At 41.7% G+C, this 115,343-nt stretch carries 118 protein-coding genes, 2 tRNA genes, 2 rRNA genes, 2 pseudogenes and 4 riboswitches; of the genes and pseudogenes, 89 read left to right on the forward strand and 35 right to left on the reverse strand.

Features of this window, described 5'->3' with window-relative positions:
• The 4 genes from BLQ53_RS09645 to BLQ53_RS09660 form a co-directional block, all read left to right on the forward strand.
• Positions 1-92 (forward strand): 23S ribosomal RNA (locus tag BLQ53_RS09645); the annotation flags it as partial.
• 298 nt (positions 93-390) lie between these two features.
• A 5S ribosomal RNA gene (rrf, locus tag BLQ53_RS09650) occupies positions 391-503 on the forward strand.
• 21 nt (positions 504-524) lie between these two features.
• A tRNA-Met gene (locus BLQ53_RS09655) sits at positions 525-599 on the forward strand.
• A 102-nt stretch (positions 600-701) separates the two neighbouring features.
• Positions 702-778 (forward strand) — tRNA-Asp (locus tag BLQ53_RS09660).
• A 46-nt stretch (positions 779-824) separates the two neighbouring features.
• Here BLQ53_RS09660 and BLQ53_RS09665 read toward each other — a convergent pair.
• The gene (locus BLQ53_RS09665) at positions 825-1,607 is read right to left on the reverse strand and encodes a hypothetical protein (protein WP_093727112.1); all 783 of its coding nucleotides are present in this window, start codon (positions 1,605-1,607) and stop codon (positions 825-827) included.
• Between the two features lie 144 nt (positions 1,608-1,751).
• Here BLQ53_RS09665 and tsaE point away from each other — a divergent pair, with 144 nt between their 5' ends.
• From tsaE to tsaD, 4 genes are read left to right on the forward strand one after another with little or no spacing between them, the layout of a single operon-like run.
• Positions 1,752-2,204 carry a tRNA (adenosine(37)-N6)-threonylcarbamoyltransferase complex ATPase subunit type 1 TsaE gene (gene tsaE, locus BLQ53_RS09670; RefSeq protein ID WP_093727113.1) on the forward strand — a complete coding sequence of 151 codons (453 nt, stop codon included), beginning with the start codon at positions 1,752-1,754 and terminating at the stop codon, positions 2,202-2,204.
• Complete coding sequence (tsaB, locus tag BLQ53_RS09675) at positions 2,201-2,899, forward strand: tRNA (adenosine(37)-N6)-threonylcarbamoyltransferase complex dimerization subunit type 1 TsaB (protein ID WP_093727114.1); 699 nt, start codon at positions 2,201-2,203, stop codon at positions 2,897-2,899. Before tsaE ends, tsaB begins: the two co-directional genes overlap by 4 nt.
• A complete protein-coding gene (gene rimI / locus BLQ53_RS09680) occupies positions 2,896-3,345 on the forward strand; it encodes a ribosomal protein S18-alanine N-acetyltransferase (protein ID WP_425288298.1) in 450 nt (149 codons plus the stop codon). Before tsaB ends, rimI begins: the two co-directional genes overlap by 4 nt.
• Complete coding sequence (tsaD, locus tag BLQ53_RS09685) at positions 3,342-4,349, forward strand: tRNA (adenosine(37)-N6)-threonylcarbamoyltransferase complex transferase subunit TsaD (RefSeq protein WP_170829646.1); 1,008 nt, start codon at positions 3,342-3,344, stop codon at positions 4,347-4,349. The genes rimI and tsaD overlap by 4 nt, the downstream gene beginning before the upstream one ends.
• A 196-nt stretch (positions 4,350-4,545) precedes the next feature.
• Here the strand turns inward: tsaD and BLQ53_RS09690 are convergent, their stop codons facing one another.
• Entirely contained in the window at positions 4,546-6,501 is a 1,956-nt protein-coding gene (locus BLQ53_RS09690) for an ABC transporter ATP-binding protein (RefSeq protein ID WP_093727116.1), read from the reverse strand.
• Positions 6,502-6,955: 454 nt separating this feature from the next.
• On the opposite strand from BLQ53_RS09690, the gene BLQ53_RS09695 reads away from it, so the two are divergent.
• The 6 genes from BLQ53_RS09695 to BLQ53_RS09720 all read left to right on the forward strand — a co-directional run bounded on the left by BLQ53_RS09695 (position 6,956) and on the right by BLQ53_RS09720 (position 11,799).
• Positions 6,956-7,582: a redox-sensing transcriptional repressor Rex gene (locus BLQ53_RS09695; protein ID WP_093727117.1), complete on the forward strand. Its 627-nt coding sequence runs from the start codon at positions 6,956-6,958 to the stop codon at positions 7,580-7,582.
• 147 nt (positions 7,583-7,729) lie between these two features.
• Positions 7,730-8,452: an ABC transporter ATP-binding protein gene (locus tag BLQ53_RS09700; RefSeq protein WP_093727118.1), complete on the forward strand. Its 723-nt coding sequence runs from the start codon at positions 7,730-7,732 to the stop codon at positions 8,450-8,452.
• Complete coding sequence (locus tag BLQ53_RS09705) at positions 8,449-9,195, forward strand: ABC transporter permease (RefSeq protein ID WP_093727119.1); 747 nt, start codon at positions 8,449-8,451, stop codon at positions 9,193-9,195. Before BLQ53_RS09700 ends, BLQ53_RS09705 begins: the two co-directional genes overlap by 4 nt.
• Before the next feature lie 260 nt (positions 9,196-9,455).
• Positions 9,456-10,022, forward strand: coding sequence for a tyrosine-type recombinase/integrase (locus BLQ53_RS09710; RefSeq protein ID WP_093727120.1), 567 nt, complete (start codon positions 9,456-9,458; stop codon positions 10,020-10,022).
• 51 nt (positions 10,023-10,073) lie between these two features.
• Positions 10,074-10,562 (forward strand): cation:proton antiporter regulatory subunit, encoded by a 489-nt coding sequence (locus BLQ53_RS09715; RefSeq protein WP_093727121.1) that lies wholly within the window; start codon positions 10,074-10,076, stop codon positions 10,560-10,562.
• Between the two features lie 16 nt (positions 10,563-10,578).
• Positions 10,579-11,799, forward strand: coding sequence for a cation:proton antiporter (locus BLQ53_RS09720; RefSeq protein WP_093727122.1), 1,221 nt, complete (start codon positions 10,579-10,581; stop codon positions 11,797-11,799).
• A 101-nt stretch (positions 11,800-11,900) separates the two neighbouring features.
• On the opposite strand, the gene BLQ53_RS09725 is transcribed toward BLQ53_RS09720, so the two are convergent.
• Complete coding sequence (locus BLQ53_RS09725; RefSeq protein ID WP_139180865.1) at positions 11,901-12,278, reverse strand: hypothetical protein; 378 nt, start codon at positions 12,276-12,278, stop codon at positions 11,901-11,903.
• Between the two features lie 169 nt (positions 12,279-12,447).
• Between BLQ53_RS09725 and BLQ53_RS09730 the strand changes: the two genes are divergently transcribed.
• The 4 genes from BLQ53_RS09730 to BLQ53_RS09745 all read left to right on the forward strand — a co-directional run bounded on the left by BLQ53_RS09730 (position 12,448) and on the right by BLQ53_RS09745 (position 17,480).
• On the forward strand, positions 12,448-12,870 hold the full coding sequence (locus BLQ53_RS09730; protein WP_170829647.1) for a universal stress protein: 423 nt from the start codon (positions 12,448-12,450) through the stop codon (positions 12,868-12,870).
• A gap of 43 nt (positions 12,871-12,913) precedes the next feature.
• Positions 12,914-14,347, forward strand: coding sequence for an MDR family MFS transporter (locus BLQ53_RS09735; RefSeq protein WP_425288299.1), 1,434 nt, complete (start codon positions 12,914-12,916; stop codon positions 14,345-14,347).
• A 390-nt stretch (positions 14,348-14,737) separates the two neighbouring features.
• Positions 14,738-16,399 (forward strand): catalase, encoded by a 1,662-nt coding sequence (locus BLQ53_RS09740; RefSeq protein WP_093727125.1) that lies wholly within the window; start codon positions 14,738-14,740, stop codon positions 16,397-16,399.
• Between the two features lie 250 nt (positions 16,400-16,649).
• Positions 16,650-17,480: a CPBP family intramembrane glutamic endopeptidase gene (locus tag BLQ53_RS09745; protein WP_093727126.1), complete on the forward strand. Its 831-nt coding sequence runs from the start codon at positions 16,650-16,652 to the stop codon at positions 17,478-17,480.
• A gap of 47 nt (positions 17,481-17,527) precedes the next feature.
• Here the strand turns inward: BLQ53_RS09745 and BLQ53_RS09750 are convergent, their stop codons facing one another.
• A complete protein-coding gene (locus BLQ53_RS09750; protein ID WP_093727127.1) occupies positions 17,528-18,442 on the reverse strand; it encodes an iron-hydroxamate ABC transporter substrate-binding protein in 915 nt (304 codons plus the stop codon).
• Between the two features lie 361 nt (positions 18,443-18,803).
• Between BLQ53_RS09750 and BLQ53_RS09755 the strand changes: the two genes are divergently transcribed.
• The 5 genes from BLQ53_RS09755 (at position 18,804) to BLQ53_RS09775 (ending at position 22,567) form a co-directional block, all read left to right on the forward strand.
• Positions 18,804-19,574 carry a TSUP family transporter gene (locus BLQ53_RS09755; RefSeq protein WP_093727128.1) on the forward strand — a complete coding sequence of 257 codons (771 nt, stop codon included), beginning with the start codon at positions 18,804-18,806 and terminating at the stop codon, positions 19,572-19,574.
• Positions 19,575-19,771: 197 nt separating this feature from the next.
• The gene (locus BLQ53_RS09760; RefSeq protein ID WP_093727129.1) at positions 19,772-20,731 is read left to right on the forward strand and encodes a LacI family DNA-binding transcriptional regulator; all 960 of its coding nucleotides are present in this window, start codon (positions 19,772-19,774) and stop codon (positions 20,729-20,731) included.
• 39 nt (positions 20,732-20,770) lie between these two features.
• The gene (locus BLQ53_RS09765) at positions 20,771-21,448 is read left to right on the forward strand and encodes a DUF554 domain-containing protein (RefSeq protein WP_093727130.1); all 678 of its coding nucleotides are present in this window, start codon (positions 20,771-20,773) and stop codon (positions 21,446-21,448) included.
• Between the two features lie 34 nt (positions 21,449-21,482).
• Positions 21,483-22,028 carry a hypothetical protein gene (locus tag BLQ53_RS09770; protein WP_093727131.1) on the forward strand — a complete coding sequence of 182 codons (546 nt, stop codon included), beginning with the start codon at positions 21,483-21,485 and terminating at the stop codon, positions 22,026-22,028.
• A gap of 68 nt (positions 22,029-22,096) precedes the next feature.
• Positions 22,097-22,567: a GNAT family N-acetyltransferase gene (locus BLQ53_RS09775; RefSeq protein WP_244499319.1), complete on the forward strand. Its 471-nt coding sequence runs from the start codon at positions 22,097-22,099 to the stop codon at positions 22,565-22,567.
• A gap of 84 nt (positions 22,568-22,651) precedes the next feature.
• Here the strand turns inward: BLQ53_RS09775 and BLQ53_RS09780 are convergent, their stop codons facing one another.
• The 3 genes from BLQ53_RS09780 to BLQ53_RS18940 are packed head-to-tail and all read right to left on the reverse strand — an operon-like array spanning position 22,652 to position 24,228.
• Positions 22,652-23,311, reverse strand: a complete 660-nt coding sequence (locus tag BLQ53_RS09780) for a GAP family protein (protein ID WP_170829648.1) — start codon at positions 23,309-23,311, stop codon at positions 22,652-22,654.
• 1 nt (position 23,312) lies between these two features.
• Entirely contained in the window at positions 23,313-24,068 is a 756-nt protein-coding gene (locus tag BLQ53_RS09785) for a MerR family transcriptional regulator (RefSeq protein ID WP_093727133.1), read from the reverse strand.
• A gap of 13 nt (positions 24,069-24,081) precedes the next feature.
• Positions 24,082-24,228, reverse strand: coding sequence for a hypothetical protein (locus BLQ53_RS18940; protein ID WP_170829649.1), 147 nt, complete (start codon positions 24,226-24,228; stop codon positions 24,082-24,084).
• A gap of 133 nt (positions 24,229-24,361) precedes the next feature.
• On the opposite strand from BLQ53_RS18940, the gene BLQ53_RS09790 reads away from it, so the two are divergent.
• Positions 24,362-25,015, forward strand: coding sequence for a DUF4097 family beta strand repeat-containing protein (locus BLQ53_RS09790; protein ID WP_093727134.1), 654 nt, complete (start codon positions 24,362-24,364; stop codon positions 25,013-25,015).
• A gap of 134 nt (positions 25,016-25,149) precedes the next feature.
• Here the strand turns inward: BLQ53_RS09790 and BLQ53_RS09795 are convergent, their stop codons facing one another.
• Positions 25,150-26,103, reverse strand: a complete 954-nt coding sequence (locus BLQ53_RS09795) for an L-lactate dehydrogenase (protein ID WP_425288295.1) — start codon at positions 26,101-26,103, stop codon at positions 25,150-25,152.
• A 312-nt stretch (positions 26,104-26,415) separates the two neighbouring features.
• Here BLQ53_RS09795 and hpaB point away from each other — a divergent pair, with 312 nt between their 5' ends.
• Positions 26,416-27,846: a 4-hydroxyphenylacetate 3-monooxygenase, oxygenase component gene (hpaB, locus tag BLQ53_RS09800; protein ID WP_093727135.1), complete on the forward strand. Its 1,431-nt coding sequence runs from the start codon at positions 26,416-26,418 to the stop codon at positions 27,844-27,846.
• 35 nt (positions 27,847-27,881) lie between these two features.
• Here the strand turns inward: hpaB and BLQ53_RS19435 are convergent.
• Positions 27,882-28,200 (reverse strand): annotated as a pseudogene (locus BLQ53_RS19435) (AzlD domain-containing protein).
• The gene (locus BLQ53_RS09810; protein WP_093727136.1) at positions 28,197-28,667 is read right to left on the reverse strand and encodes an AzlC family ABC transporter permease; all 471 of its coding nucleotides are present in this window, start codon (positions 28,665-28,667) and stop codon (positions 28,197-28,199) included. Before BLQ53_RS09810 ends, BLQ53_RS19435 begins: the two are co-directional and overlap by 4 nt.
• Before the next feature lie 62 nt (positions 28,668-28,729).
• On the opposite strand from BLQ53_RS09810, the gene BLQ53_RS09815 reads away from it, so the two are divergent.
• The 14 genes and pseudogenes from BLQ53_RS09815 to BLQ53_RS09885 all read left to right on the forward strand — a co-directional run bounded on the left by BLQ53_RS09815 (position 28,730) and on the right by BLQ53_RS09885 (position 40,822).
• Entirely contained in the window at positions 28,730-29,191 is a 462-nt protein-coding gene (locus BLQ53_RS09815; RefSeq protein WP_093727137.1) for a 2-thiouracil desulfurase family protein, read from the forward strand.
• Positions 29,188-29,703 carry a DNA topology modulation protein gene (locus BLQ53_RS09820; RefSeq protein WP_093727138.1) on the forward strand — a complete coding sequence of 172 codons (516 nt, stop codon included), beginning with the start codon at positions 29,188-29,190 and terminating at the stop codon, positions 29,701-29,703. Before BLQ53_RS09815 ends, BLQ53_RS09820 begins: the two co-directional genes overlap by 4 nt.
• A 78-nt stretch (positions 29,704-29,781) precedes the next feature.
• Positions 29,782-29,985 (forward strand): helix-turn-helix transcriptional regulator, encoded by a 204-nt coding sequence (locus BLQ53_RS09825; protein ID WP_093727139.1) that lies wholly within the window; start codon positions 29,782-29,784, stop codon positions 29,983-29,985.
• A 1-nt stretch (position 29,986) separates the two neighbouring features.
• Positions 29,987-30,394: a hypothetical protein gene (locus BLQ53_RS09830; RefSeq protein ID WP_093727140.1), complete on the forward strand. Its 408-nt coding sequence runs from the start codon at positions 29,987-29,989 to the stop codon at positions 30,392-30,394.
• A gap of 27 nt (positions 30,395-30,421) precedes the next feature.
• Positions 30,422-30,890, forward strand: a pseudogene (ybaK, locus tag BLQ53_RS09835) (Cys-tRNA(Pro) deacylase).
• Between the two features lie 234 nt (positions 30,891-31,124).
• The gene (locus BLQ53_RS09840; protein ID WP_093727141.1) at positions 31,125-31,880 is read left to right on the forward strand and encodes a GTP cyclohydrolase II; all 756 of its coding nucleotides are present in this window, start codon (positions 31,125-31,127) and stop codon (positions 31,878-31,880) included.
• Positions 31,873-32,982 carry a bifunctional diaminohydroxyphosphoribosylaminopyrimidine deaminase/5-amino-6-(5-phosphoribosylamino)uracil reductase RibD gene (gene ribD, locus BLQ53_RS09845; protein WP_093727142.1) on the forward strand — a complete coding sequence of 370 codons (1,110 nt, stop codon included), beginning with the start codon at positions 31,873-31,875 and terminating at the stop codon, positions 32,980-32,982. Before BLQ53_RS09840 ends, ribD begins: the two co-directional genes overlap by 8 nt.
• Positions 32,979-33,548, forward strand: coding sequence for a 5' nucleotidase, NT5C type (locus tag BLQ53_RS09850; RefSeq protein ID WP_093727143.1), 570 nt, complete (start codon positions 32,979-32,981; stop codon positions 33,546-33,548). The genes ribD and BLQ53_RS09850 overlap by 4 nt, the downstream gene beginning before the upstream one ends.
• A gap of 161 nt (positions 33,549-33,709) precedes the next feature.
• Positions 33,710-34,762 (forward strand): tetratricopeptide repeat protein, encoded by a 1,053-nt coding sequence (locus BLQ53_RS09855; protein WP_093727144.1) that lies wholly within the window; start codon positions 33,710-33,712, stop codon positions 34,760-34,762.
• Between the two features lie 231 nt (positions 34,763-34,993).
• On the forward strand, positions 34,994-35,500 hold the full coding sequence (locus BLQ53_RS09860) for a DoxX family protein (protein WP_342005154.1): 507 nt from the start codon (positions 34,994-34,996) through the stop codon (positions 35,498-35,500).
• 119 nt (positions 35,501-35,619) lie between these two features.
• Positions 35,620-35,806: riboswitch (Lysine riboswitch) on the forward strand.
• Positions 35,807-35,889: 83 nt separating this feature from the next.
• On the forward strand, positions 35,890-37,383 hold the full coding sequence (locus BLQ53_RS09865) for an amino acid permease (RefSeq protein ID WP_139180867.1): 1,494 nt from the start codon (positions 35,890-35,892) through the stop codon (positions 37,381-37,383).
• 129 nt (positions 37,384-37,512) lie between these two features.
• A complete protein-coding gene (locus tag BLQ53_RS09870; RefSeq protein ID WP_093727146.1) occupies positions 37,513-38,376 on the forward strand; it encodes a DegV family protein in 864 nt (287 codons plus the stop codon).
• A gap of 500 nt (positions 38,377-38,876) precedes the next feature.
• A complete protein-coding gene (locus tag BLQ53_RS09880; protein WP_093727148.1) occupies positions 38,877-39,431 on the forward strand; it encodes a delta-aminolevulinic acid dehydratase in 555 nt (184 codons plus the stop codon).
• 238 nt (positions 39,432-39,669) lie between these two features.
• A riboswitch (SAM riboswitch) is annotated at positions 39,670-39,774 on the forward strand.
• Positions 39,775-39,856: 82 nt separating this feature from the next.
• On the forward strand, positions 39,857-40,822 hold the full coding sequence (locus BLQ53_RS09885) for a hypothetical protein (RefSeq protein WP_093727149.1): 966 nt from the start codon (positions 39,857-39,859) through the stop codon (positions 40,820-40,822).
• A gap of 48 nt (positions 40,823-40,870) precedes the next feature.
• Here the strand turns inward: BLQ53_RS09885 and BLQ53_RS09890 are convergent, their stop codons facing one another.
• Positions 40,871-41,164, reverse strand: coding sequence for a spore coat protein (locus BLQ53_RS09890; protein WP_093727150.1), 294 nt, complete (start codon positions 41,162-41,164; stop codon positions 40,871-40,873).
• 16 nt (positions 41,165-41,180) lie between these two features.
• Positions 41,181-41,375, reverse strand: a complete 195-nt coding sequence (locus BLQ53_RS09895) for a spore coat protein (RefSeq protein ID WP_093727151.1) — start codon at positions 41,373-41,375, stop codon at positions 41,181-41,183.
• Between the two features lie 214 nt (positions 41,376-41,589).
• On the opposite strand from BLQ53_RS09895, the gene BLQ53_RS09900 reads away from it, so the two are divergent.
• Both BLQ53_RS09900 and BLQ53_RS09905 read left to right on the forward strand, forming a co-directional pair.
• On the forward strand, positions 41,590-42,147 hold the full coding sequence (locus tag BLQ53_RS09900) for a cysteine hydrolase family protein (protein ID WP_093727152.1): 558 nt from the start codon (positions 41,590-41,592) through the stop codon (positions 42,145-42,147).
• A 280-nt stretch (positions 42,148-42,427) separates the two neighbouring features.
• Complete coding sequence (locus tag BLQ53_RS09905) at positions 42,428-43,840, forward strand: alanine/glycine:cation symporter family protein (RefSeq protein ID WP_093727379.1); 1,413 nt, start codon at positions 42,428-42,430, stop codon at positions 43,838-43,840.
• Between the two features lie 326 nt (positions 43,841-44,166).
• Here BLQ53_RS09905 and BLQ53_RS09910 read toward each other — a convergent pair whose 3' ends face one another.
• Genes BLQ53_RS09910 through BLQ53_RS09920 form a run of 3 tightly spaced genes read right to left on the reverse strand, consistent with a single transcriptional unit; the run spans position 44,167 to position 45,344 of the window.
• Positions 44,167-44,580 carry a MerR family transcriptional regulator gene (locus tag BLQ53_RS09910; protein ID WP_093727153.1) on the reverse strand — a complete coding sequence of 138 codons (414 nt, stop codon included), beginning with the start codon at positions 44,578-44,580 and terminating at the stop codon, positions 44,167-44,169.
• 28 nt (positions 44,581-44,608) lie between these two features.
• Positions 44,609-45,004, reverse strand: coding sequence for a cupin domain-containing protein (locus tag BLQ53_RS09915; protein WP_093727154.1), 396 nt, complete (start codon positions 45,002-45,004; stop codon positions 44,609-44,611).
• 4 nt (positions 45,005-45,008) lie between these two features.
• Entirely contained in the window at positions 45,009-45,344 is a 336-nt protein-coding gene (locus tag BLQ53_RS09920) for a carboxymuconolactone decarboxylase family protein (RefSeq protein ID WP_093727155.1), read from the reverse strand.
• 297 nt (positions 45,345-45,641) lie between these two features.
• Between BLQ53_RS09920 and BLQ53_RS09925 the strand changes: the two genes are divergently transcribed.
• The 4 genes from BLQ53_RS09925 (at position 45,642) to BLQ53_RS09940 (ending at position 48,110) form a co-directional block, all read left to right on the forward strand.
• A complete protein-coding gene (locus BLQ53_RS09925) occupies positions 45,642-46,157 on the forward strand; it encodes a DoxX family protein (protein WP_093727156.1) in 516 nt (171 codons plus the stop codon).
• A 121-nt stretch (positions 46,158-46,278) separates the two neighbouring features.
• Positions 46,279-46,560: a hypothetical protein gene (locus BLQ53_RS09930; RefSeq protein ID WP_093727157.1), complete on the forward strand. Its 282-nt coding sequence runs from the start codon at positions 46,279-46,281 to the stop codon at positions 46,558-46,560.
• A 14-nt stretch (positions 46,561-46,574) separates the two neighbouring features.
• A complete protein-coding gene (locus BLQ53_RS09935; RefSeq protein ID WP_093727158.1) occupies positions 46,575-46,964 on the forward strand; it encodes a hypothetical protein in 390 nt (129 codons plus the stop codon).
• Positions 46,965-47,453: 489 nt separating this feature from the next.
• Positions 47,454-48,110 carry a FusB/FusC family EF-G-binding protein gene (locus BLQ53_RS09940; RefSeq protein ID WP_093727159.1) on the forward strand — a complete coding sequence of 219 codons (657 nt, stop codon included), beginning with the start codon at positions 47,454-47,456 and terminating at the stop codon, positions 48,108-48,110.
• A gap of 20 nt (positions 48,111-48,130) precedes the next feature.
• On the opposite strand, the gene BLQ53_RS09945 is transcribed toward BLQ53_RS09940, so the two are convergent.
• Complete coding sequence (locus BLQ53_RS09945) at positions 48,131-48,574, reverse strand: Lrp/AsnC family transcriptional regulator (protein WP_093727160.1); 444 nt, start codon at positions 48,572-48,574, stop codon at positions 48,131-48,133.
• Between the two features lie 122 nt (positions 48,575-48,696).
• On the opposite strand from BLQ53_RS09945, the gene BLQ53_RS09950 reads away from it, so the two are divergent.
• Both BLQ53_RS09950 and BLQ53_RS09955 read left to right on the forward strand, forming a co-directional pair.
• Complete coding sequence (locus BLQ53_RS09950; protein WP_093727161.1) at positions 48,697-49,137, forward strand: carboxymuconolactone decarboxylase family protein; 441 nt, start codon at positions 48,697-48,699, stop codon at positions 49,135-49,137.
• A 61-nt stretch (positions 49,138-49,198) separates the two neighbouring features.
• On the forward strand, positions 49,199-49,708 hold the full coding sequence (locus BLQ53_RS09955; RefSeq protein WP_093727162.1) for a GNAT family N-acetyltransferase: 510 nt from the start codon (positions 49,199-49,201) through the stop codon (positions 49,706-49,708).
• A gap of 31 nt (positions 49,709-49,739) precedes the next feature.
• Here BLQ53_RS09955 and BLQ53_RS09960 read toward each other — a convergent pair whose 3' ends face one another.
• Positions 49,740-49,943 (reverse strand): hypothetical protein, encoded by a 204-nt coding sequence (locus BLQ53_RS09960; RefSeq protein ID WP_093727163.1) that lies wholly within the window; start codon positions 49,941-49,943, stop codon positions 49,740-49,742.
• Positions 49,944-49,949: 6 nt separating this feature from the next.
• Positions 49,950-50,678: a CPBP family intramembrane glutamic endopeptidase gene (locus BLQ53_RS09965; RefSeq protein ID WP_093727164.1), complete on the reverse strand. Its 729-nt coding sequence runs from the start codon at positions 50,676-50,678 to the stop codon at positions 49,950-49,952.
• A gap of 268 nt (positions 50,679-50,946) precedes the next feature.
• Between BLQ53_RS09965 and groES the strand changes: the two genes are divergently transcribed.
• The 10 genes from groES to BLQ53_RS10015 all read left to right on the forward strand — a co-directional run bounded on the left by groES (position 50,947) and on the right by BLQ53_RS10015 (position 63,909).
• Positions 50,947-51,231: a co-chaperone GroES gene (groES, locus tag BLQ53_RS09970; protein WP_093727165.1), complete on the forward strand. Its 285-nt coding sequence runs from the start codon at positions 50,947-50,949 to the stop codon at positions 51,229-51,231.
• 52 nt (positions 51,232-51,283) lie between these two features.
• Positions 51,284-52,918 (forward strand): chaperonin GroEL, encoded by a 1,635-nt coding sequence (gene groL, locus BLQ53_RS09975; protein ID WP_093727166.1) that lies wholly within the window; start codon positions 51,284-51,286, stop codon positions 52,916-52,918.
• 955 nt (positions 52,919-53,873) lie between these two features.
• Entirely contained in the window at positions 53,874-55,277 is a 1,404-nt protein-coding gene (locus tag BLQ53_RS09980) for an ABC-three component system protein (protein ID WP_093727167.1), read from the forward strand.
• Entirely contained in the window at positions 55,270-55,986 is a 717-nt protein-coding gene (locus tag BLQ53_RS09985) for an ABC-three component system middle component 1 (RefSeq protein ID WP_093727168.1), read from the forward strand. Before BLQ53_RS09980 ends, BLQ53_RS09985 begins: the two co-directional genes overlap by 8 nt.
• Positions 55,979-58,354, forward strand: coding sequence for an AAA family ATPase (locus BLQ53_RS09990; RefSeq protein ID WP_093727169.1), 2,376 nt, complete (start codon positions 55,979-55,981; stop codon positions 58,352-58,354). The genes BLQ53_RS09985 and BLQ53_RS09990 overlap by 8 nt, the downstream gene beginning before the upstream one ends.
• A gap of 284 nt (positions 58,355-58,638) precedes the next feature.
• A complete protein-coding gene (gene tnpA / locus BLQ53_RS09995; protein WP_093727170.1) occupies positions 58,639-59,109 on the forward strand; it encodes an IS200/IS605 family transposase in 471 nt (156 codons plus the stop codon).
• A gap of 539 nt (positions 59,110-59,648) precedes the next feature.
• On the forward strand, positions 59,649-60,620 hold the full coding sequence (locus BLQ53_RS10000) for a Gfo/Idh/MocA family protein (RefSeq protein WP_093727171.1): 972 nt from the start codon (positions 59,649-59,651) through the stop codon (positions 60,618-60,620).
• 457 nt (positions 60,621-61,077) lie between these two features.
• Positions 61,078-61,698, forward strand: a complete 621-nt coding sequence (locus BLQ53_RS10005; protein WP_093727172.1) for a hypothetical protein — start codon at positions 61,078-61,080, stop codon at positions 61,696-61,698.
• 5 nt (positions 61,699-61,703) lie between these two features.
• The gene (locus BLQ53_RS10010) at positions 61,704-63,539 is read left to right on the forward strand and encodes a DUF6792 domain-containing protein (RefSeq protein WP_093727173.1); all 1,836 of its coding nucleotides are present in this window, start codon (positions 61,704-61,706) and stop codon (positions 63,537-63,539) included.
• A 1-nt stretch (position 63,540) separates the two neighbouring features.
• Positions 63,541-63,909, forward strand: coding sequence for a hypothetical protein (locus tag BLQ53_RS10015; protein WP_093727174.1), 369 nt, complete (start codon positions 63,541-63,543; stop codon positions 63,907-63,909).
• Between the two features lie 131 nt (positions 63,910-64,040).
• Here the strand turns inward: BLQ53_RS10015 and BLQ53_RS10020 are convergent, their stop codons facing one another.
• Positions 64,041-65,528 (reverse strand): flotillin family protein, encoded by a 1,488-nt coding sequence (locus BLQ53_RS10020; RefSeq protein WP_093727175.1) that lies wholly within the window; start codon positions 65,526-65,528, stop codon positions 64,041-64,043.
• Positions 65,529-65,664: 136 nt separating this feature from the next.
• On the opposite strand from BLQ53_RS10020, the gene BLQ53_RS10025 reads away from it, so the two are divergent.
• Complete coding sequence (locus BLQ53_RS10025; protein WP_093727176.1) at positions 65,665-66,441, forward strand: putative hydro-lyase; 777 nt, start codon at positions 65,665-65,667, stop codon at positions 66,439-66,441.
• A gap of 161 nt (positions 66,442-66,602) precedes the next feature.
• On the opposite strand, the gene BLQ53_RS10030 is transcribed toward BLQ53_RS10025, so the two are convergent.
• Positions 66,603-67,634: a zinc-binding alcohol dehydrogenase family protein gene (locus tag BLQ53_RS10030; RefSeq protein ID WP_093727177.1), complete on the reverse strand. Its 1,032-nt coding sequence runs from the start codon at positions 67,632-67,634 to the stop codon at positions 66,603-66,605.
• Between the two features lie 153 nt (positions 67,635-67,787).
• The gene (locus BLQ53_RS10035) at positions 67,788-68,132 is read right to left on the reverse strand and encodes a winged helix-turn-helix transcriptional regulator (protein ID WP_093727178.1); all 345 of its coding nucleotides are present in this window, start codon (positions 68,130-68,132) and stop codon (positions 67,788-67,790) included.
• Between the two features lie 202 nt (positions 68,133-68,334).
• Here BLQ53_RS10035 and BLQ53_RS10040 point away from each other — a divergent pair, with 202 nt between their 5' ends.
• The 7 genes from BLQ53_RS10040 (at position 68,335) to BLQ53_RS18945 (ending at position 77,385) form a co-directional block, all read left to right on the forward strand.
• Positions 68,335-69,531 carry a class I SAM-dependent rRNA methyltransferase gene (locus BLQ53_RS10040; RefSeq protein ID WP_093727179.1) on the forward strand — a complete coding sequence of 399 codons (1,197 nt, stop codon included), beginning with the start codon at positions 68,335-68,337 and terminating at the stop codon, positions 69,529-69,531.
• A gap of 636 nt (positions 69,532-70,167) precedes the next feature.
• A complete protein-coding gene (locus tag BLQ53_RS10045; protein ID WP_093727180.1) occupies positions 70,168-72,522 on the forward strand; it encodes an ABC transporter permease in 2,355 nt (784 codons plus the stop codon).
• A 28-nt stretch (positions 72,523-72,550) separates the two neighbouring features.
• Entirely contained in the window at positions 72,551-73,318 is a 768-nt protein-coding gene (locus tag BLQ53_RS10050) for an ABC transporter ATP-binding protein (protein WP_425288296.1), read from the forward strand.
• Between the two features lie 666 nt (positions 73,319-73,984).
• Entirely contained in the window at positions 73,985-74,602 is a 618-nt protein-coding gene (locus BLQ53_RS10055) for a hypothetical protein (RefSeq protein WP_139180868.1), read from the forward strand.
• Positions 74,603-74,607: 5 nt separating this feature from the next.
• Positions 74,608-76,446, forward strand: a complete 1,839-nt coding sequence (locus tag BLQ53_RS10060) for a DUF6792 domain-containing protein (RefSeq protein ID WP_093727182.1) — start codon at positions 74,608-74,610, stop codon at positions 76,444-76,446.
• Positions 76,447-76,788, forward strand: coding sequence for a hypothetical protein (locus BLQ53_RS10065; RefSeq protein WP_093727183.1), 342 nt, complete (start codon positions 76,447-76,449; stop codon positions 76,786-76,788).
• 447 nt (positions 76,789-77,235) lie between these two features.
• A complete protein-coding gene (locus BLQ53_RS18945) occupies positions 77,236-77,385 on the forward strand; it encodes a hypothetical protein (protein ID WP_170829651.1) in 150 nt (49 codons plus the stop codon).
• A gap of 695 nt (positions 77,386-78,080) precedes the next feature.
• On the opposite strand, the gene BLQ53_RS10070 is transcribed toward BLQ53_RS18945, so the two are convergent.
• The 8 genes from BLQ53_RS10070 to BLQ53_RS10105 form a co-directional block, all read right to left on the reverse strand.
• Positions 78,081-78,893, reverse strand: a complete 813-nt coding sequence (locus BLQ53_RS10070; protein WP_093727184.1) for an HAD-IIA family hydrolase — start codon at positions 78,891-78,893, stop codon at positions 78,081-78,083.
• Positions 78,880-79,692, reverse strand: coding sequence for a sugar phosphate isomerase/epimerase family protein (locus BLQ53_RS10075; protein WP_093727185.1), 813 nt, complete (start codon positions 79,690-79,692; stop codon positions 78,880-78,882). Before BLQ53_RS10075 ends, BLQ53_RS10070 begins: the two co-directional genes overlap by 14 nt.
• A gap of 6 nt (positions 79,693-79,698) precedes the next feature.
• Positions 79,699-80,796: an ABC transporter ATP-binding protein gene (locus BLQ53_RS10080; RefSeq protein WP_093727186.1), complete on the reverse strand. Its 1,098-nt coding sequence runs from the start codon at positions 80,794-80,796 to the stop codon at positions 79,699-79,701.
• 13 nt (positions 80,797-80,809) lie between these two features.
• A complete protein-coding gene (locus BLQ53_RS10085; RefSeq protein ID WP_093727187.1) occupies positions 80,810-81,634 on the reverse strand; it encodes a carbohydrate ABC transporter permease in 825 nt (274 codons plus the stop codon).
• Positions 81,624-82,514: a carbohydrate ABC transporter permease gene (locus tag BLQ53_RS10090; RefSeq protein ID WP_244499321.1), complete on the reverse strand. Its 891-nt coding sequence runs from the start codon at positions 82,512-82,514 to the stop codon at positions 81,624-81,626. The genes BLQ53_RS10085 and BLQ53_RS10090 overlap by 11 nt, the downstream gene beginning before the upstream one ends.
• A 136-nt stretch (positions 82,515-82,650) precedes the next feature.
• The gene (locus BLQ53_RS10095; protein WP_093727189.1) at positions 82,651-83,943 is read right to left on the reverse strand and encodes an ABC transporter substrate-binding protein; all 1,293 of its coding nucleotides are present in this window, start codon (positions 83,941-83,943) and stop codon (positions 82,651-82,653) included.
• Between the two features lie 246 nt (positions 83,944-84,189).
• Positions 84,190-84,792: a glycerol-3-phosphate responsive antiterminator gene (locus BLQ53_RS10100; RefSeq protein WP_093727190.1), complete on the reverse strand. Its 603-nt coding sequence runs from the start codon at positions 84,790-84,792 to the stop codon at positions 84,190-84,192.
• Positions 84,793-84,891: 99 nt separating this feature from the next.
• The gene (locus BLQ53_RS10105; RefSeq protein ID WP_093727191.1) at positions 84,892-85,386 is read right to left on the reverse strand and encodes a hypothetical protein; all 495 of its coding nucleotides are present in this window, start codon (positions 85,384-85,386) and stop codon (positions 84,892-84,894) included.
• A gap of 308 nt (positions 85,387-85,694) precedes the next feature.
• Positions 85,695-85,780, forward strand: a riboswitch (cyclic di-GMP riboswitch).
• 104 nt (positions 85,781-85,884) lie between these two features.
• Here BLQ53_RS10105 and BLQ53_RS10110 point away from each other — a divergent pair.
• From BLQ53_RS10110 to BLQ53_RS10130, 5 genes are all read left to right on the forward strand, one after another.
• Positions 85,885-86,253: a hypothetical protein gene (locus BLQ53_RS10110; RefSeq protein ID WP_093727192.1), complete on the forward strand. Its 369-nt coding sequence runs from the start codon at positions 85,885-85,887 to the stop codon at positions 86,251-86,253.
• Between the two features lie 42 nt (positions 86,254-86,295).
• Positions 86,296-87,006 (forward strand): hypothetical protein, encoded by a 711-nt coding sequence (locus BLQ53_RS10115; protein ID WP_093727193.1) that lies wholly within the window; start codon positions 86,296-86,298, stop codon positions 87,004-87,006.
• A 48-nt stretch (positions 87,007-87,054) separates the two neighbouring features.
• Positions 87,055-88,206 (forward strand): methyl-accepting chemotaxis protein, encoded by a 1,152-nt coding sequence (locus BLQ53_RS10120; protein ID WP_093727194.1) that lies wholly within the window; start codon positions 87,055-87,057, stop codon positions 88,204-88,206.
• A 209-nt stretch (positions 88,207-88,415) separates the two neighbouring features.
• Positions 88,416-90,047 (forward strand): pyridoxal phosphate-dependent decarboxylase family protein, encoded by a 1,632-nt coding sequence (locus BLQ53_RS10125; RefSeq protein ID WP_093727195.1) that lies wholly within the window; start codon positions 88,416-88,418, stop codon positions 90,045-90,047.
• Positions 90,048-90,340: 293 nt separating this feature from the next.
• Positions 90,341-91,570, forward strand: a complete 1,230-nt coding sequence (locus BLQ53_RS10130) for a CynX/NimT family MFS transporter (RefSeq protein ID WP_093727196.1) — start codon at positions 90,341-90,343, stop codon at positions 91,568-91,570.
• 231 nt (positions 91,571-91,801) lie between these two features.
• Here BLQ53_RS10130 and BLQ53_RS10135 read toward each other — a convergent pair whose 3' ends face one another.
• The 3 genes from BLQ53_RS10135 to fbp form a co-directional block, all read right to left on the reverse strand.
• Positions 91,802-92,194: a rhodanese-like domain-containing protein gene (locus tag BLQ53_RS10135; RefSeq protein ID WP_093727197.1), complete on the reverse strand. Its 393-nt coding sequence runs from the start codon at positions 92,192-92,194 to the stop codon at positions 91,802-91,804.
• Between the two features lie 14 nt (positions 92,195-92,208).
• Complete coding sequence (locus BLQ53_RS10140) at positions 92,209-92,628, reverse strand: MarR family winged helix-turn-helix transcriptional regulator (RefSeq protein WP_093727198.1); 420 nt, start codon at positions 92,626-92,628, stop codon at positions 92,209-92,211.
• 119 nt (positions 92,629-92,747) lie between these two features.
• Positions 92,748-94,679, reverse strand: coding sequence for a fructose-1,6-bisphosphatase (gene fbp / locus BLQ53_RS10145; protein ID WP_093727199.1), 1,932 nt, complete (start codon positions 94,677-94,679; stop codon positions 92,748-92,750).
• A 366-nt stretch (positions 94,680-95,045) separates the two neighbouring features.
• On the opposite strand from fbp, the gene BLQ53_RS10150 reads away from it, so the two are divergent.
• From BLQ53_RS10150 to BLQ53_RS18745, 9 genes are all read left to right on the forward strand, one after another.
• Positions 95,046-95,927 (forward strand): DMT family transporter, encoded by an 882-nt coding sequence (locus BLQ53_RS10150; RefSeq protein WP_093727200.1) that lies wholly within the window; start codon positions 95,046-95,048, stop codon positions 95,925-95,927.
• A 250-nt stretch (positions 95,928-96,177) separates the two neighbouring features.
• A complete protein-coding gene (locus BLQ53_RS10155) occupies positions 96,178-97,044 on the forward strand; it encodes a YitT family protein (protein WP_093727201.1) in 867 nt (288 codons plus the stop codon).
• A gap of 513 nt (positions 97,045-97,557) precedes the next feature.
• Positions 97,558-97,860 carry a DNA-binding protein gene (locus tag BLQ53_RS10160; protein WP_093727381.1) on the forward strand — a complete coding sequence of 101 codons (303 nt, stop codon included), beginning with the start codon at positions 97,558-97,560 and terminating at the stop codon, positions 97,858-97,860.
• 12 nt (positions 97,861-97,872) lie between these two features.
• Positions 97,873-98,307 carry a GNAT family N-acetyltransferase gene (locus BLQ53_RS10165; protein ID WP_244499332.1) on the forward strand — a complete coding sequence of 145 codons (435 nt, stop codon included), beginning with the start codon at positions 97,873-97,875 and terminating at the stop codon, positions 98,305-98,307.
• 237 nt (positions 98,308-98,544) lie between these two features.
• Positions 98,545-99,381: a transketolase gene (locus BLQ53_RS10170; RefSeq protein WP_170829652.1), complete on the forward strand. Its 837-nt coding sequence runs from the start codon at positions 98,545-98,547 to the stop codon at positions 99,379-99,381.
• Positions 99,378-100,328, forward strand: coding sequence for a transketolase family protein (locus BLQ53_RS10175; protein ID WP_093727204.1), 951 nt, complete (start codon positions 99,378-99,380; stop codon positions 100,326-100,328). The genes BLQ53_RS10170 and BLQ53_RS10175 overlap by 4 nt, the downstream gene beginning before the upstream one ends.
• A gap of 21 nt (positions 100,329-100,349) precedes the next feature.
• Positions 100,350-101,108: an SDR family NAD(P)-dependent oxidoreductase gene (locus tag BLQ53_RS10180; RefSeq protein ID WP_093727205.1), complete on the forward strand. Its 759-nt coding sequence runs from the start codon at positions 100,350-100,352 to the stop codon at positions 101,106-101,108.
• A 58-nt stretch (positions 101,109-101,166) separates the two neighbouring features.
• Entirely contained in the window at positions 101,167-102,498 is a 1,332-nt protein-coding gene (locus BLQ53_RS10185; protein WP_093727206.1) for an MFS transporter, read from the forward strand.
• Between the two features lie 34 nt (positions 102,499-102,532).
• On the forward strand, positions 102,533-102,676 hold the full coding sequence (locus BLQ53_RS18745; RefSeq protein ID WP_139180869.1) for a GapA-binding peptide SR1P: 144 nt from the start codon (positions 102,533-102,535) through the stop codon (positions 102,674-102,676).
• A gap of 30 nt (positions 102,677-102,706) precedes the next feature.
• Here BLQ53_RS18745 and BLQ53_RS10190 read toward each other — a convergent pair whose 3' ends face one another.
• Positions 102,707-103,402 (reverse strand): FadR/GntR family transcriptional regulator, encoded by a 696-nt coding sequence (locus BLQ53_RS10190; protein ID WP_170829653.1) that lies wholly within the window; start codon positions 103,400-103,402, stop codon positions 102,707-102,709.
• Between the two features lie 374 nt (positions 103,403-103,776).
• Between BLQ53_RS10190 and BLQ53_RS19205 the strand changes: the two genes are divergently transcribed.
• The 5 genes from BLQ53_RS19205 (at position 103,777) to BLQ53_RS19440 (ending at position 107,252) form a co-directional block, all read left to right on the forward strand.
• Positions 103,777-103,863 (forward strand): putative holin-like toxin, encoded by an 87-nt coding sequence (locus tag BLQ53_RS19205; protein ID WP_280137069.1) that lies wholly within the window; start codon positions 103,777-103,779, stop codon positions 103,861-103,863.
• A 464-nt stretch (positions 103,864-104,327) separates the two neighbouring features.
• On the forward strand, positions 104,328-104,906 hold the full coding sequence (locus BLQ53_RS10195) for a TetR/AcrR family transcriptional regulator (protein WP_093727208.1): 579 nt from the start codon (positions 104,328-104,330) through the stop codon (positions 104,904-104,906).
• The gene (locus tag BLQ53_RS10200; RefSeq protein ID WP_093727209.1) at positions 104,903-105,304 is read left to right on the forward strand and encodes a YvaD family protein; all 402 of its coding nucleotides are present in this window, start codon (positions 104,903-104,905) and stop codon (positions 105,302-105,304) included. Before BLQ53_RS10195 ends, BLQ53_RS10200 begins: the two co-directional genes overlap by 4 nt.
• 107 nt (positions 105,305-105,411) lie before the next feature.
• A riboswitch (SAM riboswitch) is annotated at positions 105,412-105,515 on the forward strand.
• 158 nt (positions 105,516-105,673) lie between these two features.
• The gene (locus BLQ53_RS10205) at positions 105,674-106,861 is read left to right on the forward strand and encodes an acyl-CoA dehydrogenase family protein (RefSeq protein ID WP_093727210.1); all 1,188 of its coding nucleotides are present in this window, start codon (positions 105,674-105,676) and stop codon (positions 106,859-106,861) included.
• A 304-nt stretch (positions 106,862-107,165) separates the two neighbouring features.
• The gene (locus tag BLQ53_RS19440; protein WP_425288300.1) at positions 107,166-107,252 is read left to right on the forward strand and encodes a putative holin-like toxin; all 87 of its coding nucleotides are present in this window, start codon (positions 107,166-107,168) and stop codon (positions 107,250-107,252) included.
• 200 nt (positions 107,253-107,452) lie between these two features.
• Here BLQ53_RS19440 and BLQ53_RS10210 read toward each other — a convergent pair whose 3' ends face one another.
• Complete coding sequence (locus BLQ53_RS10210) at positions 107,453-109,156, reverse strand: tetratricopeptide repeat protein (RefSeq protein WP_093727211.1); 1,704 nt, start codon at positions 109,154-109,156, stop codon at positions 107,453-107,455.
• Between the two features lie 12 nt (positions 109,157-109,168).
• Positions 109,169-110,107: an ATP-binding protein gene (locus BLQ53_RS10215; RefSeq protein ID WP_093727212.1), complete on the reverse strand. Its 939-nt coding sequence runs from the start codon at positions 110,105-110,107 to the stop codon at positions 109,169-109,171.
• A gap of 831 nt (positions 110,108-110,938) precedes the next feature.
• Between BLQ53_RS10215 and BLQ53_RS10225 the strand changes: the two genes are divergently transcribed.
• The 5 genes from BLQ53_RS10225 to BLQ53_RS10245 all read left to right on the forward strand — a co-directional run bounded on the left by BLQ53_RS10225 (position 110,939) and on the right by BLQ53_RS10245 (position 115,275).
• A complete protein-coding gene (locus BLQ53_RS10225; RefSeq protein WP_093727214.1) occupies positions 110,939-111,655 on the forward strand; it encodes an AAA family ATPase in 717 nt (238 codons plus the stop codon).
• A 140-nt stretch (positions 111,656-111,795) separates the two neighbouring features.
• Entirely contained in the window at positions 111,796-112,263 is a 468-nt protein-coding gene (locus BLQ53_RS10230) for a GNAT family N-acetyltransferase (RefSeq protein WP_170829654.1), read from the forward strand.
• Positions 112,264-112,274: 11 nt separating this feature from the next.
• Complete coding sequence (locus tag BLQ53_RS10235) at positions 112,275-112,703, forward strand: GNAT family N-acetyltransferase (protein WP_093727216.1); 429 nt, start codon at positions 112,275-112,277, stop codon at positions 112,701-112,703.
• 24 nt (positions 112,704-112,727) lie between these two features.
• Positions 112,728-113,315, forward strand: a complete 588-nt coding sequence (locus tag BLQ53_RS10240) for a type 1 glutamine amidotransferase family protein (protein ID WP_093727217.1) — start codon at positions 112,728-112,730, stop codon at positions 113,313-113,315.
• A gap of 88 nt (positions 113,316-113,403) precedes the next feature.
• Positions 113,404-115,275, forward strand: a complete 1,872-nt coding sequence (locus BLQ53_RS10245; RefSeq protein ID WP_093727218.1) for a BglG family transcription antiterminator — start codon at positions 113,404-113,406, stop codon at positions 115,273-115,275.
• Positions 115,276-115,343: the final 68 nt, after the last annotated feature.

Below are 115,343 nucleotides of genomic sequence, written 5' to 3' on the forward strand. Positions count from 1 at the left end.
ATCCCTCAGAGACGATGAGGTAGATAGGTTCGAGGTGGAAGCGTGGTGACACGTGCAGCTGACGAATACTAATCGATCGAGGACTTAACTAAAAACGAAAAGCGCAGGAAACCGTTTAGAAACGGAGGAATAAGTGAGAGGCCGGAAAGGGTGGTTTTACCCTTGCAGGGCTATCGCTTAGGCCATAGTTTCTGGCCTTTGGAGCTGGATCTAGCCGCAGCGCTAGTCATTAGTAAGTCAACGCCAAAGACCAAGCACTCCGGTGCTTGGCACGCATGAGATGTAAAGCATGAAAGTTTCTTATCTAGTTTTGAGGGTTTACACTTCAAACTTGTTTTTTCAGTCGAGATAAAGTATAATATATCTTGTCTTTGGAAAAGATAAGTTAGGTCTGGTGGTAATAGCGAAGAGGTCACACCTGTTCCCATGCCGAACACAGTAGTTAAGCTCTTCAGCGCCGATGGTAGTTGGGTTCACCCTGCGAGAGTAGGACGCTGCCAGGCCGAATATTTCCTTATTATTATCGCGGGGTGGAGCAGGGGTAGCTCGTCGGGCTCATAACCCGAAGGTCGCAGGTTCAAATCCTGCCCCCGCAACCAATTTAGTTCACTTACTACGTCGAATTACTTCTTAGTTAGTGAAGGATGGTAACACACAAAGTGTGCAACCAAAAATATTATGCACTAATACATAGCAGCATTGGTCCGGTAGTTCAGTTGGTTAGAATGCCTGCCTGTCACGCAGGAGGTCGCGGGTTCGAGTCCCGTCCGGACCGCCATACATAAGATCATTCAAAAGCTTTAGGATTAATCCTAAAGCTTTTTTTATATGTGTATTTCCCAGCCAATCAGTGTAATGCTTTCCGCAGCACCGGCAGCTTGGGCATTTCTTAGCAATGACTGGACGAAATGCGGCATGCTTTCGCTCTTGTTGAAAGCACGTTGCAAACTGGATGCGTTTTTATATGGAGAAACAGGGAAGCATTGCAGCCCTATTGTAGACAATAAGATGTGATTGCTCCCGGTTGCCAGAGGTATTATGCCCATGTTATAAGCAGGTACCTCCTGATCAAAGGTATTATCAGCTCCGATTCGACTGGAGCGAGACTGTTGATTCAGCTGGATGGAGCTGGAATGATCCGAAATAGATGATAAATGAAAAAGCGCATTCTCGCCGATGGAAAGCCAATATAAGTATCCTGCTTTTCGTACGGTAATCAAACAAGAGCTATTACCATTCACCTTGGCTGCCGTCGATCGGAAACGCACACTGTTGAACATACTCATAAGAAAGCTGTCGATTTTTTTGATTGCACTGGAAACATCTTCATCTAGTGTTTCGATGATTTTCCTCTGTCTAAGGATAAGGGAGTCCGCGATGAAGGCAGCACTTTCCACTGTATGCTCTGCTCCCAAGATGACTGCAAGTTCCCAGTCGGCTCCTGTAAAGATGAGGCAAGCATTCTCGTTCTTATAAGCGCCGTGCGCAATGCTTCCGCCGAAACGACCAATCCATACGTGTTGGTATTTGTGCAGATCCACTTGATCCAGATAGGATTTTATTTCACCATTCCAGCTATAGCTGTACATTTGTTCCAATGCTTCCATATGCATGCTCCTTTATTAGCTGATAGTATAATTATTCTCCAAAAATTCAGGAAAGCCTTTTTGTTTCTGGTGCTTTTGCATTTAGGTTATACTTTGCTATGATAAATAGATGAATAAAGAATGAAAGCGAGTCAGGTGATGGTAATGACCCATTTAATGAAGACGATGCATACAATAGAAGAAACCAATTCGTTTGGTAGGAAGCTTGCTGAACTGCTGCAGTCAGGAGATATCATTACGATGGAAGGCGATCTTGGTGCAGGTAAGACGACACTGACAAAAGCGATCGGTGCTGGTCTAGGTGTGAAAAGGACGATCAACAGTCCCACCTTCACCATCATTAAAGAATATGAAGGACGTCTTCCGTTATATCATATGGATGTATATCGGCTGGAGGACAGTGATGAAGATATTGGTTTCGAAGAGTATTTTTCAGGTGAAGGTGTTTCCATTGTGGAATGGGCACAATTCATAGAAGATTACTTGCCGAAGGAGCGTTTGGAGCTTACGCTTAAGCATGATGGAGAAGGAAGAACGATTATGCTCAAGCCCATCGGTGAACGTTATGAAAAGCTTTGTGAGGAGTTAATGGAATGAATATATTAACCATGGACACATCCAATCAGCTGCTGGGAGTAGCGATTGTGAAAGATGGTGTAACATTAGGTGAACATGTCATGCATGGTCACAGGGATCACTCCGTTCGTTTGCTGCCGGCAATCGAGCAATTGATGAAAGAAACAAAGACGACACCAGCCGACTTGGATCGGATTGTCGTCGGACAGGGACCTGGATCCTACACAGGCGTACGAATCAGTATGGCCACTGCCAAGACAATGGCCTGGGCTCTTGGCATCGAGGTCATTGGTGTTTCCAGTCTTGAGGGGCTTGCTCATCAAGGAGAATTATTCTCAGGGCATGTCTGTCCTTTCTTTGATGCGCGCAGGGGGCAGGTATATACAGCCCTTTACGCCAGCAATAATGCATCACTCGAGCAGGTGCAAGAAGCAGTTAATCCTCTGTTCTCGGATTGGCTTGAACAGTTGCGAACCAGAGATGAAAAAATTCTATTCCTAAGCCCGGATATCGAGATGTACCGCAGTATGATCACCGAAATGCTAGGTGAGCAAGCAGTTATTCCGGAAGGTGCTCTGCATTACGCACGTCCTTCCGTACTGGCTCAAATCGGCGCTGTGAAGAAGACGGATGATGTACATCAAATTGTACCGAATTATGTTCGTATGACGGAGGCGGAATCAAATTGGCTGAAGCAGCAGGAGCAGCACAAGTGAGTGCGCAAGTAATAGTCCGTCCGATGCGGTTAGCCGATGTGTCGGCCGTCTATGCAATCGAGAGAGCATCATTTGCCGTGCCATGGTCCATGGATATCTTTGAACGGGAGATAACCGAAAATACCTTTGCAAATTATTTTGTCATTGAAAGCGATGGTGTAATTGCTGGTTATTGCGGGATGTGGCTTGTCATCGATGAGGCACAGATCACGAATATCGCCATCCTGCCTGATTACAGGGGACAGAAACTAGGTGAGAAGCTGTTTGCACATGTCTTGGAGCAGGCAATCTTTGCGGGTGCTTACCGTTTGTCTCTGGAAGTGCGAGTATCCAATATTCCGGCACAGCACTTATATCGGAAATTCGGATTGGTGCCGGGTGGAATACGGAAAAACTATTATACAGACAATCATGAAGATGCGATTGTAATGTGGGTGAATTTATGAAAACATCAGAACTTATCTTAGCAATAGAAACAAGCTGTGATGAAACCGCAGCTGCCGTTATTGAGGGAGGCAGGGTAATCAGATCGAATGTCGTTGCTTCCCAAATCGAAAGTCATAAGCGCTTTGGCGGTGTAGTACCGGAAATTGCGTCCAGGCATCATGTGGAACAGATTACGCTTGTCATAGAAGAGGCAATTCGGCAATCTGGCATTCAAAAAGAGGATTTGGATGCCATTGCTGTAACGCAGGGACCTGGTCTTATCGGTGCATTGCTTGTCGGGGTGAATGCTGCCAAAGCGCTGGCATTTTCCCTTGGCAAGCCTTTGATCGGTGTTCATCACATTGCTGGTCACATTTATGCCAATCGCCTGGAGCAGGAGTTTGCATTTCCATTACTTGCTTTAGTCGTTTCGGGCGGCCATACAGAGCTTGTCCTCATGAAAGAGCACGGCAGTTTCGAGGTTATCGGAGAAACGCGCGATGATGCAGCTGGAGAGGCATACGATAAAGTAGCCAGGACATTGCAGCTTCCTTATCCAGGAGGTCCACGGATTGATAAGCTGGCCGCTGAAGGAGAACAGTCGATTGATTTTCCTCGGGCATGGCTGGAGCCCGGGAGCTACGACTTCAGTTTTTCGGGTTTGAAATCGGCAGTGATCAATAAGCTGCATAATGCCAAGCAAAAAGGAGAAACACTGCCGCCTGCCGATGTAGCGGCGAGCTTCCAAGCAAGCGTCGTAGATGTGCTGGTAGGCAAAACAATTCGTGCGGCAGAAGAATTCGGTGCCAAGCAAATCATCGTTGCCGGCGGTGTTGCTGCAAATAGAGGACTGCGTGCCTCACTTGAAGAAGCATTTGCGGACAAGCAAGCAGATCTGCTTATTCCGCCGTTGGCTTTATGTACAGATAATGCAGCAATGATTGGTGCTGCTGCTTCCATCCTTTATCAGCAAGAGAAATTTGCCGATATGTCAATGAATGCAAGAGCTTCTATGCCGTTATAATAAAAAGCATCGTTTTCAGCCAAGAAAACGATGCTTTTTTATTCACAATTTAGGGAGTTGATTGTGCATAACTTCTTAAAACCCACTATTAGTACCTGGTATAGAAGTGGATAAATTAGACCGAATTAGCTGTGAATATTGTGGATAATGTGCATAACATTGTGCATATCCCATTATATCAACAATGTAACCCCATTCAGTCCTGTGTATAACTTTCTTGTTCTTCACTGAGTGTTTCCCATTCTTCCATCACTTCCAGCAATATTGCTTGCAGCTGCTCATTTTTCTCGGTTATCTCTTGTGCTTTTTGATAATCCTGAAAGATTTCCGGATCTGTGAGCAATGTTTCATTGCTGTCGATTTCTGTTTCCAGCTCGGCGATCTTCTCTTCCAGTTCGGCAATGCGTCTTTCCCGTTTCCGGATTTCCCGCTTCAGTACCTTATCTTGATGATAAGTGGATTTATTCTCCTGTTTGACAGCTTTCTGCTTCGTTTGTGCAGCAAGAGCCTCCAATTCTGCAATTTCCTGCTGCTCCTGTTTCTTCTCCAGGAAATAATCATAGTTCCCCAAATAGGATGTAATTTGTCTATCGGCCATTTCAAGCACCTGTGTGGCAACTTTATTCATGAAATAACGGTCATGAGAGACAAATAGGATCGTGCCCGGATAGTCGGCCAATGCACCCTCCAATACTTCCTTACTGTCTAAGTCCAAATGGTTGGTAGGCTCATCCATGATCAAGAGATTCGATTTCTGCATCATTAGCTTGGCTAACGCAAGGCGAGCCTTTTCGCCACCGCTCAATGTGTTGACTACCTTCAGCACGTCATCGCCAGTGAACAGGAAATTGCCGAGGATCGTTCGGATATCTTTTTCATCCATTAGCGGATAATCATCCCAAAGCTCGGCAAGAACGCTTTTTGAGGAGTGCAATTCTGTCTGCTCCTGGTCGTAATAGCCGATGCTGACGCCAGTACCTAGCTCTACCTGTCCAGAATTGGCTGGCAGCTTTCCGATGATCGTCTTAAGCAATGTTGTTTTACCAGTTCCGTTTGGACCAGTGAGGGCAATACGATCCTGGCGATTCATATGGAAGCTGACATGCTCAAAGACTGGGGAGGTGCTCTCAGGATATTGATAGGACAAGTCGCTCACTTTCAATACATCATTACCACTGCGTCGATCGATATCGAATGAGAGTTTTGCAGACGATGCATCATGTAGCGGCCGATCGATCCGTTCCATCTTCTCGAGCTGTTTGCGTCTGCTTTGTGCGCGTTTTGTTGTTGTAGCACGTGCAATGTTCTTTTGAACAAATTCTTCCATCTTTTTAATTTCAGACTGCTGTTTTTCGTATTGCTTCAATTCGCGTTCAAAATTGGCAGCTTTTTGTTCCAGATAGCTGCTGTAATTTCCTTTGTAACGAACCGAATGATTATGCGCTATCTCAATGACTGTATTAACGGTTTTATCAAGAAAGTAACGGTCGTGCGATACAACTACAACAGCGCCCTGGTAGCTGCTCAAGTACCCTTCCAGCCAGTCCAGGGTTGAAATGTCCAAGTGGTTGGTCGGCTCATCCAGTATCAATACGTCAGGTTTCTGGAGGAGGAGCTTTCCTAAGGCAAGACGCGTTTTTTGTCCGCCGCTTAAGGAACCGATCGGTGTGGACAAGTCTTTGTCTCCGAATCGGAGTCCGTTCAGCACGGAACGAATATCTGCTTCATATTGATAACCTCCATTCAAACGGAAGGCTTGCTGTTTTGTATCATAATTTGTTAAAAGCTGCTGGTAAGATGCTTCGTCAGAAATAAGATCGGGATCGCCCATTTTTGCTTCCAGGCGGCGTAATTCATCCTCTTGCTGGATGAGATCGGTGAAGACAGTCTTCATTTCCTCCAAGATGCTCTTTTCCGACTCTAAGCCTGTGTGCTGTTCCAAATATCCTAGTGTGGCATCTTTTGACAGGAATACATTTCCCTCGTCATAGCTCAATTCCCCTGCAAGGATCTTCAGCAAAGTCGATTTACCCGCACCGTTGCGTCCGACGATGGCCAAACGATCCTGTGTTTGTACTTCCAGTTTTATATTTGATAAAATGACGTCTGCGCCAAATAGTTTTGTAATATTGTTCGCTTGCAATAAAATCATCTTGTTCACCTCATACTATCAGTGTATCCTATGTGACAAAACAGTAGCAAGCGCCGAATTCCCGCGCTTTTATGCTTTTATGCGGATGGACATCTTAAATGAATTTGTTAAAATGGAGATAAGGTGCCCCACCCTCATATTCTTTGTGAATCTGTACAAGACTTTCCTTCTCTTATCTGTTAGAATAAGGTGTTAACTATAATCGTACTTTGTGAAAGTATCATATCGTAACAATTCAAGGATGAAGCCGCAGGCAGCATCTGCAACTCCTTACAGATGCCGGAAGGGAACCTGTCTGCAACCCATTATTCCGTCTAGTCGGAGTAAAGCTGGCCATATTTTGAGAAAAGGTAACAGAACCATACTGTTCTAGTCCGAGAGGCCTTTTTGACCAGCTGCATGGCTGCACGAAGTTCGCTTTTGGAAACTGCAGGCTTTAGGAGGATAAATGAGCATGTATATGGATCAAAATAAAATACCAAAAGCTACGGCAAAGCGGCTGCCCCTTTATTATCGATTCCTCAACAGCCTGCATCTGCAAGGCAAAACGAGAGTATCCTCGAAGGAACTCAGTGAATCGGTGAAAGTCGACTCAGCTACCATCCGCCGTGACTTTTCTTATTTCGGAGCCCTTGGCAAAAAGGGCTACGGCTATAATGTAGAGTACTTGCTGAACTTCTTCCGGAAGACACTGGACCAAGACGAGATCACGAAAGTGGCACTTATCGGTGTCGGTAATCTTGGAACGGCATTCCTGCATTATAACTTCACGAAAAATAACAATACAAAAATCGAGATGGCATTCGATACCGACCCAGGGAAAGTGGATCATAATATCGGCGGCGTACCTGTCTACCATATCGATGATTTGGAGAAATATATCGGTAATGTAAGTGCGGCAATCCTGACGGTGCCAGCGCATGCTGCCCAAGCAATCACCGACCGTCTTGTCGAGTGTGGAATCGCTGGGATCTTGAATTTCACCCCGGCGCGTATCGCCGTACCTAGCAATATTCGGGTGCATCATATCGATTTGGCAATCGAATTGCAGTCATTAGTTTATTTTCTAAAGCATTATTAATTCCAGCACCTCTTATGCAGAGGTGTTTTTTTTCTTACATAAAGGATAAATTGGTGGAATGGACAAGTAATAACAATGCTTTTTAGCATGGCTGAATCTTGGCCAGGAAGAGACACTAGGGAATAGAGATGGAAGGGAAGTGGAGACATGGTGCAAGCGGCAATCTCTTTAAAGGAAGTTACATATGAAACGGATAAGAAACAAATCATCCAAGGTATAACAGGCATATTCAAAAAGGGGAAGATCACAGCAGTCATCGGTCCATCAGGTGCGGGGAAAACAACACTTTTTCGGCTGTGTAATGGGTTACTGTCACCAACAGGAGGAAACATCCTGATCGATGGGAAGGAAATCAAAGCGTATGATCCGGTGAGCTTGCGCCGCCATGTCGGAATCGTCCTTCAGCAGGCAATCATGCTGGAAGGTACCGTTCGGGATAATTTGCATTTGCCGCTTCAGTTAGCCGGCAAGGAGCTATCGAATGATAAAGCAGAGCAGATTATACAGTTAGTAGGTTTGGAAACAGATATATTGAACCAAAACGGCAGAGATCTATCAGGAGGACAGAAGCAAAAAGTCTCCATCGCCAGAACACAGCTGAACCAACCGGATATTCTGCTGCTGGATGAAATCACGTCATCTTTGGATCGGGTTTCCAAGCAGGATATTGAGAAGCGTATCAATCAAATCAATCGAAAGCATGGCACAACGATCATTTGGATAACACATAATTTGGAGCAAGCAAAGTCGGTTGCGGATGAGGTTTGGGTCATGATGAACGGTGAAATTGCAGAAGCCGGTCCAATTGCATTACTGAATCATACGTCGAATGATGCTGTCAGACGTTTTGTTATGGAGGAAGAATTATGAGCTTCATCGCTTTGCTGCTCACTTTGATATTTGTCCTTATCCCGCTCATCCTATCCAAGACGCTGCGGCTTGGTCTTGAAAAAGACACACTGATTGCCACCGTTCGTTCCATCATCCAGCTGTTTGCGGTCGGATATGTATTACAGTTCATCTTCGACTCAGAAAATAGCCTTTATATCATCTTGATGGTGGCACTGATGATCGGGGCAGCAACGCAAAATGCCAGAAAGAAAGGGGCATCCATCAAAGGCATCACATGGAAGCTTGTGCTTACATTCATTGTAATTGAAATACTGACACAAGGGATTTTATTGGGGCTTGAAATCACACCGCCGTCTGCACAATACATCATCCCATTGAGCGGGATGGTGATAGGAAACTCCATGGTGCTGGGTATTTTGTTCTTGAATCGATTCACAGCGGAAGTAGTAGCCAGAAGAGAGGAAATGGAGCTCATCCTTTCTTTGGGCGGCACACCGAAACAAGCTATTCAGCGATCATTGCTAGCGTCCATCAAGGCGAGCACCATCCCCACGATCGAAAGCCAAAAAACGATTGGTCTGGTCCAGCTTCCTGGTATGATGAGCGGACAAATCATTGCCGGAGCAGATCCGCTCCAGGCCGTCATGTTCCAGTTGCTCATTCTATTTCTTTTGCTGACGACTGCCATCGTGACGAGCATCATGCTTGGTTTCTTATCTTACCCAACGAAGTTTAATGAGCGAATGCAAATTATTGATTAGGGCAAGTATGATTATGTCTCGTGAATCCAGTATAAATAGTAAGTCTCTAGGGAAAAATAAGCCGACAATACTGTTGGCTTATTTTTGTGTCATTAAGAAAGCATAATAAATTCAGGTTCCCCAAATGGGTGATCAAGTCGAAGAAGAAAAAAAGGGGAGCGGTTTCTTGGCGAATTGTTCCAGGGTAAGCTCTTAACTTCATGGTTACTCAATACTATGCTATAATAGCATTATGTAACATGGATTAAGGAGAATGGCTAATGGAATGCGTAGAAGCCCTAAGAAGCGTAGAGCAAATTAATGCTATAAAAAGATATTTAAAGGAACTTTCAGAACGGGATTATCTTCTCTTTGTTTTCGGTATAAATACCGGATTGAAGCTCAAAGAGATATTGGATATTAAAGTGGAAGATGTTTTGGAAAGAGAGGGTTGCATTAAGGATTTCTTTTTGCTTCCTCATGAAGAATCTGAAAATCCCAAGGAAATTTATCTCAACCCCAAGTTAAGACAGGATCTTTTGCATTATATCCAAGGCGAGCAATTAAAAAGCAGTGATTACTTGATCAAGTCGGCCAAAACCCAAAGGCCAATTAGCCGACAACAAGCTTACCGTATCATTCATCATGCTGCCGAAGCTGTCGGAATCGAAGGGAAAATCGGGACAAATTCCTTGAGGAAAACATTTGGTTATCATGCTTTTAAACGCGGAGTGGCCATTTCATTGCTGCAGAAACATTTTAATCACGCGACACCTTCTGAAACGCTTAAATATCTTGGGATTCCTAAAGGTGAAAAATTCAGGACAGAAATTGATGTAAACCTTTGAACGGACCTGACCTTCATCCATTGTTAACAATTGTTTAAAGGAGGATTAAGAATGAATATTCGAGAAAGTGAACTCCCTGGCATCGGGTATAAGGTAGAAATTGTCACAAAAAACCAGGATAAATTGGTTATTGTCGTCCATGATGACGGCCGCAGGGAAATCTATCATTTTGATGCGGATGATCACGAAGAGGTTTTGAGCTGCGCAACCTTCAACGACTCGGAAGCCAGACAGATTGCTGGTATTTTAGGGGGTATGGTGTATAAGCCTAAAGCATTGGAAACGATAGACTTTGCCTTTGACGATATCATAATCGAGTGGTTTCAAATAGAAAGGAATGCACCAGCAGTCAATAAAAGGATCGGCGAAATTGACATTCGAAATAATTTTGGAGTAAATGTTATCGCAATCAAGAAAAAGAAATTGAACAAGTCAAATAATCCTGGTCCGGATACAGTTCTAGAAGCTGGTGACACCTTGGTTGTATCAGGGGAAAGACAGCAAATAAAGGAGTTAATAAAAAAACTACTATCAGCATGAGAAGGGAGAATAATGGATGGATCATTTAGTGTTTGAAGTCGGAACTGCGCTTGTCCTTGTAGCGCTTGGAGCTATTATTGCAAATAAACTCAAATTTTCAATCATTCCCTTCCTTATCGTACTAGGAATGGTTGTCGGCCCACATGCCCCATCAATCGGTATCATTGATTTGACCTTCATTGAGAGTAATGAGATTATCCAATTTTTAGGGAGAATCGGCGTACTGTTTTTACTTTTCTACCTAGGTCTTGAATTTTCTGTAGGAAAACTAGTTAAATCCGGACGGAACATCGTCGTCGGCGGCAGTGTCTATGTAGCCATCAACTTTGTTCTTGGTTTGCTATATGGGTTTCTTGCAGGCATGCCTTGGGCGGAGACACTTATCATCGCAGGACTTGTGAGCGTGTCTTCCAGTGCAATTGTGGCCAAGGTTCTGGTTGATTTAAGAAGAACAGCGAATCCGGAAACCGAGCTTATCCTTGGTATTATATTGTTTGACGATATTTTTCTAGCTTTATTTTTAACTACAATGTCAGGTGTCCTCCTTGCAGGATCTACTTCATTCCTCGGCATCCTCACTTCAGTACTCATTTCGATCGGCTATATGTTGCTATTTTTTATTATTGCACGAAAAGGCGCGCCATTATTGAACAAATGGTTGAATATTAAATCCGATGAGATTTTCATCATTGTCATATTTGCTATTTTATTTTTTGTAGCTGGTTTCTCCGAGACGCTTCACGTTGCAGAAGCAATAGGTGCTCTATTGTTGGGGCTGGTCTTTTCAGAAACGAAACATAGGGATCGCATTGAACATTTGGTTGTTCCATTTCGGGATTTCTTTGGAGCTATTTTCTTCTTCAGTTTTGGATTGACTATCGACCCTGCCACATTAGCAGATGCAATCTGGCTGGCATTGGGCGCAGCTTTGCTGACTGTTATTGCCAATTTTGTTGCGGGTATGATTGCCGGAAGGAATGCCGGTCTCTCCCATAAAGCCTCCAGTAGTATCGGATTGACTATCATGGCCAGAGGGGAATTCTCCATTATAGTCGCTAACCTTGGTATTACGGCAGGATTAAGTCCCATTTTAACCCCCTTTACTGCTCTCTATGTTCTTATTCTGGCTATACTGGGACCACTCATGGCGAAGGAAAGCAAGAATATTTACAAGTTTTTAAACAAAGTCTTCAAATGGAGCAAAGAAACAGAAAAAAGAAGAAGTAAAACATCGTGATGTCATGCTTTTCTTTGTAAGAACCAACAAAATTACAAGAGATACGCTCTTCGATTTCCGGAGTATTGGAAAATCCGTCCTTTAATGGCGGGTTTTTCGTATTATAAGAGAAACGATTCGAGATTGCCAGTAATGATCATTCCACCATATACGAAGCTTACCGCACCGCCTCCCTGCCAAATGCCGACTTCATATTCGTTTTCATTCCCATAAAGAATGAGCGTCTCATCAAAACTTGCATAGGAAGCTGTTTCATGCATCTCCTTGCGTTCGCATTCATTGATGCATTCCAATATATCTTCCACCTGATTTTTGTCAGTAATCGTTGCCGATGGTTCGGCTGCATCCGCGTCGTATACCTCGATCCGATTTATTTTATCTTCAATGATTGCCTCTTGATTGAAGGAAGCAAGTATCCAGACAACGACCCCGGTAATCAAAAGGAAAATAATAATGAAACAGATGGTTTTGGCTAGCATGTACAATCCTCCGATTTTTTCTCCATCATCTCATACTTTTCCAAAAGGCTATTTAATGTTATTGTTAATTTTATACAGAAAAGTTTCGGGTGACGAAGCTTTTTTGACTTTCCGTTTGGGGGAATCATTTTGGGGGAAATGGCTACTATCATGGTGGAGGAGGGCTATTATGTACCAAAAGATACTATTGGCTGTCGATGGCTCCGAGAACTCGATTCGGGCAACAGAAGAGGTAATAAAAATCTGCCAGGAGAGCAATCATCCTATACAACTGGAAGTGGTCAATGCTTTGCAAGAGGTAAGAAATAGTGAAATCGTTCTGCAGCAGGTGAAGCCTGATGATGTACGTCGTGATGGGGAGCTGCGCATCCAGCCGAATGAAGAGAAGCTCCGGAATGCGAATATCCCTTACACTCGTACGATAGAGCGGGGCGATGCCGGAAAAATGATTGCCAATAAGGCGAATAATGATGCGTTCGACTTGGTCGTCATTGGTACGCGTGGCTTGAATGGTTTCCAGAAGCTTGTGGTAGGAAGTGTAAGTACAGAAGTGATTAAGAGAGCAAATTGCCCAGTCTTGGTTGTTAAATAGAAAGCGTTACCAACTGGAGCGAAGCGTGAGAGCGGTAGGGAGCATGGATGTGCGTAAACTAGAGTCTAAATGGTTGGTCGTCGTTGCGGTCCTATTCGGGACATTCACTGTCATTTTGAATAATAGTATGCTTAATCCGGCATTACCATCACTTATTTCCACTTTCGATGCCAATGCTGTCAGTGTCGGCTGGATCCTGACGATTTTCATGGTTGCAATGGGTATGACCATGCCTGTCACAGGTTATCTGGGAGATCGGTTCGGTAAGAAGTCCATTTACCTGCTAGGTCTTGTCGTTTTCCTGGCGGGGTCTGTCTTTGGGAGTTTTTCCGTCAGTCTGCCATTCGTCATCACGGCACGCTTCATCCAAGGAATCGGCGGCGGTTTGATGATGCCCATTTCAATGGCACTTATTTTCCAAGCCTTCCCGAAGCAAGAACGCGGGCTTGCTGTTGGTGTTTATGGTGTCGCCGCGATGGTGGCACCTGCGATTGGTCCGACAATCGGCGGTGTGCTGATTGCTTATTTACCATGGCCTTTCTTGTTTGCCTTTAATCTACCGTTCGGTCTCCTTGGTTTAGTGCTTGCCAGCCGTTATCTGAAATCAACTGCAGCAGACCCACATCGCCGCTTCGACAAAGGCGGTTTTGTCTTTGTTACGTTAGGAATCGGTTTGGTTTTGTATGCGCTGGGTCGCGGGCAGACACTGGACATGCTGTTATCGGCGTCTAATCTGGCACTTATCATTGCAGGTATATTAGCATTAGCATTTTTTGTTTATTATGAACGGTGTAAGGAACAGCCACTATTGGAGTTGTCGGTATTCCGTAATCCAACCTATGCGGTTTCGATCGCGGTGACCGCGACAGCTTCCATTGGGCTATTCTCAGGGATTTTCCTGCTGCCATTATTGATTCAAAATGTTTATGGTCTTAGTGAAATCCAGACTGGCTTGCTCTTTCTCCCGGCAGCATTGCTTAGCGGCGCCATGATGTCATTGGGCGGCCGGCTTTTGGATAAGAAGGGACCGCGCTGGGTCGTCCCGCCGGGTCTTTTGATTTTGGCGCTATCGACATTCCTGATTGGGAACTTGAGTTTATCGACGCCTTTCTGGCTGATTCTTGTCATCAATATGATCAGGGGCGCAGGTTTGGGTTTAAGCAATATGCCTGCCACGACAGCAGGGATGAATGATATACCAGAGCACCTCGTCTCGCAAGGATCTGCAATGAATAATGTCCTGCGGCAAATATTTTCAGCTTTCGGAATCGTGTTTTTCAGCATCTATTTCGAGGTTCGGCGAGCACATCTGTCGGCAGCCGGTGAGACTGTCCAGCAGGCGAGTCTGCAATCGATCAATGAGGCGTTTGTCATTTCCGGTATCTTGATGTTGATCATGGTTCCGGTATCATTCATCATGCGGTACAAAACGGAGAAGCAGCAGGTTCAAAAAGCAAAAGGAGTTTCAAATGGCTGATATAAAAGTAGTTGCTCTGACAAAGGGATTGATAAAAAGGAAACACCTGGAGCACCGATAATCTCCAGGTGTTATTTTTATGTTGGAAATCCACGTATGCTCCTTCAAACACCACAAACATACAACTGATTATAATGGCAGATCCAGCAGGAGGGAATGGGAAAAGGAAAAAAATAATCCATCAAATAACGCTTAAGTTTCATTCCGATTGGGAAAGATTCTGTTGTAAGTGAATTATTTGCATAGTATTGACTCATAATTTAAACTAGAGGTAATTTTATGATAATTAATATCAGTTAATATTAGTTATCATAAATAATACTTATTGTGGGTTTGAAATGATATTTCTCAGGAAAGATAAGACTGAATTATTTTAAGGAGGTTTTTATTTTGGCAGAGAACAAAGATGTGAATTCCTCAAATGAACAAGACGTGAAACGTGAAACCCTGACAACGCGCCAAGGACACCCTGTCCTGGATAACCAAAATATCCGTACAATTGGCGATCGTGGTCCAGCAACACTTGAAAATTACCATTTCATTGAAAAAATTTCCCACTTTGATCGAGAAGAAGTACCAGAGCGTGTAGTACATGCGCGAGGAACGGGAGCATTTGGCTATTTCGAAACTTACGGAAAAGTAGGAGATGAACCGGTAGAAAAGTATACACGCGCAAAAGTATTTTCTGGTGCCGGTAAAAAAACGCCATTGATGGTTCGCTTTTCTACCGTGGCAGGGGCAAAGGATTCACCTGAAACCGATCGAGATCCACGCGGCTTTGCGGTAAAAATGTACACAGAAGATGGAAACTGGGACCTGGTTGGGAACAATCTTAAGATTTTCTTTATCCGTGATGCCATGAAGTTCCCTGATATGATTCATGCGTTTAAAGCAGATCCAGCTTCAAACGTCCCAAATCCTGCGCGGATGTTTGACTTTGTTTCCCGTTCACCTGAAGCAACACATATGATTACCTTCCTGTTCTCCCCATGGGGTATTCCAGCCACGTATCGTCATATGCAAGGTTCTGGAGTAAACACGTATAAATGGGTGAATGAAAAAGGTGAGGCTGTATTGGTTAAGTATCACTGGGAGCCGAAACAAGGTATTCGTAATTTAACAACAGATGAAGCAAGAACCATTCAAGCGAAAACCGTCGGGCATGCAACACAGGACCTGTATGAAGCAATTGAACGTGGAGAATATCCGGAATGGGAACTTTATGTGCAGATCATGGAAGACGATTATCATCAGGAATTGGATTTTGATCCGCTCGACGATACAAAACTATGGCCAGAGGATAAGTTCCCTTGGCTGCCAGTAGGGAAAATGGTTCTTGATCGCAATCCGGTTGATTACCACGCGGAAATTGAGCAAGCAGCCTTTGGTACAGGCGTTCTTGTGGATGGGATGGACTTCTCGGACGATAAAATGCTCCAAGGCCGTACCTTCTCTTATTCCGATACACAGCGCTATCGTGTAGGAGCGAATTATCTGCAATTGCCTGTTAATGCACCCAAAGCGCCTGTTCGTACAAACCAGCACCGCGGCCAAATGGACACACGTGATCCGAAAGAGTCTGGGGAAAATCCATCGATCAACTATGAACCATCCATGGTCGGGGGATATCAGGAAGAAGGTAAAGGAAGTCGTAAGCCGCATCAGCCGACGTATAATGCCGCAGCGATGTCTGCCCCAATCGATCGTCCGAACAATTATGGACAAGCTGGTCACACATACCGAAGCTTCGAAGATTGGGAGCGCGATGAATTGATCAAGAACCTTTCCGATGCGCTTGCGATATGCGATAAACGGATTCAGGATGCGATGGTTCATCACTTTACACAAGCCGACGAAGAATATGGCCGCCGTGTGAAGGAAGGCATCGAAAAAGTAATGAAGGAAATGCAAGAAGCGAAAACGGACAATCAAGTTCCAGGTCGTGAATCAGGAAAATCCAAATATGGTCAAGGCACCGGTCAAGGTACAATAGCAGCCAACGAAGCAACGGATGAAGCTGTGAAGAAAAGCCATGAAACGGATCCTTACTGATCAACAATTGGGAAGTGCTCAAAAGCCAGGACTACTGGATTTTGAGCACTTCCTTTTTTTAGCCAAAAATACCTTGGTCTCGTAGGATGGAGATAACTTCCTGGTCATAGATAAATGCTATAAGGAATGCATTGGAAAATATTATATAATTTAAATGTAGTTCACTAAATTCAAGTGAGCTATTTTTGATGGACTATGGTTCTTGTATCAATCGCGAATTCAATAGGAACGTATCAGAGAGGGTAGAGCAATGCAAAAGTTACTAACTACTATTTTAAAAACAATCATCTTTTTTATAGGATGGGCAATTTTAATTTCTTTTACGCCGGATATAGGAACAAATAATCCAGCATTCTTGAGATTGTGGTGGGAGTTTTCTCCCTTTGCTGTAGTCGTTTTATTTTCTATCTTTTTTGTTTTTATCATCGAAAAGGGAAAAATCAAGATCCCCATTATAACAAGCTTCTTTAAAAATTCGCTGATCGGCGTTGTAACAGGTGCCTTATGGTTGGGGAGTGTGGCAGCTGTCCTTATCCTTACCAAAACAATGAATATACAAGGTCACAACCAGATTGATTTTATCTGGATTTGGATTTTGGCTTCACTGTTGAATGCTGCCATGCAAGAATTATTAATGAGAGGTTATTTATATCAGTTATGGAAGCAAAAATACAATGTGGCCGCGGCGACGGTTTTAACAACTATTTTATTTACTGCCATGCACGGCGGTGCTTTTGAAGCGGGTATGATCCCTGTGTTGAATGTTGTGTCGATGAGCGTCTTTGCTACCATCCTATTAGAATATACAGGTACAATGATAGCTCCGATAATTGCCCATTTTATATGGAATGCGATAGGAGCAATTATAATGGGCAGTGTTTCATTGGCGAGTGATTATCCAAATCTCTTAAATAGTTCATTTCAAGGGATTCAAATGTTATCAGGCGGCCAATATAAAATGGAAGGCAGTATCATTGTATTAGTCGTTAATCTCATCCTGATTACCTGTTTGTTGGTAGTAAATAAAAATAAATCATATGAATCAAAGTTTATTAGAAATAATAAAAAGGAGCTTGGGTAAAAAATCAAGCTCCTTTTGGCATTTTAAGCCTTCTTACTATGCAGCATTCACTTCAGTAACTGCTCTTCGAAGAAGTCCAGCTGATAATCCAAAGTCAAAGCATCATTGAACAAGAATGCATTCGCATCTGCAGTCAGGACATGACCTTCTTTGACAGCGGGTATTTCTTTGAATAGTTCTGTGTCTTGGTAGGAATTATCCTGGTCGCTGTACTCACTTATGACAAGATAGTCACCGACATATTCAGGCAGCACTTCCGAGGAAATCATCGTATAGCCTTCCTTTTCAGTCATTTCCTTTACCTTATCAGGCATGGCAAGTCCCATCTCTTGATAAAGGATTTCCGTTCCGCGTCCCCAGCTATCGCCAAGCACACCCATTCCTTTATCGTAGCTCTCCATTACTGTGACAGTGGCATCTTCTCCGATTTTGGCTTTGATTTCATCACCTGTAGTCTTCGCACGTTCTTTGAAGTCATCGACCCATTGTTGTGCTTCATCACCTTTATTCAGCAGTTTTCCAATTTCGACGTGCTGGGTTAGGTAATCGACCTTGTTGTACGTATATGTGACAGTAGGTGCCATTTCTTTAAACTTGTCCAAATTCTTGGTTGTATCGGCTGCGATGATTAGATCTGGTTTCAGCTCAAGGATCTTTTCTACATCATCTTCCGATACCGTTTCAGCGTCCTTTAATTTATCGGAAAGTACAGGACTGCTTTTGGCCCATTCATCGACACCGACAATATTGACACCAAGTGAAAGTACATCACCAGCATAAGATGCCAAGACGACGACTCTTTGCGGATCAGATGGAACTTCAATAGGGCCGGTTTCAGATTCATATGTAAAAGTATCTTTTGTCTCTTTTTCGCTGCTGTCGGCTGTGGATTTTTCCGAAGTTCCACATGCGCTCAGTATAAGTAAAAAGAGTCCAATTAATGCGATTGCTGCTTTTTTCATTCAATTTACCTGCTTTCTTGTAATGGATGGAATTATCCTTATTTTTGATAATGATAATCAGTATCAATTAGGTAAATATTAGAATGAAATCAATGCAATGTCAATGCATTTCGAGTTTAAATGATTAATTTGTGGTGATACCTTACGCTTGTTTCATATGGGAGTTTAAATTTCAGGGAATGCAGCTATGCACGACGGAGTATTTGTTTGTCCAACACTTTATGTAAAGATTGATAGTGGGCATGTCCAGGGGGGGCAGCGTCTGTTTCCTGATACCATCTACTTGCACTTATTTTCCATATGTTAAGATAAGGAGGTTAAGGTTAATAAATTTTATAAGAGGAAAGGGCAGGAAATACTTATGCACGTGGAATTGGACACAATCTTAATTATCATTTTATTCGGATTTCTTGCTGCATTCATTGACTCTGTTGTTGGTGGGGGTGGGCTGATCACTATTCCAGCGCTCCTGTTTGCGGGTTTGAACCCGGCTGCGGCAGTGGCAACGAATAAATTGGCCGGGACGATGGGCTCTTTTACAAGCACGCTTATATTCTATCGGTCAGGCAATCTTGAGTTGAAATCGGTTATGAAATACTTTCCGCTTTCCTTCATCGGCTCTCTATTCGGTGCCTGGACCGTCCATGTCATCGATCCGGCCCTGTTCAAGCCGCTTATGCTGGTGATGCTGATTGCCGTGGCCATTTATACCATCATAAAAAAAGATTGGGGCAGCGTGTCTACCTACAAGCGGTTGACGACAAAAAGATGGCTCATTTTTGCAGCTGTGCTGGCTCTTGTCGGTTTTTATGATGGATTTCTCGGACCGGGGACAGGATCATTCCTCATGTTCGCCTTCCTATTCATCGGTTATGATTTCTTACATGCAGCCGGCAATGCTAAGCTGTTGAACTTCAGCAGCAACATCGCTGCACTTATTCTTTTCATCATTTTAGGTCAAGTACATTATAGTATCGGGCTGATCATGGGGATATCCGGAATTTTCGGTTCCATCGTCGGTTCACGTTTTGCCATCAAGCGTGGGAGTGGATATGTACGGATTCTGTTTATCGTCGTAACGACAGTGCTGATTGTGAAGAATGTATATGATTACATAAAAGACCTCATGTAAACATAAAAAAGGCCATCGTGGCCTTTTTGTTAAGTACTGGTACCAGGTCACGCTCCACCAAAACGGATCACGCTCCGATGTCCAGTACCTATACTCATAGGTTACTTGCTGAAAACGATATCAGGTCAAGTTTTTTTTGAAACCGGGAAGCGTTATACTGTTATCATGAATAAAGCTGTTGAAATAAAGGAGAGCGTATGGCGACGATCAAGGATTTAGCTAAATTGGCTGGTGTTTCGGTGACAACTGTATCCCGTGTGCTCAATGACCATCCTTATGTGAGTAAGGAGAAACGGAAACTGGTACTGGAAGCAATCGAGCAGACCAAGTATGAGAAAAATGTGAATGCGGTTCATCTGAAAACAGGTAGAACGCAGCTGGTTGGTGTTGTCCTGCCTTTTTCTGATCATCCTTATTTTGCACAGTTATTGAAAGGAATAGCAAAGCAAGCCTTTAAGCACAACTACAAGCTGGTATTGATTCAGACAGATTACCAGGAAAAAAGAGAAAAGGAAGCACTGCACATGCTGCGGCAAAAGCAAATTGATGCGCTGATCATCTGTTCGCGGAGTTGTGATTTGGATTTGATCACGTCTTACACACTGTACGGGCCGATTGTTGTATGCGAAAAAGTGCATGGAGACAAGCTTTCTTCCGCTTATATAGATCATTATCAGGCTTTTCAGAGTGCGCTTGCCTATTTATATGAGACAGGACATCAGAAAATAGGCTATTCTGTCAGCAGACTCGATGGGACGAGCAGTAAGGAGCGCGCTGCTGCTTACCGGGATTTCCTAGCCGCAAAGGAACTGCCTTGCCGATTGGATTATGTGTTTGATAAGATGTTATATTTCGAAGATGGAGAAACGATGGTGACTCAGCTCAAGCAGATGGAAGATCCGCCATCAGCGCTCATCATAACGAATGATCAAGTTGCTGCCGGTGTGATGACTTGTGCCGGCAGAGTTGGCATAAACATACCGGAAAAGCTAGCCATCATCGGGTTCGATGACCATCCGATGGCACAAATGATGGGTATTTCAAGCATGCATATACCTCTTGAAGAGATGGGGGAGCATTTATTCAAGCAGGCACTAGGGAAGGAATCAAAAGATAAAGTATTCCACGCTACACTGATAAAACGGGAGACAGTGTAAGAAAGGGATAGCAAAGGCTGCAGTTTTGGAGGAAATGATATGTTTGGGACATTATTCAACGTAGCAATGATCATCATAGGCAGTACATTGGGGACCGTATTCAAAAAGGGGATGAAGGATAAATATCAAACCATTTTGCTGCAAGCTATGGGATTGGCAGCCTTGGCATTAGGGGCCAATGCAATAGTGGAGCATTTGCCAGCTAGTAAATATTCTGTTCTTTTCATTGTCAGTTTGGCAATTGGAGCAATTATAGGAGAAAGTCTGGATTTTGATACGAGATTCAACAATCTAGTGAAGAAATTTTCCAAATCAAATTTGGCAGAGGGACTATCCACAGCCATCCTATTGTTTTGTATCGGATCTCTTTCCATATTGGGACCGGTTGAAGCAGCACTGCATAAAGATTATTCGTATTTGATGGCTAATGGCATGCTGGATTTCGTCACCTCCCTTGTTCTGGCTTCGACCTTTGGATTCGGAATAGCAATATCCGCTGGTGTTCTCTTTGTTTGGCAAGGATCGATTTATATGGTGGCAAAAGCATTGGAAAGCACAGTCAATATTGATTTGCTGAATGAAGTGAGCATCGTAGGCGGTGTGTTGATTTTGAGTTCTGGATTGAGCATCTTAGGGATCAAGAAATTCAAGACGATGAACTTTCTGCCAGCATTGCTTGTTCCGCCTGTTTTCTTTTTGATTTTGAAGTTATTCTAGATTGTTATAGATGAAGCGGAGAAGGAGGAAGCACATGGATGACCAAATAAAAGAAGCATTTCTTAGATCTAAATCCAAGGACAAGCAGGAAAGCTATGAAGCATATCTGTATATCCTTCAAGTCACAGAGAAGCAGATAGACTGGGCGTATGAGGTCTGGGACGATTTGCTGGAAAGTTTAAGCGATAAAGATAACCATCAGCGTTCCCGAGCGGCACAATACCTGGCCAACCTAGCTAAAAGCGATCCGGAAAAAAGAATGCATGCTGATCTGCCAAAGCTCTTGGAAGTGACGAAGGATAAGCAGTTTGTCACTGCCAGGCACAGTCTTCAAGCCATCTGGAAAATCGGGCTTGCCGATGGCGTTCTAAAAGAGAAAATGATGACCTATATGGCAGACCGCTTTATAAATGGTATAAATGAGAAGAATTATACATTGATCCGGTTCGATATCATTCAGAATATGAAGCATTTGTATGATCAGCTGGGTGATGAAGCTATCAAGCAAACAGCGATGGAATTGATAGATACGGTCGTGGATGATAAATATAAGAAGAAGTATAAGAGTGTATGGAGATAGCGCGATACTAACGGAAGAACATAGGACAGCAGCCATGCATGATTTTTTCGAAGGAGTGGAGAAATACGATGTATGAAACGCGACTGGCAAAGCGGGAAGAACTGCCTTTGATCGGGAACTACTGGTTTCGTATGGCGAGTGAAATGGGGGAGATAGATGATATACCTGTGCCTAGTTCACAAAGAGTCTTGGAAGTCATAGCTATATTCGAGAAGGAATTCGACGCGGGAAATATAATGTTCAAGGTTGCTACAGACGAGAAAAATGAAATAGTAGCTTGTGCTGGCGGTCTGATTCGAGAAGAATATACATTTCCATTGAGTGAGGAGAAGTCGGTCTTTGGATGGGTTATAGCAGTCTATACACTACCTGCGCATCGAAAACTTGGGTTGTCTTCTCGTTTAGTAGAGGAAGTATGTAATTGGCTAAAAGATCAAGGAGCAGTACGAGCGAGATTATGGTCCAGCTCCAGTGCGAGAGGGATGTACGAAAATCTGGGTTTCAGGAACATGGTGGATATGGAGAAGACATTAAAATAGTTTAGGTTACGAGCGATGCCGCTTAAGTTGCCGTTAATACAATAAGAACAACGCTGTCCGGGGAAGGCCATGGACAGCGTTAGCTTAAAGATAGTCTACTGTATAGTAAACCAAAACCAAACCTGCCAGACAAAGAATCCATGACAAAGTTGAGCCTGTAGATTGCTCCAGTTTCTGCAGAAGGGCACTTGCCTTTTCTTTGACAGATGCTCCTGCAAAATGAAACAGCATGTAAAGCAGTATACAAGGAAGAATCATGAGAAGATTGTATCCTCCAAGAAGGGCAAGGTTTTGTCCCCAAGTACTATCGGCTGCAGCGATAATTCCTGTAGCAGCTATATACGGGAGGGCTGTGCCGGCCTCTAGGAGAAATGTAAATACGCCTAGAAACAATGCATGGCCTCTGTGAATTGGCCCGCGATTTGCGGGAACAAGGGTGGATCTTTTTTTGGGAACATAAAAACTAATGACAAACAGTGTGATACCAATGAGAAATACAAACCAGCTGATTATCTTTATCTGCAGAAGATCGGCAACGTTATCCAATAGGAAGTCGAGCCCCAACAATAGCAATAGACCAAAGCTAAAATATAATACTGCTATAGTAGCTAGGTAGATGGACAGCTTTTCAACAATGTCCGAACGCTTTTCTGTTATCCAATAGAATGTAACGCCTAAAGCGACGGGGCTGATCATATCTAATAATGCGAGTCCGCCTACGATAAGAAGCAGTTCCATTGGCATGTTAATCCTGTTCCTTCTGCTTAGACTGCAAAAACACGACGTAGGCATCTTCCATAAAATGCAACAACTCTTGATCAATCGGGTATAGCCCCATTTTCTCCGAGTCCTCTGGTGATAGACGGATTTCCCACAGTTTATCCAAAAACACATCTTCGCCTTCAAACTGTTCCGAGCGTTTCTCATCCATCCGTCTGATGATCTGCTGCACTCGATTATCCGACAATCCCTTGTCCATATGCTGTTTGAGCTGTCCGATTAATCCAATCCACTCCAATGAATCTGAATCATGTCCTGCCATTCGCGGTACTCTATCCAATAAATGCATTTGCTGCTGATCAAACACTTTTTCCTTGTATCTGTCCTGCATCGTTTTCTCTCCGTCGGAAAGCAGCATCAGTTTCCGGATTGCTTCCAGATGGTTTTGGCCTTCCAATGCAATGCTATTCAATAATTCCTGCAGCAGTATCTCTGTCTGATGCAGATGCTGCTGTTCTTCAATCACATAAATCAGCTGTTTTTTTATGCTATCAGTCCATTCCCAATTCGCCTCTTGCAGCATGCTCTTAATGTCTCCTAAGGAGAAACCAATCTGTTTCAGGAACTGTATTTGCTGAAGTTTTTTGAGCTCGGATTCTCCATATAGACGATGCCCGCCCTCCGTTTTTGCCGCGGGTTTCAGCAGATCAAGCTGATCGTAGTGGCGGAGTGTTCGTACGGTTACGCCTGTCAGTTTCTTCACATCGTGAATATGCAGCATTCTTTTTACCCCCTTACTGTTCTTCATCATCAAATGCCTGCTTAAGAAGATAACCAATGCCCAAACCAATCAAGACACCAGGAAATGCATAATCAATAAGCAGTCCCACACCAGCTCCGACAATGACACATCCATAAATGACTGCATCTCCTCTTTTCACTATTTAACCTCCTGCCTCTTTTGTCCTCTATTTTTAGTTTACAAAATGACGTTACGTCAATTTCAAGAGGAATTTTTTAATGGAAGCTGACGCAAGGTCATTTTTTATAATGAAAAAGTAAAGGGGGAACCTTATGAGGATTAGGTACTTGATGAGCTTGATTCTTGCCATTTTCTTATGCGGTTGCCAATCTGCTCCAACAGAAGATTATCGGCAGTTACCTGTGGAGGGCGTGGAGCGAATGGACATAGATTTTGGTAGTACGTCTACAACTGTTGTTCAAACCGATACAGAGGAGATGAAAATAAACCTGCATCTGGACGATAATGGACCTGGTTTGCAGGTTGACGCTAAACAGAGGAGTATTTCTGTATCACTAGGTAGTGATATAAGAAGGCTATTTTCGCGTGACAAGCCAAGGCTTGAAATACGGCTTCCAGCATCTTATGAGGGGAGGCTGGTAATGAAAGGGTCGTCTGGGGATTTGAAAGTCGATGAACTACACACAAAAGGTTTAGAAATTGATAGCAGCAGTGGAAATCTGACGCTTACTGCTTTAACAGTTCAAGGGGGTGTTTCCATTAAAACGACAAGCGGCGCAGTCAAGCTGGGTTTGCAAACCGAGCCAAATGTATTGTTCCAGCTTTCCTCAAACAGTGGCAGAAGATCGATTGCTTATCCGCTCAAGGATAGGAATGAGACCAGAAAAGAAACGACAGGAACAAGCGGAAGTGGTGATCACCATGTCATAATTGATACGGCTTCCGGAAATATCTCAATAAAGTGAAAGTATCAAGGCTGCTTCTGTATCTTCATCCAGACGGTCCAATCCTATAACAAGGGTGAAGTAATTGGACACGGCTTAAGAAAATAAAAATGACAAAGAGCGAGGACATCATACGACGTCCTCGCTAAAAGTGATCATACAAATGGCTGAAAGGCAGATTCCACGGTATTTCGGAGGACACCCGCACTATGCTTGAACTGTTCTTTTTCCTTCTCGTTCAAAGGCAGCTCAAGAACTTGCTGTGCTCCTTTGCGGCCGACGATCGTCGGAACGCCGATATAGACATCTTTCTCCCCGTATTCGCCATCGAGATATGCCGTTACTGGCAGGATCGCCTTTTCATCCCCGAGTATCGCTTGTGTGACACGGACAAGGCTCATGGCGATACCATAGTAAGTCGCACCTTTTTTCTCGATCACTTGATACGCTGCATCTCGTACATTCACATAAATCGCATCCAAATCTTCTTCCTTATACCAGCTATCTGTCTGCATCATCGTCGTAAGCGGAACACCGCCGATTGTCGCTTGGCTCCAGACTGGCAGTTCAGTATCGCCATGCTCTCCGATCATGTGCGCCTGTACGTCATGTGGCGCAACCCCGAAGTATTCGCCAAGCATATAGCGAAGGCGGCTGGAATCCAAGGTCGTACCGCTGCCGATGACACGTTCTTTTGGAAGACCGCTGAATTTCCAGACCGCATGTGTCAAAACATCAACCGGGTTCGTTGCGATCAGGAAGATGCCATCGAAGCCGCTAGCCATGACTTCGTCTACAATGCCTTTGAAGATCTTGACGTTTTTGCTGACTAAATCAAGTCTTGTTTCGCCTGGCTTTTGATTGGCACCGGCTGTGATGCAGACGATATCGGCATCCTGACAGTCAGCGTACGTGCCATAGCTGATTTTTGTCGGACGAGGGGCGAATGCTTGACCGTGATTCAGATCCATTGCATCGCCCATCGCCTTATTTTCATTTAAATCAATAATCACCAGTTCATCCACGATATTCTGATTCAGCAGTGCGAACGCATAACTGCTTCCTACGAATCCCGCACCGACCAAAGCTACTTTATTGATTCTTTCCATGTAGATCATCACCTTTGTTAAGATTAGTAATATGTGAATAACTTCACATTCTTTATGTTTATATTGTGCATTACTTCACAAACTTTATCAAGTCTTTTGCTTTGAATAATTTGTGAACGATTGGAATATTCTTCGTTGAGGGGGTTCGCATGTTCACGATACTGTTTGCTTTCGGTATCTTTATCTTGATCGTCTTCTTCGCAGCAATACGCACAATGATAGAGAGAAGAAAGGGAGATTAACAGCTTTAGTATTTGCGAGGGAAGAACAGGTTATCCATTTGGGGTAACAAAATGTCGGGGGTGGAAATGCATGTCTGTAAGAACTGGAGAGGCTTATCTTGCTGGCATTGATGCAATGGATAATAAAGTACTTAGCGGCAAAACAATCATTAAAAAACCTCTTTCCAAGCATGCTGCATTCCGGGGAGTAATGCGCACACAAGCGGAATTGTATGATTTGCAGCATGATGCTGCATATATGGATGTACTGACCTATACCGATCGTGATTCAGGGGAGCGTTACGGGCTTTCTTTCCTGAAACCGGAAACAAGGGAGGATTTGACACGACGGAGCGGTATGATCAAATGCTGGGCGGAGCAGACACATGGGATGATCGGCCGCAGCCCGGATTATATGAATACAGTACTGATGGCGCTGGCTGCTTCTGCTGATTTATTGGAAGGGAAAGAAAATTGCTTTCCTGATCATCTGCGAAGCTATTATGAATATGTGAAGAAGCATGATCTGACAATGACACATACATTCATCGATCCACAAGTCAACAGGGGAGATTTTTATTTTGAACAAAAAGATGAGCCGATTGCAGCAAAGATCGTCGAGCGCAATGCCGAAGGGATCATTATTCATGGGGCGAAGCTGTTAGCCACTCAAGGCGGGATTACGGATGAACTCGTCGTGATGTCAGCAGCTGGCTTTGAGCAGGATAGAGGCTTTGGGTTTGCTATTCCGAGCAATGCAGATGGTCTGACCTTCGTAGCACGGGAGTCATTCGCTGGCGGGAAAGGTAAAGCTGATTACCCGCTCAGTGCTCGTTATGAAGAAATGGATACGATAGTATTGTTTGACAAAGTCCTTATTCCTTGGGAACGGATTTTCTACTATGATAATGTCGCAGTGGCAAACAGTTTTAAAAATGAGAGCAGTTTTGCTGCTTTTGGTTTACATCAGGTGCTGATCCGCCGGGTAGCAAAGCTGGATTTCACCATTGGCATAGTTCAATCGTTAATAGAGGAAATCAATATCGCAGAATACCAGCATGTACGAAAGAAGGCAGCAAAACTGGTTATCTTGTCAGAGGTTCTTCAATCGCTGCTGCAACAGGCAGAAGCAGGGGCAGCACCTGATCGGTTGGGGACATTTTGTCCGGATTTGAAACCGCTCCAGGTGGCTTCCAATATATTTGCCCGCAAATATACAGAGATTGCGCCGATGATCCAACAGCTGGGGGCAAGCGGAATGATGAGCATCCCACCGGTCCAGGCATTCAAATCAGAAAAAGGAGTGGAATTGAACCATTACCTGCAGGGGGCAACGAAACAAGGGGAGGATCGCGTCAAGCTGTTCCGTCTTGCTTGGGACTTTGCGATGTCATCCTTCGGCACAAGGGAGTCTTTATATGAATATTTCTTTTTTGGAGATCCAGTTCGGCTGATCAGCCAATTTTACGGTTCCATTGACTTCAAGCCATATAAAGAGAAGGTAGACAATTTGCTGTCATGAAAAGGCTCTTATCCTCAGGATGAGGCCTTTTTGAATTAAAGTAGATTAAGGTACATTGCCATCAGTAATACGCCAACTATCACTGTCATGGAGAGGCTGCGAGTTTTACTGCAATAAGGGTTGTCGGCAGCAGGATCAATAGTACTGGCCAGTCTAAAGAGAGTCTTGTTGGATGAAGGCATTTTCGATTACCAACGCCGTCAAAATACAGACAAGGCACAATGGATAGCCATTTCATAACACCACATCGGGCAGTCGTATGCTGCGTACCAGCATGAACGGCATGATCCTTAGGATAACCGTAACAATGGCGGAAAGAACAATGGCTGCAAACATCATACTGCCCATACTCATTTATCCAGCACTACCCCAAGTGATGCAACGATGACAGCGACATATGCAGGGAACAAGAGTGATAATCCAACCGTGGCAATAATTACGCAGATGCTCAAAATAGCGTAAAGCATCCATTTCGATGCAGGCACATGCTCGAGCTGTAAGAATAGCAGACCAAGGAACATAGCAGGCAAAGCAAAATCCAATCCCCATGTTCCAGGATCTGCAATCCACTTGCCGCATACTGCCCCGAGGATACAGGATAGGTTCCAGCAAATATATGCCGTCAGATTCAGGGCATATATCCAGTTAGCAGTTAAACTTCCTGTCTGTTTCAATTTGGTAGTGGCAACACCAAAGGATTCATCCGTCATGAATATGCCGATTTCTATATTATGCAAAAACGAATCTTTGGTAAAATGAGGTACAAGGGCAGCACTCAATAAAAAATTACGTGCTGCACAGCTATGAAAATAAAGCGGCAGACACGGTCAGCTTTTTCTTGCTTTTGTATTATCATGAACCAGAAGCGTAAGGGGGAAACATTATGATAATGGTAAGTGCATGCCTGGCAGGTAAACCTGTCCGTTATAATGGATCATCAGCGACAGATACAATGGTGGAACAGCTGATTGCGCAGGGAAGAGCAATCAGCGTATGTCCTGAATTGCTTGGCGGTTTCATGACGCCGAGGGAACCAGCTGAAATCGTCGGGGGGAATGGGTATGATGTTTTGGATGGAAAAGCAAAAGTCGTCGAGCTCTCGGGTACAGATGTTACCGATATGTACATAGAAGGTGCAGCCCACGCCTTAGCCATCGCCAAAGAGCAAAATGTGGAGTTGGTTGTATTAAAGGAAAACAGTCCGTCATGCGGCAGCTCTGTCATTTATGACGGTAGTTTTCAAGGGCAGAAGCAGATTGGTGCAGGAGTGACGACAGCTATGTTCAGGAGGGCCGGCATCCGTGTCATTTCCGAAGCAGAGCTGGAGCAGGAAATAGAAAGATGAAGAAAATTGCCATAGTCGGTTCCGGCGGATCGGGAAAGTCTACTTTGGCTAGGAAGCTCGGTCAGATTGTACATATGGAAGTATGGCATTTGGACGCGATACTTTGGAAACCGGGCTGGAGACTTACTCCGAGAAAAGAACAAGAGCAGATTCAGTCACAATTAGTGAGCAGGGATACCTGGATCATCGATGGCAACTATAATGGCACTTTGGATATACGGCTGCAGGCAGCTGATACGATCATATTTCTGGATATGCCGCGAATTCTATGTTTGTATCGTGTGTTGAAAAGAAGGATGATGTATCATAATCGTTCCCGGCCCGATATGCAGGAGGGATGCAAGGAAAAAATCGATATGGAATTCCTTAAATGGGTTTGGCAATTTCCAACGGCCAAACGCCAAAACCTGCTGGATAAGCTTGCGCAATTAGAACAGGACAAGCACATTATCATATTGAAAAGCCGTCGGGAAGTGAAGCACTTTTTAGAAAAAATGAAAGACCAGGCGTAAAGCAACCTTTACACCTGGTCTCTTTTGGTATATGTTATATGTAAAGGTACCTTTACATACGGATGGAGCAGGTTACGGATGAGAGTCATTAATCGAGTAAGAGAATTGCGGCAACAACGATCGATTACCCAAGTGAAAATGGCGGAAGATTTAGCTATTACGCGCCAGACAATCAACGCGATCGAGAAAGGAAAGTACAATCCCAGTTTGGAGCTTGCACTTCGGATGCTTGCATACTTTGATGTGCCGATGGAACAGCTCTTTTATTTGGAGGAGGAATAAAATGCGAAAGATGAAGAAGCGTTACGAATTGCTGATCTATGTTTTTATCACGCTCTGCAGTTTTGTGGGTTTAGGACTGGGAGTAGAGCTTGCTGGGGGACAGCTGCCATTGGGAAGTGATTTGCTTTTCATTATCCTGGCAGGGGTTATCGGGGGAATTGGATTTCCGATGCTGCTCAGTTGGTTCAAGCGTAAGCAACGGGAGCCTGATATGGATGAACGCACCTTCCGGATGATGAAAGATTATCTGCTGGGTGCTTTCGTAGTTGTATCGCTTTTTTCAGGGGTTCTATTACTTGTGCTTGTCGGAATCGGCTACAGTACGATTGAGCTCGGATTGATTGCGGTATATGGAGGTGCCATCGTCATCCTCATGACAGCAGGGTTATTTGTTGTGAAACGGTTCTAATCATCTTGGAAGAAAGGAAGGCAATCCATGGATTACAAAACCAATGTCATGCGCCTGCTTGACCAAAAGAAAATACCATACGAATCATACAGCTATGCGGATACCGATGCAATCAGCGGAACAGCAGTGGCTGAGGTACTGGGTGAGAATCCGGCTCAGGTGTTCAAAACACTTGTCGGTCAGTAAATCGAATCAGCACTACGTATTTATCATTCCGGTCGGGAAAGAGCTCGATTTGAAGCGAGCTGCAGCGAGTGTAGGGGAGAAATCGGTTCGGATGCTGCCGGCAAAAGAATTGCTGCCGCTTACGGGCTACGTACACGGAGGCTGTTCACCTATAGGCATGAAAAAGGTTTTCCGTACCGTTGTGGATGAAAGTGCTTCGGAATTTGAGACCATCATCTTCAGTGCTGGTAAAATCGGCTATCAGGTAGAGATTACCCTGCCTGATCTGAGCAGGATTTTGCCTCATACAGTAACTTCACTAAGCGAATAGCAAAGGTTCCGGCTTCATCAAGAGGCCGGAGCTTTTTTATTTTCCCTTTTCCTAAAACGGTGTATAGTTAGCACAAGACACTGGTATCTTTTTTACACTAAATCACCTATATGTGCCTACTTCTAAGATGCTGTCTATCATACTATGATGGAAGAAGTTATAAGGATATGGGCGAAACTGGGCCTACATAAATTCAGTGATTTTACGCACACTGATAAAAAAGGAGAAAGATGGATGACAGAAATGAAATTAGAGTCGAAAGCCGTTTCGATTTTGAAAGATAAAATTGAACTTATCCCGAGTGCAGAAGGAGCTATTTATCTTGTCGGACCAATCAAACTGCCTGTGAACCTTTACGAAGAAACGGTCACGTTCCAATGGTACTGCTGGTTGAATTGCGATGAAGTAGCCGAGGACTATGAAAAAATCATTGAAAAGCTGTCTGACATGAACCTGGCGGAAATGCAGCAATCCAGTGTATTGGTGTATGGCGATTTTGCTGAGGCTGAGGATGCATTGATCCGGATGCATTCGATTTGCCATACAGGTGATATTTTCGGCAGCAAACGCTGTGACTGCGGCTTCCAGCTAAAGCAATCCATGCAAAGGATCGTGGAGCACGGTACAGGCGCATTATTCTACTTGGCAAACCATGAAGGACGCGGAATAGGTTTGTTTAGCAAAGCAATGGCTTATATCTTACAGGAAAATGGCTACGATACGGTAGAGGCGAATGAAAGCCTCGGTTTTGTGGATGATTCCCGTGACTACAGCGATGCCATTCAAGTGCTGAAGGCGCTCCGTACGAAGCCTGTTACACTCATGACGAATAACCCTAAAAAACTTGCAGCGATGGAACAGGCAGGCATGCAGCTTTCCGGTCGATCGGCACTATGGGGCGATGTATCGGAATTCAACGAGAAATACCTTAAGACAAAAATTGTCCGATCAGGTCATCTCGGGGATGAGGAGATCTGCAGCAATGACTGATCACAACTTCTATATGGACTTGGCCTTGCAAAACGCCAAGGCGATGAAAGGGCAGACCGACCCGAATCCGCTGGTAGGCTCTGTGATAGTGAATGACAACCATATCGTCGGCATCGGCACCCATCTGAAAGCAGGCGAACCGCATGCTGAGATTCATGCGATTCGGATGGCGGGAGACAAAGCGAAGGGCGGGACGATTTATGTCACGCTCGAGCCTTGTTCCCATCATGGTCGGACCGGACCTTGTGCAGTGGCAATTAAAGAAGCTGGATTAAAAAGGGTGGTCATTGCCACGCTGGATCCGAATCCAGTGGTTGCTGGCAACGGGGTGAAAATTCTTGAAGAAGCCGGCATTGAAGTGATCATCGGTGTGCGCGGGGAGGAGTCCCGCAAGATGAACGAGGTTTTCAATAAATTCATCGTCGAGAAGAAGCCGTTTATCACGCTGAAAGCAGGCACGACATTGGATGGCAAAATAGCCACCCATACACTTGATAGTAAGTGGATCACATCTGCTGATTCCAGACAGGACGTCCATCAGCTGCGCAATGAGCATATGGCAATCCTGGTTGGTGTGAATACGGTAATAGAAGATGATCCGGAACTGACAGCCAGAATTCCGAATGGACGGAATCCAATTCGTATCATTCTGGACTCCAGTTTGCGAATACCGATGGACGCCAAGGTGATCACCGATAAACTGGCAGACACTTGGGTTTTCGCAAGTCAGCAAGCGGACGATGAAAAAGAGAAGGCGCTTTTGTCACTAGGCATAAAAGTCTTTCGGACAAGCGGATCAAGCCGCGTGGACGTGAAGGAAGTGGTCGAGATATTGGGTGAGCAGCTAGTCTCTTCCGTTTTGATTGAAGGGGGCGGAAGCATCCATGCCTCATTCTTGGAAAACCACTTGGTTGATAAAGCAGTTCTTTACTTCGCCCCGAAATTAATCGGCGGAAAGGATGCACCAACCTTCCTGGAAGGTGCCGGTTTTGCCAAAATGGCTGATGCAGTGGAATTGACTGATACCGATATCATTAAAATCGGACAAGACTTCAAGTTTATCGGCTACCCGCGCTATGATAAAGGGGAAAAGAAACAATGAAATTCGGCTTCGATATCGATGATACACTGATTAATTTGCGTGAGCATGCCTTTCACATCTATAACAAGAAGTTGAATCAAAGTCTTCCAATTGAAGCGTTTCATAAACTTGAACGTGTCGAAATCCATGAACCATTCGGGCTGACAGATGAACAAGGTTCCCAAATGTGGAATTCCACTTTGGAGGAAATCTATTATACTACGTGCCCGCCATTTCCGGATGCGATCGAGCTATTGCAGGAACTGGAGCAGAATGGTCATGAAATCTACTATATTACTTCAAGACCGAAAGAGCATGGAGAAAGAACGATGGAGTGGCTCCGCGCCCTCGGCTTTCCAATCAAGGAAAATCAGTTCTTCTACGGCATGCAAGATCAAGAAAAGGTGCATATCATCAAAAAATTGGAACTTGATTATTATTTTGACGACAAGCCAGACGTATTGAACACGCTGCTTGAAGAATCCGCAACTAAAGTGTTCGTAAAAGATCAACCGTATAATCGACTTGTCAAGCTGCCTAGAATAGTCGATTTATCGGAAATAAAGGAAATTATACACAGGAAATAAAAGATTGACGGTTCAGAATCCGTCAATCTTTTTTTGCTTTCTGCAAAACAGGAGGAAATTCCCAGTTGATGGAGAAATATAGTATATAGAAAATTTTGATAAAATGACACTGGGGGATTATGGTAAAATAAGGATACATAAGTAATGAGGGAGGAGTGACTATGGGCCTGGTTTTATCGGTGGATGATAAGACATTCTGGGAGCTGCTTCATGACTTCTATAATGTGATGAAACTGGAAAAACAAAGTGAGGCAGCCGTTCTGGCAGAGACAATTGGTACGATGAGAAATGATATTGAATCGGAGGAAGTTCTGGCTGCAGCCGATTTGCTGATTATACGCTATCACGTAATGTTGGATGAAGTGGGAACTGCGATGGAGCTTTTGAAGCAGTTCGAAGCACAGAGCCATGTTTTGTCTCGACAGAATGCATACTTTTATCATTACTTCAAAGGACAGATACTTTTCAAAAAGAAAAGATGGAAAGAAGCGATCCGCTATTATGAACATGCTGAGAATTACATCACAGATGATGATGAGAAAGCGGATTTCTACTATAAGCTGGCCAATGCATATTATCAAACCTATATTCCGGCCCTTTCAGCACTGAATACAACAAAAGCACTGGCCTTTGCAACACATCACAAACAGCAGCTGCATCTGGCCAAGTGTAAGCTGCTGCTCGGGTTGAACCACTTGGAAATCAGGAATTTCGATCAGGCAGAGAATTATTTGCATGAGGCGCTCGATTGTCAGCCTGGACCGCATGAAACGTCCCTCAACTTAACGTCCATGGTGCACCACAATCTAGGATTGCTTTGTTTTGTGCAACATTTATTCGACGAAGCAGTCAACTACTTCGAAAAAGCTGTTTATGCTGATCCTTGCACGCATTATATGAAAAGCCTTTACTATCTGTCAGAATCGCTTTTCCGCGCGAATCGCATGCAGGATGCCATGTACTACTACCAGCTGGGATTTGCCAGGAGTAAAAAAGACCAAGACATGCATTATCAATGGGCATTCGCTATGCTGCATAAGCAATTTGTCGACTGTGAAAGCTTCGAAGCAGTTTGGACACAGGGCATAGCCTATTATGAGTCAATTGGTGAGCGAGGCAGTGTACAATATTATAGCTTGCGCATGGCGGAATATTACACCCATAGAGGAGAAGACGAGAAGGCAAATCATTACTACCGAGTTGCTGTGCAATAAAGCTATTTTATCTGATAGGATATATCGCCTGTTCCCTAATAATCATGAAAACCCAGCATCTGTATATATAGTGTCAAACTAGGTACTCTACTAAAAATCTTTCAAAATTATTACTATTCTATTAAGTTTCGTATATAAATATTCCGTCTTTGGTTTTTCCTCTTATACTAGAGCTGTGGAGGTGCCGATCCACATCGGTTTACAACTTTGGCAGCGATGGGAGAGGAAAGAATGATGATCAGCAATTTACGGCAGAGCAAAGGAGCAGCAGTCGTTTTCTTCGTGATCAGATTGTATCTTGGGTACACATTCCTATCAGCGGGCTTAGGTAAGCTGATGAGCGGAAATTTTGATGCGAGTGGATTCGTTCAAGGAGCCATGGCACGCTCGGAGGCGGGTGTCATCCAGGGATGGTGGGGGGATTTCCTCGAAAATATCGTCCTACCGAATGCAGGGGTATTCAGCTTCCTTGTCATGTGGGGAGAAACACTTGTCGGATTGGCGCTGCTGCTTGGTGCTTTTACGGGATTTGCAGCTTTAATGGGGATATTGATGAATATCTCATTCCTATTGAGCGGAGCATTCACCCAGAATCTAATCATGATTATCCTGGCGATAGTGCTGCTAGTTGGCGGTGCGAATGCTGGCCGGTTTGGTATCGATAACTGGATCATGCCATCCTTGCGCAACAATGGTCACAACGGGAAAGCCAGCAACAGCAAGAGACAACTTATATGATAAAGGAACACGCGTCTAGGCGCGTGTTTTTTCATGATGTAATAATTTTTTGTTGAAATATACGGATGTGTGTAGTACAGTTAAATGAGTTTTTCAATTGCATACAAATCCTCATCATTTGATGAGGTAGAGGTTGCGGCTGTTAAAAGTACAGACTGGGAGATCGGGAGAGATCGTCGATCAGGCTGGAAAGGAATAGCCGCCGAAGCCAAATGGATTCTCCAATCCTTGTGGCTGGGCTTGTACTCGAATAGGGGCAGGACTGTCACGTCAGTAGCAAAGCTGGCGTGTTGCGCTATCTTTGTGAGAATGATGCTGTTTATAAGTAAAGGCCGTTCGGATAGAGCAAGCTATCCGGGACGGTCTTTTTTCGTATCTATAGCGCAACTGTGCAAGAACAGAGAGGGGAAAAGAAAGTGGGCAACCGAAACAACACGAAACAAACGGGCTTACGCAGGGAATTGAAAGCCCGTCACCTTGGGATGATCTCCCTTGGCGGAACAATTGGAACAGGATTATTCCTGGCCAGCGGAGGCGCTATCAGTGAGGCAGGACCAGGTGGCGCTTTACTTGCATACGCGCTGATTGGCTGCATGGTATTTTTCTTGATGACAAGCTTGGCGGAAATGGCAGCATTCATGCCGGTATCCGGAAGCTTCAGCACATATGGATCCCGTTTTGTCGATGAATCATTTGGATTCGCACTCGGCTGGAATTATTGGTTCAACTGGGCCATCACGATTGCAGCTGAGCTCGTTGCCGTAACATTGATCATGGGATTCTGGTTCCCTGATACACCATCTTGGATCTGGAGTGCCATCAGTCTTATCATCATGTTCTTATTGAATTATATTTCTGTTAAAGGCTTCGGTGAATCGGAATATTGGTTCGCGTTGATCAAAGTCGTCACTGTCATCGTCTTCATCATCGTCGGAGTATTGATGATTTTTGGTATCCTCGGTGGTGACGCGCCTGGGTTCTCTAACTTTACGGTGGAAGATGCGCCATTCAATGGCGGTTTCCTTGCCTTGCTTGGTGTGTTCATGGCAGCCGGCTTTTCCTTCCAGGGAACTGAATTGCTTGGTGCAGCTGCTGGTGAAGCGGATAATCCTAGACAATCCATTCCGAAGGCGATTCGCTCTGTCTTCTGGCGGATTCTTTTGTTTTACATCTTGGCTATCTTCGTAATCGGTATGCTCATTCCTTACACAACAGAAAGCCTGGCAAGTGATGATGTCCGACTGAGCCCGTTCACACTCGTGTTCGAAAAAGCGGGAATCGCATTTGCAGCATCGGTCATGAACGCAGTTATCCTGACTGCCGTCCTGTCTGCCGGTAACTCTGGCATGTACGCGAGCACACGGATGCTGTGGAACTTGGCGAAAGAAGGGAAAGCACCTGCATTCCTTGGTAAACTGAACAAAAACGGCGTACCAGTAAACGCGTTGATCGCTACGACGGCAGTAGGCTGTGTGGCCTTCCTGACATCCTTCTTCGGAAATGGTGTCGTGTACACTTGGCTTTTGAACGTATCCGGTATGGCAGGCTTCATCGTCTGGGTCGGTATTGCGGTCAGTCATTACCGATTCCGTAAAGCATACATCGCCCAAGGAAACGATATCAAAGACTTGCCATATACAGCTAAATTCTATCCAGTCGCACCGATACTTGCTTTTGTGCTATGTGTCATTGTCATCATCGGCCAAAGTTTCTCTGCTTTCACAGCAGATGGCGTTGATTGGGGCAGCTTGATCGCGTCCTACATCGGTATTCCGGTCTTCCTGCTTTGCTGGATTATCTTTAAAGTGAAAAAGAAAACGAAGGTGTACAAATTGGAAGAAGTCGATTTGACGACTCCTTCACATGAAACTGCACCTGAATAAGTAAAGCTGCCGAGAGGTCGGCAGCTTTTTTTATGAAGGGCTTTTGATTTGTACAATTTATGACTTATTTCCTAATCTTTTTGTATCTTTATTTTATTTACCCGTTATACTGAAACTAGAGGTGAATAAATGAAAATTGCAATTGTGACAGACAGTCTTACGAATCTGAGAGAAGAGGATTTACAGCGATATCCTTTTATATATTACGCGCATTTGAATGTCATCATAAACGACAAGTCCTATGTTGATTTAAAAGAGATTACAAATGATCAGCTGTTTCGGTTCATTGATGAGGGAGCGTCCTATTCTTCTTCCCTGCCATCTCCAGAGTCATTTGTCGTTTTATATGAAGATTTGCTGACTGAATATGATGTTATTATCAGCTTGCACTGTACAGAGAATGTAAGCGGTACCGTCAATTCGGCCCGTATTGCAAGAGATACAATCGAGGATGCTGGTAACCGGATCATCGTGATTGATACCAATACGGCTTCCATCGGTACAGAAAATATTGTCCTAAAAGTTTGTCAGCTCATGGAGCAAGGTGAAACGATCGATGAAATAATGAAAGCCATCGAATTTTACCGTTCCCATAGTCAGCTGTACCTTACGATAAATGATCTGACAACGCTGGTGCGTACTGGCAGAATTTCAAAAACTGCGTCTAGGATCGGCAACTTATTGCATATAAAACCAATTGTCGGATTGGAAAACGCGAAGCTGGAAGTTATGGGGAAGGTCCGCACGAAGAAACGTTTGCTAAAATGGATGCTGGAAAAATTAAAAAGCGATATTGAACAGTCTGGAAAACAGATTGTCCGAATCACACATGTGAATTCCATTGACCTTGCCACTGAGCTAAAGGATGCAATGAAAACATATGGTAATAAAGCAGAAGTATTCATCAGCAATGAAATAAGTTCCGTCATGGCCATCCACTTTGGACGAGGCGGTGTTGGTGCCAGTTGGATGCCAGCTGAATATTCGATCTAGAAATCATCAACACAGTTAATTAAGTAGATAAAAACCTCGGCAACAGTTTAGCTGTCCGAGGTTTGTTTTGCTTAGTCGTTTATTTTTTGAAACATGATGATTGTGAGTCTAAAACTACTTCTTTTCCGTACTTTTAAACAAGACAAATCCAATCTTTGTGAATAGATACAGTGTGAATATGATTATTAAAGTCCGGGCCATTACATATCCATCACTGAAACTAAATTCTTCCGAGATTAATAGATTGCTGTTAAAGCACAGCCAAAGCGCAAATAAAAGGGGGATTGCAATAAATAAGACAGCGATGGTGCGTTTTGCTTCCCAACTCATTCAGATCATCCTTTTCAAATATAATTGAAAATTTGTTACTATCGATGTGGATATAGTATTATACCATAAAATACCATATGAAGATGCACCTGAAAAAAGTAAACAATCATGCAATGAGATAGATATCAACAAAGATATTCGCATGGAGAAAAAATAATCTAGGGGGAAATATGAGTAAACCGGCGTTTGTTGTAACCCTTGTGATTGGACCTGATTGCGATACGGAGTCTTTAGCTATGAGATTAGCTCTGGAGTACTTTGGAGCCAGGGTTTATGTACACTATGTAGGAAGGCCAAATGATCTTGTCGAAGTGTTGTCTGGTGAGGATAGGGCTTCGGATACGAATTATCTCATACTTAATTTTCATGGAGAAGAGGGGAAATTTTGTATTCCTGAATTAGATAATTCGTTCTATGAAGTTAATGAACCAAAAGGAAGATTCTTTGACGATGAACATGTCCGTAAATACGCAGTTGTCGAAGGGTTAAATGTGATTGGATGTGGTTGTACTCTGGGAAAGGATTCTTTAGCCAAAGCTTTTCTAAAGAAAGGATGTAAAGCGTATATCGCCCCTGATGATTACATAGATGGAAATGCAAATTTGATGTTCGTGTTAACGTTCTTTTATGAGCTTATAAGTAACAGGAGAAGCCAAGAAGATGCATTCCAAATTGCAAGATCCATTGATTCTGAAACTAAAATGTATAATAAATATACTAACTGAAAAGAAAAGCCGAAATATGAGAAGTTTAAGGTTATTTCCTAAGATATCTGTAACGATTGTAGTACATTCAGTTAGAATTTACATCCATCATTAATTTAGAGTATATAAGGGGAACTTTAAGAAAATAACATCGCAAAATGGAGTAGGGTCCATTTTTGCATCCTTATTCCGAGTAATCAGATAAGATATATTGACAATCTTTGAACAGAATGATAAACTTACTGAAAATTATATATGTTTCTTATCCAGAGAGGTGGAGGGATATGGCCCTGCGAAGCCTCAGCAGCAGATCTGACTACAGACACTGTGCTAATTCCATCGGTTCATAACCGGCAGATAAGATGAATAGAGGAAGCCTCTCGACGCATCTTTGTCCGAGAGGCTTTTGTATTTGTCCCGCTGCCCATTAGAAAGGGGAAGGCAACATGTTTGAATTGATTCGGGAATTGTCAAAGTACAAAGGGTACAATCAGTCATTTGTTTCACAAATCGTCGATAAGATCACGCCGTTTGCGGATGAGATGCACTTTGACAGCCGGGGGAATCTTATTGTCCGTAAACATGGAGAAAAGTATACGCCGAAAATCACCTTGCTGGCAGAGGTGAAAGAAGAGATTTATGTAGTGACGTCCATTACAGAATCAGGAGCACTTGTAGCAGACGCGAATTATTTCACATTGACGTATGTCCAAGGTCAAGCAGTCCAAGTGGAGACAAAGAATGGGCTGCTGGGCGGTGTGGTTACGGCAGGTGAAGCAGAGCAGCACGCCGCTGTCATCGATATCGGAGCCAACTCGGCGAATGATGCACGTGAAATGGGTGTGGAACCAGGCGACCACGTGACTTTATTCGATGACTTCTTGTATCTGGGTGATGAAGTGAGCGGCCGGGTGGTCGGGAAAGGGCTGGATAATAAGATCGCTCCGGCGATTGCCATTAAGCTTTTGCAGCAATGGGACACATCGGAAGGGGAAATCACCATCATCTTCTTTCCGTTCCATAACAAAAAATATCTTTCCAATCAGCTCGAGGGGGAAGCAGCCTTTTATATCGGGTCCGTGCCCCGGCAAAGAATCGCTCAACAAAGCCGGGGAGCCATCGAATTAGGCAGCGGTGTTGCAATCAAAGTGGCAGATAAAACGATACCAATCAATCAAACGCTGAAAAATCAGCTGGTCGATTTGGCTATTGCGCATGATATCCCGTTTCAGTTGGAATTCTTGTTTCGACATCGCTATAAGAAACTGTCCACTAAAATTCCGGTAAGCATCCTGAACATCCCGATCGAACATCTGGACAAGACAACACAGGTAGTCTCAGTGAAGGATTTGGAGGATACGCATCAGCTGATCCAGACGTATCTCTGGCGGAGCAGGGAATTGCAATTTTAAGCAAGAAAACACCTAGAACAGCATGAGCTATTCTAGGTGTTTTCTCATTCATTTCACTAATTCAAGGGACTTCTCGATTCTTTCTTTATCATGTTCCAATTGTTTGTCTACATCATGCGCATAGTACATCTCATTTTTTATCATGTAATCTGCGATTTTAGCATGGTTATCAATTGCTTGATCCAATTGTTTCTTCAACACTTCACGTACTTCCGAGGATGCAGTCTCTGTCAGTGCAACCGCATAGGTTCGGACCGTGGCTTTAGCTGAAACCAATAGTTCAGTCGCAATCAACTCATCACGCGTTTTTCCTGCTGTCTTCAATTTTTCCGTGATACTCATTCCAATCACCTCCCCTTTAGTTAGATAGGACTTCCTGCAGTTCCTTGATTGCTTTTTCGGAACTCGTTACATCATTATCCAGAATCATTCTCAAGGTGTCGTCTTCGGCGAGGGATTGTAATGCATAGGATTTCACCAGGCAGCTTTGCTTTAAAGTAAGTACTTCGTGTACTTCCAATGTTTCATGTAGTGCCAATTTCTTCTTAGCCATGTTAATCCTCCTCATGGGTTATCGTACACGGTTTAGATAACCTGATAGGACAGATACTAAACATCTTTTGGTTGGAAAAAGGCACCATTTTATAAAGGGGTGGTGTATACTGCAGTTAGTTATCAATAGGAGGCGGATAGTATGAAACAGAAAAAACGAGCATATCAGTCGCAAAGTCGGAGTGTCTTAGCAATCAGCTAAAGGAGAGACGTTTTTGAAGCAAGCATTACTGATTATTGACGCACAACAGGCACTGATTGACGGTGGATCGGGAGAAAGACCTGTATATCGCAAAGAGAACCTGATTGAGCAAATCAATCTCGTAATCGCCAAAGCGCAAATGGCAGAAGCTGCTATCCTATTCGTCCGTGATACAGACGTCGCGGGAGGACAAGGAGAGGGTTTCCAGATACATGCAGGGATTCAAGTACCGGAAGAAGCACCTGTATTTGATAAGCAGGCGACAAATGCTTTTTATGGCACAGGTTTGCTTGAGTATGTGAAAGGAGAAGGGTTCTCCCATCTTGTCATCATGGGCTGCGAAACACAGCATTGTATCGACACTGCAGTCCGTACCGCCACCGTGCAAGGTATGGATGTAACGCTAGTGGCAGATGGTCATTCGACATCAGGCTCTGATGTTCTGACTGCAGAGCAGATCATCCAGCACCATAATCAGATTTTGCATGGACATTATAATGTGGATCATTTCTCTGTCGTACGGCAGGCAGAAGAAGATTTGTTTGCACCGATTCATGATTCGTATCGTTAAGCTAAAAAGATAGCTAGGATTTTTTGATACCCCAAGCCCGTAACAGGAGGGCTTGGGGTATTTTAATGTGATTAGGTAAGGATCGCCAATGGAGCTCTATCTAATATATTCTGAATAATCAAAATTTAACGTTATATAACCTTACAACTTTCATGCATCACACTAAACGTTTCGCCATAATAAACACATATTCCATCTCAAATACATCTTTTCAGGAGGTTTTCTTTTGGGGTTTGAGTCTTTATTAACAAAGGTCAGCGAGTATTTATGGAGTGTGCCGATGTTGATCTTCATAGCTGTTGTTGCTGGTGTTTATACGATTGCTTCCGGGTTGCTGCAGGTCAGATATTTGAAGGACATGATTGTGCATACGTTCACTGGGAAAAGTTCCGAATCTGGTGTTTCACCCTTTCAATCGCTTGTTATCGCACTTTCTGGCAGAGTCGGCACAGGGAATATAGCTGGTGTTGCGACAGCCATCGCAGCAGGTGGTCCAGGAGCTGTATTCTGGATGTGGTTCATTGCTTTTTTTGGTTCTGCGGCTGCTTTTGCAGAGTCTACGCTCGCCCAGATTTATAAAAAGAAAGTGGATGGAGAGTATCGTGGCGGACCAGCTTATTATGCGGAGAAAGGGCTCGGATGGAAATGGTACGGCTATATTTTCGCGGTGGTGGCAGCTGTATCCACCTGTCTATTGACTCCAGGTGTACAGGCGAATGCAATCGCTGAAAGCATGAATAATGCTTTCGGTATTGGACCAATGATTACAGGAATTGCCTTGGTTGCAATTACAGGATACGTCATCTTCGGCGGTGTTCGCAGAATTGCCTTCCTGGCATCTTATGTTGTTCCGATCATGGCATTATTTTATTTAATTGCTGCTGCTATTGTCATCTTCGCGAATATTGAACAGGTTCCAAGTACGTTTACGCTTATTTTCAGCAGTGCATTCGGTGTTGATTCTGCGTTTGGCGGTATGATCGGTGCTGCCATAAGCTGGGGGGTAAAGCGCGGCTTGTATTCCAATGAAGCAGGCCAGGGGACAGGAGCACAGGCAGCGGCAGCGGCAGAAGTATCCCATCCGGTAAAGCAGGGCTTGGTCCAAACCTTCTCCGTCTATATCGATACACTGCTTATCTGTACTGCGACAGCACTGATGATCTTGATGACCGGCAATTACAGTGTCACAGATCCAGATGGAGGCTATATCGTCGACTATACGGATGGAATGGAAGCAGGTGCAGGATATACACAGGCGGCTGTAGATGAGGTACTTGGCGGATTCGGATCGCCATTTGTAGCAATTTCTTTGTTTTTATTTGCTTTTACCACTTTGGTTGCTTACTTTTATATTGCGGAAACGAATCTATTTTATATTGTCAGAGGAGAATCCAGGAAAATTTTCTCCAATATCTTGAAAGTGCTATTCCTGGCGGCGATATTCTTCGGTACTATCCGCTCGGCAACATTGGCTTGGACATTGGCGGATATAGGACTTGGATTGATGGTCTGGGTAAACTTAATCGCTGTCATCCTGCTGTATAAACCGACGATGGCAGCGCTCAAGGACTACAAGGTGCAAAGGAAACAGGGACTTGATCCCATATTCCGCCCTTCGCAGGTCAACATCAAGAACGCCGATTATTGGGTGGAACGCGAAGAGGAAGATGAAAAGAAGAGAAAGACAATATAATGGCAAAAGGTAACGGTATCAAACTACTGGTAAAGAGGACCCCAATCCCAGGTCGGGTATGACGGAGCAGGTGATGATTCGTGCGCAATGGATTCCAGACGCAGCTGCCGCACCAGATATAGCATTTAGACCTTCTGCCGTTGAAAATGATCCGGGTATCTTTCGGTTCCAGTGATGAGAGTACGGTGCGATTGTCAGTTGTCCATCAGTACCAGAAACCATTGCCGGCCACTTAAACAAAAAAGAGTAGGGAGAATCAGGTTCTCTCCACTCCTCATTTTTGCCTTTGTTTACGAATGAGCTAGAGTTATCCCTAGCACAGGCCTTCAATTTTGTGTACGTTTCTCCTTAACAAACCGATCATACAAATCCTTTTCGCCCTGACCATCCATGTACTGCTCGTACATGGCTATCTTTTTGTTCATAAGATCCAGATTGTGCTGATACTCTGCCATCTTAGCTTCTACATTTTCTTTATGTCGGATCAAAATAGCTACTAATTCCTCGTAGTTGTCGCTGTCTGATTCGCGCAGATCTTTGTACTTTTTCAGATCCTCCAGCGACATACCCGTTCCTTTCATATGCACGATGAATTCGGCCCATAGCCGATCATCTTCGGAGTAGACGCGGACATTGCTGACATTCCGTTTTGGCACAAGCAAGCCTTCTTTTTCATAGAAACGCAAGGTATGCTCGCTTAAATCCGTGAGCTTCGCCAATTCACCGATACGATATGTCATCGTTCATTCTCCTTATTCGCTGGTGCTTTCACAGCTTGCTGTACCACGCATCGTCAACGGGTTCCAGCCACTCTGTTTGACCAGGGGAAATAGCTAAGTGTACAAACCAGCTATCCATCGTTGCACCATGCCAATGTTTCACATTCGCTGGTATATTCACCACATCACCTTTCTTGAGCAGCTGGGCAGCTTTTCCTTCTTCTTGATACCAGCCTTCACCACCGGTAACAAGAAGAACCTGACCGATTTGGTGGGAGTGCCAGTTGTTGCGTGATCCAGGTGCAAAAGTGACATTACCGATTGGGGCATCGATCGGTTCTTTATCCATATAAATCATGTTTAAGTATGCATCCCCAATGAAATTCTCTTCCACTTTGTTTCCTAATTCGAAGATAGTGCTGTTGCTTAGATCTTCTTTAGTCATATGTTCACCCTTCTTTCTTATCTTCATCAAAGATTTTCTTGGCGAGGTTAAACGCTGACCAAGCTTTCGGCCATCCGGCATAAAAAGCTAGATGCGTAATCACTTCCGCAACCTCTTCTTTTGTTAAGCCATTTGCTTTTGCTCTTTGGAGATGAGGGGTCAGCTGTTCCATATTTCCGCCTGCAAGCAGGGCAGAAACAGTAATCAAACTGCGATCGCGCGGTGATAATTCCTGTTTCCTCGACCAGACTTCACCAAAAAGAACATCATCATTCAGTTCGGCGAATTTCGGAGCAAAATCCCCTAACAAATCCCGTCCAGCTGTTTGTTTATCTGCCATTTCCATTGCTCCTTTCTGCGATTCAATTAAGCATCTTCTTTTTTACGCTACACCTTAGAGCCGACTCTAGGTCAAGGAGTTTTACCAGCACATTATTTCCCCCGTTGAAACTGCATTTTGTGCGCTGTCACAAAACTGTAAAAGAGTTATTGCTAATTTGTGAAAACGTTCACAAAATGAAGCGCAATCTTCTCTTTTCGCTTATACTACAAGTGTAGAAGGAAAAGCGCTAATCCCTCTCAATCTTATATGTGAAACGTTTAACAAACTATTCTCATGGATGGAGTGTGGAAGAAAATGATCATACAGTGGATTCGAAACAGTAAAACTGCGGCTGGGCTTTGGACAATTATCCGGATTTATCTTGGGTATGCGTGGCTTACTGGCGGACTCGGTAAACTGACCGGCGGTGGATTTGATGCTAGCGGCTTCCTGCAAGGAGCAGTGGCACAAGCAGGCGGGGAGCATCCGGCGGTACAAGGCTGGTGGGCGGTCTTCCTGGAACAAATAGCTTTGCCGAATGCCGGACTGTTCAGCTTCCTTGTCATGTGGGGAGAGATTCTTGTCGGAATTGCACTCATTCTCGGAGTCTTTACCAACTTCGCCGCACTCATGGGCATTACGATGAATTTTGCATTCCTCTTCAGTGGCACTGTCAGCACAAATGCACAGATGGTCTTGCTTACGATCTTCTTACTAGTCGCTGGAGCCAATGCCGGACGCTATGGACTCGACCGCTGGGTGCTGCCATATTTAAGAAATCACTATCCAAAACATACACCGAGAACACCGACGAAGCCGGTTGCTTCATAAAAAAAATTATGACCTACTGCCATCAAGCAGTAGGTTTTTTGCTGAATAATGGAACTTCATACGTTGTTTTTCGTACAATTTGTATACTTTCCTTTATGAGGAAAAGAATGGAGGATATAAGATGGTCTTACTTTTAGATGTATTCAATCTTATGCTGCTGTCTTCTTTGACAGGTACTTATGAAGAAGACGATATCCAGCACAATATCGAACAGCTGCGAAAAACAGAATGGTTCCAGCAATATCTGAAACAGCAGCCATACCGTGATTTGCTCATCTATGATAAGGATGTCCGAAAAGTGATAGTGAAGCTGAATGATAAAAAGCTTGCCAAGAATCCTCAACGACCAGCTTATCAGCGTATCGTCACAAAAGCATTGCAACGGAAAATCATCGTTTCTTAAGAAAGCAGGTACTTATGACAAATCTACAGGTGACAGGCATAGCATCATGTGGCAACTCTCCCAAAAGGGAGCTTATCCGTCAGCTGACGATTGCTGCATTCCAACAACAGTACCAACAGTTAGAGAATCAACTTGCACCTGATTGCAAATTGGAAATAGCCGGGAAGGGAGCATATATTGGAAGTGCCACCATCTTGCCAGTGCTTTCTTCTTTAGAGGGTGTCACAGCAGTACATATTGCCAATGCTTTCACCCACGGTAAGCAAGGAGCAGTGAATGGCTTTTTCAAGATGGATACACAGTCGTATGCATTCGCACTGATTTTTACTTTTGCAAGTGCAGGAAAGAATGCGAAGGTGCAGTCCGTTTCTTGCTATGTGACAAAAACGAGGAACCAATCGTAGAGGCTGGTTCCTCGCTTTATTTGGTACCTAAGCTATCGGGTGTTGAAAGTACTGTAATACATTGGTTCTCATACAAAGGAGTTTTATATGTTTGGCTTACTTGACTTGATTCTTACTTACATCGAAATTATTTTGTACCTTGTCGCCCTCCCCGCCATTTACTACGTGATAAAATTATTGCGCCAAATCGAGGAGAATACGAGGAATAAATAGTACATACCAACCTATTGCACACCAGCAATAGGTTTCTTTTATAACGTCAACTGTTGCAGTCATGCCCTTTCTTGGATATTCTGGGAGTGGAGGTGATACCTGATGGCAATTGAGACGAATGCTCATGCGTCAGAATTTGTAACAGCTCATGCAAAGCCTATTGGGAAAGGCGATACTTTGTGTGAGGAGACTGTCTACTAATCGCCAATGTATCCTTTTCTGTCCGGGCTTTGCACTTATCTAAGCATGAAAAGAAGATAAGGGAGCGAACAGGAAATGGATAAACAAAAAAACAATGAACAAGCATTTATACGGAATGACCAATATAATTTCATCGCAAAACAGGTGTCTCATATCATCAATGCCCATGCCACGGTGAACCATGCAGATACACTGGATGGAGTGAAGCTCCATGCCTTCTCGAAAGTGGAGGAGATGCTTCCAGAAATGACGGAAGCACAAGAAACGCTTTTGAACCGTCTGCTGGAGATAGAGGAGGAAATGGAAGCACAAGCCTTTCTATCAGAGCTGAAGCAGTATGTCATCCCCTTCCGGAAAGTGTCGAAAAAAACGGTGGAGAAGCTATTCCCGAAAGCGAAGAAGCTGCAGATGCCGGATTTGGATGCGCTGGATTTCCAAAGGCTGTCGTACATCGGCTGGTTCGACACTCGGGCGCATAAGCAGCACTTGATCGTCGAATATCAAGGCAAGCTGAAAGGCATTTCTGGCGTCTTCGATAACAGCAGCACACAAGGCATTTGTTCTTTGTGTAACAGCCTTGGTGATGTCGGTTTGTTCGTCACACGGGTCAAGAGCGGGAAAGAGACCTATGTGAATAGGGGAAACTATATATGCAAGGACAGCCAAAGCTGTAATGAACAACTGTTGGATCTAGGGAAAGTAGAGACATTCCTGAATCATCTGTTTCAGTAACGGACAAAGAGCAGACAACTTTAGTCTGCTCTTTGTTTATGTGCATTGATTTCCACTTGTGAAAAGATGAAATGCGTTACAGTCGTTGCGAAAGACGCAATCGAATCAATAAACTCTTCTACTTGGGCAAAACTCCCAAACCGCATCTTCATCATGAAACAGGCATTGCCTGCAATCCGATAACAGAAATCGACATTATCCAAAGTGGCGATATGGGCTTTGAACGCTTTGTAATTGCCATTCTTCATCGTCGCTTCCATGATGCACTGAACAGGCAGACCCAGCTTTTCATAATCGATTTCCAACGTATACTTTTTGATCACCCCGAATGCTTCCATCTGCCGCACGCGTTCCGTGACTGATGGGGAAGACAGATTCACCCGCCTGCTGAGTTCACTCATCGACAGCCGGCTATTCGCCTTCAACTCAGCCAAAATTCTCCTATCGGTATCGTCTATTTTCATTTTTAAGACATCCTCGCTAAAGTAGTTAAAAAGCATAAGTTTTAATCGCCAAACTCCTTTAAATCTATATGTAATCAAGCAAGATGATTATTTATATTAAATATAGCCAAGGAGGAGACAACATGACAAGAATAAGTAAATCAAAATTTGGGAAAACAAGCTTTCAAAAATTATTAGGCCATAATCTCAGTATCATGACAGCATGGTCGGAGCTATCCGACATTCTAGAGAAGAACGTCAGGCTATCAGCAAGCTTGAAGGAACAAGTAAGGCGCACACTTGCTCAATCCAACGAATGCGCCTACTGCAAAGCCAAAGGCAAGCCGGATGAAGCTATCTTTGATGAGAAGACATCTGTTGCTGTCGGGTTCGCGACCGTCTTCCAACACCACGCCAAAGGCAATCTTCCGGATTCGGCTTTTGACATACTGGAGGAATATTTCTCGGAAGCAGAAATCAGTGAATTATGTGCTTTTATTTGCTTTACAACGGCGCAGCAGTATTTTGGGGCGATGATGAAGCTGGAGGCTGACGAGGAGATAGATGCAGAAAGTCATGCTTAATTATCGTCATCTTGCTATAATCTAATTGTTAAAACCTGTCATTTCAAAAGGGGAGGCAATCATGATCCATATAGCATTGGCAAAACCAGAACATGTTGCAGGAATAGCCGAAGTCTGCACGGATGGCTATTGGGCCACGTACAGGGAAACACACTCCGAGACATACATCCAGGGGATAATCGAAGAATTTTATAATCACGACCGAATTCGAAAAGAAGTAACCGAGACGAGCAGACATTGGGGAGGATACTTTGTTGCGCTGGAAGAAGGGAAAGTGATTGGTGCGATAGGCGGCGGGATGATCGATGAAGGCGTCGGGGAAGTTTTCGTGCTGTATCTGAATCAGGATCGACGCAATGAAGGGATAGGCACGAAATTATTAGATGCTCTCACCAAACAGCAAAAGGAGCAGTTTGCCGCTTTTGAACAATGGGTATCTGTGGCAAAGGGAAATCAAAAAGGCATTCCTTTTTATGAAGCAAAAGGGTTCACCGCCCAGCATGAACAAGCTGGCTATCATGAAGTGGATGGAGAACGGTACACATCTGTGAGATATAAACGGCATATATAAGTGAAAGACCAGCCTAAAGCGGCTGGTTTTCTCATTTTTGATTCATTTTCTTAATCTTGTAATGAAGTTTGATATAGCGAATAGCTGTGTAAATATCAAACGTGGCGAAGATGGCGCAGAAGATGCTTAAAAATGTCCAATCTCCTGCTTTTCTTACATCTGTTACAGCCCAGAATACGAACATGCATCCGATGAACAGATACAAAACCGCAAGGGACAATGGCGAGCGTATCATGAATAGTTATCCTCCAAAGATGATCGTTTGCATGTTTTCCAATTGTTTCTGCATTTTTTCAAATTCTTCAAGTCTTTCCGGTGTGAAGTAAAGCTGCATGATGACGACCAGCAGATTCATTAAACCGTGCGTGATGATCGGGACGATGATCCGTTTCGTCTTCACATAAAGCGCAGCGAAAATGACACCCATGACAAAGTACTGCAAAAGATGCAGGAAATCTCCATGCACTGCACCAAATACAAGTGCCGATATGAGTACAGCTATGAAGAAGTTCGTCCGCTTATAGATTTCCCCGAAAAGGATTTTACGGAAGATGATTTCTTCCAATATTGGAGCAAATACAACTACAATCAATGCAAATGCAGGAACCGTCCGAACAGCTTCCATAATAGTAGACGTATTTTCGGACCCTTGTCTGATATTCAATACATACATTTCGATCAATCCGGCAATCACTTGTCCGAAATATGCAGCAAAGAATCCGATGATGATCCAGACAACCGTCATGCCAGGACTAGCGGCATTGCGCATAGCAGGTGTGCGCATATCTTGACGCAGCAGGAAGAACGTAATGATGACAGCGAGCAGGAAGGTGATCAAACTCCATCCGTAGGAAAAAATGGTCAGATCCCATCCTTGCTCCCTCATCCAAGGTACAAATGGAAGCAGCACAAATGACGAGAGCTGCATCACAATATATGTCAATATGACGTACCAATAGCGTGCTGGCAATGTAACGACTCCTTCCGCCTTACTTATGTAGTTGGCATCTTAGGTATTTTAACATAAGAACAGGGTGAGTATGTAGCGCTGTGCATTGTAATTACCCTGTTAAATCACTTAAGGATTGGCAGGAGAAATGGAGAATTCGTCGAACAACTATCTGAGTGTCTTACTTGCAATCCGTTTTCGTTTTGATTATTATAATAACTGTGTTAGCACTCAACTAACTCGAGTGCTAAAAATTAAATTATCGATTATATTAAGGAGGGTTTCTCACATGTTGAAGCCACTAGGCGATCGTGTCGTAATTGAACTTGTAGAGCAGGAGGAGAAAACAGCAAGCGGAATCGTGCTTCCTGAATCTGCCAAGGAAAAACCGCAAGAAGGTAAAGTTGTTGCCGTCGGTAGCGGTCGTGTAACCGATAATGGACAAAGAGTTACACCAGAAGTAGAAGAAGGCAACTTTATCATCTTCTCTAAATACTCTGGTACAGAATTGAAATACGAAGGAAAAGATTACTTAATTCTTCGCGAAAGCGACATCCTTGCAGTATTAGGATAATCCGAAGAACAGATTCATATACCATAGAAGATATATTTAGGAGGTTTTATTAATGGCTAAAGACATTAAGTTCTCTGAAGACGCTCGCCGCGCGATGCTTCGCGGTGTGGACACACTTGCAGATGCAGTGAAAGTAACACTCGGACCAAAAGGACGCAACGTCGTATTAGATAAGAAATTCGGTTCTCCACTGATCACAAATGACGGTGTGACAATCGCCAAAGAAATCGAATTGGAAGATGCATTCGAAAACATGGGTGCGCAGCTTGTATCCGAAGTTGCTTCCAAAACAAACGAAATCGCTGGTGACGGTACAACTACAGCGACTGTCCTTGCACAAGCAATGATCCGTGAAGGTTTGAAAAACGTCGCTTCTGGTGCGAACCCAGTAGGCGTACGCCGCGGTATCGAAAAAGCGGTTGAAGTAGCTGTTTCCCAGCTTAAAGAAATCTCCAAACCAATCGAAGGCAAAGAGTCCATCGCACAAGTAGCGGCAATCTCTGCAGCTGACGAAGAAGTTGGTAAACTAATCGCAGAAGCAATGGAGCGCGTTGGTAACGACGGCGTTATCACAATCGAAGAATCCCGCGGCTTCAACACGGAGCTTGAAGTAGTAGAGGGTATGCAATTCGATCGTGGCTATGCTTCCCCGTACATGGTTTCTGACCAAGATAAAATGGAAGCAGTCCTTGACGATCCATACATCCTAATCACAGATAAGAAAATCGCAAGCATTCAGGAAGTACTTCCTGTACTTGAACAAGTTGTACAGCAAGGCAAACCGCTATTGATGATCGCAGAAGACGTAGAAGGCGAAGCACTTGCAACACTTGTTGTGAACAAACTGCGCGGTACATTCAATGCTGTTGCTGTTAAAGCACCAGGCTTCGGTGACCGTCGTAAAGCAATGCTAGAAGATATCGCGACACTAACTGGTGGTGAAGTGATCACAGAAGACCTAGGTCTTGATCTGAAGAACACACAAATCACACAGCTTGGCCGCGCTTCTAAAGTTGTTGTAACGAAAGAAAACACAACTATCGTCGAAGGTAACGGCAACCCAGAAAACATTTCTTCCCGCGTCGCACAAATTCGTGCACAAGTAGAAGAAACTACTTCTGAATTCGACAAAGAAAAACTACAAGAGCGCCTAGCGAAACTTTCCGGCGGCGTTGCAGTAATCAAAGTCGGTGCTGCTACTGAAACAGAATTGAAAGAACGCAAACTACGCATCGAAGACGCCCTTAACTCTACTCGCGCAGCAGTAGAAGAAGGTATCGTAGCCGGTGGTGGTACAGCGCTAGTCAACATCTACAACAACGTTGCAGGTCTTGAACTAACTGGCGATGAAGAAACAGGTGCGAAAATCGTCCTTCGTGCAATCGAAGAACCGGTACGTCAAATCGCGCACAACGCAGGCCTTGAAGGCTCCGTTATCATCGAACGTCTTAAAAAAGAAGACGTCGGCGTAGGCTTCAACGCAGCAACAGGCGAATGGGTAAACATGCTCGAAACAGGCATCGTCGACCCAACAAAAGTAACACGCTCCGCACTTCAAAACGCAGCATCCGTTGCAGCTATGTTCCTAACTACTGAAGCAGTAGTAGCTGACAAGCCAGAAGAAAACGCTGGCGGCGCCGGCATGCCTGACATGGGCGGCATGGGTGGAATGGGCGGTATGATGTAATCTAAAGACATAGAATATAACGTTAAAAGCATTATATTTCGACTGTTCTATAGATAGCTTTTAAAGAAGGCTACTTCCATATTATAAAGGAGGTAGTCTTTTTTGTGATATCAGATTATATACGTAAGTGTTTTGAACCCACAATTTAATAGAGTACTGTCGATAAGTATTAAGATTTACAAGATAGTGTGGTGATTCTGCTATTGAAGTTATGTGTATCCATAACCCTTTCTAGTTAAGTTCATCTGTGGATTTATCTAATCAATACTATAGAAATACTGTTCTCGTAAAGCTATACGATTATGAAATTCTCAAATGATGTTTTCTAGAGATATATTGTACTTTATTTAAAGTGCCTTTGTATGAAAGGTGTTCTGTGTAAATAGAGATTAAATACGAAAGAGTCTAGCCAAGCTAACTCAAATATATAATTAAATAGAATTATTTTAGTATGGATTTACAATATCATACAATTTGTTAATATAGAGATAATGTAGAAAATATGGAATGAGTAAAGAATGTATAGCACTCCTTCACTTATAAAGTTTCAAGTCTAGTAATCAAGAAGAATCACCTAATAAAATAGAATATTATGGAAATTTATCTTTTGGAATAGAAATTATACCTGTTCATTATTATTTAAGATAAGACAAACCATAGGAAAATTATTATGCGCGCCTATTATGTGACAAATGGATTTTTAAAGGTGGTATTGTTTATTTCTGAGTTTTTTACTTAGAAAATGAAGATTACGAAATGATTGGATCTGCTTGTGCAATGGCCTCACATCGCCGTTTGAAAGAAGACGAGAAATTAGGAAAATAGATTTTAATTATCATCCTTTAGAGGAAGCATCAAGCATGTTAGACCGTAGTAAAACATTAATGCTTTAACTAAGGATGAAATAGTTAAGTTAAGTCTAGTATGAGATGAGCAAAGAGGAGATGGAAAACAATTGACTCAAATTAATAATAACTTAAAAGATTTGATCCGAAGAGGCGATGCAACTTCCTCTTGGAGCGGTTTTACATATCAAGGAAATATAACAATCTACTCAGCATTATGCTTACTAAATAAGATTGGTAATAATGTTGAGGAAATAAAAAAATATGAAATAGAGATCGAAAAGAACGAAGATTTTGCAATATTATATGAGGGAGAATTAAAATCACTACACCAAGTAAAATCACTTCAGAATAAGGAGAAAATTTCAGGTTATACCGAAGCTATACTTCAGCTTTTTGCAAAAGCAATAGAGTTTCCTAGTGTTATTGAGATTTCATTACATACAGCGTGTGAAATTGAATCCTTTATAAAAGAAGATCTGATTAGTAATCTGAAAAATTATAACCCTTCAAGTCTCAGTGAAAATAAAAGGCAACTTTACAGGAGTACACAAGAAAAGTTATTAGATCAGCAAATATTTGATGAGAAATTCATTATCTTTAAAAGGAATTATGATATAAGCGGCTATATTCCTGCAATAAAATCAATTCCACTTGAAGATGTTAAAGAAAATATTGAACAAGAACTGGAAAAATTTTATACTAACCACCATGAAAATTATACATATAAAACAAGCGAGCAGTATTCATTTGCATATTTAAACCTTTTAAAAAGATTAAACAAAAAAATTTCAAGAATCCACGATGGATCAGATACGAATTATTGTTTAAGACTAATTGATGTTTATGATGTAATTTACGATGAACATGTATTTGGATGTACTGCTGAAACATTAGGGAATTTCTTACTAAAAGAACTATATTCTCTTTTTGAACAATATTGTGAGGATAGCACATTAGGTAATGATAGATTGGAGACTGTTAGAAATATATGGTCCAAGCAATGGGAACTATTAGAGAAGCTGCCTGATGATGATTTTATTTTATTATGTCGTAGGTTATCTCCAGAGATAAAGAACATATCTACAAAATCTCTGGATTTAAACACATATAGAAAGCTTTTAAATGAGGCGGGTGTTCGTAGGATGTTATTCTATTGTTTATTTGATTTGACCCACAAAATGGTACATGGGGAGACTATTAAAAATATTTTTACTGTTAAAGACAATGATGATTATTTATTAACTCTTATTGACCGCAATAATCCTGATATGGTTGGAAGGGACATCATAAAAAATTTAAAAGATGATAAAAGTCTTTTTGATTTACTATTCGATAATAAATTTTACTTAACTGAACACTTAGATGGAGTTTACGGTGGAAAGCGTTCAGAAGGTCTAATGGAATCTGAGGTTAAGATAACAGGAAATCGAAAAAAAGAAAAAATCACACTACCAAAACAAATCCATTTTGTTAGCAAAACTACAATTTCTGGGAGGACAATAAATGATTGAAATAATAAAAGAACTATTTTGGGAAGCAAGTTATATAGTAGAGGAAATACAACCCGAATTCAAATCTGATATCGAGCATTTGTCTTTTATTGCAAAGATTACAAAAGAAAATAAATTTGACTTCTTCTTAGTAATTGATTTAAAAGAGGTTAATATTGATGAATCAAATCTGCATGATATTATAGATGATTATTTTGAATATATTGTTGATAAAAATGAAGAACAGGGAATTGATAAAAATCTATCATTACTCATCCTCCTTCAAAAAGACACTGTTAAAATAGATCGAGATTTGACTTCATTTGTATATGATTTAGAAGAAGATCCTTACGATTTTAAAAAATATGTTTTGTCTTACACAAAAGAACAATTTTCACTGGTGGAACAACAATTTAAAAATGAAAATAGCATTACAAGTGTATTTCAACGAATAATACAAAATAAGAATATGTTTTCAGAATTTAAGAATACAACTAATAAAGAATCACAATTAATTTATGATTTAATTTCAAAATGTTTTATTAAACTTCACTTCTTAAGCTTACAAATAGATACTATAAACCTTTCCAATTTAGAAAGTGAAATTAGAGAAGAATTGACACAATATCAATTAGATTTAAGAGAAAAAATTATATCCATTGAATCAAAAGAGGAAATTAATCTTGAATTGGTACTCGAAAAGCTTGGGGTGGTAGAAGAAGATGAGTAACAAATTATACATCAATAGACTTTATATTGAAAATTTTAAAACTATCGATAAAGCAGTAATTTCTTTTGAAGATCAAGATATTACAGTATTAGATGGTCCAAATGGATTCGGTAAAACAACCATCTTTGACAGTATTGAACTTGTTTTAACTGGACAAATAAAACGAATTCAAAATTTCAAAGTAGCTGTTACAGCAAGAGGCTATAGGGATTATTTATTTGCGAAGAATCAAAATAAACCTGTTGTAGTTAAAATTGAACTAAAGTCTATTGGAGAGGATAGTAGTAAAAAAAGGGTTTTTGCCAGAAGAATTGATCCAACTAAACTTAGATCAACAGGAAAAAAACCTTTTGAATTTAATTATGAGCTTCATGAATTAAACACAATTGATGATGAAATGACGGTTGAAACAGTTACTAATGAACAAGAACTTGAAAAGTTCTTTAAAGTGAATGATTTTATTGACAGATATAGTTTGTATCATTATGTTGAGCAAGAGGATTCAAGCCATTTATTTAAAAAAAATGAAAAAGAAAGAATTGAAGTTATTAGTAAACTTTTCAACATACAAAAAGAGAATGAGCAAAAGGAAAAACTGGACACTACTAGAAGAGTTCTTAGAAGAAAGTTAAGGGATATCAATAAAGATATTGAAAAATATAAAGGATTTGTAACCGAGAAAGATTCAGATGCTGATCGAACGTTTACTCAGGTGGAATACATAAAGTTGTTGCCTGCTACTAGCAAGAAGCCATGGGACAGTGAAAAACTCAATAATTTAGATAAAGTTAAAAAAGATACATATATATCTGAGTTAAACCAAATTATAAAATTTAAGAAGTACTTTGAAGATTATATTAAACAGAAGAAAAATAATAATATATCACAAGTTATAGCAAATAAAGGAAGATTATCTGCACTAATTGTACTTGGTTTTTATAACGAAGAGTTTGAGACCTTTAAGAAAGAGTATGAAACAAACAACAATTTGAAAAGATACTTAAAGGTACTTGAAGAAAGAAGTATCCTAACTAGTTATATCAACTGGGATATCATTTTTGAAACTTTAAAACTTAAGACTGATAAACAATTATTGATAGATAGAATCGACCATATTAAATCTTTGAATAAAACTACTAACAACTTGTCAAATACTGTGAGACAACTCTTGGAAGCGCGCGAGAGTTTGAAAAATCAGTTCAACAATCTTATTAGTTCTAAATCTGGCTCTAGTAATGATCAAAACTGTCCATATTGCGGGCAAGATTGGAAATCCTTTAAAGAACTAGAGGAACAAATGGAACAAAAAACAATTGAGATACAACAAAATTTAGATCAAAATTCTAATAAAGTCGTTGAAGAAATTAACAATCTGTATAGCGCAATAATCAAAGATATTATAAACCAATTAGATAGTTATCTTTCAGATGATTCTAGAATAAAAGATGACTTCTTTCTTCAATTGCAAGAATATAAAAATCTGGGTATAGATGTTAATAAAGCAAAATTGTTCTTAGATAATATTGGGATTATCTCTGAGGAATATTATAATAAGGAGAAAAAAATTGTCAGCGATTTGGAAGAAAGAACTAATAGCTTTGTATCGGACTTAGAATCCCGAATGCAGAATACAGAAGAATTTACAAGAGATAATTTCAAATTATTACAAGAAATTTTTATAAATACTTTCAATTCCGATTTTAAATTGGTTGAAAAAATAAGAGTTGAAGATATAGAACTCAAAAAGCTTTATATAGAGAATGCTTTCTATGATCAGTCAAACTGGTTTTTCAAGGAATTGCAAAAACTAACTATACAACGAAAAAAATTAGATTCAATTTGCATTAATCTAGACGGTATAATTGAGATTTATACTAAAAAAATTAACCAGTATAGAGGGACAATGATTAATGATTTAGAAATCCCGTTCTTTATATACAGCGGGAAAATTATACAGAACCACCAGCGAGGCATTGGGGTATTTATAAAACAGGAGACAAACAATAGAGACGAAGAACCTGAAGTGAAGGCTATCAATTTTGTGCCACCTGAAGAAACTGACCATGATATAGTTCATTCCTTTAGTTCAGGTCAACTGTCCGCCACTGTGCTTTCTTTTACTTTAGCTCTAAATAAAGTATATAATCAAAGTGGGTTAAACACGATACTAATAGACGATCCGGCTCAGACGATGGATGAGATAAATATGGCATCTCTTGTAGAGTTACTTCGAAATGATTTTTACGATAAACAAATAATTCTATCAACTCATGAGGATAAAATTTCCTTATACATGAGATACAAATTTTCTAAATTTGGTCTTAGAGCTGCTAATATAAACGTAAAACAGGAACTATATGAATATTAATTAAAAAGGCATGAAGGCTAGAAAAGAGTACTTTTTTACTTAAATAAGTTGGTAAGCTTACGGAGGATCCATAATGCAGTATTCACTCTTTTTTAAGATAAATATTAATTCACTAAGGACACCCGTGCGTCAGCACAGGTGTCTTGTTATATGTATTAGAAAACCCCTGGCTATGCCGGGGGTTCCAGAAAGCTTCTAGCGTGGTAATAAAAAACCCTCACTTCATGGTAGGGTAAAGTTGGTTTCCCGACCACTTTATCTCGCCATAGAAGGAAGAGTGCCCTATGAAGGACATGAACAGTTTAGCACATACAACATGGAATTGTAAGTATCACGTAGTATTTGCGCCAAAGTACAGAAGGCAGGTTATTTACGGAAAATACAAAAAGAGTATCGGACAAATTATTAGGGATTTATGTGAACGGAAAGGTGTGATTATCCATGAAGCAAATGCTTGTCCGGATCACATTCATATGTTGATAAGTATCCCGCCGAAATTAAGTGTGTCACAATTTATGGGATACTTAAAAGGGAAAAGTAGTTTAATGATATTCGATCGTCATGCCAATTTAAAATATAGATATGGAAATCGAAAATTTTGGTGCCGAGGATTCTATGTTGATACAGTCGGGAGAAATAAGAAACAAATACAAGAATATATTAGGAATCAGCTAAAAGAGGACTATATGGGCGATCAATTGACATTATTCGAAGAGTACGATCCATTTACAGGAGAAAAAAATCGGAAGAAATAAAGAAATCCTTTAGAATTGGTGAGTAGATGTGGTGCAAGAGGGAACCCATTCAGCGGGCCTTTGAGGCCTAGGCCGGTAACAAAGGCTTTCAGCCGCAGAACAAACCACCAGTTCACACTGGTGGTTTTGATTCATGGTATTGCTTTTTTATTCATGACTTAGTCTTTTTTATATTGGTATTATTATTCGTAATTTGCTGTTAACCTGATTTTACATTATCTGCATCCACATCTTGGTTAGATGGCACAGTCCGGAATCTGAATTTTCTATAGATAACTGATAATTTTATTTATTGTTGAGTTTTTATTGTTTTGAGATAATTGAAAGTAGCTTTCCAATTCTCGGAGTTGCTCTAACTCCATTCTTATCGATAAAGCATTTAACTAAATTAGATTTTACAGTACCAAATTACTATCCGAAATTTAACTACCTCAAAGTGTTTTCATCAATGTAATTCATTAGGACACACCACACTGCTGAAACGCAAGCATCATCTTTCTCTTTACAACTCACTACCAACAAACAAGGGAGAGAAAAAGATGACACTCAAAATTGGAATGATTGGAACAGGCTGGTTTAGCCGCAAGCATGCGAACATTCTATCAAAGATGGATGGGGTTCAGATCCAGGCTATTTGCGGAACAAGTAAAGAGAAAGCAGCAGATATGGCGTCCGATTATGAGGGTGCGAATGGGTATGATCAGTATGTGGAAATGCTGGACGCTGAGGAGCTTGATGCGGTTTATATCGTTACGCCGCCAATGGTTCGGGGAGAGATTGAATTAGAGCTTATTGGGCGCGGTATTCCTTTCCTCATCGAAAAGCCACTGGGGACAGAGGACAAGATCCCAGCTAAGGTGTTAGAGCGTATGAATGAAAGTTCTATGATTACGTCTGTTGGGTATCATTTTCGATACAGTGATTCGGTTCAGTATCTAAAAGAAAAGTTAAATGGCCAAACGCTTGGCGTGGTATTAGGTAAATGGATGGGCGAGATGCCCATGGTGGGCTGCTGGAGAGATCAAGAGAAATCTGGCGGTCAGTTTATCGAACAAACAACGCATATTGTAGATTTACTAAGATACGTCTGCGGTGAGGTTGAAGAAGTTTTTGCGATGTATGGCAATCAAGTACAGCATAACAAGTACGATAATGTGCCGGACATTGGTACGGTAAGTTTACGGCTTCAAAATGGCGTGATAGCTAACCTGTCGAATACGTGTATCCTTCCTAGAGGCATGGGAGATATTGGACTCAAGTTATACACAGATAAAGGAATGCTAGATTGGCAGGGCGATAAACTAGAAATCGACCTTGAGGGTATAAAGACAACATATAAGGATACGGACAATCCATACGTTCGGGAAAATGAGGCATTTATTCATGCCGTTCGTACTGGCGACACCTCTCAAATCCGCTCTGAGTATAGTGATGCATATCTAACACATGAGGTGACGTATGCTGCTTTAGAGTCTGCAAGGAGTGGTGTACCTGTTAAGCTTAAAAAATAAAGGTAATGAAAGAAGGAGCGCTGATTTGAATCAGGGCTCCTTTTTTAAGTTTGCCTGCTTAAATTCGGTTTCCCGTTTGTTGTTTGCTTCTCTATTTCAGCTTCTTTTTCGATTTTGGCAATTTGCGAGCGACTTAAGTTTTCCGAATATCCATCATAAACGCTGATATGTGTGCCCAAGTGGGGTGATGCGATCCTTTGTTGATTATACGAAAATAGTTTTAAATTGTTGCTAAATAAGTCCATTATACTTCTATTTATCAATTTTCATTACTTTTAACCCTCGACTAAAGAAGGGTTTTTCTTTACGTTATAGTAAACTAATGGGAATCACTGGATATATTTTATATAATTTTTTTAGGATATAAGCGCTAACTGTATATTGGGGGTAGGACTACTTGAGATTAAATTTTGTAATCGTACTTATCTTAACAACATTGATGATAGGAGGTTGTAGTATGGGTGAGAACAAAAAATCCACATCGCCATCTGAAATGGAACCAAAAGAACTTCCTGATGTTCCTGCACTCCAGGATGAATTCACTCGTGACTTTATACAATCTGAGGAGCCGGTTAAGGAAGGGTATTATCCATTTAAATCAGGAACTAATAATTTCACGATGGATTTCCCAGAAGATATGATCATTATAGAAAGAGGCTATAGCAAGGGTCAGAATGATGGGAGTGAAATGATGGAGATTTCATTCTTACCGGAAGATATTGAAGTGAGAGACGTGTTGCCAACCATTATGGTACATTATTATGGCTTTATGAGTAGTGAAGAAAGCAGCAAGGAAAGTATGTCTAGTAGAAGAAAAGAGGAACTCCAATTTAAATCCTTGGGTTCTGACAATGAAGGAAAACAGTATGCGGAATATGCAGATTTCACAGTAGGGCCTTACCCGGGTATGGCCGCTTTAATTTGGAATGACAATAACCAGCAGATTCAAATATCCGCCTCCGTTGTTTGTAAGGAAGGATTAAGTGAAGAAGATTGCGAGAGGTTGGCTAAGCCTGAGAAAGAAAAGTTACTTGAGATATTCCGTTCCATTAAGCTAACAGCGCAAGAGGACGAGTGAGAATAATGGCCTTAGAAAAAATAACTTCTACAGATGTTTGGATGAGATTAGTTAATACAGAGTATGATGATTTATCTCCTGCTAATTTAGAAGAAAAGTTCAAGTATATCTACCTTGAAGAAACAGGAGAGGTCTTTGAGGGTGAGTTAAAGATGTTCCACTCCTCCGAGGCAAAATCGGTTGATCCTGAATTGACAGGCTATGACGGAACTGCGCTACTGATTTCTGAAGGGGAAGAAGAGGAACTCTTTGTTATTAATCAAGGAACTCAATCAGATACTATGATTGATTGGGCATACAATGTAAAGGGAGCGTACTTGGGGCAAACAGTAGACCAGGCGCAAGCAGCTAGGGATTTTACAAATGAAGCGAAAAGTCATTTTGCTATTGATGAAGAGGTAAAAGTAAATTCCCTAGGTCACTCTCTGGGAAATCAAAACGGAACAGTAACCGGTATATCTGATGGAACTTATGATAGTATGTATGGTCTTAATGGATTGCAGGTCTCTCCATATTCTCAGTATAAGTACGACTTTCTGTTTGCTGATGAAGTACGAAAAGAGTTTGGATTAGTTAATGAAGATGGTATATACAACATCCCTAAAGAGGACTTGGTTGATTTTACTCAAGAGTACTTTAAAGATTCAGGAGTTAAGATACATCAAGTCATTTCAACCGACGATCCCCTTTACGGAATCACCGAGAGAATTGGTTTAGCCCCGATGGGGAAAATCGAGTATATCGATACCAACCCGGAATTAGCAGGTATTAAGACAGTCATAGATGATATACCGGAAGATGTCTTGCAAGAATTTGTTGATTTGGGCATTTTGTATGCGAAGGCTGATGCAGATGGTGGTATTGGTGAAGTGTTGGAGCAAACCCTCGGAGTGAATTATGAGTACATTAAAGATCTGAATTCCTTGGAAAGTCTGGGTAATTGGTATCTCTTCGATCAAGAAGAGTTAGATGACACATTAAAGGCGGTTGATGAAAGTCTACCGCCTTTAATAGATAAATTAAATATTATTACCGATAATTCAGAGGCTATTTTTGGAAGGTTATACGAAGAGGGATATATAACAGAAAAACAGAAAACTATTATGATTGATGAAATAGCTAAATTAGCTAAAGAGCTCGAAACTGTACAAAATGCAATCTCTCAGAATGTTGAAGCAGATGAAAGCGGTGGATTCTTCGATAAGATAAAAGCTGATGGTGACTTAATAATGGACATCGTCAAGGTGTGGATAGCCTTTAATGAAGCGATGAAAAATATTAAGGATAGTGGGATCATGGAGAGTTTAGGTAGCATCGTTGATAGCCACAGCATTAATGAGTTGTTAAACGCTAAAGCTGGTGGGAATAAAAGCTATATAGGTAAAGATATGGTCCTTACATCTAATCGAGGTGGCGGAACACCAATCAAAGTAAATATGTCCGCTGCTTTAAGGCTTTATAGAGAAGGCACTACATCGTTAGAGGATAAAACCCGATATCTTACTGATTTAGAAAAAGCAGTACACGCAGAAGTCGCTTTGACTTATTTGGAAAGGCGTTCAAAAATAATGAGTGAGATTGGTCATATAGAGGCAAATCCTAAGAGTTATGCAGTTCTTCTGGAAGAGCATAAATACCCCACATATAAAGTTGAATCAGCAAGAGTCAATGAAATTATTAATCCTTTGACTAACGCTGATCTAGAAGAAGTAATGATTGAAATGAGGAAGTCTGTTGATTCTGGTTACATTTATCTCAACACATATAAAGAGGCTATAACGAAGCTTTTCAAAGAAGAAGAAGACCTCTTAAAACTATTTGATCTAGTTAGGGAGATGTAAGATGACTGAAAAGGTGACTGAAATTAAAAGCAAAGTATGGAAGCATCTATTGCCGGCGGAAGATTTTAATCATCTACGTAGCTCATTAAAGAAAGTTGCTGAGCCAATTTGGGAAGAAGACGAGAAGTTCTATAAATTAGTGAACCAAGTTATCGTCGGTGAAGACCAAAAGGGTAAGATAATGGAAGCGATGAAGGAAGAAACAGATAGGCGCAAAAATCTGGATGCTGAACTTACAGCAGATACAACAAAGAGAATTAATCAGATAGTATATAATCTCAATGATCAAGTATATGAACTTTACTTCCAACAAATATTTGTTACTTATAGTAATAAAGAATTCTTAGAAAGAACCTCGCTATTGAGATAACACTACAAAACGTGTCCCAAGACGCAATAAAATACCTACTTGCATAGATTGATAGAAAGAACGTTCTCTCTGTCGGTGGTCATGGAACAATAAGAGACACCTGTGCTAACGCACAGGTGTCTTAGTTTTACTCATTGATTTGTGTCTTCTTCTTCGAAACGTAGTGCAGATTCATTAACCGTAATTTGTTGCTGGTCTGATATTGCGTTATCTTCAACCGTTCCTTTATTTGGCTTAGAGGTACTGATGTTTTCCAAAAACCCTTCCAAATCAAACCCCGTCATCTGACCAAGACTCTCTTGCAGGTTTGCCATCGTATTTGTCACAGTATTAGGCAAGGAGTTAATCCCACCACCTGATCCATTATCCAAAATACGAATAGACTCGACATTACTGAATGATTCACTGATTGCTCTTGCATAATCCGGCATGATATCGATGAGTTTCTCACGTAGGATGACGTCTTGGTGCTTCGCCATTGCTTGAGCGCGTTTTTCGATCGCTTCGACCTCTGCGATGCTCTTTTGTTTGATGACCTCGGCTTCCGCTTCTCCTTCGACTCTTCTTGCTTCGGCACGGGCTTGTGCTTCTCTTGTTTTGGTGAGGTATTCTGCTTCGGCCTTTTGTTTTTGCACTTCTACTTGCTGCTGTTCCAATTTGACGTCATTTTCACGTTCTTTCTGGCGCAGTCTTAATTCACTTTCTTGTTCCTGTTCTTTGATTTCTAGTCGCTGCTTTTCGATACCTAGGCGCTTTTCTTCTTTTTCCAGTTCGTATGCAGCTTCGGCAATGGCTCTTTCACGTTCTGTTTCCGCTTTAATTTGGGCATCTTTGATGTCTTTTGTTTTACGAACTTCTGCGATGTTCATTTCACGCTGGTATTTCTCACGGGATACTTCTTCGTTTACTTCTGCTTGTTTGAGTTCGGTTTCCCGTTTGTTGTTCGCTTCGGCTATTTCAGCTTCTTTTTCGATTTCGGCGATCTGTGGACGACCCAAGTTTTCCAAGTATCCGTCATCATCGCTGATGTCTGTAAGTCCAAGTGATGTAATGCGGAAGCCCATGTCATTTAATTCTTTTTGTGCAATTTTACGCACATCTTCATTGAAACGTTCCCGGTCACCGTTGATTTGCTCAACGGTCATACTTGATAAAATTGCGCGCAGACTGGAATTTAATACTTCGCCAATTTCCTGCTCGATTTCTTCCTGCACTTTCCCTAAGAACTGCTCGGCATATCGTACGATACCTTCGAGCGTGTCTGCTACTTTGACTGTTGCGACAGCTTCTCCGTATACACCAACATGCTGTGCTGTATATACTTTTGGTGTTTTGATTTGTAATTGGAATGATTTCAAGGAAACTTTTGTACCGGTTTGGAACATTCTTAGCCTGTGACCGCCGCCACGGATTACTTTCATATAGCGTCCTTGGTCATCTTTATAGATATTTGTTTCTTTTTCTTCATCCCCGAGTTTCGGTCCGGTAACGATGAGTGCTTCGTTGGAGGGCACGGTACGGAATCTGATTTTCATGTAAATGAACCATGCAATTCCTGCGATAGCTGCCAGTACAACAAGTACAATGGTTATGGATACAATTGCCATTCCTTCTAACATATATACATTACCCCTTTATTTGTATTTATATATATACGTGCTACATTGCTTCTTAGTTTCATTACTTGAAGAGGATCAATTGACAAGTAAGCATGTTAAATGCAATAACTAAAACTATAGATAGGGGGAGTTACATATGAATCCACGTGATTTAAGAGAAAAGATCAGAACTGGTGAATTTAATACCCATACATCTGGAGTAGGCAGTAATTATGTTCAAGCAAACTTAGCAATCGTACCAAAAGAATATGCTTTTGATTTTTTGTTATTTGCTAATCGAAATCCGAAGTCTTGTCCAATTATTGATGTATTGGAACCAGGAGTGGTTGAATCTGCTCTCGCTGCTGGCTCGGATATTCGAAGTGATATTCCACTTTACTTTGTATATGAGAACGGAAAAATATCGGAGAAACGTCATGAACTTAAGGAAATCTGGCGGGATGACTTTGTATCGTTCTTAATCGGCTGCAGCTTTACCTTCGAAAGTGCATTACTAAAGGAAGGCGTTCCTTTAAAACATATTGAGCAGAACAAAAATGTTGCGATGTACATAACGAACCGGCAAACGAAGCAAGCTGGTGAATTTAGTGGACCTGTCGTAGTTTCCATGAGACCCATTAAAAATGAGCTAGTTCAAAAGGCAATTGATATCACTGCACAGTTTCCAAACATGCATGGATCTCCAATTCATGTAGGAGATCCGAAAGAAATAGGTATTGATGATATCAGTAAGCCTGATTTTGGCGAATTCACGGAGTATGGAGAAGAAGAGACACCTGTTTTTTGGGAATGTGGCGTAACACCTCAATCGGCAGCGATCCATTCACAGATTCCATTAGTGATTACGCATGCGCCGGGGCATATGTTTGTGACGGATGTGACGAATGAGGAGTTTTTGCGTAATAGATCTTGACGTCACAACAAATTTTACTCCTTTTAAATCACATTAAAGCAGTAGTCAATACGCTGCAGAGTAAGTTGGTTTGTAATAGATAGAATAGATAAAGGGGATAGCTATTTGCTACCCCCTTTATCTATTGGGTAAGTTATATTATCAAAAGTTATTAATGCTGATTAGAACTGTTCCAGAACTACCTTCCCAACTGTACGTCCTGACTCAAGAATTGCATGTGCTTTACGAAGATTCCCTGCATTTATCGGTGTCAGTTTTTCTGTAACAGTTGTCAGGATTATCCCGGAATCTACGAGGCGAGCTACTTCATTCAGAAGGTAATGCTGTTCGATCATATCGTCCGTTTCATAGCTGGATCGGGTGAACATGAATTCCCATACAAATGTTGCACTTTTATTTTTCAATAAAGTTAAATTTAATTCTTCATCGGTTTCCACAATCGAACATATCTTTCCTTGAGGTGCAATTGCTTCAGCCATGCTGCTCCAATGTTTTTCGGTACTGTTTAAACAAAGTATATATTCTACATTTGTCATCCCTATATTCACTAGCTGTGGAGTGAAAGCATTATAGTGATTGATGACATGATCAGCACCTAGTTTTTTGACCCATTCAGTAGACTCTGGTCGGGAGGCAGTTGCAATGACCTCAAGGCCGGCATGTTTGGCTAGTTGTATGGCAATGGATCCGACTCCGCCGGCAGCACCGATGATCAGGATTCTTTTATTTATATTTTTGGAAGGATCTGTGTTTACGCCTAAGCGGTCAAATAATCCTTCCCATGCTGTTATTGCGGTTAATGGCAATGCTGCTGCATGGGCAAAATCCAGATTTGCTGGCTTCTTCCCAACGATTCTTTCATCCACTAGATGAAATTCACTATTGCCCCCGGGACGTTTTATGCTCCCAGCATAGAAGACTTCATCACCTGGTTTGAATAAGGAGCATTCTGGGCCGACTTCTTCTACTACACCTGCTACATCCCAGCCAAGCACCTTTAGCTGCTTTTCAACTGTAGCCTTCGGAGAGCGGAGTTTCGTATCAACTGGATTCACAGAAATAGCTTTTACTTTGATCAATAAATCCCTGTTTACAGGGGTAGGCTTATCAATTTCCGCTTCTATCAGACTTTCCGGATCATCTAGTGGTAAGTATTTATAAAGACCTATAGCTTTCATTTTTTCTTGACTCATTATCGTCACTCCTGACTGATTGTTTTCTTCTTGCTCAGTCAGTATAATTTATTGATTTGCCAAGCGTAAGTACGCACATTTATGTTGGATAGTATAAATTTTTATACTATTGAAGGGTAAAAAAACTGCCAGCTATGCTGACAGTTAAATGCTTCACACAGATTGTTTATACGTTTCTCCCCAATTCTTCATTAAAGAAATGATAGGAATCAATGTTTTGCCGAAATCGGTTAATGAGTATTCCACTTTTGGAGGTACTTGCTTATATACTTCCCGATGAACCACGCCATCTTCCTCCAGTTCCCGAAGCTGAAGCGTCAGCATGCGCTGTGTGACGCCCGGACATATTCTTCGGAATTCATTGAAGCGCTTCGGTCCCTCAATTAAATGATATAGCAGTACACCTTTCCATTTCCCGCCGATCACATCAAGTGTATATTCTACTGGACAAGCCTCATCATTCGGACAATAACCATAACCGCTATTTCTATCTCTCATGTCAAAATGCCCCTTACATTGTATGATTTTTTTTCCTATTCGAATTATAAGCGAAAGATTAGAATTAAACATTATATAAAACCTGTCCTGAAACTTGGACTAACAGAGAATTTCTTGTACAGAGATTAGATAAGATACTAATATCGCTTAATTTCTTAAACAATGGCATAATTAAATCACCAATTTAAGTAAGGATGACAAAATGAGACAGTTAGTAGAAATAAAAGTAAAACCGAAATCGGTTAAAGATATGAAGAATGGCTATCCGCTGCTCACAAAAGAAGCAATCGATACTGCAGGAATGACAATGGCTGAAGGAAGCATCTTGCGCTTGGTTGATTCCAACCGCAAGTATATTGGAACAGCATATTACGGTTTACAAAATAAAGGTATAGGTTGGGTTTTAACACGCAAAGAACAGGAAAAAATCGATACGAAATTTTTCGTTAAGAAAATTAGTGAAGCTGTTGCAAAACGTAAGAATTTATATGAAACCGAAGATACCACTGCTTTCCGTGTATTTAATGGGGAAGGAGACGGTATCGGCGGATTGATCATTGATTTCTATGATGGCTTTTATATGGTGAGCTGGTATAGTGAAGGTATTTATTCTTTCCGTGATGATATATATCAAGCTTTGAGTAAAGTGGTAACAGTTCGTGGTCTATATGAGAAATTACGCTTTAATACGAACGGACAATACGTGGAACAAGATGATTATGTGTCAGGTGAAAAGGGAGAATTTCCTTTGATCGTTTTGGAAAACGGGATGAAATATGCAGTAGATTTAAATGATGGTGCCATGACGGGGATATTCCTGGATCAACGTGAGGTACGAAAAGCATTACGTGACCATTACGCAAAAGGAAAAACGGTTTTAAATACCTTCTCTTATACAGGTGCATTCTCTGTAGCGGCAGTTCTTGGCGGTGCGATAAAGACAACTAGTGTGGATGTGGCAAAACGAAGCCTGCCTAAGACTATTGAGCAATTTGCGGTTAACGAAATTGATTATGAAGCGCAGGATATTAAGGTGATGGATGTCTTTGATTACTTTCGATATGCGGCCCGTCATGAATTGAAATTTGACGTTGTCGTTCTGGATCCGCCAAGCTTTGCGCGGACAAAGAAAATAACATTCAGTACTGCGAAGGATTATCCGAAGCTGCTAAAAGACACCTTGAAAATTACAAATCAAGGTGGAATTATTATTGCGTCCACAAATAACGCAAGCTTCAATATGAAGAAGTTTAAATCATTTATCGATAAAGCATTTACGGAATCTAACACACGTTACAAGATTCTAGAAGAACACCAACTGCCGGAAGATTTTACAGTACCGCACAATTATCCGGAATTTAATTATCTAAAAGTCGTATTTATAAAGGTAATGAGTTAAGTATATATTCAAATGAAAAACAACTAACACCATCAGGAGTTAAAGAAGGTTAAAGTTGAAATGAACCTAAATTCTTTCGCACTCCAAGCGAAGCCCCCTAGCAGCTAGGTTCTTAACTACTGAAGCAAGTAGTTGACAAGCCAAGAGAAAACGTCGGCGACAACATGCCTGATATGGGGGCAATGTGTGATGTAATAAGCAGTTTAATCCCTATGTAAGGTGAAAGTGAAACGTTATAAAAGGAAGCTTTCCATGAGTTGAGTGAACTTGTGGAAGGCTTCTTTTTGTAATTCCCCAATGTGATTCCACGTACTCATTAGTTCACCAATAAATTCTTTGTGATTGTCAGTTGCAGTTATAGCAATCGTTCTCCTTATGCTTTTTACCCTTCTAATTTTTTCAATATCCTTCAATAGTCAACTTACAAAAATAAGGCTGGGGGCGTAGTAATTAATCAGCCTCCATCAGGTTCTTCAAATAAATACCATTTCGTATGATTATATTAGTACAATTGATAATCATTCAGGTCACGTTCACTTAGAAGTAGCTGGAAATTATCATCTGAAGAAATGACAAAAAGTGATGGAGACAAGGATAGATTAGAAAAAAAGTATCGTTGCTGGAAGGGGTAAAATCATGTTTTTGAAAATGGTAAAGAATGACTTCATCAGAAACAAAATCGTAACGATGACAGTATTTCTATTCATCACAATGGCCGTTATTTTGGCTGCCAGTGCCATTCATAACATTGCCAATCTGATTCAGGGTATATCAAGCTTTCAGGTAAGTGCAGTGCCAGCTGATATGACGGTGATGCATGCCGGGGAATATGACCAAGCGGAGATTGACCAATTTACAGAACAATACCGTGACCATATAGCGATGCAGGAAACGATGGTTCTGCAGAATATTGATGGAAGTAATATTCACTTTGGTCAAAATCAAACGATGGCTGGGACGATACAGGATATTTCATTTGTGGTCCAGAATAAGCATTTTGATTTTATAGTGGATCTGGATAATGAAAAGCTGGACGTGAAGGAAGGTTTCGTAGCTGTTCCCATCTATTTCATGGAACAACATGATTTAGAAATTGGGGATACGATTACGGTGAAAAGCGGCTGGTATGAGAAGGCGTTTGTCATTTCTGATTATGCAAGGGATTTTGAGATGAACTCTCCCCTTACTTCTTCGAAAAGGTTTGTGATAAATCAGGATGACTATAATGAAATGCTAAAAATGCAGGCTGGGGAACTGGAATATCTGATCGAATTCAAGCTGAATGAAACCGGAGATCCTGCTGCTGTTCAGACTGCCTACAATGAAGCAGGTCTTCCGGCAAACGGTCCTATATTGGAAGGTAAGATATTTGCGATTTTTAATAGCATGTCGGATATGATAGTTGCGCTCGTCATTATATTTATAAGCATTCTGCTTCTTGTGATTGCTTCACTCTGTATCAGACTTACATTCCTGGCAACGATTGATGAAGATATCAGGGAAATCGGTGTTATGAAAGCAATGGGGATATCCAAAAAAGATATAAAAAAGGTCTATCTTAACAAATACAGCGTCATCTCAGCAGCTGCCGGTATTATCGGTTATCTTATGTCCTTTGCAGTGGTAAATCTGTTAAACAGTAATATGAGACTTTATATAGCTTCCGATTTATCAGGAAGCTTAAAATATATTCTATCCCTTATAGCTCCATTACTTGTGTATTTCATGATTGTGATGTACTGCAAGCAAGTATTGAAGAGAATCGATAAGATTTCTGCGGTGGAAGCTTTACGTTCAGATATCATGGAGGGTGGAAAGAACCGAAGATACAGTTTCCCGCTGCTACAAAACAAATTTTTCAGCACGAATATGTACATGGGGCTGCGGGATGTAGGCAAACGATTCAAGTTATACAGGCTGCTGCTTGTTATTTTTATCGTATGTACGTTCATTGTCATACTTCCTGTAAATATGTATAACACCATGAATTCACCTGAATTTTCCTCCTATATGGGGATAGGAAAACAGGATATGAGAATCGATCTTCGAAGGACAGATTCCATTACAGAAGATTTCAACAAGCTGCAGGAAGAACTGCAGAATGATTCGGATATTGAAAAGTATGCACCCTACATCACAAGTTCCTACAAGGTCAAAAACGCAGAAGGTACCTGGGACAATATGAATATTGAAATAGGAGATTTTTCCGTGTTTCCGTTGAAATTTCTGGAAGGCAGAGCGCCGGAGGGAGAAGGAGAGATCTCGTTATCACTAGCCCATGCTGCAAAAGATGGATTAAACAAGAAAGTAGGAGATGAAGTAACCGTCAGGGCTGGCGGGGAAGAACAGACGTTAACAGTTACAGGTATTTATCAGGATATTACAAATGGAGGAAAAACAGCAAAGGCGCATACGAGTCTTGGGGTAAATGAAGAGGCCGTTCTTTGGTATATCGTGAGTTTGGATTTGGCTGAAGGCGTTGATGTAAGGGGGAAAATGGATTATTACCAGAATGCTTACAGCACGGCGCAGGTAAATGATATCAAAGAATATACGCAGCAGACGCTTGGTAATATCATCGATCAGATGGGGACAGTCGTGATAGGCGGAATCGCCATCGCGATCATCATCGCTGTATTAATCACTGCATTATTCCTTCGAATGTTGTTATCAAAGGATATGTCCCAGATTGCCATCATGCGGAGTATAGGATTAACTTCAAAGCAAATTAGTCATCAATATATGGCAGGCAATTTGATGGTGCTGCTATTGGGGATCATACTTGGAGTTCTGGCTGCGAATTTCCTAGGAGAAATTCTTGTAAGCATGGCCATGTCCTCTATGGGAGCGGCAAAAATTAAATTTGTTCATATTATCTGGCAGACTTGGCTGCTTTGTCCGTTAGCACTGATGATAGCCGTTGGATTGACGATATTTATGTCCTGTAGGGTAGCAGTAAAAGATGATTTATCTGTCGTTTTAAGAAGCTGATATTACGAAAAGGATAGGAGGAATATAGGTGACTAATATTATAGAAGCAAAAAGTATGACCAAAAAAGTAGCATTAGGAAAAGAGAATGAGCTTCCTATTTTAAGAGATGTAAATTTAGAAGTAAAAGAAGGTGAATTCGTATCGGTCATGGGACCATCCGGAAGCGGGAAATCAACACTGCTATATAATATAAGTGGTATGGATCGAATGACATCTGGGAGTGTAAAGTTTAAAGGCCGGGAAATCGGCAGTCTAAAAGAAGAAGAATTGGCAAAGGTTCGACTGAAAACGATGGGCTTTATCTTTCAGGATATTAATCTATTGAAGAATCTGTCGTTGATTGACAATATTATGTTTCCTGCACTTGTACCAACAGATGCGGATAAACATGCAGTGAACCAAAGAGCAAAAAAGCTGATGAAAATGACAGGAATTGAAAAGCTTGCCAATCACAATATCACACAAGGATCTGGTGGGCAGCTACAGAGGGTGGGCATCTGCAGAGCATTGATAAATGATCCGGATATCCTATTTGGAGATGAACCGACCGGAGCATTAGACTCCCAATCGACAGAAGAAATTATGTCAATTCTTGCACAGATTAATAAAAACGGGACAACGGTAATGCTCGTTACACATGATGTAAAGGTGGCAGCAAAAACGGAAAGAATACTGTTTATGGTAGATGGAGACATTGTTTCACAGAAGAAGATAGGTAAATTTGATGCACAGCAAGGCGATAGGAAGGAAAGAGAAGAGAGCATTATGAAATGGTTAATGGAGAATGGGTTTTGATTTATAATTTGTCGTTGGGGTTTGCATAAAGTTCATATGAGAAATTTATTAGGTGAGTTCTAAGGGAATAGTTCTTAAGAATATTTGTAAGGAAAGACATGCGAACATTTTGCTTTAGCAATAGGTATAGATCAAATCGTCCTTAAGGGCGGTTTTTTATTTTGTGATGGATGGCAGAACTACCAATCCATGCACCAAGAATTTGTTCATTTAAGTGAGGCCCTTGAGACAACGTGCATATATCAAATGAAAATTTTAAAAATTAGAGGTTAGGAGGTTAACAATTGTTAGAATTCTCATGTTAACAACTTTAATTGTAGGAGGATGTAGGGTAATCAACGGAAATGGTTCCAATCAATATATTGATTATTGCATCCATATAGTTGAACGAAAATAAAAGTGGGTGATTACGACGTTTATAAGATAGTGTCCAATAGACCAGTTTTATTGTCATACCTTACAAAAAAATAATACTGAATCAGGTCCTTTTAACCTTGGACAAAAGGAGTGTTTTAAAGATTTCTACATCAAATATCTGGGAATGTATGGGGATGTTTTATATAATTTTAATGGCTGCAGCAATACCCATTTTGGAGGTTATGCTACGTGAGAATTAGAATTGTAATTGCCCTCATATTAACCACTTTAATTATGGGAGGATGCGGCGTGTCAGATGACGATGGTTCTAATCAAAGTTCGGGAAATGGAAACCAAAATGAAGTTGAATCCAAGCCGGATGTGGCAGCATTCAATGATCAATTTACCGAGAATTTTTTAATATCCACCGAACCCGTTAGAGAAGGATATTACCCGTTCAAGTCGGAAATCGGCACAATAACGATGGACTTTCCTGAAAATATGGTTGTGGGTGAAAAAAGCCATCAAATTGCAGACGGAAATCGTGGTGAAATGTTTGAGATATCTAGCGCTGATATGAATAGTAAAGTATTTACGAACCACTTATTTAAATACTTCAATTTTACGCGAGAGATAAAATATACGAAAGAAAGTATGGCAGGGAGCACAGGGGAAGAGCTCGATTTTAAGACAATGGATACGGGAATTAGCAATCAATACACTGAAATAGCGGAATATCAGGATGGTGCAGATGAATTCTTAGCTACATTAGTTTGGAACGATAATCATCAAGAAATACAAGTTTTCACAAATATGACTTGTAGAGATGACCTTAATGAGGATGAATGTAAGAAAGAACAAGAAAAAGCGAAACAAAGTGCTTTAGAGATTTTAAAGACAATAAAGATCTTGCCTGAAGAGGAGTGAACTATGTGTCATTAGATCAGATTACTTCCTCTAATATATGGATGAGACTTGTTGACGCCGAGTATGAAAATATGGATGAGCAAGAGTTTAGTGATAGATTTAAAACTATTTATCTAGAAGAAACTGGAGAGCTGTTTGAAGGGGAAATTAAGATGTATCACTCTTCTGATTCCGAAAAAATAAAAGGGATAAATTCCAGCTACGATGGCACAGCTTTTACAGTTTCTTACAGCGAAGAAAAAAATCTATATCTTATATCGCAAGGTACCCAGGGTGGATCAGACTGGTTATACAATGTAGAAGGCCCTTTTGCGAACGAGAAGTTTGATCAGGCTGAAGCTGCTAGGACCTTTGTTATTGAGGCGAAAGATCATTTCGATTTTAATCCCGATGAAGGTGAAGTCATTTCTTTCAATCACTCTTTAGGCCTCCATAATAGTTCTATGACTGGTTTGTCAGAAGAAGCTTTTGATGAAGTCTACGGAGTAAATGGTCTAACCTTTTCACCTTACGAGATAATCAGCTTCGATGCTAAATTTTATAATGCAGTAAGAAAGGAGTTTGATATCAAAAGAATTGAGGAAATTGATAAAATTCCTCTTGCTGACTTGAAAGGGTTTACAAAGGACTACTATAGTGATGCTCAGGTTACTATTTCTAATACTGTATCTGAAGATGACCCGCTGTATCTAATAAGTGAGAAATTTGGTTTTGTCCCATTTGATAACACAACAATGGTAGATACAAACCCAGAGGTATCCGGGCTTAAAGAATTGATAGATAATATACCAGATTCTAAGGTCAATGATTTGAGAAATCTTGCAGCTGCTTTCTCAAGAGGAAATCAAAAAGGTGGTTTCAATCAGGGATTAAATGAAGCTCTTGGTGTCAATATAACTAACCTGAAATCCTATAATGCTGTAGGAGTTGGAGCTTGGTACATTAATTATCCCGACGAAGTAGATGAAACAATGGAAGGGTTACAAGACAATTTGCCTGTTGTATTAGAAAATATACGTTTAATCGAAGAGAATTCCGAGGAGATATTTAATAGCTTATATGAATATGGGTATATATCTAAGGAACAAAAGGATGTAATGATAAAAGAGTTGACCAACTTAGAAAAAGAATTAACTCGATTAAATGATGCGGTGGATTTTAATGTGGATATGCATAATGAAGATGGTTGGTTCGATAAGATTCGCAGAGGGATAGGAGATACTGGATTAGCAGCTGTTGCCGCAATTCTATATTATAAGATCCCTAATATCCTGGACAGAATAAAGGAAAGCGGCACCCTAGAAAGTTTAGAAGGCATTGTGGAAAGTCACAGCATCACCGAAATGCTTAATGCACTAGCAGAAGGAAATAGGAGTTATGTCGGGAAAGACCTTGTTTTCACATCAGATACTGGAGGCGGGGATCCGATAAAAGTGAATATGTCTGCTGCTCTGAGGTTGTATACACAAGGTGTAACTTCTTTAGAGGTCAAGCAAACTCTTATTACCGAATTAGAGACGCTTGTAAGAGATGAAATAGAGTTCGCTTATAAAGATCAAAGATGGAAAGTTATGCATGAAATCTATAATGTAGAATCCAGTCCCAGTAGCTACGCATATGAGCTTGGACAATACAGATTCCCTTCTTATAAAATTAGCTCCGTGAATGTACTACACGAAATTCTCCCCTTAGAGCAAGCGGATCTTGATGAAGAGATAGCCGATATGAAACATTCCGTAGATACTGGTTTTAATTATATAGAAAATTATCGAAAAGCAATTGAAGATTTATTCAAAGAGGACGAAGAAGTATCAACACTGTTTGATTTGTCGAGGAGGATATGAATGTCTGAATTCTCTATTCAAGAATCTATCGTTTTGATCCCCGAGGAAGATTTTAGCTACAAGAAAGCAGTATTAAAAAGTAAAGTGGAAGATATTCTTGATGAAGATCAAGTCTTTTATAAGCTTGCCAATAACATTCTCGTTGGAGAAGATCAAAAAGGAAAAGTGATTGATACGATGAAAGATGTAACCAATAAAAGAAGCAGCAGAGATACCGGAATCAACGGAAGAGCGTTAGAGAAGATACCTACTATTGTACGAAATTTTAGCGATCAAGTTGCTAATATGAAAACGCAAAAAGCCACCATTACATTTAAAGAAATAGCATCCTTATATGATTAGATATAAACCCTATCGCAATAAGCATACTGGTTGCCTTGAAATCTTATCTTTATTGATTTAAATGCAAAAAAATGGAATACGGGTCCGGAATAGTGATTGTTAACGTAAGCTTCTATGGGGTAACAAGCGAATTGGTAACACATTTGAAACAAGTAACATCGCTAATGTAACCCGATCCGTATCCCGACACACAGTAATTCTTTAATTCCTTTTAGATTAATATGCGCGGTATATATCAACAAATAAAGGCAATTCAAATTAGTCAAAAAGCATAAACAGATTAAACTGTGGTTAGCTCCATTCCAGGTTTATGATTTATAATAATGTCGATTAGCGTCAATAATGATCGTTCGCATTAACAGCCTGTTTACAATGAATTGACCTTTCCTTAACAGGCTTCTGGTATCTTACTTATGTACCTTAATTTCTTAAAAGGGAGAGGTTTCCATGCTTAAAAAATGGATGGTGGCATTGGGTATGGTATCAGTTCTGACGTTGGCGGCATGTAATAATGATGATGAGGATCCAGCTGATGATGATCAAATCGAAGAACAGGAATCCGACGATACAGAGGAAGATAAAGAGCAGTCTGAATAACATATAGAAGCTTGAAAAGGCGTTCCGCTGTGGAATGCCTTTTAGTTTTATACGAAACTAACTTCAACTTGTTTCGTACAGAGAGCAGAACATATTTTAAGAAGGAGTGATTTTATCATTTGTCCAAAATGTAAAAATCGGATGATCACATGTTATACCGATGAAGGTTTGGCTGGAATAGTCGTTAAGAATCCGGAGGGAAAAGGGTTGTTCTCCAATAAGAAAACTACGCGTGTAAATCCTGTAGTTTGCAGCGATTGTGGTTATACAGAATGGTATGCTGATGACCCTGAGAGATTAAGGTGAGCATGTAACGAACTGCTGACAGGAGGGCAATAGCTTGCGCTTTTCCAATAGGAAGCAAATAAAAATGGGGTTTCAGTTGTTCTTCCTCAGTTGGGTTATGTTTATTTTAATTATACGAGCAAGCATACCTGATGGAGTCATTTCTACCGTGATTTCATACTTTTCCTCTACATAATTCCCCTATTATGATTTAAATCTATATTCCTAAAATCAGCAAACCATATATTATGAACGAGAATCTTTACCCCTTTCTGCCAGCAATTCTACAGGTGGGAGGTAAACAAAGACTCCCAGTCATTTGATGTTAAGTTTTAATCAGGCGGCATATATTAACATGAAAAAAACTTCAGACCTTTATGCAATCCAGTCTGAAGCTTTTTATTACACCATCAAGTATGCACCGCAGTGTCCCCAATAAGTCCATATAGATCATCTATTACATAATCCGGCTCTATTTTCGTTGTCTCCATATCTTGGAGGCTGGATGAGCCGGTCAATACGAGACAAGTGCTGATATTATTATTTTTCCCCATCACAATATCAGTATCAAGCCGATCGCCAATGATCAAGCATCTGTCTTTTGGAACATTCAAGTGTTCCATTACCTTTTGGATGTAATAGGCTGATGGCTTGCCGATGATGTCATCGATTTTGTGTCCAGCTGCGACTTCAATTGCTTTGGCAATTGCCAGTGTGTCGGCGATAAATCCTCCAGGAACTGGGCAGGCTGGATCGGGGTTGGTTGCGATAAGTTTGGCACCATTGCGTACGGCTGTCATCGCGGTATTCAATTTGTCGTATGTAAAGGCTCGGTCCAATCCAACCAGTACATGTGTGGCTTTCAACGGATCTCCGGTAATTCGCAAAGGGTAAGCTGCGAACTCTTTGGCAATGGCTGCTTCTCCCACAATGAAAACAGAAGCGTCAGGATGATCATCCATAAAGTAACTAGTAGCCAAGAAGGATGAGGTTATGACTTCTTCCAGTTTTGTTGGCAATCCAAGGTCGCATAGCAGTTGTTGGCATTCTTCTCTTGTTCGTGTTGGTCCATTTGTAATGTAAAGTATGCTTTTGTCATGCTTTCTTAATAGATCGATTGTATTTTTTACGCCGGGAAGAAGTTGATTCCCGACGTAAATGGTTCCATCCAAGTCAAAGCAATAGGCGTCAAAGTCGTCGATGTTTAGTTTATTTGAGCTCAAGATTCGCTTTTATTCTGCTTTGCAGCAGGTCTTTTCCTTCTTGAAGTTTTTCTAATGGTGTGTTTGGTGCATATTCCAGGATCAATTCAGCATGTGGTGCATCTTCACGGATGGCTGTGAAGATGGGGTCCCATTCGATTGTACCGTCGCCAATGACCAGATGTGTATCACCTTTTCCATCGTTATCGTGAAGATGCAATGCAAGCAAACGGTCTTTCGTTTCGTTTATCAATCGCGGGATATCCCAATTGTTTAAATGGGCGTGTCCCGTATCGATAAGGAATCCTGCTGTTTCATCGATATCAGCGAGGAATTTTGTGAATTCTTCTTGTGTGAAAAGGGAGCTGCCGTTATAGCCGACGTTCTCGATTGCCAGCTTTACATGTAATGGTTTGGCAATTCGGCAAAGCTCGCTGATGTATTCCTTGGCCCGCAACTGTGCTATTTGTTTATCAAACACAGGTGAGAAGCAGAATCCGGGATGGATGACGACGTGTGTTGCCTGGATGGAGCCAGCGAATTCGATCGCTTTTTTGTATTCAGTGAAAGCGACTTCCCGTGTTGCATAATTCTCACTTGTCAGGTTGATATCCCAGGCTGGTGGATGAATGGTATAACCGACAGGAATGGAGAGCAGTTTTTGTGCAAGTTCCTGGAACAAGTTTTCCATTGCGTTCCACTCTGGTCCGTCCATGAGTAATTCAATTTTGTCTGCGCCATATTCAATCAGTGTATCGATATTGTGCAATAGATTGTTGGATAATAGAGCCAGATCAGAATAGCAAATAGTTTTTTTCATCGTACATCACTCTCCATAAAAGTTTTTCGGATAACCGATGGAATTGGTTGTTTCTTTATCAAATAGGTGGATCTTATCCATCCGTATTTCTATATGGACTGTTTCATTCGGCAGCCAGTTTTTCGTCTCACTCATGGCGATCCATTCTTGGCCTTCCACATCGAGATAAACACCATAGCTGCTGCCGTGGTTCTCCACTTGTTTGACCTGACCTGTGATGCTGTTATCGAGTGGTATCTTACTTAAGTGAATATGCTCAGGTCTGGTGCCGAATGCCAGTTCAGTTGCTCCGGTTTCCTGAATGAAACGACTCCATTCTGGGCTCAACTGCAGCGCTTGCTTGTTAAATAGGAGCTTGTCCTGCTGAAAGTCTGCATCGACTACGTTCATCGGCGGGGAACCAATGAACTTGGCAGTGAAGATATTAGCAGGGCGATGGTATACGTTATCCGGCGTATCGACCATTTGGAGCTTCCCTTGATACATCAGGGCGATCCGGTCGCCGACTGTCATGGCCTCTGTTTGGTCATGGGTCACATATACAAGTGTTTGCTTGAAGGTTTCATGAATCTTGACTAATTCTTTCCGGGCAGACACACGTAATTGGGCATCCAAGTTTGATAGAGGTTCATCCAGCAAGAAGCAATCGCCTTGTTTCACAACTGCTCTGGCGAGGGCAACCCGTTGCCGCTGCCCACCGGACAAATCCTTTGGCAAACGATCTTTGTATTGTTTCAATTGCAGCATCTCCAGGGCGGCATCTGTGCGATGCTTGATTTCATCTGCAGACATCTTTTTCACTTTCAATCCATACGTAATGTTATCAATCACTTTCATATGCGGATATAAGGCGTAATTTTGAAACACCATGGCCACATTTCTTTTTCCGCTGGGCACGTCATTCACTTTCTGCTTATCCATATAAATAGATCCGGATGTAACGTCTTCTAACCCTGCAATCATGCGCAATGTGGTGGATTTACCACACCCAGACGGACCAAGCAGGATTAATCGTTCTCCTTCCTTGATGGTTAAGTTCAAATCTTTCACAACCTCTGTTTTGCCATATGATTTAGATACATGTTCAAATCGGATTTCCTTCATGATATCCCGCCCTTTACTTAATTCCTGATGAAGTAAACGTTCCAATGATGTAACGCTGGAACAGCAAATATAATGTCAATGGTATGATCATCGTAATGACAGCAACGGCCATGGCAACCGTGAAGTTGGTGCCGCCCTCAGAGCTGATATACATTTGCAGGGCCAATGGCAATGTATAATTATCGACCGTCTTCAAGATGAGTACCGGCCAGACATATTCATTCCACGACAGAATGAAGAACCAAATTCCAGTCGACGTGACCGCTGGCTTCACTAATGGAAGCACGATGTCTTTCATGATGCGCGCATGTCCCAGATTATCCAGTCTGGCTACTTCGATGAGTGAAACAGGGATTGTTTTCATCGATTGACGAAGCAGGAAGATCCCGACTGCATCAGCCAGCTGCGGCAAAATGACACCCCATACACTATCAGCCAGTCCAAGGTCGGAGATGACCAAATAATTCGGGATCATGGTGACGGAAAAGGGGATGAAGATTGTACTGATCAATACAAAGTACAGAATGTTCTTGCCTTTGAAATGGAAAAAGACGAATGCATATGCTGCCAGGAACGAGGTGAAAACTTTAAATAACGTAACGGTGGCTGCAATGATAAACGTATTAAAAGTAATCTTGACGACATCCAGACTTTCAAAGAAAGTTTGATAGTTTTCCAGTGTGGGGCTGATAGGGATGAAATTTAGTACATTGTTATATGCATCTTGTAATGGTTTGAAAGACGTTCCAATCGCAAAGATGATCGGAAAAATCAGGATGATGATCAGCCCGATGAATAATATATGCCAAGGTATCGATGCAAAGCGGTTAGTTTTCATAATGGATACCTCTTTCGACAAACTTGAATTCCAAAATAAGCAGAATGATGAAGATCAGCATCGTCAGAATCGACAAGGCAGCGGAATGTCCTGTCCGGTACAAAACGAAGGCCTCATGATAGGCCTGGTAAATCGCGTTGGAGCTGGCATAGTTCGGTCCGCCTTGGGTGATGACCTTGATCGGTGTGAAAACATACTGCAGTCCTTGGACGATGGTGATGATCAAGACATAAATGCCTGTAGCACTGCTCATTGGCAGTATGATATGGATGAATATCTTCCATAAAGGCACATTATCCAATCTGGCTGCTTCGATCACTTCCCTCGGGACACCATTGATGGAGGCATAGAGCACGATGAAGTTATAGCCGAAAACTTTCCAAGAAGTAATTACACTCAAGACGACAATCACCCAGCCATCCATCTTGCTCCAAATCGGCATCTCGATTCCAAACCAGCCCAGAATGATGGCGGCAGGTCCGGAGACGGGATTAAGCAGCCAGGTAAACAAGATTGAACCGACAACCAGTGAAATAACAGACGGTAAAAAAAGCGCTCCTTTATAGAAATTCTTGAATCGTTTCAATACGACATCGAGGACGAAGGCGAATATATAAGGAACAAAAAGATTGATCAATAATAATAAAACGATATAAAAAATCGTATTGCCAAACACTTTATATGTAATTGGATCTGACAGGATATCCTTATAGTTGGCAAACCCGACAAACTCCTTCGTCGGTTTCACCATATTCCAATCAAAAAAACTCAGATAGATAGTGTAGATGAAAGGCCAAAACATGAATAGTACAAAGACAATCAGAGAAGGGACCAGTAAGCAATATGCTTTCCAATGGTCTTTCGTTAAGGTGATTTTCAACAATTCCACATCCCGCATGTTTGTTTTCTTAAAGCCTCTTATAAAAGGGAGCAGTCATTCCGTAACGAACCTGAGCAGGGGGATACTCTGGTAAGTTAGGGAGATGCTGCTCCCTAAAAGAAGAGACAGCATGGCATTATTTTTTCAGCAGTGTGTTGATTTCTTCTTCAGTAGAGGTCAGCCCCTCTTTTACATCCACTTTACCGCCGAGGATTTCATCACGGATATCAAGCATTTTCTGCTCAGCTTCCAAGCCTGCATCTCCAGGGAAGGAAGTCCAAGGCACGACGCCATCCATTTGATCGATAGCTGCTTGCATCATTTCATTTTCTGCTAAGAAGTCTTTCAGACCATCTTCAGCTTCTGCTACATCCTTACGTGGCGGGACATAACCAGTACCTTCCGTCCACTTTGCCATGGATTCCACGCTGTACAAGTATTTCATGAATTCCCATGCCGCTTTTTGCTGGTCCTCTTCCTGAGCGGTGATGGCTAACATGGCACCGCCGGCCGGCAGACGTTTCTCTTTTCCTTCCCAAGCTGGGGAAGTAACAGCAGCAGCGTTGAATTGAACGTTTTCCTGTATTTGTGAGCGACGGGCAATCGTTGTATAAGCCATGGCAACATTTCCATCGATAAAGCTCTGAACACCTTGATCCCAAGGAACATGAAGTGCCGTTTCATCCTCCACAACCATATCTGTCAGCAATTGATACGCTTCGATGCCGTCTTTGGAAGCAAATGAAGCTTGTCCATCCGTCAGCATGCGGGCACCGTTACTTTCCAATAGCGCCTGCGTAGCCCAGTTATCAGCAGGTTCCTGCATATAGAACCCGTATTTACCGGTTTTCTCCTTGATCACTTTGGAGAATTCCCGCACTTCTTCCCATGTCTTCGGACCGTTTTCATTGAGTCCTGCTTCTTTCAGCATATCTTTGTTAATGTACAGAACGGGTGTGCTTAGGGAGTAAGGAATCCCCACTTGTGAACCATCTGAATTTTTGGCCAAGTCCATGACGTTTGGAAGGAAGTTATCTTTCAAGAATGATTCATCGTCCGAAAAATGTTGATCAATGACTTCCTGAGGTTCTACATAGCTGAAGTTATTGGAAAAATAATCTAGGAAGGACCAGCCAACCTGTACTACAGCTGGTGATTTACCAGAAGCCGCTTCTGCTTGCAGGTTTTGCATCAGTCCTTTGTACATGTCAGGGTTATATTTGGCGACGACTTCCACAGAATCGCTTTGTTCATTGAAGCTATTCACGAGCTCTTCTACTGTTTTTCCGCCTTGTGTTTCTGCATTGACATGCCAGTATTCAATGACTGTCTTTCCATCTTTGCCATTGGCAGCGCTACTCGAGTTTCCGCAAGCTACCAATAACAAGATGATGGTGAGAACACTGCACATTTTTACGAATAATTTCATGGTTTCTAAGATCTCCTTTTCGTAATGGTTTGTAAGTCAGGACTTCTATGCAGTATAAGGAACAGAGTTGTTCTTCTTCACCTCCTGAAATTAACGGCAGAAAGCGAAAAGAGACCTCAAATACAATGTATAGGTTGCTATACATCAAATTTGAGGTCTCTCTGTTCGCACCGTTTCTATTCACTTTATACTTATACAATAATGTCCAAGTGTTAGATTAGTATGAATGTAGTGTAAATCTTTCATTTACAAACTATTCAGGTCAATTTTCCACATATCCGGATTGGACGTGGTTACGGCAAGTGCACCATGTTTTAATGCATCCTGCGCATGATCGATAGAATTGAGCAGGCCGCCTGTAATGGTTGGCACCGGAGAAACTGCTGATATCTTTTGGAGAAAGTCGGGTGCCCGGCATGGCATAATTTCAATGATATCAGCTTGGATGCGACTAACGTCTTTGAGCAGATTCGTATAAACTTCCGTATCAATTAAAAAGATTCTCTGAACTACGACGAGTCCGCTGGCTTTTGCTTTTTTGATAACACCATTTCGTGTCGTCACAATCGCATGCGGCTGCACATTCCGTTTGACAAATTCTATCCCGTCCCGGTCCATTTCCAGCCCGCCGATTTTCTCCACATGCAAAATGACAGGCAGACCATGTGATTGGATGAATTCGACATACTTTCGCACGGTCAGGATGGTACCTGTCATCAATAAGACAGCGCTGATGTTATCTTTATACTTAATTGCTTTTTCTAGATGCTTCGGCTCTTTTACAGAGGCAACCATTTTGTGAGAAGTGAGTCTTTCTTGCAGGGTAGCGCGTGCGTGATTGTAGTTCATATGTAGTCCCTCTCCGATAGCGTGTATTTATCGATAGTTTATAGTTTTTTTGGATGATTTAAAAGAGAGGGATGTATTCCGTGTAAGCTCGACTGTCATTTATAAACTTTTACACAAAACAATTACCCAATACGGAGTAGCCTGTGCAGGAATACTTTTCGTAGTTGGTCCATACACCACAATCAAATCGCGATTCGCTAGATTTCCTGTAAAAGCTTGCCCGTTCGTCAGTACTAATGGTGTATATGGCGAAATATTCAGCTGTAATTGTCCATCACTGCTCACCAGCTGATTATCAAAAAAACTGACTTTTACATTCTGATTCTGGTTTTCCTTCACCATAACAAGTGCTGGAAACTGTGGAGGGTAAATTAGAATCGCAGGAGCATCTCCATCATAATAGCCAGTCACACGATCGCCTACGGATATCATGCTATGATCAACGAAATAAGTCGTAGGGGATACAACAAAGTTCACGATCGATCCAGTTTCATTTTCGACAGTGAAGAATTTATAGCAGCCGTCGGCTCGGCCATTCCCCATAAAATCATTAATCATCGTTACGGTTCCTTGGAAAGAATAAAAATTGGTCATATGTTTACCTCCATTGCTTTCCATGTACGATATGTAGGTCATTGCCTAAAGGACTGGGCGAATGCCTAGAAAAATTGAGCAATTAATACTTTCTATATTTAAATTCTCCGTGGTTAACCGATATAAGAGGAGTAGTTCTTTGGTATCTAGTAAAGTGGACCTGCGATCGTGTCGAAGAGTACTCATGGGCGACTGATTATACCTATTAAATGGATTAGAAGTGATAATTAGACAAAGGTATATAGGTAATTTATAATGCATAAGGGTATGCGAGGGTATGTTTGCGTGTATTTAGTACTATAATCTTAGAATCTAACAGGCAAACTTATCAAAAGATAGGGACGCAAAGCTACGAGTCTATATCCATATGGATGATGACAGTCGGGTTGCCAAGTATTATATGCTCATTGGCTATCCTTGTTGGTAAGGATAGCCTTTTTTTCACACTCAAGTTTTAGTTACTAGGTAGAACAGACTTTAGTAAAGGGAGTTAACAAGATGATAGTCGTAGATAAAAAGAAATACAAGATGGAGATTGAGGAAAGTTCCAAAGAAGTACGTGTACAAGTGCATGGATTGATGAGGGAAGAAGATGCCGAAGGATATATGGTTGATTTACAGGAGACGATCGGTAAAGTCTCTAAAAAAGATTATACGTTTGTCGTCGATGGGACGCATCAAACGCCAGTACCATCCAAAGTTGTATCGCAGTTAGAGCAAACAATGCAATTTTACTCCACTTTAGGGTTTAAGGATACCATTGTAATAAAACCATCTTCTAAAATTGCGCAAGTGCAAATCAGAAATGCGCTTGAAAGGATTGAATTCACAGGAAAAATGATAGATAGAGTAGACCAATCTAGGTAGTGTTCGGCCTGTAAAATTTGTTGTTGAAAGGGAGAATATATCATGCAAGCAACACAAGAATTATATACATATGAAATTTTAACGAATGACCAAACGGAGCTGATCCAGAAAGCCGCTGAATGTCTTGCCCGTACGTTTATTGGAGTAGATGTGGAAGGGAAATGGGTGCAAGAACCGATGGTTGGACAGTTGAATATTGAGTATGAAGATTTTTATGCTTTTACGAAAGATTATTTGGATTCAACTGTAGATCAAGGATATTGCGCAGTCGCTTTAGACTCTGATAATCATGTTGTGGGTGTGCTTGCGGGTGACACCAATGCACCGGAAATTATTGGTGAAGATGTATTCGAAGGTTCTTTCTATGATATGAACGTCATCCTTCATGTACTGGAGGACGTAGACAAACGATTCATCGAAGACTACCAAAAACGCAGCGGCAAAGATATTGCCGATGGAGATCTGTTACACCTGTTCATGCTGGGTGTGATAGCTGAACAGGATCGTCATGAAGTAATTATGCAATTAGGAAATAAATTGATTACAAAAGCAGCATCGCAGGGGCTGAAGGCAATAGTGGGTGAAGCGACTAATCCGAAATCGATTCGTGTGATGGAAAAGTACCACAACATGAAAAAATATAAAGATTTCGAAGGTAACCATATTGTTCATAAGTATGAAGATAACGACAAACTGCAGGGCATCCCTGTAGATGTAGCAGATGGGACATATATCATAATAAGGGAACTTTAAAATAAATTATCCTGATTCAATCGTCAGGAGGCAGGAGTTTAATTTAGCATGGAAATTTACTTGATAGGTATAATAGTCATTCTATTGATAGCACTAGTTTACTTTGCTTACCAATATGTTGCATTGAAACGTCATACACAATTTGATAGAGAATTATTAGCTGATATGAAAGAGATATCTGCAGTGAACAGTTCAGATAGTGATGAGGAGAGAATCATGAATCGCGGCGGGGAGAATTTCAGCCGAATAAAACAGAAGTTAGAATCATTTACAAAAGATATTCATGATAAAGGGGAAAATCTTGCTGAAACTGGTGAATATGCAGCTGAGCAAGCTGATATTGTCCGAGCTGCAATTGACGAGGTAGGCAGAGGATTACAAAAACAACTAGCAGCCACGGAAGAAAGTGCTGCGTCCATGGAAGAAATGACACAGTCGATAGAAAACTTATCAACTAGATCCAATCAGATTTCAGAGCAATCGATTACTACGCTTGAACTGACACAAGAAGGAAATGAGAAACTAAAACATTCCTTGGAAAAAATGAATCAATTCAATCAAACGGTGAATACAACCTCAGAAGCTATCAACAAACTCGGAGAGAAATCTCATGAGATCGGCAGTATTGTTAAAGTGATTTCAGAGATTTCTGAGCAAATTAATTTGCTGGCATTGAATGCAGCCATAGAAGCTGCTCGCGCCGGAGAACATGGAAAAGGATTTGCCGTTGTAGCAGATGAAGTACGAAAATTGGCAGAACAGACTCGTCAATCATCTTCAGAAGTATCCAATATCGTAAAAAATATACAAGAAGAAACAGAAACAGTTGTTCAGTCGATGAATCATGGAACAGAAGAATTTAAAGATACGAATGCCAACATTGTAGAGGTCGGCAATATGTTTGAAGAGATTTTAGCCACGACAAAAATCATTGCTGAAAATAACGAAAACTCTTCTGCAAGTACGGAAGAATTGTCCGCCGCTTCTCAGCAAATCATGGCAACAATCGTTGAAATCGCTGCTATCTCTCGCGAATCTGTGGAAATGTTTGAAGAACTCATTGAGATTAATGATGATGAGCTTTATACCATTCAAAAGCTTGTTGATGAAGCAAAGAACCTTGTGAACCATCAAAATAGAGTAGGCACACTATCAGAAGAGAATGAAGATGTTAAAACAGATGAAGTGAAAGCGAGTTAAAGGAAAAGGTAACTATCCTGCCGATCCAAAGCCAGAATTTTGTATCGGACGAACGCAGATGTGAACCTTCTTGAAAACAGATTCAAACACTAATCTGTTTTTCAAGAAGGTTTTTTAAAACAGAATACACCCACAGTTGTCCTTGGATAAAAAGATGTACAGAATCTTCTTGGCAAGGCGGCTTTACTAATAATCGAGGAGATAAAACAATGAGAGAAATCCAAAAGCTATTTCCCAGTATGGACGGAAATGATGACCAAAGAGCAGAGTTACTGTCCTATTTGAATGTAATATTAACAAAAATAGATGAGTTAAAGGATCCTGACAAACTATCGCTTGGTGAAATGCCTGATTACACAGAGGATTACTATAATCGTGTGATTGAGGAAGCAGCTGTTCCAACACAAGGAATGCCCATGAAAGAGGTAATCCAGAAACTTCTAGAATTAGTAGAAGGACACAGGTATGTCAACCGAAATTATGTAGCCAATGCAGCTCCGCTTCCAAATATATCCAGTATCATCGGGAATTTTGTAGCTGTACTGGTCAATGGAAACAATCTGTGGGATGTGGAGGGGCCGGCAGCGGCTGCCGCGGAAGTCAAAATAACGAGTATGTTATCCAAGCTAGTTGGATACGACGAGAATATCAGTGCAGGATATACAACTTGGGGAGGACAAGGTGCTGTTTTTAACTCTTTACGTCTTGCCATAGCTCGATACGCCCCAGACTCCAATCAAAATGGTATACCTCAAAATCTCTATTGCTTTTGTTCAGAGTTATCTCACTACAGCTTGTATAAGTCAGTAGAGGCAACGGGAATAGGTGTAGAAAATATGATACGTGTAAAAGCTAATGCCGATCATTCCATGAACTTAGCCGACCTGAAAGAAAAAATGGTAAATGTCATCTCTAATGGTGGTGTTCCACTTTACGTTCTTGCCACAATGGGAACAACGGACACTTTCGGGATTGATGATATTGCAGGCATCAAGCAGCTAGCGGAAGACTTGGAGCGTACATATGGCGTTGAGCCAATCTATATACATGCAGACACTGCTATGGGAGGCATGTATAGTTTCTTTAATGATTACGACTTCGGAAGTAATCCACTGCAATTTGAAGACAATGTAAATGAGGTATTGAAATCCTATCAACAGAAGTTTAAGCATATAAAACTTGCGGATAGTATGGTTTTTGATTTTCATAAACTTGGACAAACCCCGTATATCACGAGTTTATTTTTGATAAAAAACAGGGAGTATCTTAAATATGTTGATTTAGATGCAGCTGAAACCCCATATGTTGGCAATCGAGGCTACGGCAGTTATCACACGGGCTACACGCTGGAGTGCTCGCGAATGGGAAGTGCATTGGCAATATATGCTTCATTATCAGCCTTGGGGATGGAAGGCTATCAAAAGCTTTTAGCCAATTATATACGTGTCAATATTGCTTTCCGTAAGAAACTGCTGCAAGAAATTCCAAATGTGGCAATAACAAATGACATCTCCCCAGTTACAACATTCCGCTTCTATCCGGAGCGAAGTAAATGGGATGATGAAATAAACGGACTTTTACCTATTGAAGAGATGCTGGAAATTAATCAATTCAACGATGCATTTGCAGAGGTCATCGGTGCGGAACGTGATACAATTTTCTTTGGAAACACGAAAAAGCAATGTCTCGTTCGAGCGGCAAATTCAAACAAGAGGATATCCTTGTATGCCCATAAGTTCTTTACAATTTCTCCATATTCTACAATGGAGGAAGTCGATAGGTATGTTGGATTTTTGAAAGAACATGTAGAGCTTTTTCAAAGATCGAGCATTAAAGCTTAGAAGAGATTAGCTGCTTGTAAGCAACTGTATTCAATAAAATAAAACTAACATGAACGAATACCCCAAGATTGGTATGAATGCCGATCCTGGGGTATTTATTCACTTAAAGAGAGGAGGATGATGAGAGTAACATCCATGGACAGTATCCAAATGGAGTTTATGGTGATACTATTAGAGTTTGTATACTTCTTCATGCTGGGAGCGATATAATGATCCCCTAGTACATATTGGGGGTTAATTTATAGTGATTTTTTTGATGAATTATTGCATCTTACTTAGGAAGGATATTTTATGTGAACAGATCTAATACCAATACGCATAAACGTTATTATACATTGTTATTGATACTAGCAATTCTATTCATTGCTGCTACTTTACGTTCACCGCTCACTTCGGTTGGGCCGCTGATACCTTTCTTTAGAGAGGAATTGGACGTTTCCAACTCGATGATTGGTCTGGTGAATACTTTGCCGTTGCTTGCATTCGGTGTTTTTTCTTCGCTGGTGCCTAAAATATCGAGCAAATTCGGCATCGAGTTAACGCTGTTAGCTGCTATGTGTATGCTGACTGTTGGCATTTTTATTCGGGCTCTGGCCGGTCTTCCGCTGTTGTTATTTGGCACGCTTTTGCTTGGAATGGCGATTGCGTTTGGTAATGTGTTGATGCCAGGTTTGATCAAGTCCAGTTTCCCGTATCAAATCGGGCTCATGACCGGCATATATTCTGTATCCATGAATATTTTCGGTGCACTTGCTTCGGGCATTTCCGTTCCGATAGCATCCATCCCGATGCTGGGATGGCGAAATGCGATGCAAATATGGAGTGTCCTCTCGTTAATCGCATTCATTATATTATTGCTTCGGCTGCCTGCAACACGTTCATCGGAAAAGAAAGTGTTTGTGAAGGTAGAGAACAAGCCATCTAGAGGAATATTTAAGTCGAAAATTGCATGGGCAGTGACACTATTCATGGGGCTGCAATCTTTCATACCGTATAGCTTGTTTACATGGCTGCCGGATATATTAATGTCCAAAGGATTCGACGAAAGTGAAGCAGGCTGGCTCATTGCCATTTATCAGCTAGGGTTGATTCCGACTACATTCATCGCACCTATCATTGCCGGCAGAATGCAAAGCCAGCGATTGATTGGCTGTATTGCGGGTCTTTTATTCTTCTTTGGTTTAGTAGGGGTGATGTTTATTTCCTCTCATCTTATCATCGCACCGCTTATACTGACGGGAGTTGGTGCAGGAACAGCATTCAGCTTAGCCATGATGTTCTTTGTGCTGCGGACCAATTCAATTGCGGAATCTTCCCAGCTATCAAGTATGGCGCAATCCGTTGGCTATTTGGTTGCGGCCTTGGGACCACTTCTGCTTGGTACTATCGCGGAAAAGACGAATGGTTGGATGGTACCGCTCATTATCCTGATGATCGCCGCCTTATGTATCGCCTTTTTGGGTACCATTGCAGGTAAGGATCAAAAGATCGCTTTCGATACAAAAGAAGTTAAAAGCAAATAAGCAGAAAAAGAGGTCAGAGAAAATTCGTCTGATAATATCCCCTCTAGGTAGACTGATAAAAAAGGGAACGTGCTATCATGTTCTTATCAGTTTTACTTAGAGGGAGTTTTCTATAGTAAAGAAAGGGCAGCACTTAAAGCAAGTTAACCTTGCTGGGAGAGAAGTATGGGTGCTTCATAATAGCTGTTACTTTTTAGAAGCACCCATCAGACTATTAAATCATGCAGTTAATCAGCATCCGCAATCATCAGGCAAAGCCTTTTCCTCCGTTAAAGTAGAGACAGGGAAGTCCAGTTCCTTCCATGCGGTAATGCCGCCAGTCAGCTCTTTTACTTTAAAGCCATTCTCCAGTAAAACCTTCGCGGCTTTAGCAGCCGTGTTGCACCAGACATCCCAGCAATAAAGGATGATTTCCTTGTCTTTAGGTATTTCACTCAGACGATCGGCTAGTTCTTGCTGCGGTATAATTGCTGCACCATGAATGGTTACATTCCTTACATGTGCAGGACCATTTCGGACATCGATTAACATGTATTTGTTGGGATCAGCTTTGCTTGCTTTCATATAATCCATTGGGCTAATGGTTGCTTCCAGACGTGCGTTAAAGTAATCGAGTGCGTTCATATATATCCGCTCCTTTATAATGTCTTCCATACTTTGATGAGAAAGTCTTTTAATGATTGTCTTTCTTGCGCATCAAGTGGAGATAGGACTTCTGCTTCAACTTCTGTTAGGTTATCCCAGCGGGAAGTCAGGACTTCTTTGCCTTTTTCGATAATAAGCAGGCTATAAGATCTTCGGTCAGTCGGATTTTTGGTCCGCTCGACAAATTCAAGCTTCTCCAAGTGATCGATATGACTGACCATCGTTGTGCGGTCGATTTGCAGATTGTCTGAAATATCCTTTTGGGAGCAATAGGGATTTTCTTCGATATATAAGAGAACGCCGTATTGCCGGGCATTGATTTGAAAGGGAACAAGGCCATCAGCAAATTTCTCTTCCATCTGCTGCAGCACTTTTCCAAGCAGGAAACCATAGGATTGATTCCATTTATTCATATTCTCACCTCCGAAATTAATCAGTGTATTATATAATCAGTATAACTGATTATTTTCGAAAAGCAAGCAACATCTAAAAAAAGAGCGCTGAGAGAATTCTCTGCGCTCTTAGGCTGTCTTTATTTCATATACCGATACTCCATCAAATTCTTGAGTATATTAATCTCCTGACATAATACTTCTCCAACATTTGTTTCAAGAACTTTCTTGCGCTCAAGCTCTTTATCGACCAATCTCTTCACGGATAACACATCCGTCCCATCGTGCAGCACTTCATCTTTGGAATTGAAATGTTTATGGGCAACGAGTTTCATGCCGTAGGAATTATATAATAATGTGTATCCGGCGATGCCTGTTTTCGATTGATAGGCTTTGGAGAAGCCGCCATCGATGACGATGATTTTGCCGCCTGCTTTGATCGGGTTTTCGCCTTCGATTTCTTTGACTGGTGTATGACCATTGATGATGTGCCCGTGTTCTGGGTCTAAATCGAATTCTGTCAGGATTTTTTCACAGGTTTCTTCATTTTCCCGCAGGTGGTAATAATGATTCTTTATTTCTTTGTGCGTCACTTTTTCCTTGATGAAATAACGTTCAAAGGTCGTCATGGCCCTTTTGCCGAATAGGGAAGAATATTCGCCTGTCCATAGGTACCAGACCATATCTGTCGCCAAGTCATCTGTTTCTTCCGGATGGGCGAATGACTGGCGGAGGAATTGTTCGAATTTATCAAGCAGCTCGCGACCTGCGTAAGACTTGCCTTCGATTTCCATTTTCTCCATATTGCCTTCTTCATCAATCGGAATGCATCCATGAATCAAAAGATTGCCGTTATAACGCAAATACAGGCTGCCCTTGCGCATGAGGAAATTCATATGCCTGGCCAGTTTTTCCGAATGCTGGACAGAGAACAATAGCTTATCGATCACTTGCTGTTCTTCTTCCAAAAGCATATCGGGCTGTTTTGGATTGATAGTAGCGAAACATGTATTTTCCAGTGGGTACGTACTGCCGTTCAGCGTTATTTCATTTGAGTCAAAATCGATTTTTTCAAGCAGCAGTCTTTCTTCCATATTGAAACTCGGTCGTCTTTTGATGATCGGACTTTCCAATTTGAATTGAATCATTGCGATTGCTTGGTGCATTTTGGTGATTTGGACTAATTCATGCTCGGATGTCTTCTTATCTGCATGTGTTTTGGGACGGAAAGCTGGGTTATCGTCATAATATTTCTCTGCCAAATTCATCAGCGGACGAAGGTTGATGCCATACACATCCTCGATAATGTCCAAATTATCATAACGTGCACAAATGCGCAGGATATTCGCCAGACAAACCTTCGAACCTGCAAAAGCACCGATCCAGAGGACATCATGATTGCCCCATTGGATATCGACGGAATGATAATTGATGAGTTCTTCCATGATTTTATCTGGTTCAGGTCCCCGATCATAGATATCGCCAACAACATGCAGATGGTCCACTACCAATTGGTGTGTACTGTAGGCAAGCCCGGTAATAAGCTTATCGGCTTGTCCGAGCGAGATGATTTGTTCAATGATCTCGTGATAATATTGCTCCTTATTGCCGGATTCTTCTGTTTTATATAAAAGCTCTTCAATGATATAGGCAAACTGACTAGGCAATGCCTTACGCAGCTTGGAGCGCGTATATTTAGAAGATGCATAGGAGATGAGCTTGATCATCCGTTTGATGGTCTTTTTATACCACTCGTGTAAATCTTCTTCCTGGTGAAAATCATTTTTGATGATCTGCAGTTTTTCTTCCGGATAATAAACCAAAGCAGCCAGTTCATCGATTTCTTTTTCAAAGATGACGCCGCTGAAGATATCCCTGATTTTTTCTTTCACCCTGCCGGAGCCATTGCGCAGCACATGCTGGAATGCTTGATATTCACCGTGCAAATCACTGACAAAATGCTCGGTCCCTTTGGGAAGGTTAAGAATAGCTTTCAAATTGATGATTTCTGTGACGACTTTTTCTTCCGTGTCATATTTCTGAGCTAGTAAGTCTAAGTATTTGGTGTTCAAGATTATGTAGCTCCTTTCAGAATTACTAACTTTTACATAATTTTACTGATTCTATTATAAGATAAAACGACGATGATTGGGTGTTTTTGTTGAAGCCTATCATAATTTTGAAGACTACTATTATAGTATCGTAATTTTCCCTTAATGAATATGGAATGAAACATGGTGATATCAGACATGGGCGACATTGGCTGTACGATGTAAAAAACGTCTGAATGCTTGATGTGTCTGGTTTGTATTAAGATGGGAGCGGTTTGCTTAATCTGAGGTAAATGGCTTCTTTTTAGCAGGCACATAATGTATACGAAAAATGCTAGTTAGTATAGAATAGGACAGTTAGTATTTTTTTGTAGAAAGGATGGAAATATGTTAAAAGCATACACTTGGCTAACCTTTTGTGTAATGGTCTGGGGCAGCAATTTTGTATTCGGAAAGATTTTAGTCCGAGACTTTTCCCCAACATTGTTAACCATGCTGAGACTTTTATTTATTGTAATATTTTTAGTTGGATTATTCTTATATAAAAAACAGTTTAAACGAGTTGAAAAATCGGATTTACTCGCTATTATTTTCTTGGGGGTTATTGGTATTTTCATAAACCAATGGTCTTTTTTTGTAGGATTGCAAACAGCTGATCCAACAACATCTGCGCTAATTTTAGCTACCACGCCTATTTTAACTAGCATATTGGCTGCCATCTTTTTAAAAGAAAAATTAACAATTCATATGTTGATGGGGTCCATCGTGGCAATCATCGGTATTTACTTTGTTGTAACAAAAGGAAATTTATCCTCTTTGCATATTGATAAAGGTCTATTATGGATTGTTTTAACGATGATGACATTCGCCATTATGATTATCATGACGAGGCTTCTTTCCAATAGAATCGATCCACTTACCATCACTTTATATTCAAATGTTGTTGGCCTCATTGTGTCGGTTCCTTTTGCTTTTTTACTAGACAAACCATTACGAATCAGCACTGAGATTTCGGATTGGTCTTTTTTGATTGGAACTGCCGTTGTTGTACATGGGATAGCCACACTTATCTGGAATAACAACATTAGACATGTGGATGCTTCAAAAGCTTCCATATTATCCAATTTAGAACCTTTTGTAGCTATGATTGTGGGATTGATATTACTTTCCAAACCTATAACCGGTGCAGAGATTCTAGGTTCACTATTTATAGTGGGAGGGGTAGTGCTATCTACGTATCAACGAAAAAAGTTAAAAAGCGCTGACTAAATTTCTTTCTTCCATACCCTACATTCCGGTTTAATTAATGGGATTCTTTTGCAGTCCATTCCGGTTTTAAGCTAATGGAGAGAAGAAAAGGGAAATGTGCTGCCGGGATGGAGGCAGTCAGTATAGATGAGTAAGCGGGGCTGCTTCCAAGAGGAGGTAGTCTTTTTTCGAAAAAAATACTACGCATTAGCAGAGGCGGTATTGCTTATGATAAACTTATGAAGTAAAAAATTTAGAATGAGGTATATTTATGGGCAAAAAACGCAACCGTAGTAAGTTATTCATTTTATTACGAGGATTAGCCGTCATCCTCGGGGGATTCATCGCAGCATATGGCCTGGAAACCGTCTTGATCCCCAACAACGTATCTGACGGAGGCGTCACTGGTATCAGTATCGTCATTTCACAATTAACCGGACTACCATTAGGCGCACTTATCGCTATTATCAACCTTCCATTCGTATGGTTAGGTTATAAACAGATAGGAAAAAGCTTTGCAATTTACTCTGTTATCGGAATCGCGTCATTATCGATCGGAACTGCTGTAATGCACCACATTCCAGCTATCATTGAAGGTGATACACTGCTTGTTACTGTTGTCGGCGGTATCATCCTAGGTTTCGGTATGGGTCTTGCATTACGTAATGGCGGAGCTGTGGACGGAATCGATATGCTGGCCGTTCTGTTATCCCGTAAATTACCGTTTGGAACAAGTGATTTGATCCTATTCCTTAATATGTTTGTCTTCATCTTCGTATCCACTGTATTCGGTCTGACAGGAGCTATCCTCTCAGCAATCGCCTACTTTATCGCATCCAAAGTCATCCACATTGTTGAAGAAGGTCTAAGCGGTTCAAAAACCTTCAAAATCATTACCACCGATCCTGTATTGATGGTAGAAACCATCCGCGATCGCTTGGGAAGAAGTGCTACCTATAAGGAAGCATATGGTGGATATACACATGATAAATTTGTAGAAATCACATGTGTCATCAACCGTCTGGAAGAAAGCAAACTGAAGGAAATCATCAAGGATATTGATGAAGGAGCTTTTGTTACGATTTATGATGTAGCAGAAGTCAAGGGCGGGAACTTTAGGAAGAATGATATTCACTAAGTACTAGACAAACCAAATCAAATAAGTATCATTCTTGAAAAAAGCGTCATCTCTTCGCAATAGAGGTGACGCTTTTTTCTATATTTAGAAGCTGTATATTTGAAGAAGTTTTAGCATAGAAGTGGTGAAGATTGTATCGTTAGCAGCTATCGCTACAAGGGGAATAAGCCTCTGTCCATGAATAGATCTCATAAAACTATTCTTAAAAATGGGAACTTTTATGTTGCCACTTCGTAGTTCTTCTTATAAACAACGTAAAGCGTTTATCAGGAAGATAGTAGTGTTCATGATTGGCATCACATTAATATGTCACTGCAGACTATTCTGCATAGGAGGTAGATACTAAGTATATCTGGCTTTAGCGGATTGATAGTGTACAGCATGGCCTTGTTAATCCTCTTACGAAGCTGCATTAATTGTTATCGGTTTCTGATTTTCTAAAGAGCGAATAAAGTAATATTTCTAAAATCTATTAATTTAGAAGGAAAAATGAAAGAGGTTATATAAATGAACATAGAAATGGATTTCTTTTGGATTGGTGTTGGTCTGGCAGCGTTTGGCTACTTCATCGGTAATGGATTGAAGAATTTCAAGAATCCAGAAGCTAAGTTTCTGTTTGACGATGAATATCCTACTTTGATCAAAGAGAAGGATTTGCATACATATCTTAATTTGAGTAGAGATGAGGTGGCAGATCTACTGAGAAAGCATCCGGATGCTCCTAAAATGGAGTTGGATGGTACGACATATTACCCTTACCGCCAATTCATGAAGTGGGTGACGTCAAATGAGATTTACCATAATAGAAGGGAATGATCAATCGTGCAAATGACGTTAAGAGCCATTGATGCGGATAATTGGCATGCTTGTGTCAAGCTGACAGTAACAGAGGAACAAAAAGAGAATGTAGCTGAAAACGCTGTGTCGCTTGCACAGGCAGCTTATGAGAAGCAGTGGTATCCGCATGGTATATATGTGGAGGATACGATAGTCGGTTTTCTGATGTTTGGCACAGATCAGGAAACGAAGCGAGTGGAAGTGTGCCGTTTCATGATTGACAAGCAGCACCAAGGGAAGGGGTATGGAAAGGCGGCGCTTATGAAGCTATTCGATCTGATTAAAATCAGGTACGGAGCTATTTCTTTTTATACAAGCATTGTTCCAAAGAATCATATTGCAAGGAAGCTTTATGAAAGTGCAGGATTCAGCATGACAGGGGAAGTCATGTGGGAAGAGCTAGTGATGATGAAACAGATAGTGTAATTTTCTCTTATAGAAATAATATTTGTTGGCTTTAAACACAATTCTGTGTAGAGAATTGTGTTTTTTTGTATTCTCATGTGATTTCATAACAATTCCATTTAGGCTTTTGCATCAATTTAACATTAATACTGGACACCGTTTAAAAATGGAGTTATGATGTTTTCAACACCACTTGTAATACAAGTATACAAGTATATGAGTTTACAAGAGGATATCTTAGGAACAGGAGTGTGGCATATGCAGCAAACGAGTGTGGAACAGTTGAAACAACATGCGATTGAATTACGCAAGACAGCAGTCACGATGGTGTATGAAGCACAGTCTGGGCACCCGGGAGGTTCCTTGTCGGCTGCGGATGTTATATCTGCTTTATATTTCAGAGAAATGAATGTAGATCCGGCCAATCCGAAATGGGAAGATCGGGATCGTTTCGTTTTATCGAAAGGGCATGTAGCACCAATACAATATGCCGCTTTGGCATTAAGAGGCTTTGTTTCAAATGAAAGCGTATACACTTTGCGCCAGTATGGATCACCTTTCCAAGGGCATCCGGATATGAAGAAATGTCCAGGAATTGATATATCAACAGGATCTCTAGGCCAAGGTCTATCTTGTGCTGTCGGCATGGCAATTGCAGGGCAGCGTGATGAAAAGGACTATCGCGTATTTGCAATGGTAGGCGATGGGGAGTGCCAGGAAGGGCAGATCTGGGAAGCAATTCAAGCAGCAGTCAAATATAAGCTCGATAATCTGATAGTATTCGTGGATAACAACCGACTGCAGATAGATGGTTTCTGTGAGGACGTTATGCCGCTGCTCGATCTGGAAAAGAAATTTGATGCATTCGGTTTTGATACAACTCGCATTGATGGACACAGCATGGAGCATATCGTCGAGACATTGGATACCTTTGCGAAGCAGAAGAACGGGAAGCCGAAGTGCATTGTCTGCGATACCGTGAAAGGAAAAGGTGTTTCTTATATGGAGGACCAAGCTGCATGGCACGGTACAGCACCGAACAAAGAAGAATTCGAGTTGGCAATCAAGGAACTAGAAGGAGGCTTGCCGGTATGAGTGTGACAAAAAAAGCCGTCGAGAAAAAAGCGACAAGAGCTGCATTTGGAGACGAGATTGTCCGTTTGGGTGAGTCAAATAAAGATATTTACGTTGTGGATATTGATATCGGGAAATCCTGCAAAACGGATAAATTCATCGAAAAATTCCCAATGCAACATATCAATGTTGGGATCGCAGAACAGAATGGAGCAGGTATCGCGGCAGGACTTGCGACAACAGGGAAGATTCCTTTCATCAGTACGTATGCGGTGTTCGGATCCCTTCGTATGGCAGAGCAAATTCGTCAGGAAGTCTGCTATCCGAACTTGAATGTGAAGATTGCTTGCTCCCACGGCGGGCTGACACCAGGAAATGACGGCGGAAGTCACCAGGCGATTGAAGACATGGGCGTGATGCGATCATTCCCGAATATGACAGTCATTATGGGAGCGGATTATCATTCTACTCGCAAATTGATTGCCGAAGCAGCTGCCATGTACGGTCCGGTTTACCTGCGGTTCACGCGTGATGCGGTACCAATGATTTATGACGAGAATGAGACATTTGAAATCGGCAAAGCAAAGCAGCTCCGTGACGGAGAGGATATTGCCATCATTGCAAACGGCGATACCGTACGTCTAGCAATCGAAGCTGCTGAACAGCTCGAGCAAAATGGTGTTTCCGTCAAGCTGCTGGATATGCATACGATCAAACCGCTTGATGTAGAAGCAGTCAAAGATTGTTTGGATATCGGCAGCATCATTACTGTTGAAGATCACAACATTCTTAATGGTCTTGGCAGCGCAGTAGCAGAAGTTATAGCTGAAGCAGGGAAAGGTCAGCTGGCTCGAATCGGTGTACAGGACAGATTTGGTGAATCTGCACCTTATGAAAAGCTACTCGAAATCAACGGCATTACCGTAGAAAACATTATTGCAAAAGCGAATCAATTACTTACAAACTAATAGCATAGGAGTCTGGAGAACATGTTCAAATTGGATGAGCGAGTCGCAATCGTTACAGGTAGTGGATCTGCAAAAGGAATCGGCCGAACTATCGCACTGACATTGGCAGAGCAAGGTGCGAAAGTGGTCATTGCCGATATGAATAAGGAAGGTATCGAAGAGACTGTAGCTGTCATAACAGAAGCCGGCGGGACAGCTCTTGGAGTGGAAGTCAATGTAACAGATAAAGCTTCTGTCGATGCAATGGTAGAGAAGACGCTGGAAGCATTCGGGCGTATTGATATCCTTGTCAACAATGCCGGCATCTCGCAAAAAGTGACTGTAGAGGAAATGACGCTCACAGACATCACAAAGGTTTTCAACGTCAATATGTTCGGGCTGTTTCTTTGCACGCAAGCGGTATTGGAACCAATGCGTAAGCAGAAATTCGGCCGCATCGTCAGTTTGTCTTCTGTTTCAGCGAAGCGCGGCGGCGGTGTGTTTGGAGGGGCGCATTACTCGGCATCTAAAGCAGCTGTACTTGGATTCTCCAAGAACCTTGCACGGGAAGTGGGATTGGATGGCATCACTGTTAACTGTGTTGCGCCGGGATTAGTGAATACGGATATTTGGAAGTCGCTGCCGCAGGAAGATGCATTGCAAGTCATCTCTGGTATTCCGCTTGGCAGACCAGGGGAGACGAAGGAAATTGCTTCTGCTGTTGCATTTCTTGCATCAGAAGAATCCTCCTATATTACTGGGGAAGAGATTGATATCAATGGTGGCTCGCACATGGACTAAAGAACTGGGGCGGGCCACCTAGCCCCGTCCTGCATCAGAAATGATTGGAGGAATAATCTTGGAGCAGCACATGCTGGAGAAATCGACTACCCGGAAAGTGACATTACGTCTGATACCGTTTCTGTTTCTCTGTTTCTTCATCTCGATCCTGGATCGTGTGAATATAAGTTTTGCCGCTTTACAAATGAATGAAGATCTTGGCTTCTCGAATGCTATATTTGGTCTCGGAGCGGGTATATTCTTCTTAGGTTACTTCTTATTGGAGGTGCCTGGAAGTGCAATCATGACCAGAATCGGGGCACGGCGCTGGATCAGCCGAATCATGGTTTCGTGGGCAATCATTGCTATCCTAATGGCATTCGTAACCGAACCATGGCAGTTCTATACGGCGCGGTTCCTATTAGGGGTAGCAGAAGCAAGCTTCTATCCATGTATGGTCTATTATTTGAGTGGATTCTTCCAATCGAAGCACCATGCCAAGGCCATTGCGGCCTTCATGCTGGCCATACCAGGAGCCAATGCGGTCGGGGCACCGTTATCCACGTTCCTGATGCAGATTGAATGGTTAAACCTCGCTGGTTGGCAGTGGTTGTTTATTTTGGAAGCGGTTCCAGCACTGATCCTTGGTATCATCTGTTTCTTCTATTTGGATGATCGTCTGGAGGATGTGAAATGGCTGAAGGAGGAAGAGAAGAACTGGCTTTTGGAAGTGACCCAAAAAGAAAAGGAGGCAAAGCAGCAAGTAAAACATTACACGTTTGCCCAGGCACTTAAGGATCGGGACGTCCTGATTCTGTCAGCAGGATATTTCTGCTGGATGTTTGGCTATTATGGCATCAATATGTTCCTGCCAACCGTGACAGAGTCGATGTCCGAGTCATTGTCCATCACCACACAGGGGCTCGGCTGGCTGCTTGGATTGATGTATGCCATTGCGATGGTAGCGATGATCCTGGTAGGAAACCATTCGGATAAAAAGAATGAAAGACGCTGGCATGTGGCAGCTTGCTTGACGACTAGTGCCGTAGCGATGATTGCAAGCAGTTATGTAGCGGAAACGAATATTGTCTTGTCCTTTGTGTTGCTGACCATCGCACTGTGCGGGGCTTTCGGAGCCTACTCCCCGTTTTGGGCGATTCCGCCATCCTTCCTGACAGAATCTGCAGCCGCAGGAGCGATTGCTTTGATCAATAGCATCGGGAACCTTGGCGGATTCTTTGGACCATATGCGGTCGGGTATATCCGGGATGCGACCGGTTCTTTCACAATGAGTATGATTTTCCTTGGTGTAAGCATGATTCTAAGCTCGCTAATCATAATATTCCTAGTGAAGCAATCCGGTAAAGCAGTGTCCCGGATTGCTGAAAAGAAACTCGGTAAATCAAGTTAGTGCATGACAATTAAATCAATCGGAGGCGAAGAAAATGGAAGAGAAATTTAATTCGAAGCAAACGATTATTTGTCAGGATTGCGAAGATGTGATTGATGTGACAGTCAGCCCGGAAGGCGGCCGTGTCCTATACGGGGTCTGCCTGGAATGCCGAGATGAGAGCATAGCAGCGGAATAATGGGAAAGGAGTCAGCAAATGCTGGCTCCTTTATACTTTCCAATAACGTTCGTACAGATTATCCATGTGAAGCTTCATCAAGGACTCTGCTTTTTCCGCGTCACGATCTTCAATCGCTTCGATTAAATTTTTATGCTCATGGAAATTCACTCCGCGGAAGTCAGGCCTCGTTACCGTCCGATCCCTGATGAAGGTCCACATCTGCTGCTGTTTCATGGCATTGCTGATTGCAGCCATGAATTGGATGAACAAGTCGTTATGGGAAGCTTTCGCGATACCGTTATGCAGTTTTTCATCCGTTTCCGGTACGTATACCCCTTCATTCGTTTCCATCTCCATTTGCTGGATTGTCTCATTCAGCTCTGCCAAATCTTCCTTCGTCGCACGCATGGCAGCAAAGCGCACGATGAGCGGTTCAATGTTCATCCTGGCTTCTACAATATCCTCTGGAGAGACACTTTTAAGGAAGGCAGGAGACAGAACTTCATCGGCAGGCAAGGATTTAATGTAGACGCCCTCCCCTTGTCTGGAGTATGTGAATCCGTTCATTTCCAATGCACTTAATGCTTGGCGAACCGGCGCACGGCTAACGCCGAATTGTTCACATAGTTCGCGTTCCGAGGGAAGCTTATCACCTATTTTAAAAGCACCGGATTTCATTTGCTCGACGATTTGTTCGTAAATTTGTATGTATAGCCGTTTATTTGTTACTGGATTAAAGTTCATGATGATCACCTCAGTATAGGAGTTCCTTTTTAAATTATACTGGTTTGTCTTGGTTACAGCAAAAAGCTGAAAGGATCTGAGGAAAGTTACTTATAATTGAACTGAATCAGGAAGCAGCAAGCTCTGATCGTTTATTTTGGCTGTTTTCTATATCAGATTGTGGCGATGAGAGGCGATTCCATTATAGGTGATTGGGGAATAATGTTCTGGATGATACTTTGACAGGTACTATAGTAGCGTTGACTTTGGTAAAATATGGACTTTTGTTATATATGGGCTTATGTGAACCTCTGATATAATGGTAGGACAATAGCATAGGTGACTCAAGGGTGGTTTGCGCATTACTCTTTCCTTTATGGAGGGTGGTGTAGCGGATGACGGTGGCAGAGGCGTTGACGTTGATGATCGGTTTTGGAACGTTGATTGTTGCGATCTTGTCGGAAAAGAACCAGAAAAAGTAACCACCCTTGAGTCGGCAGCTCGAGAAGGGTGGTTCAGGTTACCTCTTTTTCGCGCAGATCCCCTAGGGAATCGTGCTATTTCTGGACAGACCGATTGGTGTTGGCAGCACCGGGCGGTCTTTTTCTGTGCACAAATATTATAGTAGCGCAATTGGAAGGGATTGTCATGTGACTATTGGAGCAAAAGCTGGTCACTAATCCATTTCCATAATCTTTCTTTGTTAAACAGGATTCCAATGTTCTGCTGTTATTTCTTTAGGCAGTTGACTCATTTAAAGGGATCTATTTGTAATGCTAGCCCAAATTTTGCTCGCCATCAGGCCTATTTCAATGAAGAACCAGCTAGTAATACGAATGGATGGTTCGACCATGCGGAAATTAAACTAATTAATGCAGGAAAGTAATTGAAATCATGATAAACAACTGGTACTGTGAAAGTATTAACGGTACCGAAAGGAGAAATTATGCGGGAAAGAATCTTGGAAGCAACTATTCAATTATTAAAGACAAGAGGTCTGTCATTTACAGTTTCAGAGTTGACCCAAAGTTTAGGCACGAGTAAACGAACCATCTATCAATATTACGACTCAAAAGCTGGCTTAATCGAAGAGATTGTCAACCAGTTGATGCAGCAAATAAAACAAATGGAAAAAGCAATCATAATGGACAATACATTACAAGTAGGCGAAAAACTGCGCCAGCTGCTGGTCTTGCTGCCAACAAGCTATGGTCTTCTGGACATGCGCTTGTTACATGATTTAAAACGAAATTATTATGAACAGTGGCTAATACTGGATAAATTCATAAAAGAGGAATGGGGAGCTGTCAGTGATATAATTGATGAAGGTGTGAAGGAAGGGAAGCTCCGCCCGGTTCAAACAGAGATCCTGATTGATGTATACATAGGTGCTATAAATGGGATATATGCGAAGAATGAAATACAGACGGGCCAGATGAGTATTCAGGAGAATTTGAATGAAATAGTGGATATCCTCCTTTTTGGTGTCTTATCCGAAGCAGGCAAAAAGGATATCGAACAATGAAGTATATGAGGCCGTTCTTCCTTGTAACCGATATTGGATTCATCGTTTATTGGATTGTGACGTATTTACATGTCATACCGAAAAGCTGGGCATTTAAGGATTACGATGACCCAATGACGATTGCCTGGAACTGGTCGTTCCTGCCACTTGATATCCTCATTTCTATTACTGGACTGTACAGCTTATATTTGTATAGGAAAAATGCAGGACAATGGAGAATGGTGGCACTCATATCATTGGTGCTTACCTTTTGTTCTGGGCTACAAGCTATTGCATACTGGTCTTTTATCAGAGACTTTGACCCTGCATGGTGGATTATGAATCTGTATTTATTGATTTATCCACTAATTTTTATTTATATGTTGGTGAAAGAATCGGGAAAAGAGGTATCAGCATGACGACATAGGATTTTGCGAGACATAACTCGTTTATCTAAATATAAAAATATTCAAAAAGTATTGACTTTATTTTTTACATAATTTATATTTCAACTAACAATTAAATTAACTTATCAAGAGAGGTGGAGGGACTGGCCCAATGATACCTCGGCAGCAGACTTTTATAAAGCACTGTGCCAAATCCAGCAAGCGTATGCTTGGAAGATAAGGGGAGTATGATAAATGACCGGTTTCTAAACCTCTTCTTATTTAAGGAGAGGTTTTTTTATGTAGCTAAGTTCTTATCATATCGCGTTACCTCTTGGGACTGTCAAAAAGCGTTAGATTTTCGAATGGACCTTTTGAATAAAAATGGAGAGGAAGATTAAAATGGGAACAATTACTGCAAATGAATCAACAAAGTATTTGAAAATTGCATCTATACTTGCTCAAGAATTCGCAAAGGACGCAGCAGAACGTGACAAGGCTGGCGGTACAGCTAAGAAACAACGAGATGCTTTAAGAGAAAGTGGACTATTGAACCTTCTTATTCCTAAAGAATATGGCGGTGAAGGGCAGCCTTGGTCACTTGTTCTTAGAATTGTTCGGGAATTGGCAAAAGCTGATGCAGCTCTTGGTCATCTATATGGTTACCATGCCTTTCAAACTGTTTTGCCGCATATCGCTGGTACAACGAAACAAAAGGAGTATTTTTATACGCAATCAGCAAAAAACAACTGGTTCTGGGGAAACTCGTCCAATCCAATCGAACCTAGTTTGATTGGAAAAAGTCATGGTGACGGTTTTATTGTAAATGGACATAATACGTTTAGCACAGGTGCTAAGGATTCAGATTGTTTGGCTATCACATGGTATGACAATCCAGAAAAAACAACTTTCTATCTTGGTATTATCCCGACTTCCAGGGATGGAATCACCATTAATGATGATTGGGATGGAATGGGGCAAAGGCAAACGGACAGCGGATCGGTTACGTTTGAAAATGTTGTGGTGGAAGCGGATGAAGTGATTGATTTTACGGAATCCAAAGGAACCCCTTTAGCTACTTTTGATGCTATCTTATCGCAAATTGTTTTGGCGAACGTTTTTGTTGGTTCTGCTGAGGGAGCATTGGAAGAAGCGAGGAGATACACGATTGAAAAATCACGGCCTTGGTATCTTACAGACTATGAAAAAGCAATTGATGATCCATTTGTGCAGCGTAGTTACGGGGACTTTTGGATTGATATTCAGGCAGCCGTTCAGTTAGTGGAAAAAGCCGGTAGAAAGGTAGATGAGGCTTGGGGGCAAGATCGTTCACTTACAGAGGAGGAACGAGGGGAAACCGCTCTTTTAACGGGAGCGGCAAATGCCTTTGGCACCAAGGTTGCCTTGAATGTAACGAGCAATATCTTTCAGGTGATGGGTGCCCGTTCAGCTACGAGGAAAAATAACTTTGACCGATTTTGGAGAAATGTCCGCACCCATTCCCTTCATAATCCGATCGAATATAAACGGAAAAATATTGGCCATTGGGTGTTGACTGGGGAGTATCCGAATCCTACTGTATATTCATAAAAGTACCAGGTGGAGGATATCACCGATGTCCGATTCGCTGCCGGAAGCTTGTCCAAGTACAGGACTCACTCGGGGTGCGGCAGCCTTATGTCGGTTCGGTGCACTACGGCAATAGTCCGAATACGTTTGATTCATCTTGGTTGCATATCAGTCAGGTACTATAGTAACACTCATTATGGTAAAAAATGGACTTTTGTTATATATGGGCTTTTTTCGACCTCTGATATAATGATAGGACAATAGCATAGGTGACTCAAGGGTGGTTGGCGCATTACTCTTTCCTTTATGGAGGGTGGTGTAGCGGATGACGGTGGCAGAGGCGTTGAAGCTGATGATCGGATTTGGAACGTTGATTGTTGCGATCTTGTCGGAAAACAACCGGAAAAAATAACCACCCTTGAGTCGGCAGCTCGAGAAGGGTGGTTAGGTTATCTCTTTTTCGCGCAAATCCCCTAGGGAATCATGCTATTTCTGGACAGACCGATTGGTGTTGGCAGCACCGGGCGGTCTTTTTCTGTGCACAAGTATTATAGTAGCTCAGATGGAAGGTATTGTCATGTGACAATGGGAGGAGTTCTGGTGGAATTTCAATCATTCGTCCATCTTTATGAGCAAGTGGTTGTACTTCGTTTGATCCTCCGTTGTTTCATTCCAGCTTTCTGCGTATATTTTTAAAACTTTTCCGCCAGTGATTTCCAGGATGGCTTTCATATTTTCCGCTTCATTCGTCAGCAGGACATAGGAAATTGGAAGTCCTTGATAAGGCTGTATCTCTTTTGTTATAGTTGCGCCTTTCAAAGCATCCACAAGGGGATCTGCTCCATTCTCTTGGAGTCGGGCAGCCAGATCTTCCCCGATGACTCCGCCAGCGTCGGTTCCATTCACCAATTCCAAGAATTGTTCTGCTGTATCCATACTACCCTGAGTAGTTGTTTCCAATCGTTCTGCTTGTTGTTCTTCCTTCATTTCAGCATGATGCTCCGTTATGGATGCTTGTAGTTCGTGATCAACTGGTACAGCATTCATCTTGGTTTCCCACATGGGATAAAATTTAACGATGATATAAGCAGCCATTATGGCCCCGATCAAAAGGGAAGCAGGCAGGCGGCGATATTCCTTGATCTCTTTATAAGGTACTGGCTGAGTTGATGCGGGTACATGTGCGGCATGTTCTTTTTCTTGTGCACGACGGTTTTTGACTGCCGTAATATCTGCTTCCTGCCACATGCTTTGCAATTGCTTTTCCAACTCTTCCTCGGATAAAGTTTTTGCTTTCTGCTGGCTAGCCCTCGGTTGGATCGTTGCTTGCAGTTCGCTGATTGCTTCCTGTTGATTCTGGACTGCCTTATCCATCATTCGGTTCTCTTCTGTAGCGGTAATCCCACTCTTCAAAACTTCTGACTTAGCAAGCTTGCGACCAATAAACAATGAAATAGTCCATACGCCAATAATCCCAAGAGCATAGGGCCCAAACAAAAGAAACAAAATGATGCTCTCCAGAAGCATGACGAAATAACGATAGTATTTGAGTTGTATTTTCTTTCCGAACAATGTCTGCAGCCAGCCAGCCGGAACAATGAACAGGATGTCTGCAATATGGAACATTGTTCGTGTGAATGGATTCCTTGTCTGAATAATATTAAAATAAGACTCTCGAACCTCCGGCTGTGCCGGAGCAAGCCGAATAGCATGTTCAATCAGCTGGAGTGCTTTTTTATATTTTTTGCGGCTGTAGGCAATATCAGCAAAAAACTTCAGGTTAAGCCAGTCTTCAGGATCCGCTTGCAAGGAGAGCCGTTCATATTTCTCTGCTTCTTTTTCTCGGTTCAGGTTATTAAGCAGGATGCTCAACTCAGCTGAAAAATCTGCTTCTTGCGGGGCTAGGCGAATTGCTTCTTTATAAGAAGTGATGGCCTCTTCTGTGTCAATGTGTATAAATATTGATGCACGCTCGTAGTGCAGGAAAGGATTATCAGGATAAAGCTGCAAAGATGAGTCGATAACTTCCTTTAAACGTTCTGTAACAAGGTTTGCAATACGATGATATGAAATATACGTATCAATTACTTCGAGATTGGTAGGAGCCAAGCTGAATGCATGATTCCAGCACTCGATTGCTTTTTCATTTTGTGAGCTATATAAATAATAGATACCTAAGATGAAATGACCCCGGGGAGAAGCTGGGTCCTCCTGAAGAACTTGTTCTGCATACTCTTTAACAGTGTGGGCCCCATATTTATTATTATCATTATAAAACTTGATGGCCTCTTCTTTACTGGGTACTAATTGTGACATGGACATCCTGCCTTAATTCACATCGTGCTTGTAGATATAATCAAGCACATCTTTATATTCTTGATTGGCGTCACTGAATTTCGCATAGCTTTTGGCGGTGTGGAACCATTCCAACGTTGTCGGCTTTCGTCTTTCGAGTGCGTACAGTAAATCTTCATTTGTCATCGGCTGAACGGTCCCAGTTTCATAGGATCTTGTAATCGCGGAATCAATGGCATCCTTGACGAGATATTCCAGATCTGCTCCCGAAAAATGTTCGGTATATTTCGCTGCCAGCTCAAGCTGAAGATCCTCTGTTGGTTTCCCTTTCGTCTTCAATTTCAGAATCGCTTCTCTTTCTTCCTGTGCTGGAGGTGGAAGAAAGACAAGGGAATCGAAACGGCCAGGGCGACGCAACGCGGGATCCAGATACCAAGGCGTGTTGGTTGCTCCGATGATATAAACTCCTTCATTTTTGGATGCCGATCCATCCATCTCCACTAATAGCTGGTTCACCAGTGTCCGGGTATGGTGAGAGATGTGCTGGCGATTTCCGCCAAGTGCGTCCAGTTCATCGATGAATAGTACACAAGGTGCCTGTCTTCTTGCATCCTCAAACAGCTCGTGCAGGTTTTGTTCGGATTCGCCTAACCACTTGGAAAGGATTGCTTGGATATCAAGATGGAAAAAGCGGGCATTGATCTCGCCAGCCACCGTTCTTGCCAAAAAAGTTTTCCCACAGCCTGGAGGTCCATAGAATAGAAGGCTTCCGCCAATTTTCTTCCCAAATGCTTCAAATATTTCAGGTGACTGAATTGGCACGATAAAGTCTGTTCTGATTTTCTTCTTTACATCCTCCAAGCCGCCAACGTCATCAAAAGTTTCCAAACGCTTCTCTATTTCCACCATCTTATTTTTTTCGTTATCATACATGATGGTTTTTGTTCTGCCAGGTTTCATCTCGTGTTCCATACGGGTCCTCCTCTGTAATGCTAGACATATTTTATCGGAATGTGGGTGTTTTTTCCATGCTCAGCTCGGTAGCAAAAGAGAATTGATACTTCAGTCACGGGAAAGTCCTGGCGTGCCTGTGAATATTGAAATAGATAATAAACAACAGATAGTTTAAAAGTATTATTTATTTAAGAGAAGGATGAATTACTTGCAGATGAATAAAAAAGCAAAAATTCAATCGCATGTTAAGAAATGCAATCTCCATCAGCAGTCATCTATGTGTTAATGGATAGGCTATGGATGTTACAGTTACGTATAAATTGATATAAGAAGATATAGCTGACAATCAAAGAATCAAAGAAAAAGTGCTGTATTTAGTCAGCCCCGTAATGCCTTAAGCTATCCAGAACGAAGAGTGAGGCAGGAAGATTAATAAGAAAGTGGAATATTAAACGAAGAGCCTCGAATCCTTTTTGTAAAAAAGGATTCGAGGCTCTGGAAAGGTGATGACCGATGTCTGTGTTTACCTATGTAGGTCTTGTAGTAGGGATAGGGTTCATATTGAAATTGGGAGTTCTTCGGAAAAGAAATCGTCAGTTGAAAGACAGAGAGCGATTATCCTACCACAGCATCCAGATAAAAATCGCTTGGATGACAGGCAGCAGCTTATTTCTTTTTGTAGTACTGGCAAAGGTTTTGGGATGGATTCGATTAAATGATATTCTGCATGTGCTCCTTGCTTATTTGTTTTTATTTATCGGAGAGTTGATCTATCATTACGTTTATTTTTACAGGATGAAAAAAGCAATACAACCTGACTTTTAGAGTTGGACGAAGGAGCTGAAGTATTTGTTTTTAAAAAGAGTGAAGCTGCTGCGGGACAGCAGCTATCATCAAGATACATATCCTTACTCTATCCCGGCAATCCAGCAACTCGACGAACTGGAATTGGCAAAGCCAGTAACTTTCTTTGTTGGTGAAAATGGGAGTGGGAAGTCAACATTGATGGAAGCAATCGCCGATATATGCGGATTCCATACAGCTGGGGGAGGACGAAATAATACATATGAAGTAGAGGCATCCGAAGCAGCGCTTGCAGATAATATCCGATTATCTTGGCTGCCGAAAGTGACGAATGGCTTTTTTCTGCGTGCTGAATCATTCTATCATTTTGCTTCCCATATTGATGAAATTGGATCGTACCATGCCTATGGTGGTAAATCGTTGCATCACCAATCCCATGGTGAAGCTTTTCTTTCTTTGTTTCAGAACCGTTTTGGCAAGCGTGCCATCTATCTGCTTGATGAGCCGGAGGCAGCATTGTCTCCACAGCGGCAGCTGACGTTTCTGCGCATTCTCCGCGATTTGGAAAAAACCAAGCAAGTGCAATTCATCATCGCGACGCACTCGCCGATCCTCCTGGGATATCCAGGAGCGGACATTCTGCATTTCAGTGAGGAAGGAATACAATCGGTAGGTTACGAAGAGACGGAGCATTATCAGATTACGAAAGGATTCCTGCATAATCGAGAAGGGTATTTGAAGCATTTGTTTACGGAAGAATAGCTTTATTTTTGATAGCTTATCTTTTTCAATAGACCTTTCTTCAACAAGGAAGGTCATTTTTGTGTTTAAGATCGTGTTCTTTTCTGTAACTAATTCCTGTAAAATGAAAAGAAAAATATGGAATATAGGGGATGAGCTATATGACAGTCATGTTCAAAGAAATGAATACGGAAGAAGTGCAGCATTATATTGAATTTGAAATTCTTAACTATGCAGAAAATGTATCTGCTAATCTAGGTATCCCGAAAGCAGCAGCCCTTAAGGATGCGGAGATCCAGCTTAACAATTCATTGTCAGAAGAGAACAGAAAAAAAGATCAATTCATTGGGCATATATTTTGTGAAGATAAGAAAGAGAATGTCGGCATTATCTGGTATAACATCCAGGCAGAACGAGACAGGGCGTTTATCTACCATATTTATATACATGAAGCATTCCGAAAAATGGGCTATGCCAGTGCAGCACTGACACATTTAGAAAAAGTGGCAAAGCGTAAAGGCATCGGCAATCTCGCATTGAATGTATTTGTGGCTAACACAGCTGCACAGCACTTATATAAACGACTGGGATATGAGACAGCATCGATGGTGAAGACGAAGAAACTGTAAGGAGGCACATTATGCAAATCCGTATTTGTAAGGAAGAGGACCTGCAATCATGCAGTGATACCTTTGCTAAGGTTTTTAATGAAGCACCGTGGAATGAAGCTTGGACAGCAAAATCCGCATTATCTTACTTGCTGGATTTCTACCAAACACCAGGGTTTACAGGTATTGTTGCAGTAGAAGCTGAAGAGGTCATCGGCTTTATCTTTGGAACGAAAAGGAAATGGTGGTCAGGAGAAGAATTCTTTATCAATGAGATGTGTGTACGATCCGATCAACAGAATAAGGGCATCGGGAAGGCTCTGATGGACTATTTGCTGAAAACAGCAGATACAAAGACGATAACATTGTTGACGGACCGAGGATTACCAGCCGAAACATTTTATAAACGAAACGGATTCCAGGAAATAGAAAGAATCATGTTTCTTAGTCGGGAAGTCTAAAAAAACAAAAAAGCAGGTGCCATGATGAAAAAAACAGTCCTTATGTTACTGATCGACGAGTACGCAGATTGGGAAGCAAGCTATATAGCTGCAGAACTGCAAGCACCACATTCAGACTATCAGGTGAAGACCGTCACGCTGGATGGACAACCAGTTTCATCTATCGGCGGATTTAGAGTTCACCCAGATTATAGTTTGGCAGATACAGAGACGATCGACTTTCACATGCTCATCCTGCCTGGCGGCAACACATGGAGACAGCCTGAAACCGTGCCGGTAAAAGAGCTGGTAGCACATTGTGCTGCAAGTAATATACCGGTTGCTGCTATTTGCGATGCTACAGTCTTCCTTGGAAGATATGGTTTCTTGGAAGGAGTGAAGCATACAAGCAACAGCTTGGAATACCTACAAGCAGGTGCTCTTGATTACAAGGGCGAGCAATACTATATCAAGTCGCAATCTGTAAGGGAGGAAAATCTGGTTACAGCTAATGGGACCGCACCTTTAGAATTCGCCAAGGACATATTGAATTTACTTAGAGTTAGGGAAGAAGAGAAAATTGATCAGTGGTATCGATTCTTTAAAGAAGGTTCTGTTGCTTTTTCAAAGTAAACGTTTATTTAAGTAGATTAACATAAAAAGGGACCTTCTTTTATAGGGCATCTGTATGAGATCATCTTTTAGGAAGGGGTGATACAAATTGCTGTCAAAGAGACAGATTGGCATTCTTAAATTGTTAGAACTTGGCGACAGATATACGGGTGAACAGATCGCTGGCATGCTAGGCGTAACAGCAAGAACGGTAAGGACCGATATGCGTGTATTATCTAATACATTGCCAACATTTGGAGCGTTCATCGATTCTAAAAGAGGGAAGGGGTATAGATTGATTCTGCAAGATTCGGAAGCATATAACCACATGAAAATGCAGACGCAGGAGATGGAGGATCAATCGGACCGTGTCACCAAATTAGCCCTTCTGTTGTTACAAAGAAAGACCTATCTCAAATTAGAGGATGCTGCAGAAACACTGTATGTCAGCGAATCTACCATTAAGAATGATTTGAAAGTGTTAAAAAAGGATTTGGAACGAAGGGGCCTTACTGTTATCACGAAGCCAAGATACGGGATACGTGTCATTGGTTCTGAACGACAGCTACGAAACGTGTATCGTACATTTCTTGAAGCAGATACGACGATACCAGGGCTTAAGGGGCAATTGTATCAGCAGCTCCGGCATTTGGTTGTTTCTGTACTCCAAGAAGAAGATACGCTGGTAACGGAGATAGGCGTTGATAATCTAGTTATTCATATCTGGATAGCGAGTGAACGGATGGACGCAGGTTTAGTGGCGGATATATCAAAATCAGACAAAGAGCATCTTTCCAGGTTGAAGGAATATCAAGTTGCACAGAAGCTGGCCAAAAGCGTTGGGAATGTACTGGGAGTAGAACTGCCAACAGACGAAGTCGTATACATGACGATGCATTTACTGGGAGCTAAATCAGTCTCTTACGAAGACAAAGGAATGAAGGATTTTACGAAGGTAGTGAATTCCCGCATCATTGAAATTTCAGCATCATTGCTTCGGGTGGCAGATGAACATATGCAGCTCTCACTTGCTAATGATAATGAACTTCTCAGTGGTATTGCTCTGCACCTAAAACCAGCATTAAACCGTTTTAAATACGGACTGACGATACGGAATCCGATGCTCTCTGAGATTAAACAAGCATATCCGAAAGCTTTCGATGCCAGCGTATTGATGGGGAAAAAACTTCAGGAGCTGACGGATGTGTCAATTAATGAGGATGAACTTGGCTACTTGGCTTTGCATGTCGGAGCTGCGATGGAGAGACAGGAAAGTCAGCGGGTGAAAAAACGAGCTTTGGTCGTATGTGCAACAGGAATCGCCAGTTCGCAGCTGCTGTATTATAAGCTGCAAGCCCGATTTAGCGGCAGGATGGAAATTGCAGGCACGTGCAGCGCTGCGGATTTACAAAGACGGTCACTTGAAGATATTGATCTCATTATCACTACGGTACCGCTGCCGGAGACACTGTCTAAACCAATTATCAATGTTCATACGCTGCTTCGGGATTCTGATGTAGGTCATATTGAACGGATCATTGCAGATAGATTGCAAACCTTGTCTGCCTATATCCCGGCAGATCATATCTTTTTGCAGCTATCCTATACAAAGCGTGATGATGTATTACAATTTTTGGTTGCGCAAATGGAAAAACGCTTTATTGTTCCATCTAATCTGCTGGCGCTTATAAAGGAAAGAGAAGAGATGGCCCCTACATTTCAGGAAAACTTCGTTGCAGTCCCGCATCCTATTTACCCGGTAATGGATGAACCGGTTGTGCTCTGCTGCACGTTACAGCGGCCAATTGATTGGGGAGGCCATGAGGTACAAATCATATTCCTTTTTTGTGTGCCAAAACAATATAACGAGGGTTTGCAACAGCTTTACGAGAGCATGGTGGTTTTTATCGAGGATAGGCAGAAAGTGAAACAGCTCATACAAGCACAGGATTTAGCAGCATGCCTCCCCCTGTTAAGCTGATAGTTTTCCTATGAAAGAGGAAAAACAATGTATGTAAATGTAAGCGCTTTTATAATAGACTCTGGTAT

This window comes from Terribacillus halophilus (genome assembly GCF_900101385.1).
GTDB classification, from domain to species: domain Bacteria; phylum Bacillota; class Bacilli; order Bacillales; family Amphibacillaceae; genus Terribacillus; species Terribacillus halophilus.

Excerpts from the sequence above, each read along its gene's own strand:
- BLQ53_RS09790 (WP_093727134.1), top strand. The coding sequence starts at position 24,362 with ATGAGGATTAGGTACTTGATGAGCTTGATTCTTGCCATTTTCTTATGC.
- BLQ53_RS09720 (WP_093727122.1), top strand. The coding sequence starts at position 10,579 with ATGGATCATTTAGTGTTTGAAGTCGGAACTGCGCTTGTCCTTGTAGCG.
- BLQ53_RS09665 (WP_093727112.1), bottom strand. The coding sequence starts at position 1,607 with ATGGAAGCATTGGAACAAATGTACAGCTATAGCTGGAATGGTGAAATA.
- groES (WP_093727165.1), top strand. The coding sequence starts at position 50,947 with ATGTTGAAGCCACTAGGCGATCGTGTCGTAATTGAACTTGTAGAGCAG.
- BLQ53_RS19440 (WP_425288300.1), top strand. The coding sequence starts at position 107,166 with ATGACGGTGGCAGAGGCGTTGAAGCTGATGATCGGATTTGGAACGTTG.
- BLQ53_RS09870 (WP_093727146.1), top strand. The coding sequence starts at position 37,513 with ATGAAAATTGCAATTGTGACAGACAGTCTTACGAATCTGAGAGAAGAG.
- BLQ53_RS09795 (WP_425288295.1), bottom strand. The coding sequence starts at position 26,103 with ATGGAAAGAATCAATAAAGTAGCTTTGGTCGGTGCGGGATTCGTAGGA.
- BLQ53_RS10105 (WP_093727191.1), bottom strand. The coding sequence starts at position 85,386 with ATGACCAATTTTTATTCTTTCCAAGGAACCGTAACGATGATTAATGAT.
- BLQ53_RS09725 (WP_139180865.1), bottom strand. The coding sequence starts at position 12,278 with ATGCTAGCCAAAACCATCTGTTTCATTATTATTTTCCTTTTGATTACC.
- BLQ53_RS09820 (WP_093727138.1), top strand. The coding sequence starts at position 29,188 with ATGAAGAAAATTGCCATAGTCGGTTCCGGCGGATCGGGAAAGTCTACT.
- BLQ53_RS10175 (WP_093727204.1), top strand. The coding sequence starts at position 99,378 with ATGAGTGTGACAAAAAAAGCCGTCGAGAAAAAAGCGACAAGAGCTGCA.
- BLQ53_RS09780 (WP_170829648.1), bottom strand. The coding sequence starts at position 23,311 with ATGCCAATGGAACTGCTTCTTATCGTAGGCGGACTCGCATTATTAGAT.
- BLQ53_RS09700 (WP_093727118.1), top strand. The coding sequence starts at position 7,730 with ATGGTGCAAGCGGCAATCTCTTTAAAGGAAGTTACATATGAAACGGAT.
- BLQ53_RS09940 (WP_093727159.1), top strand. The coding sequence starts at position 47,454 with ATGGATAAACAAAAAAACAATGAACAAGCATTTATACGGAATGACCAA.
- tnpA (WP_093727170.1), top strand. The coding sequence starts at position 58,639 with ATGAAGGACATGAACAGTTTAGCACATACAACATGGAATTGTAAGTAT.
- BLQ53_RS09960 (WP_093727163.1), bottom strand. The coding sequence starts at position 49,943 with ATGATACGCTCGCCATTGTCCCTTGCGGTTTTGTATCTGTTCATCGGA.
- BLQ53_RS10120 (WP_093727194.1), top strand. The coding sequence starts at position 87,055 with ATGGAAATTTACTTGATAGGTATAATAGTCATTCTATTGATAGCACTA.
- hpaB (WP_093727135.1), top strand. The coding sequence starts at position 26,416 with ATGTCTGTAAGAACTGGAGAGGCTTATCTTGCTGGCATTGATGCAATG.
- BLQ53_RS10035 (WP_093727178.1), bottom strand. The coding sequence starts at position 68,132 with ATGAGAGATAGAAATAGCGGTTATGGTTATTGTCCGAATGATGAGGCT.
- BLQ53_RS09830 (WP_093727140.1), top strand. The coding sequence starts at position 29,987 with ATGCGAAAGATGAAGAAGCGTTACGAATTGCTGATCTATGTTTTTATC.
- BLQ53_RS09715 (WP_093727121.1), top strand. The coding sequence starts at position 10,074 with ATGAATATTCGAGAAAGTGAACTCCCTGGCATCGGGTATAAGGTAGAA.
- BLQ53_RS09905 (WP_093727379.1), top strand. The coding sequence starts at position 42,428 with ATGTTGATCTTCATAGCTGTTGTTGCTGGTGTTTATACGATTGCTTCC.
- BLQ53_RS10095 (WP_093727189.1), bottom strand. The coding sequence starts at position 83,943 with ATGAAATTATTCGTAAAAATGTGCAGTGTTCTCACCATCATCTTGTTA.
- BLQ53_RS18945 (WP_170829651.1), top strand. The coding sequence starts at position 77,236 with ATGCTTAAAAAATGGATGGTGGCATTGGGTATGGTATCAGTTCTGACG.
- BLQ53_RS10200 (WP_093727209.1), top strand. The coding sequence starts at position 104,903 with ATGAAGTATATGAGGCCGTTCTTCCTTGTAACCGATATTGGATTCATC.
- BLQ53_RS09815 (WP_093727137.1), top strand. The coding sequence starts at position 28,730 with ATGATAATGGTAAGTGCATGCCTGGCAGGTAAACCTGTCCGTTATAAT.
- BLQ53_RS09730 (WP_170829647.1), top strand. The coding sequence starts at position 12,448 with ATGTACCAAAAGATACTATTGGCTGTCGATGGCTCCGAGAACTCGATT.
- BLQ53_RS09765 (WP_093727130.1), top strand. The coding sequence starts at position 20,771 with ATGTTTGGGACATTATTCAACGTAGCAATGATCATCATAGGCAGTACA.
- tsaD (WP_170829646.1), top strand. The coding sequence starts at position 3,342 with ATGAAAACATCAGAACTTATCTTAGCAATAGAAACAAGCTGTGATGAA.
- BLQ53_RS10230 (WP_170829654.1), top strand. The coding sequence starts at position 111,796 with ATGACAGTCATGTTCAAAGAAATGAATACGGAAGAAGTGCAGCATTAT.
- BLQ53_RS10000 (WP_093727171.1), top strand. The coding sequence starts at position 59,649 with ATGACACTCAAAATTGGAATGATTGGAACAGGCTGGTTTAGCCGCAAG.
- BLQ53_RS10155 (WP_093727201.1), top strand. The coding sequence starts at position 96,178 with ATGGGCAAAAAACGCAACCGTAGTAAGTTATTCATTTTATTACGAGGA.
- BLQ53_RS10080 (WP_093727186.1), bottom strand. The coding sequence starts at position 80,796 with ATGAAGGAAATCCGATTTGAACATGTATCTAAATCATATGGCAAAACA.
- BLQ53_RS09755 (WP_093727128.1), top strand. The coding sequence starts at position 18,804 with ATGCACGTGGAATTGGACACAATCTTAATTATCATTTTATTCGGATTT.
- BLQ53_RS10040 (WP_093727179.1), top strand. The coding sequence starts at position 68,335 with ATGAGACAGTTAGTAGAAATAAAAGTAAAACCGAAATCGGTTAAAGAT.
- BLQ53_RS10135 (WP_093727197.1), bottom strand. The coding sequence starts at position 92,194 with ATGAACGCACTCGATTACTTTAACGCACGTCTGGAAGCAACCATTAGC.
- groL (WP_093727166.1), top strand. The coding sequence starts at position 51,284 with ATGGCTAAAGACATTAAGTTCTCTGAAGACGCTCGCCGCGCGATGCTT.
- BLQ53_RS09695 (WP_093727117.1), top strand. The coding sequence starts at position 6,956 with ATGTATATGGATCAAAATAAAATACCAAAAGCTACGGCAAAGCGGCTG.
- BLQ53_RS09930 (WP_093727157.1), top strand. The coding sequence starts at position 46,279 with ATGGTCTTACTTTTAGATGTATTCAATCTTATGCTGCTGTCTTCTTTG.
- BLQ53_RS10010 (WP_093727173.1), top strand. The coding sequence starts at position 61,704 with ATGGCCTTAGAAAAAATAACTTCTACAGATGTTTGGATGAGATTAGTT.
- BLQ53_RS09985 (WP_093727168.1), top strand. The coding sequence starts at position 55,270 with ATGATTGAAATAATAAAAGAACTATTTTGGGAAGCAAGTTATATAGTA.
- BLQ53_RS10210 (WP_093727211.1), bottom strand. The coding sequence starts at position 109,156 with ATGTCACAATTAGTACCCAGTAAAGAAGAGGCCATCAAGTTTTATAAT.
- BLQ53_RS10240 (WP_093727217.1), top strand. The coding sequence starts at position 112,728 with ATGAAAAAAACAGTCCTTATGTTACTGATCGACGAGTACGCAGATTGG.
- BLQ53_RS10190 (WP_170829653.1), bottom strand. The coding sequence starts at position 103,402 with ATGAACTTTAATCCAGTAACAAATAAACGGCTATACATACAAATTTAC.
- tsaB (WP_093727114.1), top strand. The coding sequence starts at position 2,201 with ATGAATATATTAACCATGGACACATCCAATCAGCTGCTGGGAGTAGCG.
- BLQ53_RS09920 (WP_093727155.1), bottom strand. The coding sequence starts at position 45,344 with ATGGCAGATAAACAAACAGCTGGACGGGATTTGTTAGGGGATTTTGCT.
- BLQ53_RS10015 (WP_093727174.1), top strand. The coding sequence starts at position 63,541 with ATGACTGAAAAGGTGACTGAAATTAAAAGCAAAGTATGGAAGCATCTA.
- BLQ53_RS09910 (WP_093727153.1), bottom strand. The coding sequence starts at position 44,580 with ATGACATATCGTATCGGTGAATTGGCGAAGCTCACGGATTTAAGCGAG.
- BLQ53_RS09690 (WP_093727116.1), bottom strand. The coding sequence starts at position 6,501 with ATGATTTTATTGCAAGCGAACAATATTACAAAACTATTTGGCGCAGAC.
- BLQ53_RS09750 (WP_093727127.1), bottom strand. The coding sequence starts at position 18,442 with ATGAAAAAAGCAGCAATCGCATTAATTGGACTCTTTTTACTTATACTG.
- BLQ53_RS09840 (WP_093727141.1), top strand. The coding sequence starts at position 31,125 with ATGACAGAAATGAAATTAGAGTCGAAAGCCGTTTCGATTTTGAAAGAT.
- BLQ53_RS09825 (WP_093727139.1), top strand. The coding sequence starts at position 29,782 with ATGAGAGTCATTAATCGAGTAAGAGAATTGCGGCAACAACGATCGATT.
- BLQ53_RS18745 (WP_139180869.1), top strand. The coding sequence starts at position 102,533 with ATGGAAGAGAAATTTAATTCGAAGCAAACGATTATTTGTCAGGATTGC.
- BLQ53_RS09850 (WP_093727143.1), top strand. The coding sequence starts at position 32,979 with ATGAAATTCGGCTTCGATATCGATGATACACTGATTAATTTGCGTGAG.
- BLQ53_RS10085 (WP_093727187.1), bottom strand. The coding sequence starts at position 81,634 with ATGAAAACTAACCGCTTTGCATCGATACCTTGGCATATATTATTCATC.
- BLQ53_RS10100 (WP_093727190.1), bottom strand. The coding sequence starts at position 84,792 with ATGAACTACAATCACGCACGCGCTACCCTGCAAGAAAGACTCACTTCT.
- BLQ53_RS10140 (WP_093727198.1), bottom strand. The coding sequence starts at position 92,628 with ATGAATAAATGGAATCAATCCTATGGTTTCCTGCTTGGAAAAGTGCTG.
- BLQ53_RS10170 (WP_170829652.1), top strand. The coding sequence starts at position 98,545 with ATGCAGCAAACGAGTGTGGAACAGTTGAAACAACATGCGATTGAATTA.
- BLQ53_RS10215 (WP_093727212.1), bottom strand. The coding sequence starts at position 110,107 with ATGGAACACGAGATGAAACCTGGCAGAACAAAAACCATCATGTATGAT.
- BLQ53_RS09950 (WP_093727161.1), top strand. The coding sequence starts at position 48,697 with ATGACAAGAATAAGTAAATCAAAATTTGGGAAAACAAGCTTTCAAAAA.
- BLQ53_RS10030 (WP_093727177.1), bottom strand. The coding sequence starts at position 67,634 with ATGAGTCAAGAAAAAATGAAAGCTATAGGTCTTTATAAATACTTACCA.
- BLQ53_RS09915 (WP_093727154.1), bottom strand. The coding sequence starts at position 45,004 with ATGACTAAAGAAGATCTAAGCAACAGCACTATCTTCGAATTAGGAAAC.
- BLQ53_RS10125 (WP_093727195.1), top strand. The coding sequence starts at position 88,416 with ATGAGAGAAATCCAAAAGCTATTTCCCAGTATGGACGGAAATGATGAC.
- BLQ53_RS10110 (WP_093727192.1), top strand. The coding sequence starts at position 85,885 with ATGATAGTCGTAGATAAAAAGAAATACAAGATGGAGATTGAGGAAAGT.
- BLQ53_RS09855 (WP_093727144.1), top strand. The coding sequence starts at position 33,710 with ATGGGCCTGGTTTTATCGGTGGATGATAAGACATTCTGGGAGCTGCTT.
- BLQ53_RS09885 (WP_093727149.1), top strand. The coding sequence starts at position 39,857 with ATGTTTGAATTGATTCGGGAATTGTCAAAGTACAAAGGGTACAATCAG.
- BLQ53_RS10180 (WP_093727205.1), top strand. The coding sequence starts at position 100,350 with ATGTTCAAATTGGATGAGCGAGTCGCAATCGTTACAGGTAGTGGATCT.
- BLQ53_RS10005 (WP_093727172.1), top strand. The coding sequence starts at position 61,078 with ATGGGTGAGAACAAAAAATCCACATCGCCATCTGAAATGGAACCAAAA.
- BLQ53_RS09880 (WP_093727148.1), top strand. The coding sequence starts at position 38,877 with ATGAGTAAACCGGCGTTTGTTGTAACCCTTGTGATTGGACCTGATTGC.
- BLQ53_RS09990 (WP_093727169.1), top strand. The coding sequence starts at position 55,979 with ATGAGTAACAAATTATACATCAATAGACTTTATATTGAAAATTTTAAA.
- BLQ53_RS09860 (WP_342005154.1), top strand. The coding sequence starts at position 34,994 with ATGATGATCAGCAATTTACGGCAGAGCAAAGGAGCAGCAGTCGTTTTC.
- BLQ53_RS09735 (WP_425288299.1), top strand. The coding sequence starts at position 12,914 with ATGGATGTGCGTAAACTAGAGTCTAAATGGTTGGTCGTCGTTGCGGTC.
- BLQ53_RS09710 (WP_093727120.1), top strand. The coding sequence starts at position 9,456 with ATGGAATGCGTAGAAGCCCTAAGAAGCGTAGAGCAAATTAATGCTATA.
- BLQ53_RS09945 (WP_093727160.1), bottom strand. The coding sequence starts at position 48,574 with ATGAAAATAGACGATACCGATAGGAGAATTTTGGCTGAGTTGAAGGCG.
- BLQ53_RS09925 (WP_093727156.1), top strand. The coding sequence starts at position 45,642 with ATGATCATACAGTGGATTCGAAACAGTAAAACTGCGGCTGGGCTTTGG.
- BLQ53_RS10165 (WP_244499332.1), top strand. The coding sequence starts at position 97,873 with ATGACGTTAAGAGCCATTGATGCGGATAATTGGCATGCTTGTGTCAAG.
- BLQ53_RS09955 (WP_093727162.1), top strand. The coding sequence starts at position 49,199 with ATGATCCATATAGCATTGGCAAAACCAGAACATGTTGCAGGAATAGCC.
- BLQ53_RS09890 (WP_093727150.1), bottom strand. The coding sequence starts at position 41,164 with ATGAGTATCACGGAAAAATTGAAGACAGCAGGAAAAACGCGTGATGAG.
- BLQ53_RS09745 (WP_093727126.1), top strand. The coding sequence starts at position 16,650 with ATGCAAAAGTTACTAACTACTATTTTAAAAACAATCATCTTTTTTATA.
- BLQ53_RS09895 (WP_093727151.1), bottom strand. The coding sequence starts at position 41,375 with ATGGCTAAGAAGAAATTGGCACTACATGAAACATTGGAAGTACACGAA.
- BLQ53_RS09760 (WP_093727129.1), top strand. The coding sequence starts at position 19,772 with ATGGCGACGATCAAGGATTTAGCTAAATTGGCTGGTGTTTCGGTGACA.
- tsaE (WP_093727113.1), top strand. The coding sequence starts at position 1,752 with ATGACCCATTTAATGAAGACGATGCATACAATAGAAGAAACCAATTCG.
- ribD (WP_093727142.1), top strand. The coding sequence starts at position 31,873 with ATGACTGATCACAACTTCTATATGGACTTGGCCTTGCAAAACGCCAAG.
- BLQ53_RS09705 (WP_093727119.1), top strand. The coding sequence starts at position 8,449 with ATGAGCTTCATCGCTTTGCTGCTCACTTTGATATTTGTCCTTATCCCG.
- BLQ53_RS10045 (WP_093727180.1), top strand. The coding sequence starts at position 70,168 with ATGTTTTTGAAAATGGTAAAGAATGACTTCATCAGAAACAAAATCGTA.
- BLQ53_RS19205 (WP_280137069.1), top strand. The coding sequence starts at position 103,777 with ATGACGGTGGCAGAGGCGTTGACGTTGATGATCGGTTTTGGAACGTTG.
- BLQ53_RS09935 (WP_093727158.1), top strand. The coding sequence starts at position 46,575 with ATGACAAATCTACAGGTGACAGGCATAGCATCATGTGGCAACTCTCCC.
- BLQ53_RS10195 (WP_093727208.1), top strand. The coding sequence starts at position 104,328 with ATGCGGGAAAGAATCTTGGAAGCAACTATTCAATTATTAAAGACAAGA.
- BLQ53_RS10020 (WP_093727175.1), bottom strand. The coding sequence starts at position 65,528 with ATGTTAGAAGGAATGGCAATTGTATCCATAACCATTGTACTTGTTGTA.
- BLQ53_RS10115 (WP_093727193.1), top strand. The coding sequence starts at position 86,296 with ATGCAAGCAACACAAGAATTATATACATATGAAATTTTAACGAATGAC.
- BLQ53_RS10025 (WP_093727176.1), top strand. The coding sequence starts at position 65,665 with ATGAATCCACGTGATTTAAGAGAAAAGATCAGAACTGGTGAATTTAAT.
- BLQ53_RS10075 (WP_093727185.1), bottom strand. The coding sequence starts at position 79,692 with ATGAAAAAAACTATTTGCTATTCTGATCTGGCTCTATTATCCAACAAT.
- BLQ53_RS10235 (WP_093727216.1), top strand. The coding sequence starts at position 112,275 with ATGCAAATCCGTATTTGTAAGGAAGAGGACCTGCAATCATGCAGTGAT.
- BLQ53_RS09775 (WP_244499319.1), top strand. The coding sequence starts at position 22,097 with ATGTATGAAACGCGACTGGCAAAGCGGGAAGAACTGCCTTTGATCGGG.
- BLQ53_RS09770 (WP_093727131.1), top strand. The coding sequence starts at position 21,483 with ATGGATGACCAAATAAAAGAAGCATTTCTTAGATCTAAATCCAAGGAC.
- BLQ53_RS09785 (WP_093727133.1), bottom strand. The coding sequence starts at position 24,068 with ATGCTGCATATTCACGATGTGAAGAAACTGACAGGCGTAACCGTACGA.
- BLQ53_RS10205 (WP_093727210.1), top strand. The coding sequence starts at position 105,674 with ATGGGAACAATTACTGCAAATGAATCAACAAAGTATTTGAAAATTGCA.
- BLQ53_RS10150 (WP_093727200.1), top strand. The coding sequence starts at position 95,046 with ATGTTAAAAGCATACACTTGGCTAACCTTTTGTGTAATGGTCTGGGGC.
- BLQ53_RS10065 (WP_093727183.1), top strand. The coding sequence starts at position 76,447 with ATGTCTGAATTCTCTATTCAAGAATCTATCGTTTTGATCCCCGAGGAA.